Here is a 104,246-nt window from a genome sequence, read left to right on the forward strand (position 1 = left end):
TGCGTCAACTGCCCGCGCTCAGACTCGTCGAGGATCAGGTCGGCCTTCGGCCGGCCGATCCAGCCGGCGTCCTCAAGCCCGGCCATCCGCTCCGCGGCGAAAGCCCGACGCCACTTGCCGACCGTCTTGGCCTGGACACCGACGAGCCGTGCGACACCCGCGTTTGACATGCCGTCAGCACACGCCAGGATGATGCGGGCCTTCTCGGCCGAGCGCCGGTGCGGCGATTCCGTCCGGCGCACCAACTCGGCGCGCTCAGCCTCGGACAACGTGATCGCCACAGCAGAAGGCCCCGAATGCGACATGCCAACAGGGTACTTACTAACCCTGAGGATTTCTGGCGCATCACACTAGTTGGCACCAGGCCACGTTCACGACCTGCACTGATGCCAAGTAGCTTCAGTGGCCGGAGTCGCAGAATCAGCGAAATAGTTGGCACTTTGGTACAGCACAGGTTATGAGGCGTTTGTCGCCATAGCGGGGCCAGAGATCTTCGGCAGCGACCGCGGCCCGGCTGTTGGAGCGAGGGGCGCTGGTGAACGGGAAGCCGCTCGCCGAGTCCCGCATCGTGATCGGCGCCGCCCGCACAGTCCAGGGGGACGCGTACGCGCGCAGCTGGAGAAGTGGCGCCTCACGGACATCCCCGTGGACACTGCCAACCGTCTCCAGGGCCATGAGTTCGACATCACCCTCGTCTGGCACCCGCTCTCCGGCCGCCAGGTCGCCTCCGCCTTCCATCTGGAGACCGGCCGCCTGTGCGTCCTGCTCTCCCGCCGCTCTTTCGCCGGCATCGTCGTGGCCCGCGCTGGCATCACAGACCTCTTGGACCGGCATTCCCGCAGCAGCCCGGTCTACCTCGACGTTCCTCCGAAGCCTGAGCGGTGGTGCGGCATCACCAAGGACGAGCAAGAGACCTCGCCCTGGTCGAGCGGTCCTCTGATCGGCAATGCAAGTAGCCCGGTCATCCACTTCGGGAAGAGCTGGAACATGGCCGAGGAAGCGTCGGCCTACGCGGCAGACCTGGCGAACTCGATGGGGCTGGTCTGTTTCGACGTGCAGCAGAACCGGCTCAGGCTCTGAACAGGCCGACCAGTTGTCGGTAGCCGATGAGGGCGGAGGCGATGCCGACCAAGGCGAGAAAGTGTTCCGCCTTCGCTCGTAGCGGCGGTGGAGGCGTCGGCCGCCAGCCAGGACACCGTTCTCTCGACCACCCAGCGGTGCCGGCGAGGACACCCTGTTCCACAGCCGCGATGATCGCATCCGGTTCGGCCAACTCCTGGAGCTCGACTGCGACGCCGCGATCGACGAAACAGTGGGGATTCCGCAAGAACCCGCCCCGAAGCCGAGCGTGAGCGGGCCGGCTGAGGGACTGTGGGAGTTGCCGGGATGAAAGCACACGTGTTGCACGAGCCAGAATTGGAGTTCCGCGCCGGAAACCGGCACATCGACCCCCGCCACGGCATCAGCGTGTTCGGCCCCGCCGGGTCACGTCCCCTGTGATGGTGTAGGCGATCAACCGTCCGTAGCGTTCAGGGTGTTGGGGAGTGCGCGGGTGGTGTGGTCGGCGTGTTCGTCGGCGTAGATGGCCGTCATGCTGGCTTCGGAGAGGTAGCGGCGGGGGAGGCGAGGGACAAGGTGCTTGAGACGGGAGCAGAGGGCGTTATGGCCGCCAGGCGCCTCGGTAACGAGACCCTCGACCGAGCCAGATCGGTGACGGGCAAGCTCTCCAGCGGGGCCGAGCGACTGCTCCGTCGGCGCGGGGACGACGAGGAACGCGCCGAGGAAGGCTGAGACGCCGGCGAACATGCGCCGGCGGCGGGCCGGTCGCTTCGGCTCTACACTCCAACGTCGCTGTCACCCCGAGCTGCCACGCACCGCTCCGGCCGATGCGACCGCCGCGTGAAGCCGGCCCCGCGCCATGAGCGTCGCGGGTGGGAACGTGATGCGCTGACAGCCTTCTTCCGGATCCGCGGGAGCCTCATCCGTCGGACCGTCTGCGCACGTATGGGTGACCTTCCGGGTGGGGCTAGGCCTTCACGGACGCGGTCTACCTCGCCTGTCGACACTGTCAAGTGACTTTGGTTCGAGTCAACGCACGCCCGTGGTCACCAGGAGGACGGAGGTGAGGTGCGGGTGATCACGGCAGGAAGCTGCCCGCTCTCGATCACCTGCCGCGGCAGCGACAACCCGAAATGCTCACCGACGACCTCCAACACCCGGCGCCTTTCCTCGGCAGGCGACAGCTCCTCGTCCTCGCCGAGCAGGTCATCGATGCTGTCTTCCGGCGGGATGACGCAGGCCGCTTCCAGCGCCGGGCGCAGCAGGTCGGGTTGGGCTCCGGCGGGGTCGTAGCCGAACCCCAACTCGAAGTGCAGCTGCACCTCACCGTCGGCGAGGTACCTGAAGAAGGAAGGCGGATCGTCCGGCCGTGGGTCGAAGATCAGCACCTCGGCGCCGCGGGACACTGCCGGGTCCAGGGACCAGCCTTCACTGCCCCCGCACTCCACGATGAACGACCAGTCGCCGCTTCGGCCGATGCGGCCGACGCAGTAGATCTGCGTGAGGTCGACCATGCGGGACGCTTCCTGGATGGTGCGGGCAGTCCCGATCTCGACAGGCTCATGGTCGGCCATGCGTTCGGCCAGCTGCTGGGGGCTGAGGCCGCGGGCGCAGGTGATGTACAGGTCGGTGGCGTTCAGGTTCGGGCTGCGCCAGGCATCGGCGATCCATGCAAGGTTGTCGGACATTGCCGTCTTCTCCCTCCGTACACGACATGGGGCCGGTGGGGCACAGCGAGAACCAGCGCTGTGCCCCACCAGCGGTCAGCAGCCTGTCACGGCTTGGGTACCGTGCAGGTCACGGTCACCTTGGACGCGTCGCAGTGCGCGAACTGGGGGAAGGCCACCCAGTACGGGTCCTTGTCCAGCATCCGGTACTTGGTCGAGAAGGCGGAGCTGAACGCTCCTCCCATCGAGGTGGAGTTGATCCATCCCGACATGGCCGAGCGGCCGCACTTCTCCGTCCACTTCGGAGCTGCTCCACGGATGTCGTCGTACAGGTGCCATTCGCCCTGTTTGACCCGGGTGGCATAGGTCTGCACGCAGTCGTTGCCGATGTCGACCTCGTTCATGCCGCCCATGCTCGTGGGCATGCCGCCGGAGTTGTAGGTGGATGCGTAGGCGAACTCGTCGCACGACGCCTTGTCGGTCGAGCTGATCTCGGTCACGGCGGTGGCGTCCGGGTTGCCGAAGGTGGCCGCCCAGCCGTCAGGGCAGATCACCTTACGGTTGTCGTCCGGGTCGCGGCCGGGTGCGTTCTTCGACGCGGCGGGCAGGTAGAACAGCGGCTTGTTGGCCGACTCGCTGCCGGGGTGGGTGGGCAGCTTGGCCTGGATCAACCACGCGTGGGCGACGGCCGGCGGCGTCTTGGCATAGTTCATCACCCACGTCGGGATGTATTTGTGGAAGGTGCAGCCCGGCGTGGTCGAGGAGACCTTGTCGCAGCGGATCTGCGCGCCATCGGCCTGCCAGCGCGTCGCAGCCGGGTTCGCCACCGGCGAGTAGGCGGTGATCTTCGTGGAAAGGTCGAGTGTGTCGGCGTTGTTCTGGGCGTTCCAGGTGTGGTCGATCTTCCCGACCGCCGAGTGTGAGAGCGGGTCCGCGCCCACCCACTCCAGCGCCCCGTCCCACGACTGCGGACCGTTCGAGCAGCGGTCGGCGAGGAGGCAGTCGAACTCCACGTTCAGTGTCACCGACACGAACTTCGGATCGATCGACACCGGCACGAGGGTGATTTGCTGGGTGAACGTCGCCGAGTTCCCCGCGAGCTTCACCTCTTGGCCGACGGCCCACGAGGCGTCCAGGACCTCACCGGTGGGCTTGCCTTCCTTGACGACGATGCCCTGGTACTCGTAGGTGAAGCTTCCGATACACGCCTCGTACCGCTTGATGTGCGAGTCGAGGAGGTTCGCGCACCAGTCGACCAGGCTCGGCAGCGCCGCCGTCCCCTTCGTGCCGTTGGTGAGGGCGTCGCGGGTGGCCTTGCTGTCGTCCGGCACCAGCCGCGAACACGGCTGAATTCCCGTCTTCTTGTTCAGCGTGCCGCAGTTCCAGCCCTCTTCGGCGCTTCGGGCGACGGGTGGAACGGTCGGGGCGACCACGGCCATGGACGGCTGTGCGATCTTCTGCGGATCCTGGTGGGCGTCCTGATCGACCACCGCAGCGTCCTTGTTCGGCTCGGGCAGGGTGATGTTCACCGCCCGGCCACGGGTGTGGAACTTCGCCCATGACGACCAATTGGTCTCGTACAGGCTGCCGTCGAAGGCACTGGTGCGGAAGGCGTAGGTGGTGTTCGCCTTCAGGTCGCCGTACCTGAGGGTGACCGACGCCCTTCCGCCGGACATCACGAAGTCGGACACCACCACGCCGTACGCGGCGGGTTTGCCGGTGTCCGGGTCGGTGAGCTGGACCTGGTCCTTCGGGTGCCGTCGGCGTTCGTCGTATAGACCTGGAAGGTCAGGTTCGACGCGTCGCCATCGGCGTCAGTGACAGTGTTGCGCAGCGTGACGTTGGTGCGATTGGCCTGCCACACGCCGGCCGAGTCCTTGGTGAACGGCTGGCCGGCCTCGAGATTCTTGCCGGAGACAGGCCGGTTGCTGTTGGCCAAGGTGAGGGTCTCCGGGCCCGCCGCGGGCCGGGAGGACGGGGCGTAGTCCCAATCGGGAGTGCCGTCACCGCTGTCGGCCGCGGTGGCCACCCCGCCGGATCCCAGGAGCAGGATCGAGCAGGCGCCGACGGCGAGTTTCGACCGAATGCGTCTTCTGGATGTGCGTAACAAGAGAAGTTCCCCCTCTGGCCCCGCCCATGTGTCCCTCTGAGCGAGGCTCGTCGGTTTGATTCTTCGCACAAAAGTTCTACGAGCACTCAACCTGGGATGGCAAGGTCATCAACCGGGGCACACGCCACGAACTGCATGTGGCGGATGTGACGATGGACACGGTTGTGCGCCACGGGGTCACGATCCTGCGAGGGGGCTGTGAAGGTGTCTGGGTGTGTTGAAGGCGCGTCGAAGTTCAACATCGAAGCGGCGTCGGCGAGTTCAATGCCTCGCGGAGGAACTGGCGTGACTGGCCCACGACTTCATCTTCATCGGGGGCCGTCCGGGAGGAGCGACCGTCGAGAGCACCCCACGCTGGAAAGACGCCGCACGGCGGAGGGGCGATCACGCGTCGGCTGCCGGAGAGAGGTACGTCCGAACGGTCTTGCCGCTGGGCGGGCAGGGAACGCAGTCCCAGTGGTCGGCGAGGGCGGTGACGAGGGACAGGTCGCGTCCGCCGGGGCGGAGCGCGTCGGGTTCGGTGTCAGCCGGAGGGATGTGCGGGTGGAGGTCCCCGCGGGGGTCGGTGACTTCGATGCGGACACGGCCGGTGGGTGGTTCGAGGACGAGCGTGAGCCGGAAGTCGTGGCCGGGTAGGCGGCCATGGAGGACGGCGTTCGCGGCGAGCTCCGCTACGACGAGTTCGGCACGCTCCGTGAGGTCCTGCGGGGCGCCCCAGGGGTCACGTCCCCTGTGATGGCGTAGGCGATCAACCGTCCGTAGCGTTCGGGGTGTTGGGGAGTGCGCGGGTGGTGTGGTCGGCGTGTTCGTCGGCGTAGATGGCCGTCATGCTGGCTTCGGAGAGGTAGCGGCGGGGGAAGGCGATCCATTCGTCGTGCATCTCGCTGAGCACGGCGGTGACCAGCCGTTCGAGGGCTGGTGGGTTGGGGAAGACCTGCACGACGTCGGTGCGGCGTTTGATCTCGCGGTTGATGCGTTCCAGGGGATTTGAGGACTGGATCTTTTTCCAGTGGGAGATGGGGAAGGCGGCGAAGGCGGTCAGGTCCTCCTTGGCGTCCAGGAGCATCTGCCTGACTTTGGGGAACTGTTGTCCGAGCATGTCGGCGACCGCGTCGAGCTGGTGGTGGGCGGCCTGGGCGGTGGGCTGGATGAAGATGGTGCGGATGGTGGCTGCGACCATTTCGCCGGATCCCTTGGGTATCACGGAGAACACATTTCGCAGGAAATGGACACGACAACGCTGCCAGGCGGCGCCGAGCATGACCTTGCGGATTGCTGCCACCAGGCCGCTGTGGCTGTCGGAGATGACCAGTCGGACCCCGCCCAGGCCGCGTTCGCGCAAGGAGCGCAGGAACTCGCTCCAGAATGCTTCGGTCTCACTGTCCCCGACCATCACACCGAGCACCTCACGGCCGCCGTCCTCGCTGATGCCGGTGGCGATGACCACAGCTTGGGAGACGATCCGGTGGTTCACGCGCACCTTGCAGTAGGTCGCGTCGAGGTAGAGGTAGGGGAAGCGGCTGTGGTCCAGGGGTCGGCCGCGGAAGACGGTGAACTGTTCGTCCAGGTCGGCGCAGATCCGTGAGACCTCGCTCTTGGAGATGCCGCTGTCCGCGCCGAGCGCCTTGACCAGGTCGTCGACCGAACGGGTGGAAACCCCGTGCACGTACGCCTCCATGATGACGGCATAGAGCGCCTGGTCGATGCGGCGCCGGCGTTGAAGCAGGCTGGGGAAGAAGTTGCCGCTGCGCAGTTTCGGGATGGCCAGGTCCAGGTCGCCGGCTTGGGTGGCGAGAATCTTCTCGCGATGGCCGTTGCGGTAGCCGGTGCGGTCCTGGGTGTGCTCGTTCCACTGGGCACCGATCCGGCCGCTGATCTCGGTCTCGATCAGCTCCTGCAGCATGCGCTCGGCGACGTTGCGGACGAGCTCGATCCCGTCCGCCGTGCGTAGTGACTCCAGCAGGCGTTGCAGGTCAGACTGGGACAAGGCCATCGGGCACCTCCAGGGTTGAACTGGCCGTTCACCAGGGAGATTTGCACGGTGGCCTGCCCTATACGCAGGGAGCAGAGGCCCTCACCGGATGCACGCCCCGGGCACCCGCCCGCGCACACCCGCACAGTGATCGCCTACACCACCACGCGGGACGCCATCCAGCTCTCGTGCCTCACTCCCGTCACGCACGCCTACTACGTGAGATCGCCGACGCTCTGGACACCGAGTTCCAGCCAGCTGACCAGGCTCTAACGCCACACCCGGACACGCTCGACGTCATCAGCAACCGGCACACCAAACGCGGACAGCTCAACTACGCCGTCCCCGATGTCCTCCAGCTCCAGCGACGCATCCGCCGCTACAACGCCGAGACCGACATCGCCCACGGAGACATCGTCGCCTTGGCCCTCGACACCTGGCTCCGGGCGAAGGGCTACCCGCCCGATCCCGATCCCTCTTGCCCATGACCGGTGTCCTGCAAGTCGGCGGCCACGATGCGCCCTTTTCGCCATTCATTCAGGACCGCTTGCACCGTTGTTACCCATGTTTCAGAACTCGAAGTGCACCCACCGGGCGCGCCGCCGTCGGGGAGTTTCAACCTCAGGTGACCCAGTACTTGCCTCCCGCTACAAATCGGGAACACCCGTGCGAATTCAACGCCGCCTCGGGGGCACGAATTCACCTGACCGAATATGGCAGCTGCATGTTTGGCGGGAATACGCCTTTGTCTCCGCCTCCTGGACGCTCGTAGCCTTGTGGGATCTTGCGGCCTTGCCGTGACCTAAGTTCACCGTTCGGGGGATTCAATGGGAGATCAGCTGTCGCTCGCGACAGTGGCCACGTCAGCCATGCCTCAGGTATTCACGTTTCTCTTTGGCCGCCTCGGTGCTGTACTCGACCGCCGTCGCGGAAATGACACCGCGGCCTCGACCGAGCCGGCGACCTGCCCAGTCCTGGTTGAACCGGAAGCTCCCCTGCTCATTCACGACGAGGAGCTGACCGAGCAGCGGATTCGCCGGCTGGAAGCTATGGCCCGGGAATTGGCCGTCTACCACCGCAACCCCGCTCTGATTCGACACGATGACGAGCACCTGCTGCAAGCGATGAGTGAACTGCGCGACGACCTGGAGGCGATCTACGGGCAGCCTCTGTCCTTCACGGGCGAACGGCGTTCTGCACCGGGCGTGAGGGTCAGGCAGATCCTTGACGAAGTCGAGGCAGACGGGGTGGCCCGGGCAGTCAAGGTGGGACGGGTGACCGCCGAAGCGTCAGCCGACATCGAACAGCGGACCAGAGTTGTGCGCCAGGGCGGCGAGGTCACTGCACTCGAAATCGACGGCACGCTCGGATAGCTCTCGCAGTCCGAGCGGGATTCCGGGCGGCACACTACGGGGGTACGGGTGAACGATCAGCAGGACTATGGGCTGAGGCCACCTCACGAGAACGGCCAGCGGTCCGAAAGCCCTCGCTGGGGCGGGACCAGCTCCTTCACATCCACGGACACATCGCAGACGCCGGACACCGTACCGCCGGGCGCGGATGAGCAACTGGATGAGGAGCTGCAGGAGCGCCTCAAATACCTTCTGGACACGGAGGCGGTTAAGCGTCTCCGGCAGATGGCCCTGCTCAACCTGGGTGAAATGAACGCCCTGAAAGTCACGGCGAGTTTCGAAAACCCACTTGATCACAATGAATTTTCGGACACCTACCTCAATGCGCTGCGCACCGTTTACGTGCGCCCCGATGGAGGTGACTCGTTCGACGAAATCTATCAGTGGTGGAAGAATCCCGGATCTGTCGTGGTACTCGCCCAGAAGCCGAGCACGGGGCGCACGACCACCGCGTGCGCGCTCCTCGCGCAATTGCGGCATGAATTCCCGGCCGTGCGTGTGGGACCGCTCAGCTTCGGCGGTGGTCTGGAGTTCCCCTTGCGCCGCCTGCCGCAGGCGGAGAACCGCGGCTACCTGCTCGAACTCCCGCCTGATGAGGAAGGCTTCGAGATAGCCGACACGTTCGGTGCGACGATCGAGCGATTGCAGTACACGCTGAAACGTCGCAGTGCCCGGCTCGTGGTGCTGAGCACACCGGAGCAGTGGCGCCGCGTGGGCGGTGGTGCACCTGAAGGCATCAAACCCTCCCTGAGGGTGCCCTCGCCATTGGAAATCGCCCGCAAGTGGCTGGGCGCGGAAGGTCCACCTGATCTGCCGGTCGACCGATGGTTGACCGATGACGACATCATCGCCTTGCTGAATGGTCAGCCACCGGTGGAGACCCTGGAGATCGTCAGTCTCATTCTGGACGCGCACCATGCCAACGACAGCAACCTGCCCAACCTGGAGGCGCTGGCACGTAAACGGAAGAGCGGCGGTGACACACCGTTCGACCGGCAGGTTCTCAGCGTCATCGCGGCCCGCAACAACTGGCGTCCCCAGCTTCTGGCTTGGCACAAGGAGTCCGGCCGTACCAGCTTCCAGCGCAACTTCCTGCTGGCCTGCGCCACCTTGCGCGGAGCGTCCGTGGCGCACGTCTACGCCAGCACGGCCGACCTGGCATCCGTCTTCGGGGACGGTGACCCATCCCTGAAGGGACAGCAGGAACCCGGCGTCATCGAGATGGTCGACTCGATCAAAGCCGAACTGCTGGCCGACGACACCGTCACCTTCAACCGCCCCGAATGGGACGACGCGGCACTGGAGTACTTCTGGGTCGATCGGCCTCTGTCCCGGGTGAAGTTCCTGGAGTGGCTGGCCGACGCCCCCTTGAAGAAGCCCAAGGCCGCGCTCGAAACGCTCACTGACGCAGAACGGCAGACGATGGCCGAGCGCATCGGGAGCTTCGCTCTGCGGTGGGCGGTACGTCATCGTCGGCAAGAACCCCTGCGCCAGCTGGTCTGGCGCTGGCACAACACCCCGCTGTGGCCATCGGCCGTGGAACTCCTCACGTCAGCCTGTCTGCAGACGGCCAGCGCCTCCTACATCCACGAAATGCTGCTGCAGTGGGCCAGGACCGGCAACGCCGCCCAACAACTGGCCACCGTGCAGGTGTGCGCCGGGGAGTTCGGGGTCCTCCACACCGGCAAGGCGCTGCGGCGGCTACGCCATGCAGCCGGCTCGGGAGACCCAGAAGTACGCCGAGCGCTGCAAGGAGCCGTGCACAGTCTGTGGAGCGATCCCAGCGCGCGCCGCACTCTGTTCGGCTACGTCATCGACTGGTGCAGCGATGGTGGGACCAAGCTGGTAGCCGGGCAGGAAGCATTCAGGGCCCTGGCCGAGTCCACACACCCCGACGCTCCCACGCTCCCAGCCCTGCTCCCCCACAGCGACGAGGCGGAATTCACGGCTCCCGTCGCCGATCTGATCATCGGCTGGCGAGCACTCCTTCAAGGTACGGAAGGATTCGAGCGGGACGGCCAGGCATCGGCAGTCGTGCGTCTGTGGCTGGACGCGGCGCTCAGTCATCCCCACATACACGCTGACGTGCTGAAGGTCTTGAGCACAGCAGTGAAGCTCCCGGAGCAGGCCGACACGCCAGGCGAGAGCCCCCGCGACCGGCTGCGGGCAATCGCACGGCAATGGGCCAAGACCGCCGCCCTCCAGCAATCGGCAGGCCGCATCGAGCTCCCATCTGCCGGGCTGGCCCACCGCACCGTGTACACGGAGCTCACGCAACTACTCGACGACGGCATCATCGAGACCTTCCAGCAAGCCCTAAGCCAGGCCGGCAACGAGGAAGAGCCTGCATGATGCGACGCCGCACGCGCCGCGACAACCCTTCCGAGCTGGCCCGTCAGACGTGGACATCCGTCTTCCACGACCGCCCGGAAAGCCGTGATGCAGGCCTGTCATTCGATGCAGTCATCCGCGTTGAATGGCGTCACTCACCGCATGGTCCGACGAACCCGGACGCCCGCCATGCAGCAAGCCGCGTCGCACGGCTCCTGGTGGAAAAACAACTGGCCAGCGACTCAGTGCTCCGCATCGCAGCCGCCGAACAGGAACTCGCAGCAGCACTACGTGACCAACTACCCCTCCACCGTGACGGCATTGAACTACTCAAGGTCAGCGTGACCCTGCGCGTCGACGACGACGCAGCGGAACGCGCTCGCCTCATAGAGCGCGCCCGGCATGAGTTCGAACTCGACGAGATGGACCGCCGTCAGGCTCGCGCCCGCGTGGAGTTCCTGCGCGACGAACTCCTCGCGAATCCAGCAGCGGCACGCTTGTACATGCTGCTCCAACACTCCTCCCGCATCGGCGGCCCACCCGAGGGAAGCGATCCCGAAGAGCTGGTTCGGCAGATCCATCAGTGGCATCCGCATTCCCGCTGGGTGCTGATCGCCCAGACACTGCACACGTTCGTCGGCAGGCTCACTGAAGACAACGCGCAGGACTTTCTGAAAATCCTGCGCAGCGCGATGACCACACTCGGCCACCGGCACCTGGCCGAGGAGATCGCGGCCGCCGAGGAAGCGGAGTGAACCCAAGCCTGCTGCGCTGGGTACTGGACCCGCGCACGAGCCTGCTCGCCCGCCGCATCCGCAAGAACAGGGATCACGAAATGTCCCCGGACACAGCCTGGCGGCTGGCCCGGTTACGGCTGCACCCCGACGAGGTGCCCTACCGCAACCATGGGCACGGCCCGCCGTCTTGACCACCGCCGGCTGACCGGGCTCAGCGCCTTCACTCGCACCTTGCTGACGGCTTGAGCTCCGAATCACATCGGGTGTGACCGGGCTCGTTAGCCTCGCGCTTTCATGAAGCGTGCTGTCCGGCAGGTGATCAGGCAAGCAGAAAGTGCCTCTGACCAGCGAGAATGAGGATTGCTGAGGTCCTTGGTCCCGCCCCTGTCGGAGGCACTTTCCAGGTGAAGCAGCCTATCGGGTCCTATCCCCATGTCCTTGTCCGGGATGACGGCCGCGCCGTGGTCTCGCAGGCCGGTTCGGTCCTGCTGGTCGAAACGGTCCGCAAGACCGGCCTCGACCAGGCCATATCCGCAGCACTGGCCCCCTGGCGGAAGCCGCGGGCCGTCCATGACCCGGGCAAGATAATCGTGGATCTTGCGGTGGCGGTCGCGCTCGGCGGGGACTGCCTCGCCGACATCGCGATGCTGCGGGCCGAGCCGGCCGTGTTCGGGCCGGTCGCCTCCGACCCGACGGTCTCCCGTCTGGTCGACATCCTCGCCACCGCGGGCAAGGAAGCACTGACCGCTATCCGCAACGCCCGGTCCGAAGTACGCAGACACGTCTGGAAGTTGGCGGACGGCCGGGCTCCGGACGCCGGTGGGCAGGTGATCGTGGACCTGGACGGAGTCCTGGTCGTCGCCCACTCGGACAAGCAGGATGCCGCCCCGACCTGGAAGAAGACCTACGGTCACCACCCGCTGATGGGGTTCGTCGACCACGGGCCCGGCGGGACTGGCGAACCGGTAGCCGCTCTGCTCAGGCCCGGGAACGCGGGCTCGAACACCGCCGCCGACCACATCGCGACCGCTCGCCTCGCCCTGGCTCAACTGCCCCAGGAATACCGACGGGGGCGGCAGACCCTCATCCGCTGCGACTCCGCCGGCGGCACCCACGAGTTTGTGGCCTGGCTCGCCCAGCGGGGCCGATGGCTGTCGTACTCGGTCGGCATGGTGGTCACCGAGGCCATCCACCAGCACGTCCTCAAGATCCCGGCATCGGCCTGGACTCCGGCCATCGAGACCGGCGGTGAGGTCCGCGACGGTGCCTGGGTCGCCGAACTCACCGGGGACTTGATCGAGGGCTGGCCGAAGGGTATGCGGTTGATCGTCCGCAAGGAACGGCCGCATCCCGGGGCCCAGTTGAGAATCACGGACGCGGACGGCATGCGGATCACCTGTTTCGCCACCAATACTCCCGACCGGCCGATCGCCGAACTTGAGCTCCGTCACCGGCTGCGGGCCCGCGCCGAGGACTGGATCCGGGCCGCGCGATCGACCGGGCTTCGGAACCTGCCCCTGCACGACACCGCCCAGAACCAGGTCTGGCTGGAGATCGTCCAGCTCGCGCTCGACCTGCTGGCCTGGATGCCCATGCTCGCCCTGACCGGCCAGGCGAGGCTCTGGGAACCGCGGCGTCTGCGATTCCGCCTGTTCTCCGCAGCCGCCCAGCTCGTCACCACCGGCCGGCGCCGCATCCTCCGCCTCGCCCGTCACTGGCCCTGGACAGTTGAGATCACCACCGCTGTGGAACGGCTCATGCTGCTGCCGAACCCAGGCTGACCAGCGGATCCACCTGCCCCTGCGAGAAAGCGTCCCAGTCCAGAGCAGTGGAACCCGGCGTCCACCCGAGACGACACTCGGGCCCTCGGCCTGTCCGCCATCAGCCGCAGAAAGCGAAACGGTCCGCCGACTCCGTCCGCGGACCCTCAAGAAAGATCGAGGTTAGATCGCCCGTACGAATTCAGCTGCGGTTGCCAGCCCTGCCGAGGCCGCCTGCCAAGTGCAGTACTGGGACAGCCAGTTCGGTACGAGGGGCACCCTAACCGAAAGTCATCGGGTAACGACGAGTAATCCCCGGGCAACTCCTCCCACAGCATCCCAGCGAACGCCTCGAGTCGGCGGCGAAAAACAGAAGCGTGCCCAAGCGGGCTCCCCCATGCAATGAGGGCGTCAGCGACGTTTGACCTCGCCAGTCGCGTCAGCTGTCCGTGCGCCCGACGGACTGGGGCCGGAACAGATACGCGCAACACACGGACCACAACTCGGCGCTAAATGCGTCCCAGTCGCCGGTAGCAGTACCGGTGTCGAAGGTGTCGCCGTAGGTGGTGCGGCGGATGACAGTGTCAAGGATCAGTCGGTACGAGAAGTCGATGGCGCGCGCCGGATCCGGGTGATTGATCGCGTCGGCGTGGTGCATCAGCCCGGTGCGGTACCAGGCCGCGTAGTCCTGACTGATTTTCGCCATACGGTTGAGGCCGGCCTCGTCGAAGGCGCCGTAGCGGCCGAGCACATGAGTCGCCGGCTTCTGACTCAGGAAGCTCTCAACGACCCCGCCGATGGCAACCTGTACGGCTTCACTCGCATCGATCGCAGCCCAGTCGATCTGCCGACTCGCCAGTTCCTCGCGCGTCCGGTCGACGGCATCCAGCCAGCGGTCCTGAAGCGCGGCGAGCAGCTCCTCACGTCCATGGAAGCGGCGGTAGAGCAATCCGACGGACACGCCGGCGCGATCACACACCCTGGCCAGGGTGAAGTCGTGCCAGCCGTCCTCGGCAAGGATCTCGAACCCTGCATCCAGGACGCGCTCCAACGACTCCCGGCTGCGTTCCTGCTGCGGCTCTTTGACTCGTGACCCCATGCCCATCACACCGATTCTACGTGGGCGCGGACTGGTTGACACGCCTTTATAGCCACTGTACGTTGCGGCAAAACGCAAACGCTAATTAGCGTTCACCTTTACACGAGGAGTGAAGGTCCATGGCGCATACACGGTTTCACCTCGGCTACTTCACGAAGTTCGGCCCGCCCGCGTGGCGCGCCGAGACCGACCGCACCTTCGGCGGCGACTGGTGGGACGGACGCTATTTCGTCGACCTCGCCCGGCGACTCGAGTCGCGGTACTTCGACTTCCTGTTCCTCGAGGACTCGCTGAACGTCTCACGGACGTACAAGAGCTCGATGGAGGGCGATCTTCGCCACGCGATCTACTCCCCGAAGAACGATCCTCTGCAGCTTCTGCCGTTCCTGGCCGCGTCGACAGAACGGCTTGGCCTCATCGGGACAGCCTCGACGACGTTCTACCCGCCCTACCTGCTGGCCCGGCTCTTCTCCACCCTCGACTCGCTCAGCGGCGGCCGGGCCGGCTGGAACATGGTGACCTCAAGCGAGACCGATGCCGCACTGAACTTCGGCATGGAGAGCATGCCGCCCCCCATCGAGCGCTACGACCGGGCCGATGAGTTCGTCGACCTCGCCAAGGCGCTATGGGGCTCGTGGGAAGCGGGGGCGGTCGTCCGGGACGAGGCGGGCATGTACTCCGACCCGTCGAAGGTCAAGCCGGTCGACTTCGTCGGCAAGTACCACCGGAGCCGTGGACCGCTCAACACGGCCCCCTCGCCCCAGGGGTACCCGGTCCTCGGGCAGGCCGGCGCCTCAGACCGTGGCCGCGACTTTGCCGCCAAACACGCGGACCTCGTCTTCGCCCTGACAGGCAACGGTATCGAGGAGATGAAGGCGCTGCGCGAGGACATGCACGCGCGGGCCCGTCGCTTCGGACGCGACCCGCGCGAGCTGAAGATCTTCTGGGCCGCGTTCGTGAACATCACGGATGATCCGACGCCGAAGAAGCGCGGCTTCACCGACGCCCAGTTCGAAGCGATCGTCGCCTGGTGGTCGACGTTCTTCGATCTCGACCTGTCGCAGTTCGATCTCGACCAGCCGGTTCCGGACGACGCCTCGGCGCTCGGCCACACGAGCATGATGACTCAGCTCAAGCAGTGGGGGCGCGACGGCATGACGCTGCGCGAGGGGCTGACGGTGCTCGCACTCGGCTCGGACGAACTCGGACTCGTCGGCAGCGTGAAACAGGTGGCCTCCAACATCGTCGCGGCGATGGACGAGGTCGGCGGCGACGGCCTCATGCTCCTGTCGAACGACGTCGGCAACGAACAGTTCATCTCGTCGGTCGTCGACCAACTGGTGCCCGAGCTGCAGGAGCTCGGGGTGGTCCGCACCTCGTACAGCGGTACCACGCTGCGCGAGAACCTGCGGAACCTGTGAGCCGGCCATGGAGGTGACGGTTCTCGTCGGAAATCCGAAGGCGAAGTCGCGTACGCGCACCGTCGCCGAAGCGGTTGCCCGCCGTGTCGCTGAAACGGCGGGTGCACACCTCGGCGACACGATCGATCTGAGCGACCACGCGGAAAATCTGTTCGCGTGGCAGCACGAGGGGCTCGACGCGCTGGTGGATCGCGTAGCCGCAAGCGATCTGCTGGTCGTGGCCTCTCCCACGTACAAGGCCACCTACACCGGGCTGCTCAAGGCGTTCCTGGACCGCTACGGCGACGACGGCCTGAGCGGGGTGACAGCGCTCGGGGTGATGACCGGCGGCTCCGCGCACCATGCGCTGGCGGTCGACACCACATTGCGCTCCCTGCTGGTCGAGCTCGGTGCGTCCGTGCCGACCCGGGGGCTCTACTTCATCACTTCGCAGCTGGAGCAGCTGGACGCGGTGGTGGAGACGTGGGCCGAGCGTCATCTCGTACCGGGCGGACCGTTGGGACGGGCGGCCCGGTCAGGCGGGACCCGGTGAGAACCATCGACTGGCAGAGGGGCGACGCGCGCACATGATCGTCAACCATCAGGCCCACTGGTACCCACAGTCCTACTTCGATCTTGTCAGCGGGCGCCGGGCAGATCACTATCCGCGGGCCGAGAAGCGCGACGGCGGACGCTACCTCTACGAGATGGGGGACAGTCCCGGCGCCTGGCGATACGAGATCGCATCACACTTCATCGATCTCGACGAGCAGGTTGCCGCGCTCGATGCCGCGGGGATCGGCATGGCGGTCATGAGCCCGAACATGGTGGCCGAGATCGCCGGGTTCGACCTCGCGGAAGCCCGTGACATCGCGACTCTGCTCAACGAGGAGCTCGCCGACGCCCAGCGGCGCTATCCGGACCGGGTCGCCGGCCTCGCCGTCCTGCCGATGCAGGACACCGCGGCGGCCATCGAGGAGCTGAACCGGGCGGCAGCACTTGACCTGCGCGGGGTGCTGATGCTGTCGAACGTGGCCGGAAAGCCGCTGGCAGAGCCGGAGACATGGCCCATCTACGAGAGGATCGACGAGCTCGGCCTGCCGATCTTCCTCCACCCGGCCAGCAACTCGATGCTGCACGATCGCGGATTCATCCCCATCCTGGACTCCACCGCCGGGTGGATGTGGGAGACCAGCTCGGCCGCGCTGACACTGATTCTCACCGGGCTGCTGGACCGTTGCCCCAACCTCGAGATCGTGCATCACCACCTGGGCGGCGTGCTGCCCTACGTCGTGGGCCGTGTCTCCCGCTACACCCACCATTTCCCCGTCGAACTCGAGCACTCCGTGGAGGAGTACCTCAGGACGCGCTTCTACGTCGACTCGATGACGAACACACCGGCGGCCCTCCCGCTGGCCGTTCACACGTACGGCGCCGATCGCATCCTCTACGGAGACGACTACCCCTGGCATACCCACGAGGAGCACCAGGAGTTCATCCGCGCGCACTTCGAGCCCGATCTCGCACAAGCAGTGCTGCACGAAAACCGCGTCGCATCACTGAGACTGGGCTGATGGCTCCGCACGACGCCGTCATCGGCCGCCACGGGAGCCGCATCGCGGCCATCCTCGTCGGGGACGGCTTCACACTCACCGGCGTTGCCCACCCTTCATGGGACCGACGCCTCTATGAGCAATGGGCACATCGTGCGGCATTTTCCTCGTCCCACCTGACGTGGCCTCGCTGCCGCCGCCGACGTGCCGGTCCCGATCCTGACGGCGAAGGCCGATCTTAACGGGCTGCGGGAGCCCGTATCCGGAGACTGCGCCTTCTCGCGACCGACGTTCAAAAACGTCTGTCGGGGCCATGTGCCGGCCGGGGCCGCCGGGTCCGTCCCGGGCACTGCGGCAGGTGCGGGTGGACGGCACCCGGTCGACGCCGGTGAACCATGGCCCGGACGCGGGGGAAATGATCACTCCTCGGCCGGCCGAGGGGTACCCGCAGAACCGCGACAAGGTGTTGGCCAAGTCACCGGTACTCGGTGGCGCACTGCGCGTGCTCGCGCCCCCGCCTGCACCTGACCCCGGCGTATCGCGGCACACGGTCGGGCCCGTGATCTTCTCCCAACCGATGCCTGGAGCCACCGCCAAGACCGTGGCTCCAGGCCAACTGGCCGGTCAAGTCGCGACGACCGAGCTGTCCACCCCGGAAGGGGTCGGATTCGCGGCAGCCAATCCGCACCGCTCTCCTAGGCCCGACCATGCGCCTACGACCAAGCCGAACTGCACGGCGATCCCGTGTTGCCCGCCTGGCACACAGCCCATTCCCCGACGACCGGGGCACGAAAGTCGTCCCGATCGCACGGGTGCGTGACCTCATCGACGCCACCGCAGGACCGCGTACGGCGGCAAAGATGCCGCCTGCGAGCCATCGGCCCCGCGCCGCGTCGCCCGAACAAGCCGAATGAACGCGAGAGAGGACCTGACGATGCCCGACGTCCTTGATATCGATCCGACGCACTTCCGCCGTGTGTTCGGCAACCTGCCCACCGGTGTCACCGTGATCACCGCCCACAGCGACGGGGGCCCGACCGGCATGGCGGCCAACTCGGTCACCTCGGTGTCCCTCGACCCTCCGCTGGTTCTGTTCTGCCCCGCCAAGACATCATCCACGTGGCCGAAGATCCGCGAGACCGGCTCGTTCTGTATCAACGTGATGGCCGGGCACCATCAGGAACTCACCAGCCAGTTCGCCGCCCGGGAAGCCGACCGCTTCGCAGGCGTCGCATACGAGCACCGCCCCACCGGACCGGCACTCGCAGAGGCGATGGCCTGGATCGAGTGCCGAATCGAGGACGAACGCGACGCGGGCGATCACACCATCGTCGTCGCGCGGGTCGTCGGCATCGAAGCCCCCTCGGAAGCCGACGAACCTCTCGTGTTCTTCCGCGGCTCATACGGCTCTTTCCGCAGCGCCTAGACCGACTTGGAGTCTTCGCACCTCCGCCCGCGGGTGTCGCGACCGCGTACCACCGGCGGGCGGAGGTGAGGTGCATCCTCCGGCCAGGACGGCTTCGAGGAATACGCGCGGGACCAGGCACACCTTCGCGAAACACTCTTCCATTGGAGAACAGCATGCAGTTGAACACGCTCCAGGAAAGACTCGAGCAGGCCGGGTCCGCGACTCGGATGCTGAGCGCGCCCTTTCCACCCCTACGCGTCTTCCCTTACCCGCCGGTGCACACGAACTGGCAGGACGAGCAGAGGGCCTGGAAGACGACGGCGGTCCTCTTCGACCAGTCGTATCACATGGCTGACCTCTACATCACCGGACCTGACACAGTTCGGCTGCTCAGCGAGACAGCGGTCAACAGTTTCGCGACGTTCGGGGCCAACAAGGCAAAACAGTATCTGGCCGTGAACGAGGACGGTTACGTCATCGCCGACGGAGTCCTCTTCGGACTCTCCGACGGCGAAGTGGTGCTCACAGGGACGGATATCGCCCCCAACTGGCTCCGCTACCAGGCGGAGATCCGGGGGTACGACGTCTCGTTCCGCTTCGACGACCGCAGTGGCGACGGCCCGGTTCCCAAGCGCTTCTACCGCTACGAGCTTGAGGGGCCGAACGCCTGGAAGATCCTCGAGAAGGCGCACGGTGGAAAACTTGGTCACATCAAATTCTTCACCATGGGTGAGTTCACCATCGGCGGCCTGAAGGTCCGTGCGCTCAACCACACGATGGGCGGCGTTCCTGGCGACGACGCCACCGGGCTGGAGCTCTTCGGGCCGGCGGCGGAGGGGCCGGAGTTCTTGGCGGCAATCCTCGAGGCCGGCGAAGAATTCGGCCTGGTCCGTGGCGGCGCCGTCGCCTATCTGTCCACCACAATCGAATCGGGCTGGACCCCCCTGCCGATCCCCGCGATCTACAGCGACAGCATGAAGCCCTACCGGCAGTGGCTCAGCGCTTTCACGACAGAGAACTGGACTCCCATCACAGGTAGCTTCCGCTCGGAGAACATCGAGGACTACTACGCGACCCCGTGGGACATCGGGTACGGACACATGGTGAAGTTCGACCACGACTTCATCGGACGCGAGGCGCTTGAGGAAGCGGCGAAGAGCCCGAAACGCCGGAAGGTCTGGCTGAACTGGGACAGAGACGACGCGGCCCGGGTGATAGGCAGCTCCTTCGTGGACGGCGGCAACCGGGCGAAGACGCTGGACATCCCGACCACCATGGTCACCTACGACCAGGTGCTGGCCGGTGAGCGGCTCGTGGGGCTGGCCACGATGCACGGCTACACCGTGAACGTGGGCGGGTGGGCCTCGATTGCGCGTGTCGACGTGGAAGATGCCGTGGACGGGGCAGAGGTGGAGATCGTTTGGGGTGACCCGGACGGAGGAATCAGCAACCCCTTCGTGGCCACACACCAGCAGACGCGTATCAGGGCGACGATCTCCACGAAACCGCCCGCCAGTTGACGCCATGGGTCTCGGATTCCCAGTGAGAAGGACACATCATGCCTGTGCACAACGAAACTCTCCTCGATCAGGCATGCCTGATCGTCCAAGGTCCGGACAAGCCAGGAATCGTTGCGGCGATCTCCACACTGATCGCTCGAAATAACGGAAACATTCTCAGCCTCGATCAGTACTCCGACAACTCGGCCGGCAGCACCTTCTTCCAGCGAGTGGTGTTTCACCGCGAGGATCTCAGCGCCGCCCTTCCTCGTATCGAGGCCGATCTGGCGGACACCCTCAAGGATTTCGGACTCACCTGGACTCTTACCGATCAATCGGTGCCGAAACGAATGGCGGTTCTCGCCTCGACCAGCGATCACTGTCTGCTGGACCTGCTGTGGCGCCACCGTAGCGGCGAACTGCCTGTCACCCTGCCGATGGTCATCTCCAATCACACAAAAACAGCGGAAGACGTCCGATCGTTCGGCGTCCCCTTCTTCCACGTGCCGTCGCAAGGTGTCGACAAGTCCGAGGCCGAGACAGAGATCCTGAAGCTGTTGGACGGGAACGTCGACTTCGTCGTCCTGGCGCGGTACATGCAGATCCTCTCGCCTGAGTTCCTCCACCAGGTTGGGGTCCCGGTGATCAACATCCACCATTCGTTCCTGCCGGCCTTCATCGGTGCCGGACCCTATCGAAAGGCGAAGGAGCGCGGCGTCAAGCTGGTCGGCGCGACAGCGCATTACGTCACCGAGGACCTCGACGAAGGGCCGATCATCGAGCAGCAGGTGGTACGGGTCAGTCATGCCGACACCACACGCGATGTCGTCCGGCGGGGTGCCGATGTGGAGCGTCTGGTGTTGTCCAGAGCGGTGGCGTGGCATGCGGAGGACCGCGTCCTGCGCAATGGCAACTCGACGATCGTGTTCGCCTCATGATCGCGACGATCATCGACGGCAAGCATCTCGCGAAGGCCAGCAGGGCACAGACGAGGGACCGGGTGACCAGGTTCGTCGCCGCCCACGGGTACGCGCCGGGGCTGGCCACCGTGCTGGTCGGCGGCGATCCGGCCAGCGAGGTGTACGTCCGCAACAAGCGCCGAGCGGCAGCCGAGGCGGGGTTCGTCGATTTTCACCGACACCTGCCTGCCGAGGTCGGCGAGGAGGCCGTGGCGGCCCTGCTCGATGAGTTCGCCGCGGATCAACAGGTCGCCGGGATCCTCCTGCAGTTGCCCTTGCCTGTAGGGCTGGACCGGTCGGCGCTCATCGAGCGGATACCCGCCGCCAAGGACGTCGACGGTCTGACCACGCTCAATCAGGGGCGCCTGGCGCGCGGAGTGCCTGGCCTTCGTCCATGCACCCCCGCCGGCGTCATCGAACTGCTGGATTCGGCCGAGGTCCAGATCGAAGGGGCGGACGCGGTCGTAGTGGGCCGCTCCGAACTGGTCGGGCACCCGGTCGCTGAACTGCTCCTGCTTCGCGGCGCGACGGTGACGATTGCTCACTCCCGGACCCGCGACCTGAAATCGGCCACCGCCGGTGCCGACATCCTCGTCGCCGCTGCAGGCGTACCCGGTCTGATCACTGCCGCCCATGTCAAACCGGGCGCGGTGGTCATTGATGTCGGCATTCACCGCACAGAAAGCGGTCTGCGCGGAGACGTCCGCTTCGAAGAGGTCGCGCACGTCGCAGGCCGGATCACCCCAGTGCCCGGCGGAGTCGGACCGATGACGATCGCCACCCTCCTGCGCAACACCATCACCGCAGCCGAGATCGGCGCGACCGGCGAGACGAACCGAGATCCATCATGACTGACTCCATCACCGGCATCCTCAAGGACTTTTCCGTCGAGATGACCGCCAAGGACATCGACGCTCTCCACACAGCGCGGCCCTACCTCCCTTTGGGCACACGTGTGAACGTGACTTTCCTCGGCAGCGAGAGCCCAGAAGCTCGGTTGGCAGCGGTCCAAGCGATCAAGGAACATCGTTTCGTACCTGTCCCTCACCTCTCCGCCCGCCGCCTCAGTTCAGAAGCGGAACTGGAGGTCTTCTTGCGGAGCCTGGAGGCGGTCGGAGCGGGCGAACACGTCTTCGTCGTCGGTGGTGACCCGCGCGAGCCGGAAGGCCCTTATGCAGAGGCGCTCGATCTGATAACCAGCGCACCTCTCACCGGCTTCGGCGCGCGGACCATCGGTATCACCGGATACCCAGAAGGGCATCCCGACATTCCTCAGGACGTGCTGTGGCAGGCTTTGACCGCAAAGGCCTCGGCGCTTGCTGATCTGGGCAAGACGGGCGACGTGATCACCCAGTTCGGGTTCGACGTCGACGCCGCGATCAGTTGGATCGAGGATGTCCGCGCCCGCGGGCTCGATCTGCCGATCCGCGTCGGTGTACCAGGCCCTGCCGGGGTGAAACGGCTGCTGTCCTATGCGCGCCGCTTCGGGGTCGGCTCCAGCGCCGGCATCGCCAGGAAATACGGCTTCTCCCTGACGAATCTGCTCTCTACCGCCGGCCCCGACCGGTTCATCGGCGCTCTCGCCGACCGCCTCGATCCCGCCGTGCACGGAATCGTCAAACTGCATTTCTACGCGTTCGGCGGACTTCGGGCCACTGCTGAGTGGGTGCGCGACTTCACCGCCGACTCCCAGTTCGCGCTCCGCGCCGACGCCTGATTTCGCATAGCAGAGACAGGCGAGGCGATGGCTGCGACAGCACGGACAACCTTTACCACGCTCACGGCGCCCCCCGAGCATCGAGCACGCCTGTGGCAGGACCACTGCCGACGCCATATGCCCATGTTCCGCTGTGGGCCCCTGGGTTCCGAGGACGTGCGGATCAGCGTGCGCCGGACCCGGTTCCCTCGATTCGAGGTGGCAGAGGTGTCCGGTGACGCGAACCTGATGGAACGCACACCGGAGCTGATCGAGTCCGCTCCGTGGCGCATGGTCACCGTCGGAGTCCTGGTCCGGGGCAGCGCCTTCGTGTACCACTCCGACCGGATCGAGGTGCTGAACGCAGGCGACGCCCTTGTGTACGACCCAGGGTCGCTGTGTGCCTACGGCCGCTCGAACGGTTTCGCCGAGGTGGTGATCAATGTTCCCCGGCAGGCCTTCGCGGAGCGCAGCGGCATCAACGGTTTGTCCGAACCGCGCGTGATCCACGGCCCCGACCAAAGGGCGATCGCGGTGCAGACGGACCGATTGCTGCGCATATCGCGCACGTCCCCGGCGGACGGCTCCGCCCAGGGGATGCCGTTCTCCGGGGCCGTGAGCGACCTGCTCGATCTCATCGTCGGCGGCGGGCGGGCGTTCGCGTATTGGTCCGCTGCACGGGAGCACATCCGCCAGAACCTGGCCGACCCGATACTCGCGGTGTCCGACGTTGCCGCCGCCGTCGGGCTCAGCGAACGGCACTTGGCGCGAGTGTTCGCCGATCGCCGTACGACAGTGGGACGTGTCATTGCCGAGGAACGGTTGTGCGCCGCACGGGACCTCCTCACCGACCCACATCAACACGGCCTCGCGATCGCGCAGATCGCCCAGATGGTCGGATTTACGTCGCCCTCGCATTTCGCGCGGGCGTTCCGCCGCGCTCACGGCACCTCGGCCACAGAGTTGCGCGACGCGACGCGGGTGAAGGCCGACTCCGCCCTGTGACCGCGCCGCCGGCGCGGTGGCACCGGTTGACGGTCACGGTCGAATGCCTTTCCCCTTCCGGCCATCTCGACGAAGCGGAGGCATCCGCCGATCAGGATGGCGAGCCACAGCAACACTGACGAACTGAGGAAAGGCAATCGACGATGACGGACAACTCTGTACCGCCCCCGATCGGAGCTGTGCCCGGCTACCCGGACGTGCGCACCTACGTCAACGACCTCGGCTACCTCAATGTCTGGGAAGGAGACGGGTGGAAAGAAGAGTCGATGTCATGGAAGACCGGCTGCTACATGGCCACCAACCTGAGCGGGCCGATGGAGTTCACCTACAGCGGACGCGGCGCGCAGGCGTTCCTCTCCAGGCTCGTGATCAACGATGTCTACAACTGGCCGCTCAGCACCTCGAAGCACCTCGTGATGACCGGAGAGAGCGGTCTGATCGTGAGTCACGGTCTGGCCGTCCGCGACGCTGAGGACTCGTTCAGAATGCTCGCCGCTCTGCCCTGGCCGGCCTACTACGCGAGCCAGCACGGCACGGCCGGCCTTGAGGTCAACGTGTCATGGCGCGACACCTTCATTCTGCAGATCGCCGGGCCCAGGTCTATTGACGTCATCGAGAAGGCACTCGGTGCGAGTGTCCGCGACCTGCCGTTCCTCGGTATCCAGAAGGTGAAGCTAGCCGGTGCAGAAACAGAGCTCGTCGTTGAGCTGTCGCGTATCGGCATGACCGGAAGCCTTGCCTACGAGGTCCGTGGTGCCTACGAAGACGGACCGGCAGTCTATGACGCCATCTACCGGATCGGGCAGGAGTTCGGCATCACGCGGCTCGGGTGGCGTACTTATGCGGTGAACCACACCGAGGGCGGGTTCCCCCAGATGTCGTTCCACTTCCTCCCGTCCGTCTTGGCCGACGAGGCGTTCCTGGCGAGTCCTTTCGCACTGAGCCTGACGAACCGGTTGTCGGGGAGCATCGACCCCTCGGATATCCGGGCTCGATTTCGCACCCCCAGCGAGGTGAACTGGTCATGGATGGCGAAGTTCGACCACGACTTCGTCGGCCGCGCCGCGGTGGAGGCCGAGAAGGCGGCGCGGAAGCGCAAGACTGTGATCCTGCGCTGGAATCCCGAGGACGTGCTCGACACCTTCGCCTCGCACTTCCGCAAGGGCGAAGAGTACAAGTACATCGAGTTCCCCTGCGCGCCGCAGTCCCCCGCAGGCGGCCACGCGGACCTCGTCACGAAGGACGGCACGGCGGTGGGAATCTCTTCGGCCGCGGTGTACAGCTACTTCTACCGGGAGATGATCTCGCAGACCACGATCGACATCGATCAGGCCACGATCGGCAACGAGGTGGTCGTCCACTGGGGCGACTTCGGCGGACGCATCAAGCCGATCCGCGCGACAGTCGAGCGGTTCCCTTACCTCGACCTTCCACGCAACAAGGAAATCGACGTGACCGGCGCTGCCGCGGGCACGTCGGTACCCGCTCAACAGTGAGCCTTGGTCCCCAAGTCCGGCAGATGTGCGGCCCCCGGAACCAGCACTCTCGCGGAGGAAAGTGCGGCCGAGGGGCCTCGCGTGTCGATCAGCGTCACAGGCACCAGCGTGCTTGACGCACAGCGTTCCATCCCCGAGCACCTGGTCCAACTGCTGCGGGATCGCCGCATCGCGGCCGGAGCCGCAGGCCCGTCTCTCCCAACTCGCCTGCGACAACAGCCTGTCGGTCTCCACCGCCTACCGCTACCTCCACGAGGGGCTGAACGATCTGGCGACTGATGCATTGGACCTGGGCACCGCGCCGGAGCGTGCGAACGAGGCCGGGCTGACGCGTCTGAACCTCGACCTACCGTCAGCCGCACCGGCCAAGTCGCCGCCCCCCGGCTGCCGGAGGCGAACCAAGCCCTGTTCAAGGGGATTGACAGATCAACCCGCAGAACCCTGAACACGGAGCAGGTGGAGTGCAGAATCCGCCACCTCTCTGGCCACACCATGCCCATGCTTTACCATCCGGAAGGTAAAGTTCGTCACGGCCGTCCCGCACCCAGGAGAAGGAGACACGGCATGCTGGCAGCTGTGGCTGTGCATCAGGACCCCGACGATCCGCTGAGTGGGCTGAAGCTGCGCGATGTACCCAGGCCGACATCGTCACAGGAGTGGGCAGTCGTACGGGTCATGGCTGCCTCGCTGAACTACCACGATCTTTGGACGCTTCGCGGGGTCGGCCACCCTGCCGACCGGCTGCCCATCGTGCTGGGCTGCGACGCGGCAGGCATCGACGAGGACGGCAACGAAGTCGTTGTCCACGCCGTCTTCGGTGACCCGGCGGCGGGCGGCGGCGACGAGACGCTCGACCCGGGCCGGGTGCTGATGTCCGAGCGGCACGACGGATCGTTCGCCGAGTCGGTGCGCTTACCGCGCAGCAATCTGCTCCCCAAGCCCGCCTCACTCACCTTCGAGGAGGCCGCCTGCCTGCCGGTAACCTGGCTGACCGCATACCGCATGCTGTTCACCCAGGCCCGGATCCGGCCCGGCGACCGGGTGCTGGTCCAGGGCGCGGGCGGCGGGGTCTCCACGGCTGCGATCGCCTTGGCGCGTGGCGCCGGAGCCACGGTATACGCGACCAGCCGCTCCGAGTACAAACGCGCGGCGGCTCTGGAACTGGGGGCCCACGTGGCGCTGCCGACTGGCGCGCGGCTCCCGGAGCGGGTCGACGCAGTGGTCGAGACCGTAGGAGAGGCCACCTGGGAACACTCTCAGAAGTCGCTCCGTCCGGGCGGCACGATCGTGGTGGCCGGAGCCACCAGCGGCCCCAACCCGCCCGCTGACCTCAACCGGGTCTTCTACTTCCAGCAGCGCGTCCTCGGCTCCACTGGAGGCACCCGGGCGGAGTTCATCCGCCTGCTCCGCTTCGTCGACAGTGCCGGGATCCGCCCGCGCATCGACCGAGTCCTGCCGCTGGCCGAGATCCATTCCGGCTTCCGGGCGATGCTCGACGGCGAGCTGACCGGCAAGGTAGTGGTACGTCCCAACTGACTGTGCGGCGGCCGGCCCACGGTGATGGTCACGTTGCCCAGGGGAATCTTGCCCCGGTTACAGAACCGGCGTACCAACCTCCCCGTTACACGGGTCTTGTCCTCCTAGTCACCAGTCCCTCGGTGTCAGGCACGCCTCGACGCCATCTCAACAGCGTAGTGCGCACCTGGGCTCCCTTCCCGCGCGCCTGCACCCGGCGTCACCCATCCTTCCCCGCCCCGTTGTTCGTTTAACGAGAGGATTTTTCGTATGTCCCAGCAGGTGAAAGCCGTGGTTGCCCGGTCCAAGGGACAGCCTGTAAGCGTCGAGAGGATCGTGGTGCCGGACCCCGGACCCGGGGAAGCCGTAGTACGGGTACAGGCCTGCGGGGTGTGCCACACCGACCTGCACTACCGGCAGGGCGGTATCAGCGACGACTACCCCTTCCTCCTCGGACACGAGGCCGCCGGAGTGGTCGAGTCGGTCGGCCCGGGCGTCACGCAGGTGTCGCCCGGCGACTTCGTGATCCTCAACTGGCGTGCCGTGTGCGGCCAGTGCCGTGCCTGCCGACGCGGACACCCCCAGTACTGCTTCGACACCCACAACGCGAAGCAGAAGATGACCCTCGCCGACGGTACCGAGCTCTCCCCCGCGCTGGGTATCGGCGCCTTCTCGGAGAAGACCCTCGTCGCGGCCGGCCAGTGCACCAAAGTCGACCCGGCGGCCTCGCCGGCCGCGGCCGGACTGCTCGGCTGCGGCGTCATGGCCGGCCTCGGTGCCGCGATCAACACCGGCGGTGTGACACGCGGCGACTCGGTCGCCGTCATCGGCTGCGGCGGGGTCGGCAGCGCTGCCGTGACCGGCGCGCACCTCGCCGGCGCCGCGAAAATCATCGCGGTGGACATCGACGACCGCAAACTGGCGACCGCACGGAAACTGGGCGCCACCCACGCCGTCAACTCCCGTGCCACGGACCCTGTCGAGGCCATCCGCGAGTTGACCGGCGGACACGGCGCGGACGTTGTCATCGACGCGGTCGGTCGACCGGAGACCTACCGGCAGGCTTTCTACGCCCGCGACTTGGCCGGGACCGTTGTCCTGGTCGGGGTGCCGACTCCGGAAATGACACTGGAACTGTCGCTGCTCGACGTGTTCGGCCGCGGTGGAGCACTCAAGTCCAGCTGGTACGGCGACTGCCTACCCTCACGCGACTTCCCCCTCCTCATCAGCCTCTACCTCCAAGGACGCCTGGGCCTCGACGCTTTCGTCACGGAGACCATCGCACTGGACGAGGTGGAGAAGGCGTTCGAGCGGATGCACAGCGGCGATGTACTGCGTTCAGTGGTGCTGCTGTGACCGGCTTCGGCTTGAACGGGTAGGCACCCGCGGCACGTTCTCCCTGGACGGCGGCACCTGGGAAGTCGACAACAACGTCCGGATCATCGGTGACGACCGCGAAGCACTGGTGATCGACGCCACCCACAACGCAGACGCCATCGCCAAAGCGCTCGGAGATCCAAAACTCACCGCGATCGTGTGCACGCACGGCCACAACGATCACATCAACGCCGCTCCCGCCCTCGCCACCTCACCGGAGCACCCATCTTCGTCCCCCTCGACGACCGGCTTCTGTGGCAGCACACTCACCCGGATCGCACCCCCGACGGCTACCTCACCGACCAACGCCGCCTGCCCGTCGGGGACACCGAGCCACCTCCGACCGGCTCACCCCGGCCCGCGTCCGCCGGGGTTCAGGAACATCCGCGCTCACCTCGCCTGCCCGACCCGGGTCCCCAACCCAGAGGCACCGGCCCCGGACGGCCACCCGGTGCCAAGAACAAACACCGGGCACCCCCCGCTACGACGTCGGCAAAACCGTCGAACGTCCCGAGACTCTCAAGGTGATCGGCAAGCCTGGCAGGTCCTGGTAGATAAAGAACAAGGTGAGCTCACTGGAAGTCACTTCTACTTGAGAGCAACTCGCCGAGCTCTCGGCCACTCCGGGGCTTCGATGGCCACCGGATTCAAGCCTGTCCTCGCGAAGGGCCGCGATCGCGGTGGCCAAACCCCTGTCTCAGGCCCACATGGCGTACTGGCCGAGCGCACGCCTCCCCCGGCAGGGCTCAGCACGTGTGCGACCGGCCGGCACGGAGTAGCCAGCGATCGTGCGTTCGACTCGCAGATACCGCGTCCTCGGACGATCGTCTACCGATCCCCGGATCATGCTTTGTTTCGCGCGACCGCAACAGAACTAGTCATCCCACCTGCACGACGGCATGCCCACGGGCACGGCACCGAGTGAGTGACAGCGGCAGATGGGGCGGCGGTCAAACCTCGCTGCACCAAGCGGCGGTGACTCGAACCGCGTCGAGCGAGGAGCGGACGTTGTGCACACGTACGCAGGAGGCTCCCGCGGCGGCTGCCAGAGCTGACACCGCAGCCGTCGCGTCGTCCCGGAGCATCGGAGGTCGAGGAACGTTCCCGTCTGTGAGCAAGGCACCGAGGAACGACTTTCTTGAGGCTCCGACGAGAACCGGTTGGCCCAGGGCGATGAGCGCGTCGAGCCTCCTCAGCAGCTTCCAGTTGTGCCCTGCGGTCTTCGCGAAGCCGAGACCTGGGTCCAGGGCGATCCGCTCCGGGGAGATACCCGCGCCCGTCAGCGCGTCGAGCCTGCGTTGCAGATCGGCCACGACATCGCCAACGACATCCCGGTAGTCGGCCTTCTCCTGCATCTCCCGGCTGTGTGCCCGCCAGTGCATCGCCACGTACTGAACATCCGCGTCGGCGACGACGTGAGCCATTTCGGGATCCGCGAGTCCGCCGCTGACGTCGTTGACGATTTCGGCGCCCGCTTCGATCGCGGCCGCGGCCACGCCGGAACGCATGGTGTCGATGCTGACCTTCACACCGGCGGTGGACAGCGCCGCTATGACGGGCAGGACCCTCGCGCGCTCGTCGGCCTCGGATGTCCTGTCCGCGTTCGGTCTTGTGGACTCGCCACCGACATCGACGATGTCGGCCCCGTCCGCGGCCAGGGCGAGGCCGTACTTGATGGCATGGTCGATCTCCAGGTGGAGTCCGCCGTCAGAGAAGGAATCCGGCGTGACGTTGAGGATCCCCATCACAAGGCATCGGCGCCCTGGTGCCGGCCATGCTGCCTCCGCGCTCCTCGTCTCTTCCACCAAAGCGCGAGTGTCCGGCGGACGCACGTCGATCACCTCAACTCCCCTGCGGCGGCGCCGAGGAGGGGCCTGATGCCCACGCTCTCAGGCAGGTGACACGGCACCACTCGTCAGACCTGTATCTCGGCGTGGGTGCCGAACGTGCGCAGGTAGTAGGTCAACGGCTCCCCACCGCTCACCTCGGCAGCGACGACATTGCCCAGGGCCACGAAATGGTCGCCGGCGGGCACCAGTTCCGCCAGCTCGCACGAGACCCAGCACAGCACGTCGTCGATTCGGGGGACTCCGTGCCGCTGCGACCACGCGATGCCGTTGAACTTGTCCTCCCCCTTGCGGGCGAAGGCAAGCGCGTGTGCCGCTTGCGCGGTGCCGAGAACGTTCAACCCGAACCTGCCGGTGGTCCTCACCAGGCGCAGCAGATCAGAGCCGTTGTCGAGCGAGACGAGGACCATGGGAGGCGTCATCGACAGCGAGGCGAAGGCGCTGACCGTCGTACCGTGGGGCCGCTCGCCGTCCATCGCGGTCACCACGGACACTGGCGCACAGACCGTGGCCATCGCGTCTCGAAAGGTGGTCGTCAGGTCAGTGAAGTTACTTGTCGACATAGAATTCGTCGAGTTCATCGGGTTCCCCCTCCGGGAGGATGCCGAACGGGCCGCGGACACTTCGTGTCGCGCACCGTCGTGTGAGTTGTCAGTCGTCGTGCGAGTTGTCAGTGACAGCCATGACCGCGGGTTCGCGAGTCGCGGCAGTGCGCGCTGGTCGACCTGGGCAGGTCCAGCGCGGGATTGCGGTCGAAGAAGCCTTCGGGCTTGAGCGTGAAGCCGACATAGTCGACCGGCATGACCGGCCAGTCCTCGAGCCGCGGTGCGTGCGAGACACCGAAGGTGTGCCAGAGGACGACGTCGGTGCCGACCAGCTCACGGTCCTGTGCCACGAAGGCGGGGATGCCGGCTCCGCCGGCGTGCTGGTTCGGGTGGTCCCCTGCCGGATAGCGCTCGGCCGGGTCGTAGCGAGTCACCCAGAGGTGCTTGGTGGCGAAGGCGGCGCGCTTGCTGATCGAGGCGTCGTCGTCGGCCAGGAGGGTCGGCGACGGTGTCGGGATCAGTTTGAACGCTGTCGGCCTGCCCACGGCGTTGCGGCGTGAGGCACTGGTAATGCGCCATGCGCGTGCGCGGTTCGCGTCGGCGAGGCGTCCGGAGGTGCTCTCCCGCTCGATCGGGGTCGTGGCCACCGTGAACGCGTTGCCGTACGGATTGCCGGGCCCCTTGGGCACCCGTGCGAACTCGACCTCCTCGACCGTGTTGTCGGTGCCGTCGACCGTCATGTCCAGCCGGGCGCAGAAGAGATGCTGGTGGAACGGTGCCCCGAGCCCCGGTGCGATCTCGGTGGCGTGCGCGACGTTGTCCTCGCGCATCGCCGATGTGAACACGATGCCGGTCGCCTTCCCCTCCAGGGCGATCGTCCCGTCGAGGTAGAGGTACCAGTAGAAGCCGTAGTCGTAGTTGCCCACGGTGACGAAGAACGAGATGACGAGGCGACGGGAACGCCTCGTCTCGGCGAGGCCCACCGCGTCGTCCCTGTGCTTCCACAGGACGCCGTAGTCCTCCTCGTGCATGCAGACCGCGTTCGTGACCGTGATCGGAAGGCCGTCGTCGTCGGCCATCACCGCGTCGAAGTAGTGGATCTCGCCGAGGCAGTCACAGCCCAGCTCCAGGGAGTTGACCAGCCGGCCGAAGCTGTACTCTCCGACGTCGAAGTAGTTCTGCCAGAACCGGGTGGGACTGGGGTCGGAGTAGGGCACGACCATCTCGGCGATAGAGGCGCGGTACATTACCGGCCGGTACTCGTCGGCGTCGCGCAACTCGACCTGATGCAGCACCAGTCCCTCACGCGGGTCGAAGGAGACGCGGAACCGCCACCCCTCCCAGCTGACGACCTGGCCGTCGACCGTGAAGCTGGGGCCCTCGGGCTGCGTGATCTCCAGCGGCCTGAGACTCGTCCGCGGCGGACCGACGTGCTCCTCGTCGAAATTGCCGTGGGTTTCGGGGATGGGGACGGTGCCCGTGTCGACGATCTCGACCACCTCGCGGCTGATGAGGTCCACGTAGGCAGCGAGGCCGTCGACCGGGTGGGCCCACGGGCTGTCCTGTGGGCCGTGGCGCAGGAACGCGAGGGCTCGCGACAGTCTGCGGCCCGCCTCACCAGGCAGGTCGTACGAGCCTGCCGACAACGGCGCGATGAGGGCTCCGTCGATGAGCTGCTCGGACACGCCGCGGCCTCGCATGGCGTCGCGCCACCGTTCGTCTGCCTTGACGATGTCCGCCACCAGGTCGTACTCGCCCAGGTACAACGGCGGTTGCGCACCGCTCGCTGACAGGTCGGTGTACGAGACCACGCGCTGATCGAGGAGCGAGACGATCGCCTCGGCAGCAGCTCCTGTGGAGGTGTCAAGAAGAGTGAAACCAACCCGTCGGTCGATCCTGTCGCCCGGCGTGAACGCCAGGACCTCTTCCTTGGCCGGCTCGACGAGCTGCACGAGCGGAAACCTGGTGGCCTCCGCGATCCTGCCGTCTCCGGCCAACACTGCGCGGGCGGCGACAAGTTCGTCCGCAGTCAGCGGGTCCAGCGGATGCGTCGCAGGCTCCGCCACGAGTGCCGGCTCCGGCACGGGGGCGGCGCCGCGGCCGGGACCGGTCGGCACCTCGACCTCCTCTTCGGTGGAGATCCTGTTCATTCCATGGCTCCTGTCCGTCGCATGTGCGGCCGGGTCACCTGCTACGTCCTCGGCGGGACCTCACCACATGTCCGTTGCGTCAGTGGGTCGTTCAGAGGACGACCGAGACGACCTTCTCCTCGGTGTGCGCGGCGATACCCGCGGCGCCCAGCTCACGCCCGATACCGCTGAGTCCGCGTCCACCCCACGGCAGACCCGGGTCGGGCGCGCCCCAGGCGTTCACCCACACCGCGCCGACGCGCAGTTGGTCGGCGACCCGGTGGGCTCGGGAGAGCTGCTCGGTCCACACCACCGCGGTCAGCCCGTACGCGCTGTCGTTGGCCAGCCGTACGGCCTCCGCCTCGTCGTCGAAGCCGATGACGGTCGCCACCGGTCCGAAGATCTCCTCTTGAGCGATCTTCAGGTCGTTGCTGCCGACGAACACGGCCGGTTCGAGGAAGTAGCCACGGCTGCCGAGGCGTTGACCGCCGGTCGCCAACCGGGCTCCCTGAGCCCGCCCGCTCTCCACATAGCCGAGGACCCGGTCGAGCTGTGCCTCGCTCACCAGAGGGCCCATCGTGGTCTCGGGATCCAGCGGATCTCCGATGCGGGCCGCCTGCGCCTGCGCGCACAGCCCGTCCACCACCTCGTCGAGGATGCTGCGGTGGGCGAGGATCCGGCTTCCGGCCGCACAGACCTGGCCCTGGTTGGCGAAGACGGAGAGCGCGGCGGTGGGGAGCACCTTGGCCAGATCGGCATCGGGGAACACCAACTGCGGTGATTTGCCGCCGAGTTCGAGGGTGGTACGCCGGAAACTCTCCCCCGCTGCGACGGCGATCTGGCTGCCGACCTCCGGGCTGCCGGTGAAGGAGACCTTGTCCACTCCCCGGTGGCGCACCAGGGAAGCTCCCGCCTCGGTGCCACGGCCGGTCACGACATTGACGACACCTTTCGGAATCCCCGCCTCGGTGAGCAGTTCGACCAGGCGAAGGGTCGACAGGCTGGCCTCCTCGGCCGGCTTGAGCACCACCGTGCAGCCCACGGCGAGAGCGGGGGCGAGCTTCCACGCCGCGATCATTGTGGGCGCGTTCCACGGTGTGATCGCACCGACGACGCCGATCGGCTCGCGTTTGGTGTACGACAGCCTCGGTCGGCCGAAGTAGTCGGGTACGGGCACCTGGGTTCCGGTGACCTTGTCGGCCCAGCCGGCGAAGTGCCGGAATGTCGCCACCGCCATCGGGATGTCCGCGTTCAGCGCCTCCATGTAGGCCTTGCCCATGTCGAGCGACTCGAGCGCGGCCAGGTTCTCGGCGTCGGCCTCGATCAGTTCGGCGGCACGGGCCAGGAGTCGGCCCCGTTCGCTGCCGGGGAGGCGGGACCACGGGCCCCCGTCGAACTGTGCCCGGGCGGCACGCACAGCGCGGTCTATGTCGTCGGCGCCGCCCGCGGCGATGTCGACGATCCGCTCCCCCGTCGCCGGGTTGATCACGGGTATCGCGGCACCCGTGGTGGCCGGCTCCCACGCACCGTCGATGAACAGCTGAGTCGGGGGCAACTTGGGCTGGCTCGTGATGTGCATCGGATTCTCCTCGTCCTCAGTGCAATACCGCGTCGCAGGCGCGGGCTGGGGTTCGTTGCGCCTCAACGCCATTCGACGTGGGCTCGAATCAACTGACCGTCGGCAGAGGTCCAACCCTTGCCCTTGGCGAACCGGATCATCTCTTCGAACCGTTTCGACCAGTCCGCCGAGCGGACCACCACTGCTTCCTCGATGAACTGACGACGGATCCACGCGTATCCGTCGGCGTATTCGCCGGCCGCAGCGCCGCTGATCGCCTCACCGATCGTGTCGGCGTCGAAGTCTTCGGCGACCACATGGAACTGCCGCAGGTTGTCGGCGTCCTCGACGCGCAGGTCCGGAGAGCCGGCCGACCTTGTCACAGCCACGAGCATCGGTGATTCCTCGCAAACGGTCTTGGGGAGAAAGGCGAACGCCGCAGCGGTTCACGCTGTGGGGCGACTGCCCCTGCACGACATCTCAGACACAGCCATGCAGAGTCATCCCGATAATCGGTCCATGCTGCCCGATGTCGGTATCGTACGCGAGGACGACGTACTTGTACAGTAGTATCCGAGGGTGGATAAGGAACGGTGCCACCTCCCCTTGACCGCCCGAATGATCGAATGAGGCCATGACCAATCACCTTGCCGCGCTGGCCGCCAACGTCCGCCGACTGCGGGAGATCAAGGGCCTGTCCCTGTCACAGCTGAGCGAACGTGCCGGCGTCGCCAAGGCCACCCTGTTCAAGATCGAACAGGGCCAGACGAACCCCACCCTCGACACACTTGCGACAATCGCCAACGCCCTGGATGTCAGTCTCACCGAGCTGGTCGCCACGCCGGAGGGCCCGGCGGTCGAAGTGATCCGCGCCGGCGAGAAACCCGAGTTCGTCGATGAGGTGTCGAGAGGACTCGTGCTGCGCAACCAGGTCATCGGCGCGGGTAACTTCGAGATCCACTCCCTGGTCTTCCTCAACGACAAGCGAGAGGTCACACCCAGCCACGGCGCAGGCGCACGCGAACACGTGCTGGTGCGGTCCGGAAGGGTCCAAGCGGGGCCCCTCGGCGAGGAGGTCGTACTGGGCGAGGGCGACTACGCCACCTTCCCGGCCGACCGCGCCCACCTGTGGCACGCGATCGACGGCGACGCCTCGGTCTGGCTGATCTGCACGTACCCGCGCCCGGCGACGTTCACCGAGCACTGACCCATCCATGCAAATGGCCAACAGCCCGGAGGGTCGGCGATCGGATCCCCGAACAGCATCCCTTCGTCCAGCCCTTCCTGCGAAAGCCGACGATAGGCTACGATCGAACGGTAGCGTTCTATATTCGAACCAATGCTTCTTGAGAGTTGACCACGAGAAGTCGGCCTGAGCAGCCATCACAGCCTGGCCGAGTTCTCCAGCCCTGCGACAGCCGTCGCGAGCCGCTGTCGCAGGCCGCACTCGATCCGCCCGGTTCGTCGCCTCCGAATCCCAGAGCGACGGGCGATCGCAGGGCCCCCGATCCCGCAGTCCAAGGCCCCAGGGCCATGCCCACGCGGCGAACGAGGAAACAACTCCAACCTGCTGGAAACGGCAGGAACCAGATGTGGCGCATGCGCACACAACTTCTCGGACTGGAGGACACATGAGCGGACAGGACGACGAACGCCGCCTTCGATTCCACCTATTCATGTGCGGCAACGACGGATACCTCCCGCACATGCACGAGGGCGTACGCGAAACCAACTACGTCGATCTCCCGAGCGGCGAGTTCAGCCTCCCGCTCCTCGCTCAGGACGAGATGCGCCGGTACATATCCAACCTCGTGTCGGCCGAGCTCCTGGGCTTCGACTCCACCGTGGTCATGGAACAGCGTGTGCCGGCCATCTACCCGAGCTCGACCGTGCTCGCAGGCTGGCTGCTGGCCAAGACGACGCGGCTGCACGTCGGTGCTCTCGGCCCGACGACGAGCACTTACCTCAACCCACTCAAGATCGCCGAAGAGATCGCCATGCTCGACGTGATGTCGGGAGGGCGGGCCTTCGTCGCCATCCCCATGGGCACCGGCAATGTGTACCACCAGATGGGCACCAATCCCACGACCGTTCGGCGCCGCCACCAGGAGGCAGTCGAACTCATCACGCGCGCCCTCACCGAGCCGGGCCCGTTCGAGCATCGCGGCGAGTTCTTCAACCTTCCCTACGTCAACCTCTGGCCACGCCCGCTGCGTCAGCCCCCGGAGATCTGGATGCCGGCGTCCGGCTCCCGCGAATCCCAGGTCCTGGCCGCTCGCGGTCGCTACACGTACGTGTCTTATCTCAGCGGGATCAAGGGGATGAAGCGGTACGTCGATGCCCTGCGAAGCATCGCCCAGGACGAGTTCGGGTACGACCCGCCGCCGCGTCAGATCGCCGCCTGCGTACACGTCTACGTGGCGGAGTCGGACCAGCAGGCCCGTAAGGAGTTCGAGGCCCACATCCTCTGGTTCTACCAGAGTGTGCTTCGGGGGGCATTCGAGGACTCGTTCCCGCCCGGATCCGTGACGATCCCCTCGATGCGGGGTCTGCTCGACAGCGGGTTCCACTTCAAGCCCGAGGACATGACCTTCGACGAGCTGACCCGGGACGCCGTCGCGATCGTGGGCTCTCCGGAAACGGTCACCGCCCAGTTGGAGCGGCTCGTGAACGAGGTCGGGGTGGGCCAGGTCATCGTCATGGCCGACGGTGGGTCCGCGCCGGAGTGGATGGTCCGCAAGAGCATGGAGTTGTTCGCCCGGGAGGTCATGCCGAAGTTCCGGCCGCCGGGCGGCCGGCCGTTCTGGGCGGAGGAGCGGCCGGTCGGTTACGAGACGCTTTCGGAGGCCGGGGCACTCATGCCCAAACCGCCCAGGGAGGCGCTCGTCGATCTCAAGACGGGTGAGGGCATGTTCCGTGTCTACGACGCCCACGTCGACGACCTGCGTGTCCCGGTGGACACGGAGCCGCGCCCCGAACGGTAGGTCTCTTCCCGAATGGCGACGCTGCCACCGCGTGTTGATCGGCAATAGACCGTCCGCGCGGTGGCCGCGGAGTCGGCGACGGAATTCGAAGGTAAAGGCAACCTCTCCCGCAAGAGATATTTCGAAATCCGGAAGAGGTTTCAACTCTATATCTGTTCACCGGAAATTCGGTTCTGGTGTGAGCGCGTCACTACGCTCCGGTCATGGCTCTTTTCGGCCGCCGCGGAGCGGCTGTTCCCCGACTCACACCTGAACTTGATGACGTCGAACTCGGCAGAGTTCGCAAACGTCTTACGTCCACCGGCGCCTCCTCCTCACATGCGCTCGGAGCAGCCGTAATGGAGCAACTGCTGGACGGAACCGGAACCGACTGGGACCGCCGTGCACACCGCTTGGCAGTGCTGGCAGACGTGGCACCGCCGAGCGTGCAACACTCCTGGGTGACGTGGCAACCGCGCAATCCAGACGCGCTGACGCTCTTCGCCTGGGGCGTCATGCTGCGCGCGCGAGAGCATCAGCAGCTCAATGCGGCTGAAGCCGAAGGAGCTATCCAGGCATGTATGCACGCTTCCGCAGCACGGCCTTTTGATCCCAATCCCTGGGTCGTACGTCTCGGATTGCTGCGGATTGCGAGAAGACCCCCGAACGAAGTTTTCCCACTGTGGGCGGAAATCACGCGGCGTGACCCCTGGCACCGTGAAGCGCATCTCCAGATGCTCGGATATCTGTCGCCCGACGAGTGCGGTTCCCGAGGCCAAGTGATGGATTTTCTCGATGAGGTAAGGGCCTTGGCACCCGAACGGACGCCGACCGCCGGACTGGCTCTCTCCGCGTTCGTCGACCACTATCACGCCACCCTGGATCAGGGCGGGCTGAACGCACTGACGGCTGCCCACCTGTGGGAACGCATGGACGCAGCCCAATTGCTGGACTCAGCATCCGTACACTGGCCACTCTCCGGCTATCTGTCCCATGCAGCCGCACTCGCCGACCTGAACTTCCTCGCATACGCGCTCGTCGAGGCACGGCGGCCGAAGGACGCCGCGGAAGCCTTTCGGGCCATCAAGGGGGTCGTCACTGCCGACCCATGGGGGCGAGCCAGTGACGACCCCGTAGGGACGTTCGTCAACTACTGGCAAAAAGCTGGAAGTTGACCGCGCCGATCAGCCCGTCTGGCCGATCAGCCCGTCTGTACGGGAGCGTTGGCGAACGCGACGGCCAGGTCGGATTCGATGCGGGCGGCACAGGCGCGCAGTGCGGGGAGCAGGATGCTCTTGGTGTGCTCGGGGGGCTGCGGCCCGGCGTGCAGGGCGACGTTCACGGCTCCAACGGCATGCCCGCTTAGGTCGCGCACGGGTACGGCCAGCGAGCGCAGTCCTGCCTCCAGCTCCTGTTCGACCATGGCATATCCCTCACCGGCGGCCCGGTCCAGGGCGGCGGCGAGCGCGTCGGGCGAAGTCAGGGTGTACGGAGTCAGGGCCTGGGGTCGCAGAGCACCCAACCGATCCAGCCAGTCCGCCTCGGGCAGGTCCGCGAGCAGGACCCGGCCCATGGAGGTGGCGTACGCGGGCAGCCGGGTGCCGGGGGTGAGCCGGGCGCTGGTGATCTGTTCGGTGGATGCCCTGGCCACGTAGCGGACGTGGGCGCCGTCAAGGACCGCGAGCGAGGCCGATTCCCCCACCTGTCCGGCCAGTTCGGCGAGATGGGGCTGGGCGATGTCGGCGAGGGTGAGGGTGGACAGCCGCGGGTATCCGAGTTCCAGGACGCGCGGGGTCGGCAGAAAGCGGCGGCCACACTGTTCCGCGTATCCGAGTTGGCGCAGCGTCAGCAGATTGCGGCGGGTACTGGGATACGAGAGCCCGGCGGCCTCAGCGGCCTCAGCGAGGGTGAGCCCACCGCTCTGCCGGCCGAGCGCGGTCAGTACGGCGAGACCCCTGGCCAGCGCCTGCAGGAAGGACGGGCCCAGTTCGGGCTTGGCGTCGGTGTAGGCAGGTGCGGCGGCCCGTGGAAGGGCTGCCGTTGAGGTGCCGTACAGCTCGTCCGCAACGTTCTGGGCCGCCTCCGTCAGCGCGGTCAATGCGTGCTCGCGCAGTTCGTCGCCGCTGTGGCGGCTGGTGTGCGCGAGCACGCTGATCGCGCACACGGGCCGGCCGTCGGGGTCGCGTACGGGGACCGACACCGCGACCAGGCCCGGCGCGACCAACTGATCATCGAGTGCCCAGCCGTTCGCGTGGACGGCCGCGGTCCAGGCGGCGAAGTCAACCTCTGTCCGCTCGGGGTCGGGAGTGGCATCGCGCGTGGGAACTGCCGGGAAGCCCGTGTCGAGGGGGTCGGCGGCACGGCGGGCCCGCCAGGCGTCGTAGGTGTCGGGCTGCCATCCGGTCGCGAGCACGGCGCCGGCCGCGCAGCGCTCCGCGGGCAGGTGGGCGACGCCGTGGTAGATTCGGGCGATCTGGGGGCCGGGCGGGACCGCCGTGCCGACGATGCGTGCGTCGGGGCCGTCCAGGACGATCGCCGAGACCGACTCGTCGAGGGTGCGGGTCAACCGCTCCAGGCTCGGCCGCAGCGCGCGGGCCAGGCCGCTCGCGTCCAGGTAGGCGTTGCCGAACTCCATCAGACGTGGGGCGAGGACGAGTTCGCGCCCCTCGACGCGCAGGTATCCGAGGTGGGTCAGGGTCGCGGCGATCCGGTCGACGGCCGAACGTGCCAGGCCGGTCGCGCGGGCGAGGTCACCGGGGCGTGTGGACTCGGGGGCGTCGGCCATGATCCGCAGTACGGCCAGTCCGCGCTCCAGCGGGCCGGTGGCTTCCACCCCGGAGTCCGCCGGCGAAGGGTCCGTCGGCGCCGATGCCTTCGATGTCACCCTCAAAACCTCCGGCGCCATGGTTCGCCCTCCTGTACTTCCGCTTTCCGGCGCATCAGGCCGTACCCGTCGTCGAAGAACGCTACCGGCCATTGACAGCCGTCACGACGATCGCGCAGACTCGGGCCACTCGCTAGATGAATATAAGTTCACTCAGCGAAAAATAAAAGCCCGATGCTGCAGACGCGTCCTACCGGGCTGCCCGTCTCCCCCGCCCCCGCCTTGAGGACTCCCATGAGTGCTTCCGCCCAGAGCCGCGCGGATCTCGTCCGGCACAGCGCCTACGAATTCGCGCTGACCACAGTGCTTCTCTTAGTCGTGGTGAGCCTGGTCCGCTGGCTGGCCTTTCCCGGCTCGTCGCTGGCGATCGGCAACCCGCACACCCTGTTCGCCGTCGCGGGACTCGCCGTCGCCGTGGTTATCGCCGCGTTGATGTACTCGCCGCTCGGCCGCAGATCAGGCGGCCACCTCCACCCGGGTGTCACCGTCTTCCTGTGGTCGAGCGGCCTGTTCCCGGGCCGTGCGGTCCTCCCGTACGTCGCCGCGCAGCTCGCCGGATCCGTGGCCGGGACCGCGCTGGCCGGGCTGGTATGGGGCAAGACCGTGCGCCAGATCGGATACGCGGCCGTGCACCCCGCACCCGGGACCGGCGCGCTCGAACTGTTCCTCATCGAGGGTGCCGCGCTCGCCGCGGTGTTCGTCGCGGTGACGCTGGTGATGGCCAGGCCCTCCCTGAGGGCTCTGATCCCGGCGGTCATCGGCATCGGCGTGGGCGTAGTCATCGCGACCCTCGGCACCGTGACCGGCGCGAGCATCAACCCGGCGCGCGCCTTCGGCCCAGCCCTGCTCTCCGACACGTACGAGCACTTCTGGAACTACATGATCGCGCCGCTGGTCGCCCCGGCCCTCGTCGGCTTCGCCCACCGTGCCTGGCGTACCCGCCGGGCCGACGCCCCCTCGTCGGCGTCCGCGCCCGCGTCCGCCGAGGCCTGAGCCCTCACTTCCCCACCACACCCCAGGAGTACCCGTGTCCACCTCCCGAGGACTGATCATCAATGGCCAGGAGATCCCCGCCTCCTCCGGCCGCACCGCTTCCGACATCAACCCCTGGACCGGCGCCGTCTGTGCGGAGGTCGCCGCAGGCACCCCCGACGACGTACGCCGTGCCGTGGACGCCGCCGACTCCGCGTTCGAGGCGTGGGCCGCGACCAGGCCGGCCGAACGCCGCCGGATCTTCCTGCGCGCCGCGCAGCTGATGGCCGAGCGGACCGAGGAGGTCGTACGAGTGATGGCCACGGAGGTCGGCGGCGTCGCACCCTGGGCGGGCTTCAACGCCCGCCTGGCCGCCGACATCCTGCTGGAGGCGGCGGCCGAGGTCACCCGGCCGACCGGTCAGACCCTCACGACGAACGCCGAAGGCGTCTACTCCGCGCAGGTCCGGGTGCCCAAGGGTGTCATCGCCGCGATCTCGCCGTGGAACGCGCCGCTCATCCTCGGTGTCCGTGCCGTCGCGATGCCGATCGCGATGGGCAACACCGTGGTGATGAAACCCAGCGAGGACGCCCCGATCGCCTGCGGTCTGCTGATCTCCGACGTCCTGCACGAGGCCGGCCTGCCCGCCGGTGTGCTCAACGTCGTCACCAACGACCGCGCCGACGGCGCCGAAGTGGTCTCCGCGCTGATCGCCGACCCCCGGGTACAGATGGTCAACTTCACTGGTTCCACAGAGGTCGGCCGCACCATCGGCGTTCAGGCCGCCCAGCACCTCAAGCCCGCCGTGCTCGAACTCGGCGGCAAGAACGCCCTGCTGGTGCTTGCGGACGCGGAGATCGACTACGCGGTGGACGCCGCGGTCTTCGGCTCCTTCATGAACGCTGGGCAGATCTGCATGTGCGTGGACCGCATCATCGTCCACCGCTCGGTAGCGGACGAGTTCACGGCCAAGTTCGCCGCCCGCGTGAAGGCTCTGCCGTACGGCGATCCGAGCGACCCCGGCACCGCCGTCGGCCCGGTCGTGAACGAGGCCGCCGCCCGCCGGGTCTCGGCGCTTGTCGCGGACGCGGTCTCCCTCGGCGCTGAACTGGCCGCGGGCACCGGCGAGATCGAGGAGCCGGGCACGCTGATCCGGCCGGTGGTACTGACCGGGGTCACCAAGGCGATGAAGGTCTACTACGACGAGATCTTCGGTCCGGCGACCGTGGTCCACGTGGTCGACAGCACCGACGAGGCCGTCTCGCTCGCCAACGACACCCCGTACGGGCTGACCGCCGGCGTCATCACCGAGGACCTGGCGAAGGGCTTGGAGGTCGCGAGCCGGCTCCGTACCGGCATCGTCCACGTCAACGACCAGTCGATCGCGGACGAACCCCAGGCTCCCTTCGGCGGCGTGAAGAGCTCCGGCTACGGCCGCTTCGGCGGGCAGGCGGGCGCCGAGGCCTTCACCGACACGCGCTGGGTCACCGCGCAGGCCGTGGGCCACGCGCACTACCCGATCTGACGGTTCGCATCCCGGGGAGGCGGGACGGACCAGTCATTCCCGGGTACCGATCCGCCGGTAGATGTCGGGGCGCCGGGAACGGAGCAGCACGGCCACCGACGAGCCGGTCACCATGCAACCGATCAGGACCGCGATGGCCACCGCCGACGCCGAACTCGAACCGGTAAGCAGGTCGATGTTGGAGGTCATGGTGATGGCCACGGCTATCATCACGGCGGCGGCTGTCACCGGAGCGATGATCCGGTGCCAGACGGTCACCTCGGTCGGCCACTGCCGCACCAGGTAGGCGACGATCCCCACAGCCGACAGGCACATGAGGAGCAGCAGGAAGTATCCGGCGGTACCTGTGAGGGTGGCGTAGATCTTGGTGGCGGACCGGGACGAGGCAGCCGCGAGAAGCACGAAGCCGACCGTGACGACGCTCAGGACGATACTCGCCCGGTGCGGAGAGCCGAAGCGAGGGTGCGGTGTCCCCAGCGAACGCGGAAGGATGCCGTCGAGGCCGAGGTTGAACAGGTACCGGGCGATGACGTTGTGTATGGCCGTCACCGACGCGAAACTGCTGGTCACCACGAGAACCGTGGTGATGTCGAAAGCGACGAGTCCCACGTACTCGCGCATGCTTCCCAGAAACGCGGAGGCCGGACCGGCCGCGATGGCCGGGGCCGCGTTGTCCTCACCGTACGCCTGGACGAGGAGCCAGGATCCGACGCTGTAGAGGATTCCGAGCAGCGCGACCGAGAGGTAGGTCGCCCGGGGCACCGTCCGTTCCGGATCACGTACCTCGTCGCGGAATATCGCGGTCGACTCGAACCCGGAGAAAGCGATGAAGGCATAGGCGAGGCCTGCCGCCAGTCCACCCGCGAAGAGGTGCTGCGGGTTGAAGGAGGGCGCCGAGAGGTGCCCTGTGTCGCCGCCGGAGACGACGACGGCCGCGTCGAAGACGAGCACCGCGAAGACCTCGAGGACCAGAAGGATGCCGAGCACGCGGGCCGAGAAGTCGACGCGGAGCACCCCGAGGACGGCGGCTCCGCAGGCGACCACGAGCGACCAGACCCACCAGGGAGTGTCGGGGCCGTGGAAGGTGGTGATCAGGGATTCCATCGCCAGTCCGACGAACGGCAGAATTCCTGTCATGCCCAACGTGTAGCCCACCACGGCGATGAACGATGCCGAGAGGCCTGCCGGGCGCCCCAGTCCCGCGGTGACAAAGGTGTAGAAGGCGCCGGCCCCCGGGATTCTCCTCGACATGACGGTGTAGCCGACGGCGTAGACCGCCATCAGCGCACACACCATGATCAAGAGCAGTGGTGTTCCGATGCCGACGCCGAAACCGATCGACAGGGGGACGACTCCCGCGATGATGCCCAGCGGTGCATTGAAGGCCAGCACCGTGAAGATGAGCTGGAACACACCCATGTTGCCGTGCAGACGGTCGCTGGGTTCATGAGGGGCCGGGCTGATGGCGAGCGAAGGGGCTGGTTGGCCTGACGGCGGGTACATCGCTTTCCTGGACATCGAGGCTCCCTCAGAGCAGTCACAGAAATGGGCGTGGTGGGAGAAGAAGGAAAGGTCCGTGGTGTGGCAGCGGCCTCACGGACCGAACAGAGGGGCCTGATGGGCCAGATATGTGGGCACGGGGGTGGCATGGTCGCGGCTCCGGACTCAGGTCGTACGTGGGTCGCCCAGAGCCACATGCAGCGCCTCGGGGGCGCGGAACACGAAGCCTCGGAACGAGGGTTCGTGATGGGACGGATCCAGTCGCAGGTCCGGATAACGCTCGAAGAGCCTCTGCACCGCGAAGCGGATCGCCACTCGGCCGAAGTAGTTCCCGGAGCAGAAGTGCATTCCGGAGCCGAAGGCGAGGTGTTGACCTGCTCGGCGGTCGATGTCGAAGACCGCCGCGTCGGCCCCGAAGACCTCATGGGCCCGATTCGCGGCTCCTACCGAGGCGTTGACGAAGGTGTCCGCAGGCAGGTGCTGGCCCTCGATCTCGACGTCGGCAAGGGTGCGCCTGACGTTGACCTGGATGGGCGAGACCCACCGCAGGGCTTCCTCGATCGCCGGACGGACGACCGCTTCCGGATCCGCGGCGAACCGGGCCCTCAGGCGCTCGTCCATGAGCAGTGCCGCCGCCAGCGTACTGGCGCCGTGCCCCGGTTCCTGCAGGCCGCCGCCGATCACGATCTTGAGCGTCGGGGTGATGTCGTGGACCCGTTCGTCCAGGCTGTCGCCGACCGCGTGGCGGAGCAGGTGGGAGACGATCGTGTCGTTCGGGGCCTGATCGAGGCGCTGGAAGACCTCTGACATCTCCGCGTCGATTTCACGGCTGATGGTGTGTGCCTCACGTGCGACATTCATGTCCCCGTTGAGGTTGGAGGACGCGAGGATGATGCCCCGGAACCAATGGCGCAGGGTGTCGGCCGACACTTCGGGAATGCCGATGACGCGTCCGAGACTCAGCACGGAGATGGGTTCGAAGTACTCGGAGACCAGCTCTGCTGTCGAGCGGTCGTCCAGCTGCCAGAGCCGGCGCTCGACCACGTCCCGGATGACGGCGTCCGTGTACGTGTCGACCACCGGGCGAGCCAGACAGGCGTGCAACGCCTTGCGGTAGCGCCGGTGCTGTGGTCCGTCCACGCTGAGGATGTTGTGCTCGCCGATGCACTCGAGCGGTTCCGGCGGGAAAACGGCCGCGAACCGCTCGGTGTCCTCGTGAATGGCCTTCACCGTCTCGTAGCCGGTCGCCAGCCAGCCGCCGGCGGCCGGCACGTAGGCGACCGGCGCCTCGGAGCGCAAACGCTCGTACAACGGGTAGGGGTCGTGCTCCAGGTCTGCGAAGCTGAGGGACTCCAGCTCGCGCTCCAGTGTCTTGCTCGCCTTCATCGCAACTCCTCGGGTGATGCGAACTCCTGCTGCCCGGACACCGGAGCGCGGCCGGTCAGCCCGCCGGCCAGGGTTCGACGACCTGCTCCCGCAGTTCCGGCACATGGGCGGTACTGACATCGACCAGGCCACCTGTGCCGAACGACGCGGTGGGTGCGGTGGCGTCGGTCGGACGGCGCGCTCCGAACTCGGAGTTGGTCTCGAAGGCGAACCGCCTGCCCTCGTGCTCGGGCGGCAGGCCGCCCGGGCGCAGACGGGGAATGACTTCCTCGGCGAACAGCGTCATCGACTTGTCCGCCAGCCAGCGGGGCTTGGTGCCCGAGTTCATCCCCAGGACAAGCCGTGCCGCCCCCATCTCGTCGAGATAGTCCTTCAGCTTGCGCGCAACCGTCTCGGGCGATCCGGCGATCAGCCAGCCGTTGTCGACGATCTGGTCGTAGCTGAGCTCACTGATCGGCGTCGAGCGGTAGCCGCCGGCCATCGCCCGCCGCAGGGACGTCTCGCTGATGTATCCCGGCGGAAAGACGTCGTGCGGCGCCGACCGGAAGAAGTTCTGGTAGGTCCACAACTCGTGCGCTTCGGCCTCCCGGCGCGCCTGTTCGTCGCTCTCCGCGACGTGCACGGTGACCACCAGCGCGAGTTGGCGCGGGTCCATCTCGTACCCCTCCTCCCGGCACAGATTGCGGAGGGTCTCGACCGTGCGCAGGAGACCTGCCCGCGGGCTGAGGGCGGCCTGGTAGACGTAGCGGTGCTTCGCGACGAGCTGCAGGGTCTCGACGGAACCTCCACCAGGGATGAAGACCGTCGGGTGCGGCTCCTGAAGGGGCTTGGGCCACAGGTTCACGTAGGGAATGTTGAAGAACTCGCCCTTCCACTCGAAGGGACCGGGCCGGGTGAACGCCGCCATCAGCAGGTCGTGGGCCTCACGGAAGCGACGTCGTGATGTCGCGGGGTTCATGACTCCCGTGGAGTGGTACTGCATGCCGTGCCCCATCGGGAGGCCGAAGAAGAACCGCCCCCTGGACATCGTGTCCAGCGTGGCGATTTCCTCGGCCAGCCGCAACGGGGACAGATAGTCGTTGATGATCGGTCCGACGACCCCGATGCGGATCCGTCGCGTGCTCGCCGCCGCGTAGGCCGCGGCGAGCATCGGGTTGCCCAGACTGCCGATGGGGCCGTTGTGCTGCTCGCTGACGATGACTCCGTCGAACCCGAGGTCCTCCAGCGTCCGGATGGTGTGCAACTGGTCGTCGAGCGCGTGCTGTCCGAGGACCTTGTCGTAGTGGGTGTTGGGCAGGTCGATGTAATTGGACTTGCGCTTGGGTGCGTAGGGAGCGTTCGGGAAGGGTGTCTCCACCAGCACGTTGAACTCGTAGTCGGTCATGGCGTTCTCCTCACGTGTTGGCGGCGACATGCTGCGTGACCAGTCCGCTGATCTCGGCCGGGTGCTCGAGGTGGGGCAGGTGACCGGACGACTGCCCCGTGGGGCCCTCGAAGGTGATCAGCCGTGCGTCCGGGATGAGTTCCGCGTACCGTCCGGCCATCGCTGTCGGGACGACGCGGTCCTCCTGGGCGCCGATCACCAGCGTCGGGGTGCTCACGCGCCGGAGCCGGTGGTCGAGGCGGTGGTCGTATCTCGGATTCCACATCAGCCGAGCCGTGGCCGCGCTCTCGACCATGGCGCGGATCATGTCGTCCGGGTCGCCTTCCTGTTCGAAGTACTCCGCGTACGCCGCCTCACGTCCGTTGAGGAGGGCCGAGAGCCGCTCCTCGGGCAACATCCGGAAGGTGTCGATCGACGGGACGTCCGGCAGTCTGAGGCCGGTCGGGGTGATCAGGGTGAGGCTCTTGAAGCGGCGGGGGTAGAAGACTGCCAGGTCGGCGGCCAGCCAGCCGCCGAGACCGTGGCCGACCAGGTGCACCGGCTCCAGTCCGAGAGCGTCGAGCAGGCCGTCGTAGTGCAGGACGAGATCCTCGAAGGACTGGATCTCGTCGTTGATCGGTGTCTCGCCGTACCCCGGATGCTCGGGAACCACGCAGTCGACGGCCCCGGACAGCTTCTCGAAGAACGGCAGCCATGCGCGTGTCAGCCCGTCGCTGTGGAGATAGACGACACGCTCCCCTTGTCCCTTGCGTCGGTAGGCGGTACTCAGCCCGCCCACCTCGACGAACTCCGGCTGGGTGTAATACGCCCACGAGGGCGCCTTCGCCGTCTCCGTACTCATGTTCACCTCAAGTCGTTCGATAATCGGGCTCTACGTCCTCAGGATCGGCCTATTCGGCCGGGATCAGGCGCGCCCCACGCTGGGCGATCACCTCGAACTCCACCTTGAGTTCGGGCGCGGCCAACTGGCAGATGGCCAGGGCGCCGCTGGCCGGCTTGGGATCGGGGAGCATCTCCCGGATGACGTCGTTGACTTCGCGTTCGTAGGCGCGATCGGTGATCGTCGGGCGGAAGTAGACGATCTCCGACAGCGAACTGTCGACGTCCTCCAGGAGCTTGGCTATCCCCACGATGACCTCCCGCGCCTGGTCTGCCGCCGTCTCGCCGAGCGCGGCCAGCCCCGAGATGAAGATCAGATCGTCACTGGCGATCGCCGTCGCGAACGGATGAATGTGGGCGGGCCCCGGGATCACGCGGTAGTCGGGCATGATGGTTCGCTCCTTCGGATGGGGGTTTCAGCTGAAGGTCGACGGCTCCGCACCTCCGTTCGGGCAGACGCGGAGGCGCGGTCGTCACGTGCGGTGACTGCTGCTGCGGGTCCATGCGTCGACGCCGACGGCGAGGAGGATGATCGAACCGCTGACGATCTGCTGGTAGATCGGGTCTACGCCGATCAGGTTGAAGCCATTGGAGATGAGCGCCAGGGTGAAGACGCCGACCAGGGTGCGCCAGATCGCACCTTGCCCACCCAGGACGCTGTTCCCGCCGATCAGGATCGCGGCCAGCGCGTCGAAGATGAGGTTGGCGCCGCTCGATGCCCCGACGGAAAGGCTGCGTGCCGCGACGACCAGTCCGGCGATCGCCGCGGCGCCGCCCGACAGGATGTAGGCGGCCACGAGTGTCTTGCCGGTCGACACTCCGGAAAGCCTGGCGGCGGCCAGGTTGCCCCCGGTCGCGAACGCCTGCCGCCCGAACACGGTGAAGTTCAGGAGAAAGGAACACAGCAACGCGACGCCCACGAAGAACCAGCTGGAGAGTCGAAACCCCAGGAACTGCGTGTTGGCGAAGTTCGCGAACGACGGGTCGGTGACCAGGAGAAGTCCTGAACCGCTGATGGCCGTTGCCAGGCCACCGTAGGCGATCATCGTGCCCAGCGTGCCGACGAAGTGGTTGATGCGGCCGACTGTGACCAGTAGCCCGTTCACGAGCCCGAGTACGCATCCCGCCAGGATTCCGGCGGCGATGCCGAGTGCCGGCTGCGTGTGGTTGCCGACCTTCACTCCCACGATCGCCGATACGGCGAAAATCGCGGCGGCCGAGAGGTCGAAGCCGCCGGCGATGATCACGACCGTGCCCGCACACGCGATCAGCCCCATTCCCACGGAGCTGTCGACCACGTTCTTGAGGTTGCCCACGGTCAGGAACGTGTCCGTGGTGAAGGACAGAACAACGAACAGAAGGATCAAGAACAGGACAACGGCGCCATCACGCAGTGTCGCTGCTCCTGTGATCCGCTCTTTACTGATCCGCCCTTTGCGCGGGGGCGCCGGCGAAGGCGAGGCGGAGGGTGTGGTCGGTAGGGCAGTCATAGAGGGCACCCCTCCAGAGTCCGATATTCGGGACTACTAGTTCGGAAAAGCTATCAGCGGCTTGAACAGGTGGCAATGCCTGATGTCGTTTCGCACTTCACTGGGTTGTCGCGACCGCGCCGAACGCCGCCGCGAGTACGCGTTCCTCGTTCGCCTCCGCAGCCTGCAACTCCGCCACGAGACGCCCTCGGCGCATGACGAGCACCCGGTGTGCGAGCCCGAGAACCTCCTCGACGTCACTGGAGATGACGAGAATGGCCATGCCCTGCGCGGCGAGCGACACCAGCAACTCGTAGATCGCTCGCTTCGCTCCGACATCGACTCCGCGGGTCGGTTCGTCGACGAGCAGCACCCTGGGTCCGCCCATGAGGCATTTGGCGAAGAGCACCTTCTGCTGGTTGCCGCCCGAAAGACCGCTGACCAGTGCGTCCGGCCCGCTCGCACGGACTCCGAGATCACGCATGAGGTGCTCGACGGCCTGCTGCCTGCCACCCCGCCTCAGCAAGCCGAAAGAACTCACGTCGCCGAGACTCGCCATCACCACGTTCTCGGAAATTGATCGCATCATCACCAGGCCGTCCTTCTGACGGCTCTCCGGGAGCAGGACGAGACCGCGCTCGATCGATCCACGTGGTGAGCCCCGTGAAATCGGACGGCCGTCCAGGACGACGGTTCCGGAGTCGAAGCCATCGGCGCCGAAGACGGCGCGCGCCACCTCCGTACGGCCACTCCCGATGAGGCCGGCCAGGCCGACGATCTCTCCGGGCCGAAGGTCGAATCCGACGTCCGAAAAACGCCCTGCGGCAGTCAGATTCCGGACTTGGAGCAGAGGGTCCACGGAAGGGGCACACGGTATGCGCTCGGGGAAGGCGAGTTCGAGGGAGCGGCCCAGCATCGCCCGCACCAGCGATTCCTCGGTCTCCTCCGCCGCGGGGCGGGTCCTGACGTGCTCACCGTCGCGCATGACCGTCACGGTGTCCGAGATCTGGAGGACCTCTCCGAGGAAATGTGAGATGTACACGATCGTCGTGCCCTGATCCCGTAGTCCTCTGATGATCTCGTAGAGCTGCTCCGACTCGACCATGGTCAGGGGCGCGGTCGGCTCATCCATGATGATCAGTTCGGCATTACGCGCGACGGCCCTGAGGATCTCGACCTTCTGCTGGTCGGCCAGGCGAAGCGATCCGACGCAGGCGTCACCGTCGAGGTCGAAGCCGGTCCTCCGCAAGAGTTCCTTGAAGCGACGACGCAGGTCACGCGGCCGGAGGAGACCGGCTCGATGTGATTCGACGCCGAGGAAGACGTTCTCCATAACGGATCGGGCCGGCACCATGGCCAGCTCCTGGTCCATCATGGCGATGCCGCTTTCCAGAGCATGACGGGGGGAATAGTGCTGCACGCGCCTGCCGGCCACGGTCAGCCGGCCGGCGCTCGGCGCGACGACCCCGGCCATGATCTTGCTGATGGTGGACTTGCCGGCCCCGTTCTCACCGACGATCGCGTGTACCGAGCCGCGGGCGATGGTGAAGCTGACATCCCGCACGGCATGCACTCCGCCGTAGCTCTTGAAGATTTCACTCAGCTCGACGTGGGCACGGTTCGTCGCTTGCTCACTCATCAGGTATGTCCTCCTCTGCCGTTCGCCGCGAAGCCACGAACCATGGAGGCGCTCCGAATCGGACTCCATGTGTCGATATTTGACCGCACCGACGTTGCAGCGAGGTTAGCGGCGGCACCTAGCTGTGCGACAGATGATTGCGTGGCAATCTTTTGCCGCGCCGGACCCCCAAGCTTCGGAGGACACCACTTTCTTGCGCCGGGCATGTCACACCCGCTCTGGAACCAGATCGAGGGCTTGCCGCAGCAGTTCTTCCGCTCGCGCCTGTCCGTCGGCGGTCAGCGGGATCAGGGGCGGCCGCACAAAACCCGACCGCAGCAGTCCTCGCTTCGCCAGGACCCATTTCGCCGCAGCGGGATTCGTCTCGGTGAAGACCATGTCGACCAACGGATGAAGCTTGTAGTGCAGTTCGCGGGCGCGGACCAGGTTCCCGGCCTCCGCGGCCTCGTACATCTCCGCGACCGCGGCGGGCGCGATGTTGGCCACGGCGCTGACGAATCCGACGCCGCCCAGGCTCAGCAGTGGCAGACACAGCAGCTCGATGCCGGACCACACAAGGAGTTCGGGGCCGCACTCGTGGATGACCCGCGAGAAATGCTCGAAGTCCTTGGTCGTCTCCTTGATGCCGACGACGTTGTCGAAGTCCCGGAACAGTCGGCCCACGGTCTCCGGAGCCACGTCGACCGCGGTCCGGGAGGGCACGTTGTAGATGACGATCGGCAGGTCGGGATATTCCCGGGCGACCGTGGCGTACCACTGGTAGAGCGCTTCCTGGGTCGGCCGCGCGTAGTACGGCGTGATGACCAGGGCGGCGTCGGCGCCGGCGTCGCGAGCGACGCCGGTCAGCTCCAGGGTTTCGTCGAGCTTGGCCGATCCGGTCCCGGGCAGGAACGGGACGCGGTCGGCGACGATCTCGGCGGCGAGCCGGATGGCGTCGGCCCGCTCCGCGAGGCTCTGTGCGCTGGGCTCGCCCGTGGATCCGCCGATCGAGATCCCGTGCGTGCCGTTCTCCAGCTGGAACTCGATCAGACGGCGCAGGCCCAGCGGGTCCGGAGCACCGTCGTCGGTGAACGGACTCACCACCGGGGCGATCGAGCCGCGGATGCGGGCGGGGTCTGTGCGGTACTTCATGACGTGGTCTCCCTGTCCTGCTCGGTACCCGCTTCGGCTCGATCGGTCGCCCAGGCCTCGTAGCGTTCGAGCCAGGCTCCGCTCAGCGGGTAGAGGCCGTCGACGCTCGCACCGGCGCGCACCTGCTCGGTGATGAAGGCCTCCCGCCGCTCCTGCTCCACGGAAGTGGCGAGGATCCGCGCGGCAATCGAAGGGGGAATGACCACGACACCGTCGTCGTCGCCCACGATGATGTCGCCGGGCAGCACCGTCGCGCCCCCGCAGGCGACAGCCACATCTGTGTCCCAGGGGACGTGCTTGCGCCCCAGCACCGCCGGGTGAGCGCACTGCGCGAAGACCGGCATGTCCAGGGTGGCGACGGTGGCCGCGTCCCGGACGCCTCCGTCGGTGACGATGCCGGCGGCTCCTCGGACCTGGGCCCGGAGCGCGAGGATGTCGCCGATGGTGCCGCTGCCCGCCTCACCGCGGGCGTCCATGACGAGGACCTCGCCGGGGAGTATGGAGTCGATCGCACGCTTCTGGGCGTTGAGCCCGCCGCCGTAGTCGGCGAAGAGGTCCTCACGCAGCGGCACATACCTGAGCGTCCGGGCGCGGCCGACGAATCGCGCGCCGGGCCTGGTCGGTCGGACGCCGTCGATCACCGTGCTGGTGAGTCCATGGGCGCGCAGTTGGGCGGCCAGAGTCGCCACCGCGACAGTCCGGAGCCCCGCGATCACTTCGGTGAGTGGGACTTCACTGTCCGGCTCGGTGCGTTCTTCCTGGTTCATCTGTTCCCACCTCGCTCGCCGAATGCGGCGGTCCTGGCATCGTGGTCGTTACGCGGCAGTGCCCCGACGGCGGGAATGGGCACCGTGCCCTCAGTCACGGTCCTGGTGAGCCGCCCGGTGCTCAACTCGCCTGCGTTGACCTCCACTTCGACCGTCTGGCCGGGTAGCGCGACGCTGGAGCCGGTCGGCGTCCCGAGCAGGATCAGGTCTCCCCGGCGGATGCGCAGGACCCGCGACAGATCGGCGATCACGTACTCGGGGCCGAAGATCATGTCGTCCTGGTCCGCGTCCTGGACGAGCTCCGAGTCGAGCCAGGTGCGCACACGTAGGGTCTGTGGGTCGATGCCGGCGGCGGTCAGCAGCCGGGGGCCGACCGGGGTGAACCCGCTCCAGCCCTTGGAATGGACATTGGACCCGGGATCGGCGTAACGCAGGTCGTAGACCCCGAAGTCATTGGCGGCGGTGACCGCCTGGACGTGGCGCCACGCGTCGCGCTGGTCCACGTTGGCCGGGGTGTCGCCCATCAGCAGCGCGATCTCACCCTCGTAGGCGAGCAGGCCGCAGCCCAGTGGTCGGACGACTTCGACGTCGGAGACCGACACCGTGGTGGGCGGCTTGAGGAAGTACGACGGCGCCGACGGTGTCCGGCCCCGTTCGGCAGCACGGCTGCGGTAGTTCAGATGGACCGCGATGAGCGTGCCGGGCGCGATGTCCGTCAGTTCGTTCACGGGGCTGGTCCTCGTCGACTCGAAGTGGGCTCCGGCTGCGCGGTTGCGTCCCCCCAAGCGCGACCGCGCGGCCGGAATTCAATCAGTGGATGGCGAGGTAGTCCTCGAGAGTGGTGGGTGTGACCTTGAGCAGGGGATCGCGCACTTTCTCGCCCGGGAACTCACTGGCCTCGAAGAACCACCGGCGCGACGCGGGCATGCCCCACAACTGGGAGCGGCGCATGTTCGACAGGTCCCAGCGGATCGGCTCGGCCTCCAGGTCGATGAACTGGTAGTGCGTGGTGAACAGTTCGATGCGGTGTCCGTCCGGGTCACGCAGATACAGGAAGACGGCATTGCTGATCCCGTGCCGGCCCGGGCCGCGGTCGATCTGATCGCCGTGGCCGAGGCTGCCCGCCACGTCGGCGGCGTGCATCAGCGCGGACACGTCCGGGACCGTGTAGCCGAAGTGGTGCATGCGGGGGCCGCGTCCGTTGGTGAAGACCAGGTCGTGGGTGTTGCCCTTGACCTCCAGCCAGGTGCCCCACATGTCGTCGGTGCCGTCGGTCGCGGTGTACTCGGACATGCGGAATCCGAGGGCGGAGTAGAAGTCCACCGCGGCCTGCACGTCGTACGTGACGATCTGGAAGTGGTCGAACCGTTCCGGAGCGGCGGACCGGAAGGTGTGGAACTGCTGCATCTGGCGCGGCACGGTCTCCATGGACGCGCAGAGTTCGATGTGCGTGCCCACCGGGTCGACGAAGCGCAGGGTCCGGCCCTGGTACGGCACATCGACGAAGGTGGCATGGATGCCGAGCTCCGCGAGATGGCGGTGGGCCTTCTCGATCTCGTCGTCGTCGGTCACCCGGAACCCGACCTGCTCGCACAGGCCAGGGCTGTCGGACTTGCGCAGGACGAGACTGTGGTGGGCCGCTTCCTCCACGCCGCGCAGGTAGATCGTGTCCGGGGTCTCCTCGGTGACGACGAGTCCGGTGACATCACGGTAGAAGTCCCTGCTCGCGCCGAGATCGGCGACGGCCAGGACGGCGTGACTGGCCCGCGTGATGGTGAAGGCGGGAGTGCGGTTCCAGACGGGGAGCATGTCCTCTCCAAAGGGCAGTGCGGGTGGGGCCGTGCATCCAGGGAACTGGTTCAGGGGTCAGAAGACGATCGTGTGCTTGTCATGCCTGACGACGCGGTTCTGGCAGTGCCACAGAACCGCGCGGGAGAGCACCTGTCGTTCGACGTCGGCACCCCTGCGGACCAGCTCGGCCACGCTGTCGCGGTGCGAGGCGCGGGCGACGTCCTGGTCGATGATGGGCCCCTCGTCGAGGTCTTCCGTCACGTAGTGGGCGGTGGCCCCGACCAGCTTCACGCCGCGTTCGTGCGCCCTGCGGTAGGGCGCGGCGCCGATGAACGCCGGCAGGAACGAGTGATGGATGTTGATGACCGGGACGCCGATCTTCTCGAGGAAGCCGGGCGAGAGGATCCGCATGTAGCGGGCGAGAACCACCAGGTCGACGTTGCCCCTGAGCAGGTCCAGATGCTCGGCCTCGACCGCGTCGCGGTTCGTCGCGTCCGTGGGCGTGTGGATGAACGGGACGCCGAAGTTCCGTACGTCGGCGGCGAGATCGGCATGGTTCGAGATCACCATCGGAACGGTCATGGGGATCTCGCCCCGGCGCTGGCGCCAGAGCAGATCCAGCACACAGTGATCGGACTTCGACGCCAGGATCGCCACCCGCTTGGGGGCGGCCTGGTCGAACAGCTCCCAGTTCAGGTCCAGTTGGCCGGTCAGTGAATCCAGGTCCGCTTCGAGCGCCGGGACGCGCACGGCGAGATCGGGGAGACGGAACACCGTGCGCTGGAAAAAGGCACCGCCCGACGGATCGTCCGAGTGCTGGTCCAGAGCCGTGATGTTGGCCCCGTGCCTCTGGAGCAGTGCGGTCACCGCGGCGACGATGCCGGGCCTGTCCCGGCCCTGGACGACGAGGCAGCCATGGTCGGCCTGCCCGGCGGACGTGGGAGCGGTGGCGGCCGCCGGCTGTGCAATGGTGGTCATCTCAGGCCGTCCTCGCAGACTGGGTGGGGTCGAGTCGGACAGCGAAGTCACGGGCCCACTCCGAGGCCGCGCGCATGCCGCCGAACGTGTAGAAGTGCATCCGGACATCGCCGTGGACGGCCGGATCGAGGCCCTCCTCCAGCGCCGAGACGTATGCGTCGGGACCGGCGGTGCCCATGAGATTGGCGAGGGAGAAGCCGTACTTGCGCGCGATCCCGGCCGACGAGGACACACCGAACCGGCGGGCGTACGACAGCAGGCGCTTGATGCCGACCGGCCCGGGAACCCCGACGCGTATCTGGGCGTCGATCCCCTCCCCTCGGATCGCGGCGATCCAGGCCAGGGTCGGCTGGGCGTCGAAGCCGAACTGCGTGATCACGGCGGGGACCAGGCCCTGCTCTGTGAGCAGAGCGGTTTTGGCATGCAGTGCCTCGGCCAGCTTGTGGTCCGCGATGTGCGGGTGCCCTTCCGGATATCCGGCGAAGCCGACCCGCCGCACGCCCGCCGTCTGCAACATCCCGCTGCGCAGAACGGAGAGGCTGTCGGCGAATCGGCCGGCGGGCGTCGTCGGGTCGCCGCCGACGACGAAGACCTCGTTGACCGCCCCGGCCTCGCCCAGCGCCGCGAGGAACTCGCCGAGTTCGGCTGTCGAACGCAGGCGGCGGGCGGAGATGTGCGGGACCGCGACAAAACCGTGGCGGCGCACCGCTCTGGCCGCGTCGACCCGCTCTTCCATGGTCTCGTTGCCCAGGTAGGTGATGTTGACGCGGGTCCCGATCGGGAGCAGTTCCGCGGCCTCGTCGAGCCCGGGAACGTCCTTGCCCGTCATTTCCAGCGAGAAGTCGTCAAGCACGTTCGGGCGCTGCCCGAGTCGCCTTTGACCACCGGAGTCGTGCTGCATGGGATGTGCCCTCCTCCACGGCGGAACGCAGTGCACCCGCTCGACCGGGCCACTGACACGCCTGGTCAGCCGGCCGCGCTCACTCCGGATCGCAGCGGTGGTCCGATCCACCGGCCAGGGGAGCGCGGGGCGGAGATCCGTCAGCGACGCCGCCTGGAACAGGATCCTCGTTGACGGCCAGCCATATGGGAAGAATCATCTGGATATAGTCGCTATACAGAGAATGAATGACGGGAGGACGGTCATGGAACTCCGGCAGCTCAAGTACTTCATCGCCATCGCCGAGGCCGGCTCGTTCTCTGCCGCGGCGACCGTCCTGCACATGTCCCAGCCACCGCTGAGCCTCGCCATCGCGCATCTGGAACGAGAGCTCGGTGTGACGTTGTTCGTCCGCACCTCGAAGGGGGTCCGGATCACCGGCGCGGGCAGCCAACTGCTGGAGAGCGCCCACCAGATCCTCGACGACGTCTCGGCCCTGACCGACCGGCTGGCCCGCTACAGCACCGGCCACACCGGCCGCATCACCCTCGCCGCCGTCCCGTCCCTGATGTGGAACCGTATCCCGTCAATGCTGCGCCGCTATGAGGCCGAGCACCCCGACGTCGACGTCCGGCTGCTCGATCCCGGACCACTGGACGCCATCGACATGGTGCTGGAGCGGGCGGCGGACCTGGCGTTCATCGTGACCGCGGACAACCGGCGCCTCGCGGAGAACTACGCCGCCTCGCTCGACTTCACGCCGTGCGGCGAACTGGAGTTGCGTGCTGTGCTGCCACCGGAGGACGAGCACATCAGCGATCCGATGGACCTGCGTGAGCTGGACGGTCGCACCCTGTTCGTCCCGCGCCGCACGCTCGCCGTGCCCAGCCTCGCCGAGGTCGTCGAGGGAGCTCTGTACGCGCGCGGCGTCGTCCCTCGCGTCAAGCGGACCGTCGCGACGATCCCGACCTGTCTTCCTCTGGTCGCTGCCGGACTGGGCGTGGCGGTCCTGCCCGAGCCGGAGACGGGCGGCGCCCCGTTGCCGCGCATCACCGTCAGACGCATCGACCCGCCGCTGCCCACCCTGCAGATCGCGGCCGTCTGGCGGCGGGACAGCGATCCGAGCCCGGCGCAGGCGGCGATGCGAGAACTGGCGGTCCAGGAGCGGGCTATGGCGTCGAGCAGTTGGGACACCTCGGCGGCCGACAGCTCACCAGAGAGCGACAAGCCATAGCGGTTCGCTATAGCGGCGAAATCTATTCGGTATTTGCTCGATAGCCTTCCTGGTTCGAGACTTCTGGAGTCATCGCCGACCTGCTCCTGGCGTCCGTTTTCCGGTCCCCGGTCTTCGGCCGGTCGGCGCGCGATCCGGCCCTGAGAAGGACATATGCATCCCGCCAATCTCCAGGAAGTCATCGACGCGTCAGGCAACATCGTCGAGCACCTGCGTAACGCGCAGAACCCGTCGTACATCGTCCCGGTCGTCGCCTCCGAGTTCAGCAACTGGCGTTCCGAGCAGAAGGCCTGGCGGGAGACGGCCGTTCTCTTCGACCAGACCCACCACATGGACACCCTGGTCATCACGGGTCGGGACGCGCTCAAGCTGATCTCCGACACCGCGGTGAACAGCGTCGCCAACTTCGCCGTCAACCGGGCCAAGCAGTACGTCGCGACCACGGCCGAGGGTTACGTCGTCGGTGACGGAATCCTGTTCCGCGAGGAGCAGGAGCAGTTCGTGTACATCGGCCGCCCGCCGGCCGGCAACTGGCTGCGCTACCACGGTGAGACCGGCGGCTACGCGGTGAACATCGAGGTCGACCGCCGCTCCCCCACCAACCCGATGGGCCAGCCCGTCGTACGCAAGCACTGGCGGCTTCAGATCCAGGGCCCGCGGGCCTGGGACATCATCGAGAAGCTCAACGGCGGGCCGGTGGAGAAGCTCCGCTTCTTCCACATGGGTTACATGAACATCGACGGCACCCGGGTGCGGACACTCCGCCACGGCATGGCCGGCGTGCCGGGCCTGGAACTGTGGGGGCCGTTCGAGGACTACGTACGGATCCGGGACGCGGTCGTCGAGGCCGGCGAGGAATTCGGACTACGGGCGGTCGGTGGGCGTACCTATCCCACCAACACCCTTGAATCCGGCTGGATCCCCGACCCACTGCCCGCCATCTACACCGGTGAGGGGTTGCGCCCGTACCGGACCTGGCTCGGCGCGGAGAGCTGCGAGGCCCGCAACGCGATCGCCGGCAGCTTCGTGTCCGACAAGATCGAGGACTACTACCTCACGCCGTGGGAGCTGGGTTACGGCTCGTTCATCTCGTTCGACCACGACTTCATAGGCCGCGACGCGCTCGAGAAGACCGACCCGGCGACCCAGCGCCGTAAGGTCACCCTCGCCTGGCACCCTGAGGACCTGGCGAAGATCTTCTCCTCGATGGTGAGCGAGGAGGGCATCGGCTACAAGTACTTCGACCTCCCCCTCGCCAACTACGGCTTCTTCAACTTCGACACCGTGCTCGACGCCGACGACCGCCCGCTCGGCTTCTCGATGTGGACCGGGTACAGCGCCAACGAGCGTCGGGCCCTCTCGCTCGGCACGCTCGACCCGTCGGTCCCGCTGGGCAGCGAGGTCAGCGTGGTCTGGGGCGAGCCGAACGGTGGCTCCGAGAAGGCCACGGTCGAGCGCCACGAGCAGTTCAAGGTACGGGCGACCGTGAGCCCCACTCCCTACTCAGCCGTCGCTCGCGAGGACTACCGGCCGGGCTGGCGGACCGCCTGATCAGCAGCGTATGCGCGGTCGCGAAGCCGCCCCTCCCCGTGACGAGAACGAGAACAGGAGCCAGAATCATGACCGCACGCCTGCTCGACGGGCTCGCCACGGCGGCGACCATCAAGGGCGAGTTGAAGGGACGGGTCGCGGCGCTCACCGATCGGGGCTTCCCGGTCGGCCTGGGCACCGTCCTCGTCGGCGACGACCCCGGCTCTCGGTGGTACGTCGACGGCAAGCACCGCGACTGCGCCGAGACGGGGATCGCCTCGCTGCGCCGCACACTCCCGGCCGACGCATCGCAGCAGGCGATCCTCGACACCGTCGCCGAGCTGAACGAGAACGCGGACTGCACCGGCTACATCGTCCAGCTCCCCCTGCCTCCCCATGTCGACCAGCAGCGTGTCCTTGAGGCCATCGCGCCCCCGAAGGACGCCGACGGACTGCATCCGGTCAACCTCGGTCGCCTCGTGGCCAACGTAGGAGACCCGATGACCTCGCCGGTCCCCTGCACTCCGCGCGGCTGCGTCGAACTGCTCGAACGCCACGGCATCTCGCTGCGGGGCAAACGTGTACTGGTCATCGGCCGGGGACTCACAGTCGGCCGCCCGATCGGGCTGCTGCTGACCCGCCGTGGCATCGACGCGACCGTGATCAGCGCCCACACGGCGACCGCCGATCTGGCGGACGAACTGGCCCGCGCCGACGTCGTCGTCGCGGCCGCCGGTTCGCCCCACATGGTCAGGGCGGAACATCTCAGCCCCGGTGCGATCGTGCTCGACGTCGGGGTGAGCCGGGTACAGCGTGACGGGAAGGCCCGGGTCACCGGGGATGTCGACCCGGCGGCGGCGGAGGTCGCGGCGTACCTGTCGCCCAATCCGGGCGGAGTGGGCCCCATGACGCGGGCGATGCTGCTCGCGAACGTCGTCGAAGCCGCCGAACGGGGCGTCGCACTCACTGAACAGGTGGCGCTCCCGGCCTAGGCTCCGTGACCGCGACGGCAGAGTGCGTGGCCGGCGGGGCGCCCGAATCCGACACGTTCGGCGTCCGACACCTTCGGCGGCGGGCGTCTCGAAGGAAGCCCGCGTCTGCCAGTGCCGCGTCAGGCGATGTTCGCGGCACCGACCGGCCCTCCAACCGATCAGGTGGGCACCAAGGGCGTCCGCCCGATTCCTCTGCCGTCCGCCCGGCGCAGGGGATGCCCCCGCACTCGTGGGGGCGGGCCGGAGCGACGGCTCTCCCCCCGCCCGATGCCTCCACCCCTGAATGAGCCGCCTCTGGCGAACCCCGGTGCCCGACACGGCGTCCGGCACCGGGAAGGCCATGAACAACAGAAAGGCACGAACAACGTGGACAAGGTCATGGCCTCGGCCGCCGACGCGGTCGCCGACATACCGCAAGGGGCCTCGCTGGCGGTGGGCGGCTTCGGCCTGTGCGGTGTCCCCACCGTGCTCATCGGCGCCCTGCTCGCCCACGGCGCCGGCGGTCTGCGCGTGGTCTCCAACAACTGCGGCGTGGACGGTCAGGGGCTCGGCACCCTGCTGGCGGCGGGCCGGATCGCCCGGGTGACCGGCTCCTACGTCGGGGAGAACAAGGAGTTTGCCCGTCAGTACCTCGCTGGTGAACTGGAGGTGGAGCTCACCCCGCAGGGCACCCTCGCCGAACGACTGCGCGCCGGCGGCACCGGCATCCCCGCCTTCTACACCCCGGCCGGGGTCGGCACCCAGGTCGCCGACGGCGGGCTGCCCTGGCGCTACGGCCCCGACGGCAACGTCTCCGTCGCCTCCCCGCCGAAGGAGACGCGGATCTTCCAAGGGCGGACGTATGTCCTGGAGGAGGCCATCGCCACCGACTTCGCCCTCGTACGGGCCGCCCGCGGCGACCGGCACGGCAACCTCGTCTTCCACCGCAGCGCCGCCAACTTCAACCCCCTGGCGGCCATGGCGGGCCGTATCACGATCGCCGAGGTCGAAGAACTCGTCGAACCCGGCGCCATCGGCCCCGACGCCGTACACCTGCCCGGCATCTACGTCGACCGGGTCGTGGGACCCGTCCCCGCCGACGACAAGGGCATCGAGAAGCGCACCGTCCGCAAGCGTGAGGAGCGGCACTGATGGCCTGGACCCGCGACGAGATGGCGGCCCGCGCCGCACTCGAACTGCCCGACGGCTCCTACGTCAACCTGGGCATCGGCCTGCCCACCCTCATCCCGGGCCACCTCCCGTCCGGCGTCCACGTGGTGCTGCACTCCGAGAACGGCATCCTGGGCACCGGCCCCTACCCGTACGACGACGAGGTCGACCCCGACCTGATCAACGCGGGCAAGGAGACCGTCACCGTGCTGCCCGGCGCCGCGTTCTTCGACTCGGCGCTGTCCTTCGGGATGATCCGCGGCGGCCGCATCGACGTCGCCGTGCTGGGCGGCATGCAGGTCTCCGCGACCGGGGACCTCGCCAACTGGACCGTACCCGGCAAAATGATCAAGGGCATGGGCGGTGCCATGGACCTGGTGCACGGCGCCCGCAAGGTCATCGTCCTCATGGAACACACCGCCAAGGACGGCACACCAAAAATCGTCGACGAATGCACCCTCCCACTGACCGGGCAGGCCTGCGTCCACCGCGTCATCACCGACCTCGCCGTCCTCGACATCACGCCCGACGGCCTGTCCCTGGTCGAACTCGCCCCAGGAGCAACCCTCTCGGACATCCGCGAACGCACGGGACCACCGATACCGGCACCTGCCTGGACCTGAGCCCCTCGACCATGTAAGCGGAGGCCGACCCACCGCCCCGTCAGCGGTCGGCTCCCCAGGCAGCCGCGGGCACAGCCCTCGAACGGCACCAGAAACCGTAGACCGAAACGGAGGTTGCCACGGGGACCGTCCCGCGCGTCCACGGCCACAGGGACAACCACGAAACCCGAGGCCGGGCGACAGCCTGGCCGCCGCAGTCACACGACATCGCCTGCACCAGAAACCACTTCCGCAGCACCAGGCCGCAGCCGGGCACACCCTCGCCCCGCCCTACGTGCGCCGGCAGATCGACTCAGCGGGCGGGCGGTGCCGTCGCCGTACGCGGGCGGGGCAGCAGGAGGGCGTGCCGACGGCGGGGACGTCGAGGGCCCTGGGGAACGTGTCATCGATCCCGCCGGAGGAGACAGCGCTGACGGCGTGGCTGAACGGTGCTGCCGTCGAGGTTGCGGCCGGCGATCGCGCCGTCAAGATCTCGGACGGCGCGGTCGGGGACCCATACCGAGCGCGGAGCCCCACGGCTCGATGACCAGGACCGCAGCCGAGTGCTCACCGACCCGGCAGCCGCCGAACCCGTGCAGGTTGTTTCGGGTCGAAGTGTGTTCGTCGAGAGCTTGGCGCTGGCGCAGCCTCATTCCGGCTGGGGTTCACCACTCGGCCAAGCAGGGAGCCGTGGTGCTCAAGGGGGGACAAGTTGTCCCCGGATCAGGTGTGCCTTCCCCCCTCCCAGCCGAGCCACGCATTCTCGATATCGCGGTTTCTCCGCTGCGTGAGTGGCACCACGGCCCTTTGCGTATGAAGCCCGATGAGGAGTACCAAAGAGATGACTCAGCAGACGATCGCCCTGATCACTGGCGGCAACCGGGGGCTGGGCCGGGCCACCGCGCTCAAGCTTGCCGAGGCGGGCACCGATGTCGTCCTGACCTACCGGTCGAACGAGGCCGAGGCTGCCGAGGTGGTGGACGCGGTCACCGCGCTGGGCCGCCGGGCCGTCGCCCTCCAGCTGGACACCACGTCGCTCGACACCTTCCCCACGTTCTCCGCCGGCCTGCGTAAGGCGCTGGCCACAACCTGGGACCGCGAGACCTTTGACTACCTGGTCAACAACGCCGGCGTCGCGGCGTACACCCCGGTCGGCCAGACCAGCGTCGAGGCATTCGACCTCCTGGTAGATGTGCACTTCAAGGGCGTGGTCTTCCTGACTCAGGAGCTGTTGCCCCTGCTCGTCGATGGTGGGCGCATCGTGAACCTGTCCACCGGCCTGGCCCGGTTCGTGGGCGAGGGCTTCAGCGTGTACGGCGCGGTCAAGAGCGCGGTGGACACCTACAGCAGGTACCTGGCCAAGGAGCTGGGCGGACGCGGCATCAGTGTCAACACGGTCGCCCCGGGACCGATCGCCACCGACTTCGGCGGCGGAGCGGTCCGGGACAACGAGGCGGTCAACGCACTCTGGGCCGGAAACGCCGCCCTTGGCCGCGTCGGTCTGCCCGACGACATCGGCGGCGCGATCGCCGCTCTGCTCTCCCCCGGCACCGGCTGGATCACCGGTCAGCGCATCGAGGCCTCTGGCGGAACCCTGATGTGACCGCCCCAGCGGGTCAACGCGGGGGCCCGTCTCGGCACCTGCTGGAGTGGCTGCACCTGTCACCTCACCACGAACGGACCGGATCATGGACCGCGCTCAGCTCGCCGACTTTCTCCGCACTCGCCGCGAGGCCCTGCAGCCCGAGGATGTCGGCCTGCCGCGCGGGCCGCGTCGCCGCTCTCAGGGCCTGCGCCGCGAGGAGATCGCCATGCTGGCCGGAATGTCCGTGGACTACTACGCACGTATCGAACAGCAGCGCGGCCCGACCCCCTCCGAACCGATCCTCGCCTCGATCGCGCGCGCCCTGCACCTGACACAGGATGAACGCAACCACCTGTTCGAGATCGCCGGGCACCAAATGCCTGGCCCCACCCCCCTGACAGACCACGTCTCTCCAGGGATGATGCGCATCCTGGACCGTCTGGCCGACACGCCGGCCCAAGTGCTGACCGCGCTCGACGAGGCCTTGGTCCAAACCCGGTCGGCGGTCGCCCTCGTCGGGAACGACACCACCCACACCGGACTGTCCCGCAGTCTGATCTACCGCTGGTTCACCGATCCCCGGGCCAGGCGGATCTACCCCGAGGCCGATCACTCTCAGCACAGCCGCGCCTTCGTCTCCGACCTGCGCGTCGCCTACACCCGCCAAGGGCCGGGTTCCCGCGCGGGTGAAATCGCCGAGGCGCTGCTGGCCGGGAGCACAGAGTTCACCACGCTGTGGAACAAGCACGAGATCGGGGTCCGCCGCCCGGAGAGCAAGCGCTTCGCCCATCCCGACCTCGGTGTCCTCGAACTGCAATGCCAGACCCTGCTCGATCCGGGGCAGGACCAGATCCTCCTGGTCTACACAGCCACCCCTGGCACCGAAAGCTACGACAAATTCCAGCTGCTCTCCGTCGTCGGAGATCGGCAGCCCCACCGATGAAAATGGGGGTTCTGGACGAAGTCCCGAACGTGGCCGTCAGGCCAGGACGCCATCCATCCAGGCCAGCAGCGTCTCCACCATGAGGGCCGTGAGTTCCGGTTGGCCGTTGAGGTAGTGCTTGCCGCCCTTGACCGGGGTGATCGCCTTGCGGTCGTGTCGCACCGCCTCGTACAGAGCATGCGCGTGCGAGGGGAAGCAGCCCTGGTCGGCGGTGCCGTAGACGACATGCACGGGGGCCGTGACCGCGCGCAGCCTGGCCGGTCCGTCACCGCGCGTGCGGCTGACGGACCACTGGGACAGCCAGGAGCGCAGTGTCGTGTAGTGCCCGAGCGCGGCCGGCTGGAAGTTCGCGTTCCACGCGTCGCCCCAGAGCGTCCCGGGTTCACGGTCGGACGGGTCCAGGGACAGGTCCAGGAACCGGGGGTCTGCGCAGACGCCGTGTACCAGAAACGGCATGTCGGCGATTCCGCGGGTACTCAGCTCGGCCAGCTGCTTCTCGGCCCGGGCGGTGATCGCTTCGCTGCGGGCGAGTTGAGCGGCCCGGTAGCGCCGCAGGAACTCCGGTGCGTATGGAGGCCCGTTGAGGGGGTCGAACATGTCGAGTTCCGCGTCGCGGTCGAGCGGGTTCTGCTCGTCACGGACCGCCGGGTCGAGCCATTCGGCGAGCAACTGGGCCCGGCCGGGGTGGGCCATCGCCAGGATGAGCGCGTCCGCGCGGGGCAGGTCGGCCCGGGTGAGGTCGGGGCCGCCACCTGAGGGTGCCGACGTGATCGTGGGCTGTTCGGCCTGGTTCTGGTAGAGCGAAACGAGGCCCCCGCCTCCGGAGTTACCGAACAGCACGACCCGTTCGTAGCCCTCGTTCCGCAGGTGTCGGACGACCGACCCGACGTCGACGACACAGTTCTCCAGCAACAGGGCGGTGTCGTTGCCGATGTAGCGGGTCGTCATGCCGATCGCGTCGACACCGGCCCTGGCGAAGGCGCTCAGCGCGTAGTGGCCGAGGAAGTTGGAGGACGGGTGGATGGTGACCACCGCGGTGCGGGCGATCCTGCCCGGCCGCGCCCGGTGCCGGGAGCACCACAAAGTGCCGGCCATCCGGGCCACTCCGGAGTAGATCTCGTTCGCTGAGGCGGAAGCGCCCATCGGCACCGCGAGCAGCTCACGTTCTGTGGTGGGGGCGGGGGTGTTCATCGGCGGGCCCGCCAACTGCTGAGGTAGTCGGGGTCCTCGCAGTCCGCCGCGACCGGGCCCAGGCGCAGGGGCCGGTAGGTGTCGAGCATGACGGCGGTTTCCTCGGTCCGCTCCGCGCCGAGTGCGGCTTCGATACTGCCTGGGTGCGGGCCGTGGATGAATCCAGCGGGGTGCAGTGAGACCGACCCCTGGCCGATACCGGTGCCCCGGCGGCTCATGAAGCTGCCGTCGGCGTAGAACAGCACCTCGTCGGAGTCGACGTTGGCGTGGAACGGCGGGACGGGTACCGCCTCGGGGTGGTAGTCGAACAGGCGGGGTACGAAGGAGCAGATGACGAAGCCCGGGCCTTCGAAGGTCTGATGTACCGGCGGCGGCCGGTGCAGGGAGCCGGTGACGGGCGAGAAGTCGGCAATGTTGAAGGCGTACGGGTACAGACAGCCGAACCAGCCCACCACGTCGAACGGGTGGGTGGCGTGCACGTAGCGGGTGACGCCGTCGCGATTGCGCACCAGGACCTCGACGTCGGTACCCTCGGCGAGCAGCGGGCCTTCGGGGCGCCGCAGGTCCATCTCGCAGTAGGGAGCGTTCTCCAGGAACTGCCCGGCCTGCGAGAGGTAGCGCTTCGGTGGCCGGACGTGTCCGGCGGCCTCGAAGACCACCGCCTGCAGCGTGTCACCGTCGGCGGGGACCCAGCGGTGCGTGGTGGCAGTGGGCACGATCACGTAGTCGCCCTTGCCGACCTCCAGGGTGCCGAACACCGATTCCAACCGTCCCGAGCCCATCTCGATGTAGACGAGCTCGTCACCGATGGCGTTGCGGTACAGCGGCGAAGGCGTGTCGGCGACGGCGTAGGCCATGACCACGTCGTCGTTGCCCAGCAGGACATGCCGGTCGCGCACCAGGTCGCCCTTGCCGGCGAGTTCGTGGGGGCGCAGGTGTCGTGGCTTGAGCGGGAAGTTCGCCACCATCTGCGGTCGGGCTGCTCCCTCCGCCGCCTCCGCGGAGACCACCTCGGTCGGAGCTTCGCGGTGGTAGAGGAGCGAGGAATCGGAGGCGAAGCCATCCTCCCCCATCAACTCCTCGCGGTAGAGGGTCCCGTCGGGTCGACGGAACCGGATGTGGCGGGTGCGGGGTGTCTCTCCCAGATGCATGAAGTAGGGCACGTGCCACTCCTCCTCGGAGTTCGACAGGCGAACTCGGTGGTTCGACGTTGGCAGCGGGTCAGACGGCCGCTTTGGCCGCGGCTGTCAGGGACCGGAGCCGAAACCCCGGCTTCGACGTGTCGTTCGGGGTCACCACTCGTGCGCCACCCAGCAGAGTGCGGGCCGCGACATGATCGGCCGGACTGTTGACCGACTCGACCGCGACGAGTCTCCCGCCGCGGAAGGCCAGCACGCTGAACCGGCCCGAGCTTGCGTCGCCGAGCACCTGCAGTTCGTCGTCCGGTGCCGTGACGCCCGCCATCTGCAGGCGCAGTCCCTTCTGGTTGCTCCAGAACCAGGGCAGGTCGCGATAGGGGCCGGGATCACCGACCGCGATGGCGCGGGCGACGTGAGCGGCATGGCCGGTCGCGTTCTGCACCGACTCCAGGCGCACTCCTGCACACCGGGCGCAGTCCCCCACCGCGTAGACATTCGGTGCCGATGTCCGCAGCCGGTCGTCGACCACGATTCCGTCGTCGACCTTGAGGCCCGCGGCCCGGGCGAGGTCGGTACGCGGTTCGGCACCGATCCCCACCACGACCAGGTCGGCCTCGTGAGTCCTGCCCTCTCCGTCTCGTACTCCGGTGACGTGCCCCTCGTCCTGGCCGAGGATCTCGGCGACTTCCTGTCCGAAGACCAACTTCACACCGCGGCTCCGATGTACGTCCGCCACGTGCGCGGACAACGGCGCGCTCACGGAGCGGCGGAGCAGCCTCTCCGCGTGGCCGATGACGGTGACCTCGACCTCTGCGCGCCCGGACAGGACAGCCGCGAACTCCAGGCCGACGAACCCCCCGCCCACGACGACAACCTTGTGCACGTGGGCGAGGCGCTCGCGTATGTGGTGGGCATCGGCCAGGGAACGCAGGGTCACGACACCGTTGAGATCGGTGCCGGGCACCGTGAGCCGGCGCGCCACCGCTCCCGTCGCAAGGACGAGGTCGGTGTAGGGCAGGCTGTGTCCGTCGGCGAGTCGCACCACGCGGGCGGTGGTGTCGAGGAAGTCGACCCGCGTTCCGGTGTGCAGTTGGATCGAGTTGTCGGCGTAGAAGCGTTCCGTGTGCAGAGTGAGCGCGTTCTCGTCGGCGGTGCCGAGCAGGAACTCCTTGGAGAGCGGCGGCCGTTGGTAGGGCGCCCCGGGTTCCTCTCCGACCACCGTGACCGGGCCTTCGTAGCCCTGCCGCCGCAAGCCGGTCGCCACGTCCACACCGGCCTGGCCGGCGCCGACGATGACGACACCGGCGATCACCGCTGGTCCTCGGGCACCTCGACCGTCAGCCCCGCGAGGTCCGGGCTCGCGACGAGCTGGCAGCTGAGCCGGCTGCCGTCGCGGCGCTCCGCGGCCGTGCAGTCGAGCATCTCGTCCTCGTCCTCCCCTGCTTCGGGGAGCCTGCCGGCATCGGCCGGGTCGGTGTAGACATGGCACGTCGCGCACATGGCGTTGCCGCCGCATTCACCGATGATTCCGTCGATTCCGGACTCGACCGCGGCCTTCATCAGGCTGGTCCCGTCGGGTACGTCGATGGTGCGGGTCTGCCCGTTGAACCGGAAGGTCACCTCGGCCATCAGACGTCCCACCTGACCGCGAGGTTCAGCGGCCCACGGAACACCCAGCCGCCCCACCGGGTTTCGGTGCCGCCGACAGGTCGAAGGTTGGGCAGCCGTCTGATCAGGTTGGGCAGCGAGACCTCGCCGACCTGCGCCCGCGCCGCCCACGTGCCCAGGCAGTAGTGCGGTCCGCCGCCGAAGCCGATGTGGGGCCGCGAACCGCGCCGGATGTCGAACCGGTCGGGGTCCTCGAAGACGGCCTCGTCACGGTTGGCCGATCCGATCAGCACTCCCAGCCGGGCGCCCTTCGGCAGCAGGGTTCCGCCCAACTCTGTCTCCCGGGTCGTCTGTCGCGGGTACATGCCGATGGGAGAGACCCAGCGCACGGCTTCCTCGAAGGCCGCCGCGCAGAGCTTCTCATCGGCTCGTACTTCGGCCAACTGGTCGGGGTTGTCGAGCAGTCCGTAGATCGCGGTCAGAACGGCGTCGCGCGGCTCGTTGATGCCGCCGCCGATGATCACCCGCACATTCGACTTGACGGTCTCCACGTCGATCGGGTCCTCGCCGCGCAGCATCGCCGAGACGATCGACTCGTCCGGTGCCTCGCGCACCCGCTCCATGGTCTCGTCCACCGCGGCGCCGACCTCGGCCGCCGAGCGCTCGGCCCGCTCCCAGACGCCGGGATCGTCGGCGTAGTTGCCGATCCCGTCCATCATCGTCTGCGACCACCGCTGCATGTCGTCCGCGGAGACTCCGCGGAAGCCGAGCATCGCGGCCAGACTGAGTGCGGCCATGGGGCCGGCATAGTCGACGAAGAGATCGGCCTCGCCACGGTCGGCGAATCCGTCGATGAGTTCGTCGGAGATCTGCTGGAAGACGGGCTTCCAGTGGTTCCTGACCACTCGCGGCCGCAATGCGGGTTCGGCCGCCTTGCGTTCCCTCATATGCGGGCAGCCGTCCTTGCGCAGCAGGGTCGAGCCCATCACTCGTGTGATGAGCGAGTCCTCCTCGGCCGAACTGAATATCTCCGGATGCTGCTCGACATACATGACATCGGCGTGCCGCGCCACCAAATAGCGGCCGGCTTCGGGGACATAGGCGACCGGGCGACCTCTGAGCTCGAAATAGGTGGGATAAGGGTCGTCGTACAACGCATCGAGCCGGATCAACCTGCCGTGGTCCTCATTGACAACGGGCATGCGTTACACCTCCTCTTGGCGATGCCGTTATTTGTCTTTCAACCGTGCTGGTGAACGATCATGTCCGGCGTCTCTCCTTCGGATTCGTCGCCGTGCGTCGTCGAACCGCCGAACTGCATCGCAATGAGCATGTATGCCATGACCAGGCCCATGACGGCCGGCGTGACGCGCACCGAGCGTGTGTACCCAGCTGCTGCATGGGTCCAACGGCCGGGCGTTCCGGCGGACGCCGCAGTCTCCGACAAGGTTCGGACCCTCGCGGCAAGTGGCCCGGACGCCCACAGCGCGGCGTCCACCAGGGCCCAGGTCGCGAGCGTCAGGGTCAGTCCGTCCGACGGGGGCACCACCGTGGTGAACATGTAGGCCATGGTCGCCAGGTGAACCGTCGCCAGTGCCCAGAGCCACGACCAACGGCGGGTGCCGCGGATCGGGCCGACAAGGGTGTATCCGCCGGCGAGCGAGGCAGCGCCGACGAAGACGCCACCGGCGGCCGTGGCCGGTACGGGCATCAAGTCCGTCGGAACGGTCATGTCGATCATCCCGAGAGCCGCGAGAACATGCACACCGTGCCACAGCCTGGCTTGGGGTCCCGCACGGAACAGGTGACGGACGTGCACCAGCAGGAGGACCATCACCACCACGGTGAGCGTCACGGCGACACCTTGGGGAATCCACGTGTTCGTCATGGCGTTCACCTCACAGGAGGAGCGCGCGCTCCAACTGACCTTTTCTTGCTACGAGTTGTGGCCCTTGGCGGCCGAGTCGACGAGGTCGCCCACCTTCACGGCGATCTGCTCGGGCTCCTGGATCACCATGAGGTGCTGTGTCGGAGCCCCGATTCCGGAGACGGGGGTAACAGGGCCGCAGCCCAGCAACTCGGCGTACCGGAGGGCGATCGACGGCGCCGTCAAGGCGTCCTCATCGGGCACGAGGACCTGCGTCGGAGCGTTTACGCGTTGCAGACGGTGCTCAAGGCGCAGGCTGTAGCGGGGATTCCACGCGACACGGGCGACCCCCATCCGCTCCTTGTAGTCAGCCAGCATCTGCTCGACCGGATTGGGGTCGATGTCGACGATCGGCACCCGCTGCTCCCGGTCGGAGCCCAGGGCGTTGTCGAGCCACTTGTCCCGACTCATCCGGTACGGGTCGACCATCGGCTCCTCCGCGATCGGCCTGAGGCCGGACGGCGCGATGAGCGTCATGGATCGCACCCGCTCGGGATAGACCGCGGCGAATTCGGCAGCGACCCAGCCGCCGAACCCGTGCCCCACAAGATGGACCGGCCCCGCCTCGACGGCCTCCAGGAACTGCGCGTAGTGGACCGACAGGTCGTTGAAGTCGACGATGAAGTCCGGAAGTTCCGTACCGCCGAATCCCGGATGATCCGGAACGATGACGTCAAACCGAGCGGCCAACTGTTCGTACAGGGGAATCCAGCGGCCCGAATACCCTTGCCCGGTCAGAAACAGCAGGGGATCGCCGGCGCCCTTCCGCCGGAAGGCGGTCTCAAGGCTTCCGACGTCAACAGTCCGCGCGGAAACAGCGGAATCCGGGACGACAACAGTTTGACTCATGGTTTCCCTCTAGCCGTAGGAAATCGACGATCTGCTTCTGAGCCCAGCTCCTTGCGCTGCGCCCAGTCCCCCGTTGCCGGTCAGGGCACAGCTGTCGGCGTCGCGTTGCCGATGGTCCGTGGGCCGACGCCAACCCGCCACGCTCGATCAGGTCGAGGCGCGCTCGGCCAGCGCGACGATCTGGTCGGCGAAAGCCTGCGGCTCCTGGGCGGTCAGCATGTGCCCGGTCGGATACTTGGTGCCGCTGATCTTCACGATGGGCGCGTCCCCGAGCCAGCGGGCCCAGTCGTGGAACACCGCCTCGGGCACAACGCGGTCCTCGTCCGGGACCACCAGCTGTGTGGGCACCTTGATGCGCGACAGATGGCGGTAGAGGCCGGGCGCGGCGTCGAGCTTCCACGCACTCGGGTCCGCGAATTCGTCGTCAGCCTCGGAGACGAACAGCCCGAGGTCCGCAGGCGGGTCGTACTCGGAGTACGCGGCCTCGTTGTCGTTGAAGAGGATGGCCATGATGTTCGGCGGGACCGGCCCGTCATGGCCCCCCTCCAACTCCGGCGCCCGAACGACGGGCATCGGCAACGGCGCGACCAGCGTCAGAGACAGCAGTCGCTCGGGATAGACGGCTCCGAAAGCCCCGGCCACATAGCCACCCAGCGAGTGGCCGACCACATGGGCCTTCGGGATGTCGAGGGCGTTGAGGAAGTCGGCGAGGAGCGGGACGTAGTCGTCCAGGGTGCGGTACCAGGCCGGTCGAGCCGTGCGACCGAAGCCGGGGAGCTGCGCCGCGATGACGTCGAAGTGTTCCGCCAGCTTGGCGTGGGATTCGAGCCAGCTGTTCGCCATCCCCATGCCGTGCAGGAAGAGCAGGGGAGCGCCGGCGCCGGCACGGCGGTAGGCCACGTCGACTCCGTTGACTTCGATGAAGTCGGGGTCGGAGGTGCCTTGGATGTCGATGGGCTGGATTGATACGGACTCGGTCACTGAGTTCGGCCTCTCGTCGGATCGACAGAACGGGATGGTGCCGAAGCACTGCACTGAGTAGACCGAATATCGGTCGTACTAGTTCGATACAGGGTAGGCAATCGCTCCGGCAACCGCAACGGGGTGGCGCGACTTACGTACTCTTCCCTGCGGCCAAGGCCTTCGCGGGAGCCGCATGCCACGATGGCGTTCGTTATTCGGGCATGGATGGCTAGGTTTTGCCCGCGCCAGGGCAGCCCGGGAGACCAGACAGTGGTTCGAACCTGATCCGTCGGGCCGAGCAGCGAGGACCGATGCACTTACGCCGACACAAGCATCGAGGCGAGGACGCCGAGCGTCCTCGCCTCATATTTCACCGACCTGCCCGTGTGGCCACAGCGCCCTCCTGGCCAGGAGGGTCAGGACTGAGGAAGATCACTCTGGAACGTGGCCGACAGCTCCTGCCCCGCCTTGAGCAAGGCACCGACATGCTGCGTCACCTTGCCGGCGCGAGAAGCGGGCACCAGGATCGCCATACTCGCCAGGGCATGGCCCGAACCGTCCAGCACGGGGACCGCTATCCCGTGCACTCCCTCCTGCAGTTCGTCGTGGGAGAGTGTGTAGCCGAGCTGGCGGGCGCCTTCGAGCTGGCGTGTGAGCGCCTCGCTATCGTCGACGTCGCGGATGATCCGGCCCTTTGCAGCGTCGTCCAGGAAAGCGAGTATGGCTCGGCCGCTGGCGCCCAGTACCAGAGGATGCCGAGAGCCGATCTTGTGTTCGACGCGCACTGGGTGGCGGTCCGACACGACCTGCTCGACAACGAGCACATCGTCGCCGTCGCGGACGTGCAAAACCACTGTCTCGGCGACGACCTCGACCAGCTGCAGCATCGTCGCGCGCCCCCTGGCCCTGAGCTCGGGCTGCACCCGCTCGGCGAGCCGCACGAGCATCGTTCCAGGGAGGTAACCATCATCCTGTCGGATGATGAAGCCTCGCTGGTGCAGCGTGGACAGCAACCGGTGCACCACCGTGCGGTTCATCTGCAGGTCGCGTGCGAGCTGCGCCGGCGTCCGCGGGCCCTTCTCGCTGACCGCAAGCAGGACGGACAGAGCCTGGTCTGCCGTTTTCGAAATCTCAGCCACTCAGGGATCCTATCCGGTTACGGACCAGGGTGGTCGGATATCGTACTCTGGATACGCCACTGTCATGTTGACTGATCGTGGGATGGATCTCCTCATCCTGAACACAGGGCCGAACTCGGCTCTCCACCGCGTCCTGACGCCCTGTCAGGCTCCCACACACCCGGCAACCTGATCACGCCCGCCGTTCACACCGAGGACCAAGACCTTCATCGATCACTCATCCGGGTACGTCGTGACATTGAGCAGCTGGCCACGGGCGCCGAACTGATGGTGCAGGATCTGCTGGACCCGCTCCTCCCAGCCGAACATCCGACCGTAGGTCTTCATCTCCCGCAGGTCGACGAACAGCACCGATTCGACCGGTTGCACGTGTTCGCTCCACTCGAACAGGTACAACCTGTCGGCCACTTCGAACGTACGCGTCCTGTCGTGCTCGGTCAGGCCCTCTTCCACACCTGTGACGCATTGCCAGGCGAAGTTGTGTGCGTTGAGATACACGTGGTCGTAACTGTCGGTGTCGCTGTAGCGCCACAGGACACGGTGCCCGGCCATGCCCGCCGAGGGCAGGTGCTCCCCAGCTTCCTCAGAGCCCGGCAGCCAGCACCTCTCGTGCGCCGTGGACACCCACCGCACGCCGTCTCCACGCTCGTGCACCCATGACCGGGCAATCGTCACCCGGCCCGTGTTCAGATCGAGCGCCCAGGTCTCCGCGCTCGGCAACCCGGCTACCGCTCCGTCCGGCGCGACATCCTCCACCAACGCGTCGATCAGGTAAATGCCCTCGCGCACCAGCGTCGCGTCGTAGTGCCGGGTGGTGACTGCTTCGCCGGCGGATCGCGTCATCGCGTGATCGTCGACGAACCGGTAACCCACTCGGGCTCCGGCGGCGTTCACGAGCTCCAATTCCCTACCGGCCAGATCGGCGCTGAACGGAGGCCGGTACTGCGTCTGCTGGCTGATTCCGTCCGCCAGCAACGGCAGATCCTCCGGACTCTGCCACGTCTGCAAGCTCACCAGATTCCTCCCTATCGAGACTCGTCGACCGTTCCGCGCAGGGACGGAACCGCCGACGAGTTTACCGCTGCTTCGATATTCGGGCAATGGTGGCCGATATTAGTGCAACGGGCTGCGGCGACATGGCGCATCCTGAACCGAAGGCTTCGGCCACCGCACGATGACCGTCCCGGCCGACGATGCATCGCAAGGCCGATCTCTACAGGAACGCCCGATACGGCACTGGCACGTCGGCAACGCCCGCAGTTCGCCACGACTGCCCCGTTACCCCCTGACCCCGAAAGCGTTCTTGGGCTGACCAGAGGGTGATCGGCAAGTTACCGCGAGGGTGGAGACAGAGGGCTACGGATCCATTGTGGTGACCGAAAGTCGGTGCTAGTGTCCCGATTCGCGAGCACTACGCTCGCCGGTGACCTCACGCCCGCTGCTTCTCGTATGACGACCCCTCTTCCCGGACGGGCCTCAACAGCTGGGGACGGACCGCGCGAATCGGAAGTCGATACAGAGTCGCCCGCAGGGCCTTCGCCGCGGTGTGCGCTGACAAGCAGCGCCCGGACCGATTCTCGAAATCGAGGAGAGCCATGGTGCCGAGACTCAGTCGTGTACGCGCGTTGGCGGCGCTACTCACAACTGGCTGTGTGTTGATGACTGGATGCGAATCTCAGGGTGCGGCGAAAGCCGACAGCACCACCGGTGAATCCGTAAGGATCGCCTACCTCGGCTACACCACGGGAGACTACCCGGGCGCCGTGGTCAAGGGCGTGCGTTCGGTCGTCGCGCGCTCCGGTGGCTCCGTCACCGCCTACAACGCGAACTTCGACGCGCAGAAGCAGCTCTCGCAGTGTCAGGACGTGGTCACGAGCAAGCGATACCAGGCGATCGTGCTCGCCCCGGTGGATCCTGCCACCGGGGCGCCGTGCGTTCAGGTCGCGAAGGCCGCCGGCATCCCGGTGGCCACGGTCGAGACCGCTGTCGGCAAGGACCCCTACTCTCTCGAGCCACAGCAGGACGGAGTGGTTGCGGTCGTCGGAGATCCCCTGGAGTCCGAGGTCGACGTGGACTCCCAACTGATCAAGGCCGCCTGTGGGACCGCCGACCCGTGCAAGGTGATCGCCGAGGTCACCACTGCCACGGATCGGTTCACCAACGACGTGGTCAAGGGCGTTGGGCAGAAGCTCGGCCCCAAGGTGAAATTCGTGCAGAAGATCCAGGGCTTCTACAACCCCGGCGAGGTCGCGAAGGCCATGCCCGACGCGCTCAGTGCCCACGGCGACGTGAACGTGTTCTTCGGTGCCTCGGATCAGACCGCCCTGGCAACGCTTCCCGCGTTCAAGGAGGCCGGCCTGGCCGGCAAGGTGAAGATCATCGGCCGAGGCGGGAGCAGCGAGGGGGCAGCCGCAGTGGCCGACGGCACCCTCTTCGGCACCAGCGGGAACTGGCCCCAGCAGTACGGTGTCTTTCTCGCCAAGGCACTGGTCGAGGCGGTCCATGGCCGGCCGGTGAAACCCGAGTCCCTCGACATGCTCAAGACCGACACGCCTGCGGTCGTCACCAAGGACAACGTGGCGAAGTTCAAGCCTGAGTGGGGCTCCAGCTCCTGAAGCTTCACACCCCGACCGGAAGAGACTTCACCCACGGGAGGTTCGTTCCATGAGTTCGTCATCGGAGTCACTCGTCAGTCAGTTGCGGCGGCCGCTGAAGTACCACGCGGGTGACATCTGGGGACCTCCTCAGTTCACCAACTGGGTCGACGAGGAGCGATCCTGGAAGGAGAACTGTTACATCGGTGACTGGTCGTTCCTGCCGTCGCTGAGGTACACGGGACCCGATGCCCTGCGGCTCTTCGCCGACTGTTCCGTGAACACCATGGGCAACTTCCGGATCGGCCAGTCGAAGCACATCATCCACTGCAACCATGACGGAAAGGTCATTGAAGAAGGCATCCTGACTCGTACCGGCGAGCAGGAGCTGATCGCCTACAGCACCTACTGGGCCGACTACATCCGGCGGACCGGTGACTACGACGTCGAGATGGAGCCCATCGAGGAGGTCAAATACCACCTTCAGGGGCCGAACGCCCTCTACGTGCTGGAGAGTCTGCTCGGCAGGGAGTTCCGCGACATCAAGTTCATGCGGAACGAAACCGTGACGATCGCCGGCGTGCAGACGAGAGTGCTCCGCCAGGGGATGAGCGGAGAGATCGGCTTCGAACTCCAGGCACCGCTCGCCGACGGCCGTAAGTTGTGGGAGGCGGTCGTCGACGCCGGGCAGGAGTACGACATCCATGAGTTGGGCGGCCGCGTCGCCATGCTCAACCATCTGCAGGCGGCGTACCCGACGGTGACGATCGACTACCTTCCCGCCCTCTTCGACGAGGTGGGCATCGGTTACCGCGAGGAGATCCAGGCTGCGGAGGGCGGGTACTTCGAGAAGTACTACTGGGCAGTCGCCGGGAGCTTCGAATCGGATGACGTAAGGGACTGGTACCGCAGTCCGGTCGAGCTCGGGTGGGGCAATCGCATCAACTTCGACCACAGGTTCCCCGGCGACGAGGCACTCCGGCGCGAACTGGAAGCGCCGAAGCGGACTCTCTGCACGCTGCGATGGAACGCGGACGACGTCATCGACATCTTCGCGTCGTTCTTCCGCCAGGGAGAGCTCCCGGACTTCATGGAGATGCCGCAGGACCCGCGTGCCTTCATGTACTTCGACAAGGTCCTCAAGGACGGAGCCGTCGTCGGAGCCACCAGCTCGCGGGGCTACAGCGCGCATTTCCGGGAGATGATCTCGCTCGCCGTGGTGGATGTGGAGGTGGCACGGCCCGGTACCGAAGTGACCGTGATCTGGGGCAACCCTGGCACGCCACAGCGTGAGATCCGTGCCGTCACGGCGCCGGCGCCCTACAAGGAGGTCCGCAGCCGGGTGGATCTCAAATCCTTGCCGAAGCACCTCGTGCGCTGACTGCCCGATGTTCGTCCGGTCTTGCGGCGGCGCCCGCACGCCGTCGCGGCACCGGTGTTGAGGAACGCCCCGGCTCCGCCGCGAAGGAGAGAACACATGACAGGGACCAACCCCGCTTTCGAGGGCCGAGAGTGGAAGTACTGGACGGTGCCGGAGGTCGTCGACATCCAGGGCGTGCCGACGGCCTACCGCCGGGGCGGATCCGGTGAGCCGCTGGTGTACCTGCACGGTGGCGGGGGGACGCGCGAGTGGAATCCTCTGCACCAGGAGCTCGCCAAGCACTTCGATGTCATCGCTCCGGAGCATCCGGGGTTCGGCGACACGCCGCGCGGTGCCGACCAGGACACGTGGGAGGACTACGTACTGCACTACGACGCGTTCTTCCGTTCCCTCGATCTGCACGACTTCCATCTGGTCGGCACATCGCTCGGGTCGTGGCTGGCCGCACATCTCGCGGTGTACTACCCGCAGCGGTTCAAAACCCTGACGCTGGTGACACCGCTGGGCGTCCTGGTCGAGGGCGAACCCTTCGTCGACCTCTTCGAGTTGTCCCCCGGGGAGGATGCCGAGTTGATGTTCAACGGGCGGGCCGAGCGATACGCGGAGGACTTCGGTCAGGAAGGCGAGGCCGCGGACACCGCCCAGCAGCTCAGCGAGGCAAGCACCGCCAAGCTGTTGATCTGGGATCCTCCCTACGAGCGCAAGTTCGACACACGCTTGGCGCGCGTGGCCGTTCCTTCCCTGGTCATCGGCGTGGACGACGATCGCCTGGTCGGCACCGGCCAGGCGGGACGGTATGCGGAACTGCTGCCCAACTCGACGCTGGTCACCATTCCAGGCCCCAACGGCGAGCCTTCCGGGCACGCACTGCCGATCGAGCAGCCTGGAGATGTCGCGCTGGCGATCGCCGACCACGCGTCAAAGGGCGTCTGACACCCGGTGACATGGACAAACTCTTCGGCCCGCCCAGCTACACCGGGCGGGCCGAAACAGCAGCGGGAGCGAACACTTCCGAGAGCCGCGAGGCCTTCCACTCCGATTCGGCGAACTCCTCGGCCATGTCGGAATGCACGGTGATTCCGCCGCCGGTCCCGAGCAGATAGCGGCCGTCGCCGGCAGTGAGCAGCGAGCGGATGGTCACGCCGAGGTCGGCGCGCCCGTCCGCGGTCAGCCGGCCGAACGCCCCGGCGTACGCGCCACGTGGTGTGGTCTCGACCCGGCGGATGATCTCCATCGTCCGCAACTTCGGCGCGCCGGTCATCGACCCCGCGGGGAACAGCGCGCGCAACGCGGCCACCACCGACACGTCAGGCCGCAACCTGCCCTGAATGGTCGAGACGAGCTGGTGGACCGCCGCGTAGGATTCGACGGACATCAGCGACGGCACCTGGACCGATCCCGGCTCGCACACCATGGCGAGGTCGTTGCGAAGCAGGTCGACGATCATCAGGTTCTCGGCCTGGTATTTGGGCTCGCTCGCGAGCCGTCGACGCAGGTGCTCGTCTTCTTCCAGGGTGTGCCCGCGCGCGGTGGTGCCCTTCATGGGCTTGGTCTCCAGGACACGGTCGGGTGTGATGCGCGCATAACGCTCGGGACTCGAACTGAGCAGCCAGGCACGGGCTCCGGGGACGTCGTGCTGGAGGAAGCCCGCGTACGGCGCCGGGTTGAGCTGTCGGAGCCGCAGGTACGCGCTCACCGGATCCAGGTCGCTGTTCTTCTGCATGCGGTAGGTGAGGTTGACCTCATAGCTGTTGCCCGCGTGCAGGTGTTCCTGGACCGCGTCGAACGCTCGGACGTAGTCGGCGGGCGGTGGCGTGGCCGGCTGAGCGGGCAAGCCGGCGCCAGTTCGTCGAGGATCGGGGAGATGCTCGAACACCTTGACGTGCCTGGCCCTCATCCACACCGCGTCAGGCATGCCGGTCCCGACGTGCGCCGGTAGGTCGGGCCGGCAGGCGTACCCGAAGTATCCGAACCACTGAGCGTCATCCGGTCCCCGATCCAACTCCGACTCCAGCGCCTCGAATACGTCGGTACCGACGTGTTCGGCGCGGCCTCCGACGTGCCGGGTCACCTGTCGACGATGGGCTTCGTACGTGAGGGACACGTCGGTCTCGTCGAGCCAGCCGATGAACGACCTGCGGCCGGACCACTCCTCGGCGCCACCTCCGTCAAGCCAGAAGCAGCGCCGGTGCGCCGCCGCCACCGACTGGAAATACGCGACGGGGTCGGTCATCGCGTCCCCAGGAAGTTGCCGAGCAGTCTCGAACCGTGCTCGGAGAGGATCGACTCGGGGTGGAACTGCACGCCTTCCAGGGGCAGACGCCTGTGCCGGACAGCCATGACCACGCCGCCGGACGTCGCGGACACCTCAAGGCAGTCGGGCAAGGACGTCACCGCGAGGGAGTGGTACCGCACGGCGCGGAAGCGGGGCGGAACGCCCACAAAGAGTCCTCGTCCGTCGTGGTCGACGGTCGCCACCTCGCCGTGCGCCGGTATGTGCCGGTCCACTGTGCCGCCGTAGGCCGCCACCAGGCCTTGCATTCCCAGACACACGCCGAGCACGGGGACCGACCCGGCCAGCAACACCTCCCGGCCGACGGCGAAGTCGGCTCGGACGTCCGGATGGCCGGGACCGGGAGACAGGACGACATGAGAGTGGCCGAGCACGTCAGAAGCCGAGACCGCGTCGTGCTGCACCACTCGGGGCAGCGATCCGGTGACCGAAGCGACGAGATGGACCAGGTTCCACGTGTAGGAGTCATGGTGATCGACCACGACCACGTCTGAACCAGTTGCACGGGAGGCCCCGGCGCTGAACGTCATCGCGCAGCCCGGCGTGGTCTCTCCAACGACACCAGCACCGACTTCGACGTCGGCGTATTGCTGCCCTTGGCCGTTGAGCCGAGCGGCACCAGGGGATTCGTCTCGGGGTAGTAGGCGGCGGCCGTACGCCGTGGCGTCGCGTACTCGACGACCCTGAACCCCTTCGCCTCGCGTCGGCGGCCGTCGGTCCAGTGCGCGACCAGGTCGACAGTGTCACCGGCCGCGAACCCGAGCTCGGCGATGTCCTGCCGGTTGAGGAAGACCACGCGGCGTCCGGCCCTGATGCCGCGGTACCGGTCGTCCAGACCGTAGATGGTGGTGTTGAACTGGTCGTGGCTGCGCAGGGTCTGGAGGATCAGTTGCCCGACCGGCACGTCCAGCGTTTTGAGGTCGGATACCGCGAACTCGGCGTAACCACTGCGCGTTTCGAAGCTTCGGGAGTCTCGCGGCGGGTGCGGCAGCACAAACCCGCCGGGGTGCGTCACCCGCTCCTCGAAGTCCTCGAAGCCGGGAACGACCCGCTCGATGTGGCCACGGATCCTGCTGTAGTCGTCATGTAGTGCCTGCCAGTCGATGCCGGCGCGCTCTCCCAGCGTGGCCTGCGCCAGGTCGCACACGATGGCGGTTTCCGACCGCAGGGAATCGGAGGCGGGACGCAACCGGCCTCGCGATGCGTGCACTACGGACATGGAGTCCTCGACAGTCACGAACTGCGGGCCGCCGGCCTGTTCGTCGATCTCGGTACGCCCCAGCGTCGGCAGGATCAGGGCGGTTTCCCCGCACACCAGATGAGACCGGTTCAGCTTCGTCGAGACCTGCACGGTCAGAGCAGTGCGGCGCAACGCCTCGGAGGTCAGTACGGTGTCCGGCGCCGCCTGGACGAAGTTGCCGCCCAGTGCGACGAACACCCGTACCCGGTCCTCCAGCATGGCCTCGATCGTCTCCACGACATCGAATCCATGCTCGTACGGCGGTGCAAAGCCGAACTCCGATCCCAGCGCGTCCAGGAAGGCGGCGGGCGGCTTTTCCCAGATTCCCATGGTCCGGTCGCCCTGGACGTTCGAGTGACCGCGGACCGGGCACAGTCCGGCGCCCGGCTTGCCGATGTCGCCGCGCGCCAGCGCCAGGTTGACGACCTCGCGAATCGTTTCCACCGAGTTGTGGTGCTGGGTCAGTCCCATGGCCCAGCACCAGACCGTTGCCTCGGAGTCAGCGATCATGTGCGCCGCCTGCTCGATCTGCTGCCGGGACAGACCGGTGGCCTGGTCCACGACCTCCCAGTCCACCTCACCGACGTGTGCCGCCCACTCGTCGAATCCCCGGGTGTGCTCGTCGACGAACGGCTTGTCGATCGCGTTCCATTGCACCAACAGGTGCCCGATGGCCTGGAAAAGCGCGAGGTCGCCGTTGATACGGATCGGCAGATGCAGGTCGGCCAGGTCGGTCCCGCGTCCCACTGTGCCGCGGGCCCGCTGCGGGTTACGGAAGTTGGTCGCGCCGGCTTCTTTCAGCGGATTGATCGAGATGATCCTGGCTCCGCGACGCTTGGCGATCTCCAGCGCGGACAGCATGCGAGGGTGGTTCGTCCCCGGATTCTGCCCGATGAGGAGGATGAGCTTCGCCTCGTAGATGTCGAGCAGGGAGACGCTTCCCTTACCGATGCCAATCGCGTCGATGAGGGCGACACCGCTGGATTCGTGGCACATGTTCGAGCAGTCGGGCAGGTTGTTGGTGCCATAGGTCCGTGCGAAGAGCTGGTAGACAAACGCGGCCTCGTTCGAAGCCCGACCAGACGTGTAGAACGCCGCCTCATCCGGCGCCTTCAGCTCCTTGAGGTGCTTGCCCACCAAGGCGAACGCGTCGTGCCAGCTGATGGGCTCGTAGTGAGTTCCCCCGGGAAGCCTGACCATCGGCTCGGTCAGCCGGCCCTGCTTGCCGAGCCAGAACTCCGACTGTCCGTCAAGCCACTCGATGCTGTGCCGTGCGAAGAACTCCCGTCCTACACGCGCGGTCGTGGCCTCTTCCGCGACGGCTTTCGCGCCGTTCTCGCAGAACTCGGCGGAGTGCCGGTGTTCGGGATCCGGGTCGGGCCAGGCACATGACATGCAGTCGAAGCCGTCGGCCTGGTTCACCCGGCTCAGTGTCCGGGCGGTCCGGCTCACACCCATCTCCGAGACGGCGTGCTTCATGGCCACCGCCACGCCCTTCACGCCGACGGCGTGCCGCGCGGGCGGGGACACGCGAAGCTCGGGTTCGGGGCCGTCGGCGCGTCGCATCAGCCGGCGAAGTTCTTCGTGATGCCCTGCCAGACTCCGTCATAGTCCGGCTGCAGATGCGGGGCCTCGGCAGCGGCCGATGTCAGGCGCAGTGGCAGCCGGGTCTCGAACATGAAGGCCAGGGTGTTGTCGACCTTCTGCGGTACGAGCTCGCGGGTGCTCGCCTGCTGATAGGTGGTGGCATCCGGGCCGTGGGAGGTGAACGAGTTGTGCAGGCTCGCTCCGCCAGGCACGAAACCTTCCGCCTTCGCGTCGTACACGCCGTGTACCAGTCCCATGAACTCGGTCATGATGTTGCGGTGGTACCACGGCGGGCGGAACGTGTTCTCACCCACGAGCCAGCGCGGCGGGAAGATCACGAAGTCGGCGTTGGCCGTGCCGGGGATCTCGCTCGGTGAGGTCAGCACGGTGTAGATCGACGGGTCCGGGTGGTCGAAGCTGATGGTACCGATGACCATGAAGCGGGACAGGTCGTACTTGTACGGGGTGTAGTTGCCGTGCCAGGCCACAACGTCCAGCGGTGAGTGGCCGTACTCGGCCGACCACAGCGCGCCGCCGTACTTCTGGACCACCTCGACGGCGCCGTCCGTGTCCTCGTAGGCCGCTACGGGGGCGAGGAAGTCACGGTGGTTCGCCAGTCCGTTGGCACCGATCGGGCCGAGTTCGGGCAGTGTCAGCATCGCGCCGTAGTTCTCCATGACATAGCCGCGCGCCGAGCCGTCCGGCAGGACCACCCGCCACCGGATGCCCCTCGGGACGACGGCGATCTCACCGGGAACCACTTCGAGGACGCCCATCTCGGTGTGCAATCGAAGTGAGCCGGCTTCCGGTACCAGCAGCATCTCTCCGTCGGCGTTGACGAAGTACCGCTCCGTCATCGATTTCGTGGCCGCGTACTGGTGGATCGCGACGCCGGTCTGGTTCTCGATGTCACCGTTGGCCGCGATCGTGAACAGGCCCTCGACGAAGTCGGTGGGGCCGGCCGGCAGCGGCAGCGGGTCCCAGCGCAGTCGGTTGGGGTTCAGCGGCCGATCATGGACCGGGGCACCCCGGAGGGCGCCGGATCCGATCGGGGTGAACCTGGCGTGTGCCGCCGACGGCCGTAGCCGGTACACCCAGCTGCGCCGGTTCGTGGCGCGGGGGGCGGTGAACGCGGTGCCGCTGATCTGTTCGGCGTACAGGCCCAGCGGTGCCTTCTGGGGCGAGTTGCGCCCGTGCGGAAGTGTGCCCGTGACGGCCTCGGTGACATGGTGGTTGCCGAAGCCCGCCAGGTAGCGGAAACCGCTGCTGCCGTGCGAACCGGCGGCCTCCGACGGCCTCTCCTGGATCTCGGTCATGCCGACTCCTGTTCTGCTGGTAGTGACGGGGCGAAACCGGGATCGGTATCCGTGCTCCTCGCCGGCAGGATGTGGCCGCTGACCTGGCCGAAGTCCACACGGCCGCCGTCCGGGGCGAGGGCGGTCGCCGAGACGGTCACGACGTCGCCGTCCTCTAGGTAGCCCCGCTCGTCCCCGCCAGGAAGCCGGATCGGCTGCTGCCCGTTCCACGTCAGCTCCATGAAGCTGCCGTACCCGGCCTTGTCCCAGGAGGAGATCGTCCCGGTCCCGTAGAGGTCGCCTGTGCGCAGCGACGCGCCGTTCGAGGTCATGTGTGCCAACTGCTGGGCAGGGGTCCAGTACATCGAGGCGAAGCCGGGCGCGGATATGAGGTGCCCGTTGAGCCGTAGCTCCAGTCCGATGTCGTAGGAGAACGGAGCCGTCCCCGTCAGATGCGGTTGCGGTGGCGGGTCCTGCGGTACGGGGGTGACCTCCGCGCCAGTGAGCGCGTCCAGCGGGATCACCCACGGACTGATCGTCGTGGCGAAGGACTTGCCGAGGAACGGTCCGAGCGGCACGTACTCCCACGCCTGGATGTCGCGGGCGCTCCAGTCGAGCAGGAGCACCGCGCCGAAGACGTGCTGCTTGAACTCGTCGACCCCGACCGTTGCCCCCAGCGGCGAACCCGCACCGACGATGAAGCCGAGTTCGACTTCGATGTCCAGCTTGCTACTCGGGGTGTAGTGCACCGCACCGGAATCCGGGGCCTTGCTCTGGCCCCAGGGGCGGCGGATCGGTGTCCCCGACACCACGACGGTGCCGGCGCGGCCGTGGTAACCGACCGGCAGGTGCCGCCAGTTCGGCTTGAGCGGTTCTTCGCCCGGTCGCAGGATGCGCCCGGCATTGCTCGCATGTTCCAGTGAGGAGAAGAAGTCGACGAAGTCCGCGACGTCGATCGGCAGGTGCATGCGCACATCGGCGATCGGGATCCGGTGGCGCTCGCGGCGTGCCACGATCTCCGAGTCGGTGCTGTTCAGCAGGGCTTGCAGAGCCGCCCGGGCCGCCAACCACTCCCGGGGCCCGCGCGCGAGGAATGGGTTGAGGGTGGTGTTGTCGAAAACCGGGTCGTCCAGGGCTGCGGCGAGGTCCAGCACGTGATCCCCGACGGCGACGCCCACACGGGGGCGGCCGGCGCCGACCGAGAAGACCCCGAAGGGAAGCGGATACGACGGCGCGGTCACAGGTGCTTCCCGCCGTCCACGAGGAACGTGGTCCCGGTGGAGATCCGGAACGAGGTCACGGCACCGATGATGCTGACGGCGACGTCATCAGGATCGACGACGACCCTGAGCGGTGTGCTCCCGGCCTGGTCGAGGATCGCCTGCCGATCGCGGCCGGGGACGAACCCGGTGTCGACAGCGGCCGGCGCCACGCCGATCACCCGAACCGCGGGCCCCAGGACTCGGGCCAGGGACATCGTGAGGTTGTCGAGGGCGGCCTTCGCGGCACAGTAGGCGACGTTGCTGCCCGTCGCCGTGGTCCCCGAGAGCGAGGACACGTTGACCACGATCGCGTCGCCGGCCTTCTCCAGCAGCGGGGCGAAGGCACGCGTGGCCGCGAAGGGGCCCCGTACATTCACACGCATCAACGCGTCGAACAGCTCGTCGTCGAGCGAGCGGAGATCTGCGTGCGGCACCTTCCTCGTCACCCCGGCCGAGTTGACGAGAACATCGCATCGGCCGTACTCACGATCGACGAGTCGCGCGACGTCCTCCAGTTGGGACGAGTCCTCGATCCGCATCGGCACGCACTGGTGTCCGGAGCCGGGTAGTTGGGCGACCAGGTCCGCCGCGCGGTCCTTGCCGCTGTGGAACCCCACCACCACAGATGCTCCGTGCTCGGCCAGGCGACGAACGGTCGCAGCACCGATCCCGCTGCTCCCCCCGATCACCACGGCGGTCTTGTCGCGCAGTGGCAGCACTCCGAGGCCGCCCGTCCGTACGGCATCCATCTCATCACTCCCGATCAGTCCAGGTTGCCGACCGAAACAGCGTTCTCGATGTCGACACCATTCGGCAGACACACTGCGGGGCTAACCCCGAGTGCGAGCGTTGGCGATGTGACCGGAGCTTAGCTCAGGCTTCGATATTCGGGCAAGGTAGTTCGATTTCAGATCCAACCGATAGGCAGACGTAGCCCGTGCGGGCAGCGGGAGGCCAAGCTATAGGTCTCCACGTCTCACAAGGCCTGCGTCTTCTCGCGCTTCCACTCGTTCAGCACGCTATCTGCCTACCTCACCCATCGGCACGCAGATGACCGATTAACGAACGTCTTCCCTGGGCGTGGAGCCACCTCCACGCCCAGCAGGTGAATATCGCGCACTGTGCGCGGGCACTGTCGTGCTGGTCTGCGCGCTCGCCCCCCGTGGTGGCGTTCAGGCGGCGGTTCGGGGGAAGGTGGTACGCAGGTCAGTTCTTTAGAAGACGGTCCACAGGCCTCGAGCGCCGGCCGGGTCACGGTCGCCACCGAGCCGACCATGCAGCCGGTGCCGGTGCATCGTGAGTCGGCCGCTTCACCGTATGGGAGTGTCCGTTGCCCCCGTGGGGAATTCCACGACGCCGAGTACCTGCAGCAGCTCCAGCCTCTCGCGGGCCTCGGCGTCTCCTGGGGTGAGCACCAGCAGTTGCTGACCCTGGTCGGGAGTGACCAGGGTCTCGCAGTCCATCACCAGGCGACCCACCCTCTGGTGCAGGAAGGTCTTACGGTCGACGCGCCGGACCGCCACCTCGTGTTCGGCCCAGAGTCGGCGGAAGTCAGCGCTCGCAGCCTGCAACCGGTCGACGAGTCGGGCCACCGTGGGATCGCCGCGCCGGCGGCCGGCGGCCGCGCTCAGGTCGGCCACGAGCCGGCGGGCGTAGTACTCCTGTTCCTCGGGCAGGCAGACGGCGCGGGCGGCGGGATCGGTGAACCATCGGTGTACGACGTAGCGCCGGTCGCCGGAGAAGCCGGTGAGGGCGCCCGTCAGCAGGACGGCTGCCCGGTTCTGGGCGAGGACCTCGCCCAGGTCGGACACCACCAGGGCCAGGGTGTCGCCGAGCAGGTCGAGCATACGCATCAGGCCGGCGCGAGCGAGGCCGTCCGCCCCGTCGGCGCGCGGGGGCTGGTGACCGGCCAGGTGGAACAGGTGGTCGCGCTCGTCCTTGGAGAGGCGCAACGCCCGGGCCAGCGCGCCGAGCAGCTGGGTCGAGGGCTGACTGCTGCGGCCCTACTCAAGGCGCACGACGTGATCCACCGACATGCCCGCGAGGCATGGCCACCTCTTCCCGGCGCAGGCCGGTGGTGCGGCGGCGGGGGCCGTCGGCGATGCCGACCTCTGCGGGGCGGATCGCCTCTCGGCGGCGGCGCAGGAAGTCGGCGAGCTGGTCACGTTCCATCGCCCCATGGTCCCTCGCGGGGGGGGTGCCCCTATGGGTTTCGTCAACCTGAAGGGGCGGGTTGGGGTTCGTAGAAGGTGCCGTCGCGGAGCATGGAGAAGAGGACGTCGGCTCGTCGTCTGGCGAGGCAGAGGAGGGCTTGGGCGTGGTGTTTTCCCTGGTTGATCTTCTTGTCGTAGTAGGCCCGCGAGGCGGGGTCGGACAGGGCGGCGAACGCGGACAGGAAGAAGGCCCGTTTGAGCTGTTTGTTGCCGCGTCGGGAGGGCTGTTCACCGCGGATGGAGGAGCCTGAGCTCCTGGTCGCCGGGGCGAGGCCGGCGTAGGAGGCCAGGTGTGCGGCGGTGGGGAAGGTGCTGCCGTCGCCGACGTCGATGAGGATGCGTGCTCCGGTCCTGACTCCGATCCCCGGCATGGATGTCAGGACCTTCGAAAGAGGGTGGTCCTCCAGCAGTTCCTCGATGCGGGTGGCGAGGAGTTTGCGCTGGTCGAGTACGGATTTCAACTGGTCGGCGAGGCTGGGGACGATCAGGGCCGCAGCATCGGTGCCGGGCATGACGACGGTCTGCTCGTCGAGGGCGGTGAAGGTGTCGTCGACCAGGCGCTCGGCCATCCGCGGGGCCTTGGCCCGTATCAGATTGACCAGCCGACGGCGTCCCGCCTTTCTCAACTGGGCGGGGGAGCCGAACTGTTGGAGCATCAGCAGGACCGCCGGGTGCTGGATGCGCGGGCCCAGAACCCGTTCCAGCGACGGATGGATCTGGGTGAGCAGACCCCTCAGCCGGTTGCTGATACGGGTCGCTTCACCAGCGAGATCGTCGTCGAAGCCGACGATCATCTCCAGCTCGGCGACTGTCTCGTCAGCGAGCTCGATGGACCGCAACGTGTGCGGCATGACGCGGGCGGCGTCCGCGATGATGAACGCGTCGCGCGCGTCGGTCTTGGCCTCGCCGGGATAAAGATCGGCGATCCGCCGCATGGTCAGGCCCGGCAGATAGGTTACCTTGCAGCCCGCATCGTGGGCCACGGCCAGCGGCAGGGCCCGATCGAGGCGGGCTGGTCGACGACCACCAGCACGGTGCCGTGCTTGGCCTGCAGCTTGGCGAAGCCCTCGCGCAGCTTCGGCTCGCTGTTGGGCAGTCGCTTGTTGAGCGCCTTCTTCCCGGCCGGGGTCAGCGCGGTGGCGTGGTGCTCGCCCTTGCCGACGTCCAGGCCGAGGAAGGCGCCGATGTCACTGGTGTCGATCACGCGCACTCTCCGGTCGTACCCGTCCCGGCCTCACCTGCGGCACCAGCTGCCGGCATCCACATACGAAGAGCCTCCCAACCTCCCAGGAGGGAGTCGGTGGTCATGCCCCTAATCAGCGGTCTACCAGTGCCTCCGGGCCCGGTGACACCACCCCCCAGATCATGATCGACAGGGGGACAAAGTCATGCCGGTCCCGGAGGCCGGGAACCCCGTTGCGGGGCCGAGGAAGACGGTAATGGGGGAGCCGAGCCCGGGAGCGGCTCTCCCATGATGAACGCTCCGCTCCCGAACATCGTGGCGCGGACGCAGGGTGGGTGACAGATCGACGACGAAGGAGAAACGCGATACAGATACGAACCCTGGGCAGCACCGGCCCGGCCGTCTCCGCGGTGGGCCTGGGTGCGATGAGCATGTCGGCGCCTACGGCGCGGAGAGCATCGCCACTGTGCACGCCGCGCTGGAAGTCGGCGTCACGCTGATCGACACCGCCGACTTCTACGCCATGGGCCACAACGAGCTGCTGCTCGCCGAAGCGCTGCGCGGCCGGGACCGGGACAGCTACCAGTTGAGCGTCAAGTTCGGCATGCTGCGGGGCCGGGTCCGCATTTCGGCGGGCACGACAGCCGTCCCGAGTCGGTGAAGAACTTCCTGGCCTACTCGCTGACCCGGCTGGGCACCGACCACATCGACGTCTACCGTCCCGCCCGGCTGGACCCGGCGGCACCCATCGAGGAAACGGTGGGCGCCGTCAAGGAGATGATCGACGCCCGCTACGTGCGGCACCTCGGCCTCTCCGAGGTCGATGCGGCGACGATCCGCCGGGCGCACGCCGTGCACCCGGTCGCCGATCTGCAGATCGAGTACTCGCTGATCTCCCGCGCGGTGGAGGCGGACATTCTGCCTACGCTGCGGGAGCTCGGCATCGGGCTGACCGCGTACGGCGTCCTCCGCCGCGGCCTCATCTCCGGGCGCTGGACGGCCGGGCAAAGCGCTGACCCTGGCCACAGTCGCAGTCCCCGGTTCGTCAGCGGAAACGTCGAACACAACCTCGCCCTCGTGACGGCTCTGCGCCGGGTCGCCGAGGGGAAGGGGTGCACCGTCGCTCAGCTGGCCATCGCCTGGGTCGCCGCACAGGGCGACGACATCGTGCCACTGGTCGGCGCTCGCACCCGCGAGCGGCTGGGTGAGGCGCTGCCCGCAATGGAGCTGACTCTCACCACGGACGATCTCGCCCAGATCGAGAAGGCGGTGCCGCCGGGCGCGGCGACCGATACCCGTCCGCGTTCATGTCAGGTCTCGGCGTAGGCAACTGAGCCCTGGCTTTCCGACTGGGCTCGCTCCGGCGGCTGACTGCCGGAGCGGGCTCCGCCCAATGGCTGGCACGGAAGACACGACGGCAGCCGGGTCAGTGGGCGGCGCCGAGTTCGATGAGCAGGACCCCGCCGACGATGAGGACAATGCCGAATCCCATCACCTTGGTGAGAGGCTCGTTGAACAGGACCCGAGAGGCGATCGCGGTGAGAGCTACTCCGGAGGCTGCCCAGATACCGTAGGCGACTCCCAGAGCCAGTCCGCCGTCCAGGGCGACAGTCAGGAAGGCGAACGCTGCCACATAGCCGACGGCCACCGCGATGAACCACTTCTTCTTGCCCTGCGCCGCCATCCGCAGTGAAAGCGTCGCGATGACCTCGGAGAGGATCGCTCCGGCCAGGAAGACCCAGATCATGAGGTCGCCTCCTCTTCGTGGGGGTGTGCGGCCTGGGCCCCGAGCTCGACACACAGAACGCCGCCGATGACCAGGACGATGCCCAGGCCCATCGTGACGGTCAGAGGATCCCCGAAAATGATCGTCGCAAGGACGGCGGTGAGGGCGACGCCGGTGGCTCCCCAGATGCCGTAGGCGACGCCGATCCCCAGGCCCTCGCGCAAGACGAAGGTGAGGGCGACGAACGCACCGATGTAGCCGATCGCCACGAGGGCGAACCAAGCCGAGTGGTCGAGGGCCGCACGCAACGAGAGCGTGGCAGTGACTTCAAGCAGGATCGCCGCGAACAGCAGCAGCCATTTCCTCATGAGGTTGTTTCGTCTTTCAGGAGTTCTTCGGTGACCGCCAAGAGCTGTGCCCGATCTTCTACCGGTACGGGAAAGACGCCGGTGGCGGCGGCCGTCCAGTAGCCGTCCGCGAGCAGGCGTGCGGCCGTGAGCCTGGCGCGGTCCGGCCCGGACAGATCGTCCGACAGTGCCAGCCAGGGTTCGAAGCGACGCACCCAGGTCTCGGTGAGCGCGTCGCGATACAGGGCGTCGGAAAAGATCGCGAAGTCCGCGCGGTCGTACTGACCGGTCAGCGCCACCTCGACGTAGGCACGAATCCGCTCACGCGGTCCTGCCGTTTCCACCGTTCGCCCCAAGCGGTCGAGCAGAAGCTTCTCCCACCGGTCGGCGACATGGTCCACGACGGCGAGCATCAGCGCTTCTTTGGTCGGAAAGTGGTACATCAGCCCAGGCTTCGTCAGCCCGACCTGCTTGGCGGCGGCGTCCAGGGTGATCGTCCCGCCCCCTTGGACACGGAGCAGTTCGAGTGAACCATCCAGAATCCGCTGTCTCGCGTTTGATGCCATGACCTTACTTTACCATCCGGAAGGTAAAGTGACTCAGATGGCAAATGGCGGCACCTGAACGTGCCGACGCGCTCACGCTGCGTGAGGGACATGCCCGGCCGTGGCGGGATGCGCGTGCCCCTCAACCCATGCGATGCGCCCACCTTCCGCGTCGTGCAGCACTATGACTGCGACGGAGGCCGCGGTGTTTGCCGACCCGCGACCACCACACCTCAGCTCCACCTCTACGCGGGCGATGTCGCCGAGCTCGCAACGCGCAGATTGCAGACTTCCAGCCGCTGCGCCTCGTCCCAGTCCCAGTCCCACAGGCTGCGCACGCCCGATTCACGCATCCGACTCAGCACGCAGGTCACCGCGCGCGGGGCCGTGTGACGGTCCCCGATGTCGGCTCGGCACTGCAGCCCGAACTCCACGTACTCGCATAGCTCACTGCCTTGCGTCGACGACACGATCGCGCCGAGTGTCGTCGACGCAAGCTCCCGATGCTGCCCACATCAACGACGAAGAGACATCGAAGACGGCACGCAGCGAGCTGTTCATAACTCGTCCTTGCAGCAGTCGTCACCCGCGTCGGTCAGGGTCCCCCTGCGAGTTCGCGGTCGAGGACGTGTTCTGGACGACCGCCGCCCCGCGGATGTGGACGCCTGGCAGGCGCAGGTGGTGTTTCTGCCGCTGGCCTTTACGAAGCACCGGGTGGAAACGACCTCCGAATCAGCTCACAGGGACGATTTGCCAGTCCTGGTTGGAACCGCCGTTGGCCGGCCACTGGATGATCCGGGTGCCGTCCGCCGTGGCGCCGTTCTCCGCGTCGGCGGACATCCCGGACCTGTCGTTGACGAGGCGGTAGTACCCACTGGTCGCGGCCGGGACGAGCTTCCACCACTGGTGGACCTCCGCGGTGTCCGTCCGCTGGTCGAGCGCCTGGCCCTGGGTGGTCGAGCCGCCGGGGCATTCGAGCAGCTTGCCGCTCTTGACGCACACCAGCCGGAAGGATCCGTCGTGGTTCGGCAGGAACCGCCACTGCTGGTTGGTGCCGCCGGTCCACGGCCACATGATGGCCGAGGCCCCGTCGGCGGTCGAAGCGTCCTTGATGTCGAGCACCTTGCCGCTTCTGCGGTTGACCAGGCGGAAGGTGCCGGTGAGCAGACCGACGGTGATGGTCGTCCGGGTGTCGGCGGTGAGTGACACGACCCGGGCGTGGCTGCCGAGGGAGGAGGAGGCGACCGTCGCGGTGGTGGTCACCGAGGTCATGCCGCGGCGGGAGATCAGGGTGATGTTCTGGGTGACGGCCGAGGTGAGGACCACCGTTGCGGTACGGGCCGCGGTGTCCCAGGTCAGGCTCTCGACCAGGACCCGGTTACGGCCCCGCACGCCCTTGATGGTGCCCTTGGAGAGCTGGTCGGGCAGGGCGGGAAGCAGTTCGAGGATGCCGGGTCGGCTGTAGATCAGCGCCTCGGAGATCATGGCGGGCAGAGCGTTGGCCGCGTCGGCGTTGTAGGTCGCCAGGTTGGGGTTGTGGGCGGTCATCAGCGACTTGAAGAGCATGTTGTTGCCGACGATCTTCTTGATGTTGGTGTAGACGCCGGGGCCGTCCTTGAGCCGGGCGCGGGCGAAGGTCCGGTGGATGGCGCCATGGGCGGCCTGTGTCTCGTCGCCGCGCAGGTCCAGGGCCTTGCGGGCGGTCAGGACCAAGTCGGGCTTGTCCTCGGGATTGATCTCGTGCAGCGGCCAGGCGCCGTACATGTGCTGGGCGTGGTTGTTGTTGTAGTGGTCGGTCAGGCTCGGCCATGCCCACTCGGCCAGCGCCCCGTCGCTGTTGACCCGGTAGTCGGGGAGCTTGGCCAGCAGCGCCGTCCAGCGTGCCACGCCCTGTCCGCTGTCCTGCTCGACGCCCAGGGTGTTCGCGGCCTCGATGGCACTCTGGAGAGCGTGCCGGCCGGCGGCGATCTCCCCCGTGGCGTTGATGGAGAGGTACTGGTTGGTGTTGCCGGGCTTGTTCTCCACGGAGAAACACGGCACGAAGACGACCTTGCCGTTTGCGTCGGTGCGGGTGAGGAAGTCCTCGTAGAACAGGGCCAGTTCCATCAGGGCGGGGGCCAGTTTGTTTCGGTAGAAGTCGCTGTCGCCGGTGACCTGGTAGTACTCCAGCAGCGGGTAGAGCAGCCAGTCGGCGCCGCCGATCCACGTCTGCCCGGCGAAACTGCCGCTGAAGTGGAGCATGTGGCCGTGCTCGCCGTCGGTGTGGATGGGCGCGTGGATGCCACGGATGCCGTAGAGGTTCTTGGCGTTGGTGCGCCAGTCGTCGAGTTGTCCGAGGATGAGGTCGAAGTATCCCTGCATGGCGTCGGTGAGGTCGAGGGTGTTGCCGCCGGCGACCTGGAAGTTGACGTTGGCGTCGGTGGTGAAGTCGTCCGCCCAGGCACCGTTCCAGGTGCCGGTCCAGATGCCGGTCAGTCGGGGTGGTAGCACGCCGCTGGAGCTGAGGAGGAAGTAGCGGCCGGAGTCGTAGAGTCTCTCCAGCAGCGCCAGGTCGATGACGGTCTTGTTGTTGTTCTGCCGGGTGATCAGTTCGCTGGTGGACAGTTGGCGGTCGGCGGCGGAGGCGTTCAGGTCCAGGCGGGAGCGGTCGTACATCGCTGAGTGCAGCGCGCTGTGGCGCGACAGCAGGGTGGCGTAGTCCGTGTTCAGCGCGGCCAGTTCGGTGTGCAACGGCTGGGAGTTCCAGCCGGTGGAGGTGTCGTAGCGGCCCAGCTTGGTCAGCAGCAGCACCTTGGTGGCGCGGGCCACGACCAGGGTGGAACCGTCGGCGGTGACCGAGGCGTTCGCGCCGGTGGCGACGACCCGGGTGACGCCTTCGTAGCCATACGCCCCCTGCCCCGAGGGGTAGGTGCCGCGCAGGTTCAGATAGCCGTCACCGCCGTTGACGGTGGCCGTCGTGGCGAAGGTGACGCTGGTCGGGACGCCTTCGAGCGCTGTGACGACGCTCAGGGTGGTGTCGATGGTCCGCCCGCTCGCGGGCAGCAGTTCGTGGACGATGACCTGGTCGGCGCGGGAAGTGAACGCGTGGCGCTTCCAGGTGCCGTACTGGTCGGTCCAGGTGTGGGTGACCTCTCCGCTGCGGAAGTCCGTGATCCGGGCGTAGTCGTTCACCGTGGTCATGCCGGGTGTGCTCAACCGCAGTTCGTAGCCCGGGTGATAGGTCTGCGTCCAGCGCAGGCTCCAGCCGGAGGAGAAGCTGGTCTGTGCCCCGGAGTAGTCACCGGCCAGCGCCTTGTCCCGTACCGACTCCAGGCGGTTCGCGATCACCGGTGGCAGGGTGTCGCGGGTGCCGTTGGGCATGACGAACCGGTGGTGATTGAAAATGACCTTCTCCAGCGTGGGCGCCCCGTAGAGGACGGCTCCGCACTCACCGTTGCCGGTCACGAAACCGTCGGTCCACGAGGACGCGGTCCCTGTGTCGTATATGCCCCGGTCGGGGAGCGTGACCTGGGGCGGCACGGCGGCGGTCGCCTTGCCGGCCAGCACACCGGGCAGCGCGACGGCGCCGGCCGCCAGAGCCGCAGTGGTCAGAAACTGTCTGCGGTCGAGCGGAAGGTCGGAGAGACCCATGGTGGTGGCTCCATTGCGTATCGGGGGGAGAGTGGCTCAGTCAGGGGTGAGGACGGAGGTACCTGGTCACGCAAGTTCCGGTCCGCAACCTCGAAGAGGAAGGGGTGACACAGGGAGCTTGCTCGCCCGAGGAGAGGGGGCCGGTGCCGTTTTGCGGCACGGCACCGGCCCCTCACTGGACGCCGTTCACACGGTGACGGCTTCTGCGGGACGACGACTACAGGGCGATGAGCTGCCATTCCTGGTTGGTGCCACCACTCGATGACCACTGGATGACCTGTGTGCCGTCAGCGGTGGAGGCGTCCTTGACGTCTGCGCACCATCCGTTGCCGACGTTGACGAGCCGGTAGTAGCCGCTGGTCGCGGGAACCAGGTTCCACCACTGGTTACTGGTGCCGGTGTCGGCCCACTGGTCGAGCACCGCGCCCTGGGCCGAACTACCCGGGCTGTCCAGGAGTTTGCCGCTGCGGACGTTGGCCAGCCGGAAGGAGCCGTCGGCGTTCGGCAACAGCTTCCACTGTTGGTTGGTGCCGCCTGTCGAGGGCCACTGGATGATGCCGGCCCCGTCGGCGCTGGAGGCGCCGCTGACGTCCATCACCTTGCCGCTCTTGCGGTTCACCAGCTTGAAGGTGCCCAGGTCCGCGGTGAAGGGCCGGTCATAGAGCTCCAGGTTGCGGATGGAGGCCCAGACCCCGGAGGGCAGTCCGGTGACCGTCACCCGTACGTAGCGGGCCTGGGCACTGAGTACGACGGTCTGCACCTGGCTGGTGCTGGTGGTGTCGGTGCGGTCGACGAGGGTGGTCCAGGTGGTGTTGTCGTTGGAGCCCTCGACGCGGTAGCGGTAGTTGGTGGCGTCCAGCTCCCAGGCGATACGGGCGCCGGTGAGGGACTTGGCCGCTCCCAGGTCCACCTTGAGCCAGTTCCCGGCGCTGCCGTTGTTCGCACACCAGCGGGTGGCGGTTGCGCCGTCGACGGCCTTGGCCGCGGTGTTGCCCTTGGATGTCTCCGTGCTGCTGGCGGTGGCGGTCTTGCCCACGGCGATGTCGGCCGGCTGCACGGTCCGGTCGAGGGTCACACCGACCACGCTGTCCTCGGGGATGCGGGTGCGGTTGATCCCGGTGATCGTCACCTTGCCGTCCGAGCTGACGGTGTACGACAGTTCGGTGCCCGAGGCCACGTCGAAGACCCGGGTGACCTGGGCGTCCCCTACCGAGGGGGTGGTGAACGAGGTGCCGCTGTAGCCGGGCAGCAGGTGGACGTAGAAGGTCTTGTCCTTGGCCGTGAACCCGTACTGGCCGTCGACCGGATTCCACGGGCCGCCGCGGGTGCCGTACACGGCCTCGCCGCAGGTGGTCATGAAAGAACCGATCCTGCGCACCAGGTCGGCCTGGGCGGTGGGCACCACACCCGTGCGGTCCGGACCGACGTTGACCAGGCAGGTAATGTTCCGCACCCAGGCGTTGACCAGGATGTTCATGGCCGTGCCGAAGCCCATCACGCCCGTGCCGGCCTTGTAGCCCCAGGCACCTCCGATGGTGAAGCACTTCTCCGCCACCTTGCCGGTACGGACCGCACCCGACGGAACGGAGGGGCCCTCCTCGCTGACGAAGTCGCCGATCCAGCCGGAGCGCAGGGTGCTGACGGCCTCCGGCTGGTACTTGCGCACCAGGCCGGTCAGACCGAGGGGGCGGCCGGTGGCGGGGTCGGTGTCGCTGTAGACGGAGTCCACCGGCCACGCGTTGGCGGGGTCGCGGAACTTGCCTGGCTCCCAGAAGAACGCGCCGTCCCGGTCGGAGCCCTGCTGGCCCAGCCAGCCGCCGTCCCACCAGATGTCGTCGATCTTGCCGTACTGCGTGACCAGCTCCTTGACCTGCTGGTACACCTCGTTCTTCATGATCCGCGCATTCTCCTTGTGCGCGGGATCGGTGACATACCCCCACTTGTTGGGCAGGCAGTTGGTGCCGGTGACGTCGTAATAGCCCGGGTAGCGCCAGCTCAGCGGCGAGAAGTACAGGCCCACCTTCAGCCCGGCGTCGCGCACGGCGGTCACGTACTGGCCGACGAAGTCGCGCTGCAGCGGTGCCTGCCCGGAGTGCCAGGCGTTGGCATGGGTGGACGGCCACAGCGCGAAGCCATCGTGGTGGCGGGCCGTGAGCACCGTGTACTTCGCGCCCATGTCCTTGGCCAGCTGTGCCCACTCGGCGGGGTTGTAGGCGGTGCCGGTGAACTGCTCGGCGGTGGCGTCGGTGACGTACTTCTTGTAGTTCTCCGGCGTGACGGCGGCGTTCTCCATGTACCACTCGCCCTTGGCCGGCCCGGAGTACACGCCCCAGTGGATGAACATGCCCAGCTTGGCATCCTGCATCCACTGGATCTTCTCGTCGGACTGCTGCTCGACATCCATGTCGATCTTGGGGATCCGCAGGGGCGGGAGCGGCAGCGGCTCACCGGTGGGGGTGGCAGCGTGGGCGGGCATCGCCAGTGTCGGAGTGATAGCGGCGGCGACCGTCATGGCCGCCATGCCGGCAAGCACTCTTCGTCGAGTGATCGGTTCTGACAACTGGATCTCTCCTCTGTGGCCGCGGGACAGAGCGGACCGTGCTGCGGCTCAGCATCCGGGCCGAACAATGGGGGATTCACCCATGGGCAGTGGGTGCAGGGGAACCCTTCGGGGGCGTTCACCCATTAGGTGACATCGGATGTATTAAGGGACACCAACCCCAGACCTGTCCAGAGGGCAGGGGAAATTCCCTAGTCAACGCATGATTTCTAAGGCCCCAAAGCTATCGGTTCTCAATACCTAGGATGTTTCGCAGGCCTGGCCCCAGACCGCCGACGGCCCTGCCGATCGGCGACCTGATCGTTGACGAAGCGCCAGTTCACCTCTAGCGTCCTCCGACAGAAGCGCGCACGATCCAACAGTTCGGACCGCGCAGACACTGTCCGTCGCCTTCTCACCCCCGTCCGCCGGTCATCCGCGCTTGCGCCGCGAGGTGAATCCGCCCCAGTCCGCCCTTGCCGGACGCGACCGCTGGGCCGTGTGCGGCCCCGCGCCACTCAGCAGCAGCCGCACCGGACCTCGTTGTCCGCCCGGCTCTTCACCTGCTTCCGAAGGAAACCTGATGCTCCGACGCGCCATCACCTTGGTGCTAGCCGCAGCCATGAGTGTGTCCGCACTACTCATCGCCGGGTCCACTGCCCAGGCCGCCCAGGTCACTGTCACCAACGCGACGCAGTTCACCGACACCACGGGAGCCGTGGTGCATGCCCACGGTGGTGGGGTGATCAAGTCCGGCTCCTATTACTACTGGTTCGGCGAGAACCGCAATGCCGACAACACCTTCAAGGCCGTCTCCGCCTACCGCTCGACCGACCTGAAGACCTGGGAGTTCAGGAACAACGTCCTGACCCAGGCCAGTGACCCCGAGCTGGCCGTCGCCAACATCGAGCGCCCCAAGGTCATCTTCAACAGCACCACCGGCAAGTACGTCCTGTGGATGCACAAGGAGAACGGCAGCGACTACAACCAGGCCCGCGCCGCCGTCGCCGTCTCCGACACCATCGACGGCGACTACACCTGGCGGGGCAGCTTCCGGCCGCCGAGCGGCACCTCGTCCCGGGACATGACGCTGTTCAAGGACGACGACGGCACGGCTTACCAGATCACCTCCGCGGCCGGCAACGCCGACCTGCAGATCTGGAAGCTCAACGCCGACTACACCGCCTACGACAGCCTGGCCGCCAACCCCTGGGCCGGCACCTTCAGGGAAGCGCCCGCGCTGTTCAAGCGCAACGGCGTCTACTTCATGCTCACCTCCGGCAACAGCGGCTGGAGCCCCAACCAGCAGAGGTACGCCACCGCCACCAGCATCGCCGGGCCCTGGACCGCCATGACCGACATCGGCGACGCCACCGGCTACGGCTCCCAGACCACGTTCGTCCTGCCCGTCCAGGGCACCTCGGGCACCTCATACCTCTACATGGGCGACCGCTGGGGCAACTCGATGGGCGGCACGGTCAACGACTCGCAGTACGTCTGGCTCCCGCTGACCTTCCCCACCAGGACCACCATGAGCATGCCGTGGTTCCCGCAGGTCGCCATCGACACACAGGCCGGAACGGTCACCGGCGTGGGTGGCGGCCCCTACTACAATCTCGTAGCCCGCCACAGCACCAAGTGCCTCGACGTCTCCGACAACTCCGCCGCCGACAACGCCTTCGTTCTGCAGTGGGACTGCAACCGCGGCCTCAACCAGCAGTGGCGGCTGCAGGACGCGGGTGACGGATACGTCCGCGTCCTCGCCCAGCACAGCGGCAAGTGCCTGGACGTCGCGAACAACTCCACCACCGACGGCGCCCTCGTCAACCAGTACCGCTGCGGCACCGGAACCAACCAGCAGTTCCAGTTCCAGGACCAGGGCAACGGCTACTACCGCCTCATGGCCCGGCACAGCGGCAAGTGCCTCGACGTGAAGGACGCGTCCACCGCCAACGGTGCCCGCCTCATCCAGTGGTCCTGCGGCACCGGAACCAACCAGCAGTTCCAGCGGCGCACCGCCTGACACTCCAGCCGAGTGTTCGCTGTCACCGCTGCTCAGAGCTGTGGTTCCACACACATGGCTGACATGTCGTTAAGTTCGGAAGGCTTGTGGTTTCTGATGCGGCGGCGACAGCGGCAGCGGCGGGCGGGCACACGACGGAGGCTCATCCGTCAGATCGGTCGGGCATCGACGCGCACCTCTAGACATCCGATCTATTCTCCAGCCAAGATGACCAAGCTTTGGTAGATGACGATGCGACCGATGCCCACCCTGCGAGAGCGCCTATGAATGTGCCGGGAGAGCTCACCGTGATCAATGAAATCCCAACCGCAGCGACGAAGCATCGGGCGTCCCCGTCCCGGTAGCCACGCCCCACGAGGGATTCTCCTCTTCGGAGAAGCCGTTGTGACGGACGCCCCGCACACCAAGGTCCGAGCCGCATCGAGAAGTACCGGGCGGCACACCACGAGATCCCCGAGGGGCCGACCGCCGCCAGCCGGGCCGCCGGCGGCACCACCGTCCCCGCATACGGCTTGACGACACCTTTAGACGAGAAGGGCCGTTCGGCCAACGTGTGCGACGGCCTGATCAGCCTCACCGGCGCCGACGAGATCTCGCGCGCGACAGTGCGGCTGTGGCCCACCGCGTACCGCTTCGCCCGCGGACATCGCATCCGCGTCCAGGTGTCCAGTGGCGCCTTCCCCCTCTACAACCGAAACCCCGGCACCGGCGAACCCAGAGCGAATGCCACCACCCTCCGCACCGCGGACCAGGAAATCTTCCACGACCCCGCACACCCATCGGCGGTCATCCTGCCGGCGCGGCAACTGGATTGAGATCAACACCGCCCATCGGCGACCCCGCCCGGGTTGCGGTCGGCCACCGGCGCCGCTTACCGCGCGTCAACCGTATGGAGCCGTCGACCTGCGCATTCGGTCCCATCGTGGCGCTACGCCCGAGCAAAGTTTCGGGAGTTCCCATGGAGGCCGAGACCTGAGCCGGTCATCTGGCCCTGGCGCGGTCAAGGCCGCTCCACCTGTGACTTCGGCGCGCCGCACCTGACCCAACGCACGAGAGTTCACATCACCGATGTCTTCCCGTTGAGAAATATCTGATGAGTCAAATATTGTTGTAGTCTCAACAACCCCGCGAAAGGCGGGTTCCCGACCGGGAGGCACGGCCCTCATGAAGCTCATCCACGTCTTCGATGCATACTGCGGCTGGTCGTACGGTTTCGCGCCGACACTGGCCGAACTCGTCCGGCGCCACCCCGGTCTGGACGTGGAAGTGGTTTCCGGCGGTCTGTTCACCGGTTCGCGTCGCGTACCTGTCGGTGAGTTCGGAAACGTCCAAGGTGCCAACGCGAAAATCAGTGAGCTGACCGGCGTCGCCTTCGGGGCCGGTTACGAGAGGCTGATCGCGGACGGCTCGTTCGTGATGGATTCCGAGGCCGCGGCCCGGGGTGTGGCCGCGTTGCGGCAGGCCGCGCCCGACCGCATCGTGGAACTGGCCACCGCGCTCCAGTCAGCGTTCTACGTGGACGGCATGAGCCTCTCCGACCCGGCCACCTACCGCGCGGTCGCCGAAGCGGCCGGCCTGGCCGCGGACGGCGTTGCCGAGGCGTTCGCCGCACCGGCTTCGGCCACCGCAGCAAACGCCGACTTCGAGAGGACGGCCGCGCTGGGCGTAAACAGTTTCCCCACCCTGCTGGCCGTCCAGGGCGACCGCACCGTGGCCGTGGCTGTCGGCCATGCGAGTGTCGACGAGATCGAGCAGCGGATGGCCGCCCTCACCGCCGCCCACTGACACCCCTTCCTCACACCACCCACCACCCCCCTCCATTACGAAAGAAGCACCATGAGCACCCTCGCATTCAAGGTCATCGACCTCGACTTCCCCGTCGGCTCGAAGAACAAGACCGCCACCCTGATCACCGGTGAGGAGCAGGCGTTCCTGATCGACGCCGGATTCACCCGCGCCGACGGCCACCGCCTGGTCGCCGAGATCCTCGACTCCGGCAAGACGCTGACGAAGGTCTTCATCAGCCACGCCGACCCCGACTTCTACTGGGGCGCCGAAGTCGTCGCCGACGCCTTCCCCGAGGCCGAACTCGTCGCCACCCCGCTGGTCATCGAGCACATCGCGGCTGCGTACGAGGGCAAGCTCAAGGCGTGGGAGGGCGTGGGCGCCAACCGCCCCACCCGCCTGGTCGAACTGACCGAGCTGACCGGCGACATCACCTTCGAGGGCCACGTCTTCCAGCTCAAGGGCGGCCACCCCGGTCTGCCCGACCGGCACTACCTGTGGCAGGCCGAGCACCGCGCGGTCGTCGCCGGCGTCCTGCTCTTCGAGAACGAGCACGTATGGGTCGCCGACACCGCCACCCCCGAGTCTCGCGCCGTGTGGATCGAGCTGCTCGACGAGATGACGGCCCTGGCCCCCGCCTTCGCCGTCCCGGGCCACCGGCTGCCCACCGACACCGTCGACGTGAGCCCGATCGCCTACACGCGTGACTACCTCACCGCGTTCGAGGACGAACTCGCCAAGGCCGACAGCGGCGAGTCACTCACCAAGGCACTCGTCGCCCGCTACCCGGAATCCGGGATGCTCATCGCCGCCCAGCTCGGCGCGAAGGTCGCCAAGGGCGAGATGACCTGGGGCTGATCACCCCTCCCCCGGCCGGTGCCGGGGTTTCACCCACAGCCCGGCACCGGCCGCTCATCAGGCCTGCTTCAACATCTCATTGACACTCGCGCCCCAGTGAGAGCCGCATGAACGCTCCTGCCCCCGATGCCCAAACCGCCAGTTCCGCGCCTGCCGTCGCACGCCACTACCCGCTGCTCGAGTTCGCGTTGACGGCTGTGCTGCTGTTCCTGGTGGTGACCGTGGTCCGCTGGCTCATGGCCCCGCCTTCCCCTGTCCGCATCGCTGACGTCCAGACCGCGCTGGCCGCCGTCGGGGGGATCGTGGGTGCGGTGCTGCTCTGCCTGATCTACAGCCCGTGGGGGCGGCGTTCCGGAGCACACATGAACCCGGCGGTCAGCGTCGCCCTGTGGCTCATGGGCGCCTTCCCCCGGCGCTGGGTCCTGCCCTACGTCCTCGCCCAGCTCGCCGGATCGCTGGCCGGGGCAGCACTGGCGGGCCTGGTCTGGGGCCGGACAGCGACCGCCGCGCCGATCCGGTACGCCGCCGTCCAGCCGGCCCCCGACTGGAACGGCCTCTCGGTCTTCCTCGCGGAGTCCGGCTGCCTGGTCGCCGTCACCCTGCTGATCGGCTTCTTCCTCGCCTACCCCGCACGGGCCCGCTGGCTCCCCCTCACCCTCGCCGCGGCCACGGCACTGATCGTCGGCATTCTCGGGCCACGCAGCGGCGGCGCGACCAACCCTGCCCGCCAGCTCGGCCCCGCGCTCCTCTCCGGCGAATCCGGCTACCTGGCCATCTACCTGATCGCCCCCGTCCTCGGCGCCGTCCTCGGAGCAGGCATCCATCAGCTGCTGCAGCGCTACGGCACAGCCAGGCGCGTACCCACCTACCACCTGTGCCCCACCACCACCGCCGACCCCGCCCTGACCTGACCACCCCCGGAAGGCCAACCCATGAGTGAGACAACCGACTTCCACACGTCCGCCGCCCCCGCCGACGTGGTGCGGCGCCAGTACCTGGCCTCCGCCCACCGCGACCTCGAAGCCCTGCGGGCCACTCTGGCCGACGACGTGGAGTGGACCGAGATGGCGGGCTTCCCACTGGCCGGCACCTACCGCACCCCCGACGGTGTCACCTCCGCGGTCATGGAACAGCTCGGCAAGGACTGGGACGACTGGATCGCCCACGACGACACCTACGTCGTCGACGGCGAGAACGTCGTCGTCCTGGCCCGCTACACCGCCACCAACAAGTCCACCAGCAAGGACATCAACGTACGCGTCGCCCACCACTTCGTCGTACGCGGCGGCCGCATCGTCCGCTTCGAACAGTTCGTGGACACCGCCAAGGTCCGCGACGCGATGACCGCCTGACACCCTCGTACTCCCCAGCCGGGGCGGCGATGCGGCTCGCTGCCGATCAGCCGCCCCTCTCGGCTCGGTCGAGTCTCTGCACGAGGACAGGATCCGCATCCGCCGACCACAGGCGTGGAGCCGACGTTGGCGAGCCTGCGACCTCCAGACCGGATGTCGCCCCCATGGGGCGATTTCCGCATCGCACCTGACAGGTGCACCAAAGATTGGCGAGAGATGACCCAGTTAAGGAGCCTTGAGAGCCCCATGCGCAAGATCACCCGGAAGCCCTCGCCCACTGCCAGAGCCCTGCAACTCGGGGCAGTACCGCTGCTGGTGGCCGGCCTGCTCGTCGGCTCGGGTACAGCGGCCACCGCCACCACGCACACCGCGGCAGCCACCGCCCATGCCGGGCAGGACAAGGTCATCACGCTGCCCGGCGCATCCTCGGCCGAGGGCATCGCCGCCGGAGCCGGTTCGACCTTCTACGCCGGTGACCTCCTGGGCGGCGACATCTTCCGCGGCGACATCCGCCGCGGAACGGCCAAGCGCTTCATCGACGCACCCGAAGGCCGGATGGCGGTCGGCCTGAAGGCCGACCTGCGCCGCGGCCTGCTCTTCGTGGCCGGCGGGGCGACCGGCCAGGCGTACATCTACAACCTCTCCACCGGCGCGAGCATCGCCACCCTGCAGCTCAGCGACGGCACCTTCATCAACGACGTCGCCCTCGTCCCCGGCGGCGCCTGGTTCACCGACTCCGGGCAGGCAAAGCTCTACTTCGTCCCCATCAGCAAGCACGGCACACCAGGGGCGGTCCGCACGCTCGACCTCAGCGGCCCGGCCGGCGAGACGACCGGGGACCTCAACGGGATCCAGGCCACACCCGACGGCAAGAACCTGATCCTCGGCCACGTCTCCAGCGGAGAGATCTACACGGTCGACCCGGGCACCGGAGCCACCGCACTCATCAAGGGCGTCCACGCACCCAACGTCGATGGCCTCATACTCGACGGCCGCCGACTGTGGGCCGTACGCAACAACGACAACAAGATCGCCCGCTTCCGGCTCAGCGCCGATCTGAGCAGCGGCAAGCTGGAGAAGGAAATCACCAGCCCGGCCTTCGCCGTCCCCACCACCGCGGCGCTCTTCGGCAACAAGCTCGCCGCCGTGAACGGGCACTTCGACACCGGGTTCCCGCCCACCTCACCCACCTACGAGGTCGTCGTCACCAAGTCCTGATGACCGCATGAAGGCGGGAGCCCGGGCACACGGACGTAGCTC

The 104,246-nt window shown here is 67.3% G+C and carries 89 protein-coding genes and 7 pseudogenes; 46 read left to right on the forward strand and 50 right to left on the reverse strand.

What is annotated here, in order from left to right; genetic code table 11:
• A partial coding sequence (locus ACFU53_RS03040; RefSeq protein ID WP_383985453.1) for a transposase occupies positions 1-305 on the reverse strand: 305 nt, incomplete at its 3' end.
• A 340-nt stretch (positions 306-645) separates the two neighbouring features.
• Here ACFU53_RS03040 and ACFU53_RS03045 point away from each other — a divergent pair.
• Positions 646-1,080 carry a hypothetical protein gene (locus tag ACFU53_RS03045; RefSeq protein ID WP_383985455.1) on the forward strand — a complete coding sequence of 145 codons (435 nt, stop codon included), beginning with the start codon at positions 646-648 and terminating at the stop codon, positions 1,078-1,080.
• A gap of 582 nt (positions 1,081-1,662) precedes the next feature.
• Positions 1,663-1,791 carry a hypothetical protein gene (locus ACFU53_RS03050; RefSeq protein ID WP_383985457.1) on the forward strand — a complete coding sequence of 43 codons (129 nt, stop codon included), beginning with the start codon at positions 1,663-1,665 and terminating at the stop codon, positions 1,789-1,791.
• Positions 1,792-2,105: 314 nt separating this feature from the next.
• Here ACFU53_RS03050 and ACFU53_RS03055 read toward each other — a convergent pair whose 3' ends face one another.
• From ACFU53_RS03055 to ACFU53_RS03075, 5 genes and pseudogenes are all read right to left on the reverse strand, one after another.
• Complete coding sequence (locus ACFU53_RS03055; protein WP_383985459.1) at positions 2,106-2,747, reverse strand: DUF6461 domain-containing protein; 642 nt, start codon at positions 2,745-2,747, stop codon at positions 2,106-2,108.
• 86 nt (positions 2,748-2,833) lie between these two features.
• A complete protein-coding gene (locus ACFU53_RS03060) occupies positions 2,834-4,417 on the reverse strand; it encodes a hypothetical protein (RefSeq protein WP_383985461.1) in 1,584 nt (527 codons plus the stop codon).
• On the reverse strand, positions 4,402-4,755 hold the full coding sequence (locus ACFU53_RS03065) for a hypothetical protein (protein WP_383985463.1): 354 nt from the start codon (positions 4,753-4,755) through the stop codon (positions 4,402-4,404). Before ACFU53_RS03065 ends, ACFU53_RS03060 begins: the two co-directional genes overlap by 16 nt.
• A 465-nt stretch (positions 4,756-5,220) precedes the next feature.
• A pseudogene (locus ACFU53_RS03070) lies at positions 5,221-5,553 on the reverse strand (ATP-binding protein); the annotation flags it as partial.
• Between the two features lie 31 nt (positions 5,554-5,584).
• Positions 5,585-6,829: an IS256 family transposase gene (locus ACFU53_RS03075; protein WP_383985465.1), complete on the reverse strand. Its 1,245-nt coding sequence runs from the start codon at positions 6,827-6,829 to the stop codon at positions 5,585-5,587.
• A 167-nt stretch (positions 6,830-6,996) separates the two neighbouring features.
• Between ACFU53_RS03075 and ACFU53_RS03080 the strand changes: the two genes are divergently transcribed.
• The 6 genes from ACFU53_RS03080 to ACFU53_RS03105 all read left to right on the forward strand — a co-directional run bounded on the left by ACFU53_RS03080 (position 6,997) and on the right by ACFU53_RS03105 (position 13,069).
• Positions 6,997-7,296 carry a hypothetical protein gene (locus ACFU53_RS03080; protein ID WP_383985467.1) on the forward strand — a complete coding sequence of 100 codons (300 nt, stop codon included), beginning with the start codon at positions 6,997-6,999 and terminating at the stop codon, positions 7,294-7,296.
• Between the two features lie 339 nt (positions 7,297-7,635).
• Positions 7,636-8,181 carry a hypothetical protein gene (locus ACFU53_RS03085; RefSeq protein WP_383985469.1) on the forward strand — a complete coding sequence of 182 codons (546 nt, stop codon included), beginning with the start codon at positions 7,636-7,638 and terminating at the stop codon, positions 8,179-8,181.
• Between the two features lie 48 nt (positions 8,182-8,229).
• A complete protein-coding gene (locus ACFU53_RS03090) occupies positions 8,230-10,572 on the forward strand; it encodes a hypothetical protein (RefSeq protein ID WP_383985471.1) in 2,343 nt (780 codons plus the stop codon).
• Positions 10,569-11,306 (forward strand): hypothetical protein, encoded by a 738-nt coding sequence (locus tag ACFU53_RS03095; RefSeq protein WP_383985473.1) that lies wholly within the window; start codon positions 10,569-10,571, stop codon positions 11,304-11,306. The genes ACFU53_RS03090 and ACFU53_RS03095 overlap by 4 nt, the downstream gene beginning before the upstream one ends.
• Complete coding sequence (locus tag ACFU53_RS03100) at positions 11,303-11,479, forward strand: hypothetical protein (RefSeq protein WP_383985475.1); 177 nt, start codon at positions 11,303-11,305, stop codon at positions 11,477-11,479. Before ACFU53_RS03095 ends, ACFU53_RS03100 begins: the two co-directional genes overlap by 4 nt.
• 213 nt (positions 11,480-11,692) lie before the next feature.
• Positions 11,693-13,069 (forward strand): IS1380 family transposase, encoded by a 1,377-nt coding sequence (locus ACFU53_RS03105; protein WP_383985477.1) that lies wholly within the window; start codon positions 11,693-11,695, stop codon positions 13,067-13,069.
• Between the two features lie 418 nt (positions 13,070-13,487).
• Here ACFU53_RS03105 and ACFU53_RS03110 read toward each other — a convergent pair whose 3' ends face one another.
• Positions 13,488-14,153, reverse strand: a complete 666-nt coding sequence (locus ACFU53_RS03110) for a TetR/AcrR family transcriptional regulator (protein ID WP_383985479.1) — start codon at positions 14,151-14,153, stop codon at positions 13,488-13,490.
• Positions 14,154-14,266: 113 nt separating this feature from the next.
• Between ACFU53_RS03110 and ACFU53_RS03115 the strand changes: the two genes are divergently transcribed.
• The 15 genes and pseudogenes from ACFU53_RS03115 to ACFU53_RS03185 all read left to right on the forward strand — a co-directional run.
• A complete protein-coding gene (locus ACFU53_RS03115) occupies positions 14,267-15,568 on the forward strand; it encodes an NtaA/DmoA family FMN-dependent monooxygenase (RefSeq protein ID WP_383985481.1) in 1,302 nt (433 codons plus the stop codon).
• A 13-nt stretch (positions 15,569-15,581) separates the two neighbouring features.
• Entirely contained in the window at positions 15,582-16,100 is a 519-nt protein-coding gene (locus ACFU53_RS03120) for an NAD(P)H-dependent oxidoreductase (RefSeq protein ID WP_383985483.1), read from the forward strand.
• A gap of 34 nt (positions 16,101-16,134) precedes the next feature.
• Positions 16,135-17,121 (forward strand): amidohydrolase family protein, encoded by a 987-nt coding sequence (locus ACFU53_RS03125; RefSeq protein WP_383985485.1) that lies wholly within the window; start codon positions 16,135-16,137, stop codon positions 17,119-17,121.
• Between the two features lie 913 nt (positions 17,122-18,034).
• A complete protein-coding gene (locus ACFU53_RS03130; protein ID WP_383985487.1) occupies positions 18,035-18,526 on the forward strand; it encodes a flavin reductase family protein in 492 nt (163 codons plus the stop codon).
• 155 nt (positions 18,527-18,681) lie between these two features.
• Positions 18,682-20,028 carry an aminomethyl transferase family protein gene (locus ACFU53_RS03135; RefSeq protein ID WP_383985489.1) on the forward strand — a complete coding sequence of 449 codons (1,347 nt, stop codon included), beginning with the start codon at positions 18,682-18,684 and terminating at the stop codon, positions 20,026-20,028.
• Between the two features lie 38 nt (positions 20,029-20,066).
• Entirely contained in the window at positions 20,067-20,945 is an 879-nt protein-coding gene (gene purU / locus ACFU53_RS03140; protein WP_383985491.1) for a formyltetrahydrofolate deformylase, read from the forward strand.
• The gene (gene folD / locus ACFU53_RS03145; RefSeq protein ID WP_383985493.1) at positions 20,942-21,817 is read left to right on the forward strand and encodes a bifunctional methylenetetrahydrofolate dehydrogenase/methenyltetrahydrofolate cyclohydrolase FolD; all 876 of its coding nucleotides are present in this window, start codon (positions 20,942-20,944) and stop codon (positions 21,815-21,817) included. The genes purU (ACFU53_RS03140) and folD overlap by 4 nt, the downstream gene beginning before the upstream one ends.
• Positions 21,814-22,683 (forward strand): methylenetetrahydrofolate reductase, encoded by an 870-nt coding sequence (locus ACFU53_RS03150; protein ID WP_383985495.1) that lies wholly within the window; start codon positions 21,814-21,816, stop codon positions 22,681-22,683. Before folD ends, ACFU53_RS03150 begins: the two co-directional genes overlap by 4 nt.
• A gap of 207 nt (positions 22,684-22,890) precedes the next feature.
• Positions 22,891-23,667 (forward strand): helix-turn-helix domain-containing protein, encoded by a 777-nt coding sequence (locus ACFU53_RS03155; RefSeq protein ID WP_383985497.1) that lies wholly within the window; start codon positions 22,891-22,893, stop codon positions 23,665-23,667.
• Positions 23,668-23,810: 143 nt separating this feature from the next.
• Positions 23,811-25,163, forward strand: coding sequence for an aminomethyl transferase family protein (locus tag ACFU53_RS03160; protein ID WP_383985498.1), 1,353 nt, complete (start codon positions 23,811-23,813; stop codon positions 25,161-25,163).
• An 81-nt stretch (positions 25,164-25,244) separates the two neighbouring features.
• A pseudogene (locus ACFU53_RS03165) lies at positions 25,245-25,544 on the forward strand (IS5/IS1182 family transposase); the annotation flags it as partial.
• A 183-nt stretch (positions 25,545-25,727) separates the two neighbouring features.
• On the forward strand, positions 25,728-26,699 hold the full coding sequence (locus tag ACFU53_RS03170) for a zinc-binding dehydrogenase (protein WP_383985620.1): 972 nt from the start codon (positions 25,728-25,730) through the stop codon (positions 26,697-26,699).
• Between the two features lie 249 nt (positions 26,700-26,948).
• Positions 26,949-28,034: an S-(hydroxymethyl)mycothiol dehydrogenase gene (locus ACFU53_RS03175; RefSeq protein ID WP_383985500.1), complete on the forward strand. Its 1,086-nt coding sequence runs from the start codon at positions 26,949-26,951 to the stop codon at positions 28,032-28,034.
• Positions 28,006-28,358 (forward strand): annotated as a pseudogene (locus ACFU53_RS03180) (MBL fold metallo-hydrolase); the annotation flags it as partial. The gene ACFU53_RS03175 and the pseudogene ACFU53_RS03180, both read left to right, overlap by 29 nt.
• A 32-nt stretch (positions 28,359-28,390) precedes the next feature.
• Positions 28,391-28,609 (forward strand): annotated as a pseudogene (locus ACFU53_RS03185) (transposase); the annotation flags it as partial.
• A gap of 396 nt (positions 28,610-29,005) precedes the next feature.
• Here the strand turns inward: ACFU53_RS03185 and folP are convergent.
• From folP to ACFU53_RS03210, 5 genes are all read right to left on the reverse strand, one after another.
• Positions 29,006-29,800: a dihydropteroate synthase gene (gene folP, locus ACFU53_RS03190; protein WP_383985502.1), complete on the reverse strand. Its 795-nt coding sequence runs from the start codon at positions 29,798-29,800 to the stop codon at positions 29,006-29,008.
• Positions 29,801-29,970: 170 nt separating this feature from the next.
• On the reverse strand, positions 29,971-30,483 hold the full coding sequence (locus ACFU53_RS03195; protein ID WP_383985504.1) for a flavin reductase family protein: 513 nt from the start codon (positions 30,481-30,483) through the stop codon (positions 29,971-29,973).
• An 89-nt stretch (positions 30,484-30,572) separates the two neighbouring features.
• Positions 30,573-32,597, reverse strand: coding sequence for a primary-amine oxidase (locus tag ACFU53_RS03200; protein WP_383985506.1), 2,025 nt, complete (start codon positions 32,595-32,597; stop codon positions 30,573-30,575).
• 91 nt (positions 32,598-32,688) lie between these two features.
• The gene (locus tag ACFU53_RS03205; RefSeq protein ID WP_383985508.1) at positions 32,689-34,155 is read right to left on the reverse strand and encodes an aldehyde dehydrogenase family protein; all 1,467 of its coding nucleotides are present in this window, start codon (positions 34,153-34,155) and stop codon (positions 32,689-32,691) included.
• A 62-nt stretch (positions 34,156-34,217) separates the two neighbouring features.
• A complete protein-coding gene (locus ACFU53_RS03210; RefSeq protein ID WP_383985510.1) occupies positions 34,218-34,529 on the reverse strand; it encodes a hypothetical protein in 312 nt (103 codons plus the stop codon).
• A gap of 239 nt (positions 34,530-34,768) precedes the next feature.
• On the opposite strand from ACFU53_RS03210, the gene ACFU53_RS03215 reads away from it, so the two are divergent.
• From ACFU53_RS03215 to ACFU53_RS03225, 3 genes are all read left to right on the forward strand, one after another.
• A complete protein-coding gene (locus ACFU53_RS03215; RefSeq protein ID WP_383985512.1) occupies positions 34,769-35,341 on the forward strand; it encodes a helix-turn-helix domain-containing protein in 573 nt (190 codons plus the stop codon).
• A gap of 424 nt (positions 35,342-35,765) precedes the next feature.
• Positions 35,766-37,118, forward strand: a complete 1,353-nt coding sequence (locus ACFU53_RS03220) for an LLM class flavin-dependent oxidoreductase (protein ID WP_383985513.1) — start codon at positions 35,766-35,768, stop codon at positions 37,116-37,118.
• 203 nt (positions 37,119-37,321) lie between these two features.
• A complete protein-coding gene (locus ACFU53_RS03225) occupies positions 37,322-38,272 on the forward strand; it encodes a hypothetical protein (RefSeq protein WP_383985515.1) in 951 nt (316 codons plus the stop codon).
• Positions 38,273-38,298: 26 nt separating this feature from the next.
• On the opposite strand, the gene ACFU53_RS03230 is transcribed toward ACFU53_RS03225, so the two are convergent.
• Positions 38,299-40,002: an IclR family transcriptional regulator C-terminal domain-containing protein gene (locus ACFU53_RS03230; RefSeq protein WP_383985517.1), complete on the reverse strand. Its 1,704-nt coding sequence runs from the start codon at positions 40,000-40,002 to the stop codon at positions 38,299-38,301.
• A 213-nt stretch (positions 40,003-40,215) separates the two neighbouring features.
• Here ACFU53_RS03230 and ACFU53_RS03235 point away from each other — a divergent pair, with 213 nt between their 5' ends.
• Positions 40,216-40,974 (forward strand): aquaporin, encoded by a 759-nt coding sequence (locus ACFU53_RS03235; RefSeq protein ID WP_383985519.1) that lies wholly within the window; start codon positions 40,216-40,218, stop codon positions 40,972-40,974.
• A gap of 34 nt (positions 40,975-41,008) precedes the next feature.
• Positions 41,009-42,478, forward strand: a complete 1,470-nt coding sequence (locus tag ACFU53_RS03240; RefSeq protein ID WP_383985521.1) for an aldehyde dehydrogenase family protein — start codon at positions 41,009-41,011, stop codon at positions 42,476-42,478.
• 33 nt (positions 42,479-42,511) lie between these two features.
• Here the strand turns inward: ACFU53_RS03240 and ACFU53_RS03245 are convergent, their stop codons facing one another.
• The 13 genes from ACFU53_RS03245 to ACFU53_RS03305 all read right to left on the reverse strand — a co-directional run bounded on the left by ACFU53_RS03245 (position 42,512) and on the right by ACFU53_RS03305 (position 56,303).
• Positions 42,512-43,996: an APC family permease gene (locus ACFU53_RS03245; protein ID WP_383985523.1), complete on the reverse strand. Its 1,485-nt coding sequence runs from the start codon at positions 43,994-43,996 to the stop codon at positions 42,512-42,514.
• 147 nt (positions 43,997-44,143) lie between these two features.
• Entirely contained in the window at positions 44,144-45,364 is a 1,221-nt protein-coding gene (locus ACFU53_RS03250) for a cytochrome P450 (RefSeq protein WP_383985525.1), read from the reverse strand.
• Between the two features lie 55 nt (positions 45,365-45,419).
• The gene (locus ACFU53_RS03255) at positions 45,420-46,748 is read right to left on the reverse strand and encodes an LLM class flavin-dependent oxidoreductase (RefSeq protein WP_383985527.1); all 1,329 of its coding nucleotides are present in this window, start codon (positions 46,746-46,748) and stop codon (positions 45,420-45,422) included.
• 10 nt (positions 46,749-46,758) lie between these two features.
• The gene (locus ACFU53_RS03260) at positions 46,759-47,589 is read right to left on the reverse strand and encodes an alpha/beta fold hydrolase (protein WP_383985529.1); all 831 of its coding nucleotides are present in this window, start codon (positions 47,587-47,589) and stop codon (positions 46,759-46,761) included.
• A gap of 49 nt (positions 47,590-47,638) precedes the next feature.
• Complete coding sequence (locus ACFU53_RS03265) at positions 47,639-48,016, reverse strand: RidA family protein (protein WP_383985531.1); 378 nt, start codon at positions 48,014-48,016, stop codon at positions 47,639-47,641.
• A gap of 84 nt (positions 48,017-48,100) precedes the next feature.
• A complete protein-coding gene (locus tag ACFU53_RS03270; protein ID WP_383985533.1) occupies positions 48,101-49,117 on the reverse strand; it encodes an ABC transporter permease in 1,017 nt (338 codons plus the stop codon).
• Between the two features lie 97 nt (positions 49,118-49,214).
• Positions 49,215-50,735, reverse strand: a complete 1,521-nt coding sequence (locus tag ACFU53_RS03275; RefSeq protein WP_383985535.1) for a sugar ABC transporter ATP-binding protein — start codon at positions 50,733-50,735, stop codon at positions 49,215-49,217.
• Between the two features lie 207 nt (positions 50,736-50,942).
• The gene (dapA, locus tag ACFU53_RS03280) at positions 50,943-51,866 is read right to left on the reverse strand and encodes a 4-hydroxy-tetrahydrodipicolinate synthase (protein WP_383985537.1); all 924 of its coding nucleotides are present in this window, start codon (positions 51,864-51,866) and stop codon (positions 50,943-50,945) included.
• The gene (locus ACFU53_RS03285) at positions 51,863-52,633 is read right to left on the reverse strand and encodes a ribonuclease activity regulator RraA (protein ID WP_383985539.1); all 771 of its coding nucleotides are present in this window, start codon (positions 52,631-52,633) and stop codon (positions 51,863-51,865) included. Before ACFU53_RS03285 ends, dapA begins: the two co-directional genes overlap by 4 nt.
• Positions 52,630-53,361 (reverse strand): fumarylacetoacetate hydrolase family protein, encoded by a 732-nt coding sequence (locus ACFU53_RS03290; RefSeq protein ID WP_383985540.1) that lies wholly within the window; start codon positions 53,359-53,361, stop codon positions 52,630-52,632. Before ACFU53_RS03290 ends, ACFU53_RS03285 begins: the two co-directional genes overlap by 4 nt.
• An 82-nt stretch (positions 53,362-53,443) precedes the next feature.
• Entirely contained in the window at positions 53,444-54,442 is a 999-nt protein-coding gene (gene hpaD, locus ACFU53_RS03295) for a 3,4-dihydroxyphenylacetate 2,3-dioxygenase (protein ID WP_383985542.1), read from the reverse strand.
• A 57-nt stretch (positions 54,443-54,499) separates the two neighbouring features.
• Positions 54,500-55,402, reverse strand: a complete 903-nt coding sequence (gene purU / locus ACFU53_RS03300) for a formyltetrahydrofolate deformylase (protein ID WP_383985544.1) — start codon at positions 55,400-55,402, stop codon at positions 54,500-54,502.
• Between the two features lies 1 nt (position 55,403).
• Entirely contained in the window at positions 55,404-56,303 is a 900-nt protein-coding gene (locus tag ACFU53_RS03305) for a methylenetetrahydrofolate reductase (protein WP_383985546.1), read from the reverse strand.
• 244 nt (positions 56,304-56,547) lie between these two features.
• Here ACFU53_RS03305 and ACFU53_RS03310 point away from each other — a divergent pair, with 244 nt between their 5' ends.
• From ACFU53_RS03310 to ACFU53_RS03340, 7 genes are all read left to right on the forward strand, one after another.
• Positions 56,548-57,516, forward strand: a complete 969-nt coding sequence (locus ACFU53_RS03310; RefSeq protein WP_383985548.1) for a LysR family transcriptional regulator — start codon at positions 56,548-56,550, stop codon at positions 57,514-57,516.
• Between the two features lie 153 nt (positions 57,517-57,669).
• Positions 57,670-59,067, forward strand: a complete 1,398-nt coding sequence (locus ACFU53_RS03315) for an aminomethyl transferase family protein (protein ID WP_383985550.1) — start codon at positions 57,670-57,672, stop codon at positions 59,065-59,067.
• Between the two features lie 68 nt (positions 59,068-59,135).
• Positions 59,136-60,038, forward strand: coding sequence for a bifunctional methylenetetrahydrofolate dehydrogenase/methenyltetrahydrofolate cyclohydrolase (locus ACFU53_RS03320; RefSeq protein ID WP_383985552.1), 903 nt, complete (start codon positions 59,136-59,138; stop codon positions 60,036-60,038).
• Positions 60,039-60,404: 366 nt separating this feature from the next.
• Positions 60,405-61,169, forward strand: coding sequence for a CoA transferase subunit A (locus ACFU53_RS03325; RefSeq protein ID WP_383985554.1), 765 nt, complete (start codon positions 60,405-60,407; stop codon positions 61,167-61,169).
• Positions 61,169-61,810, forward strand: a complete 642-nt coding sequence (locus ACFU53_RS03330) for a CoA transferase subunit B (RefSeq protein ID WP_383985555.1) — start codon at positions 61,169-61,171, stop codon at positions 61,808-61,810. The genes ACFU53_RS03325 and ACFU53_RS03330 overlap by 1 nt, the downstream gene beginning before the upstream one ends.
• Positions 61,811-62,630: 820 nt before the next feature.
• Positions 62,631-63,392 (forward strand): SDR family NAD(P)-dependent oxidoreductase, encoded by a 762-nt coding sequence (locus ACFU53_RS03335; RefSeq protein WP_383985557.1) that lies wholly within the window; start codon positions 62,631-62,633, stop codon positions 63,390-63,392.
• A gap of 85 nt (positions 63,393-63,477) precedes the next feature.
• Entirely contained in the window at positions 63,478-64,317 is an 840-nt protein-coding gene (locus ACFU53_RS03340) for a helix-turn-helix transcriptional regulator (protein WP_383985558.1), read from the forward strand.
• A gap of 36 nt (positions 64,318-64,353) precedes the next feature.
• Here ACFU53_RS03340 and ACFU53_RS03345 read toward each other — a convergent pair whose 3' ends face one another.
• The 10 genes from ACFU53_RS03345 to ACFU53_RS03390 form a co-directional block, all read right to left on the reverse strand.
• The gene (locus ACFU53_RS03345) at positions 64,354-65,508 is read right to left on the reverse strand and encodes a hypothetical protein (RefSeq protein WP_383985560.1); all 1,155 of its coding nucleotides are present in this window, start codon (positions 65,506-65,508) and stop codon (positions 64,354-64,356) included.
• Positions 65,505-66,671: a homogentisate 1,2-dioxygenase gene (locus tag ACFU53_RS03350; protein ID WP_383985561.1), complete on the reverse strand. Its 1,167-nt coding sequence runs from the start codon at positions 66,669-66,671 to the stop codon at positions 65,505-65,507. Before ACFU53_RS03350 ends, ACFU53_RS03345 begins: the two co-directional genes overlap by 4 nt.
• Before the next feature lie 58 nt (positions 66,672-66,729).
• Positions 66,730-67,959, reverse strand: a complete 1,230-nt coding sequence (locus ACFU53_RS03355; RefSeq protein WP_383985563.1) for an NAD(P)/FAD-dependent oxidoreductase — start codon at positions 67,957-67,959, stop codon at positions 66,730-66,732.
• Positions 67,956-68,276 carry a 2Fe-2S iron-sulfur cluster-binding protein gene (locus ACFU53_RS03360; RefSeq protein WP_383985565.1) on the reverse strand — a complete coding sequence of 107 codons (321 nt, stop codon included), beginning with the start codon at positions 68,274-68,276 and terminating at the stop codon, positions 67,956-67,958. The genes ACFU53_RS03355 and ACFU53_RS03360 overlap by 4 nt, the downstream gene beginning before the upstream one ends.
• Positions 68,276-69,457, reverse strand: a complete 1,182-nt coding sequence (locus ACFU53_RS03365; protein WP_383985567.1) for a cytochrome P450 — start codon at positions 69,455-69,457, stop codon at positions 68,276-68,278. The genes ACFU53_RS03360 and ACFU53_RS03365 overlap by 1 nt, the downstream gene beginning before the upstream one ends.
• 38 nt (positions 69,458-69,495) lie before the next feature.
• The gene (locus ACFU53_RS03370) at positions 69,496-70,143 is read right to left on the reverse strand and encodes a hypothetical protein (protein WP_383985569.1); all 648 of its coding nucleotides are present in this window, start codon (positions 70,141-70,143) and stop codon (positions 69,496-69,498) included.
• 48 nt (positions 70,144-70,191) lie between these two features.
• Complete coding sequence (locus ACFU53_RS03375; RefSeq protein ID WP_383985571.1) at positions 70,192-71,031, reverse strand: alpha/beta fold hydrolase; 840 nt, start codon at positions 71,029-71,031, stop codon at positions 70,192-70,194.
• A 147-nt stretch (positions 71,032-71,178) separates the two neighbouring features.
• The gene (locus tag ACFU53_RS03380) at positions 71,179-72,012 is read right to left on the reverse strand and encodes an alpha/beta fold hydrolase (RefSeq protein WP_383985573.1); all 834 of its coding nucleotides are present in this window, start codon (positions 72,010-72,012) and stop codon (positions 71,179-71,181) included.
• A gap of 398 nt (positions 72,013-72,410) precedes the next feature.
• The gene (locus ACFU53_RS03385; protein WP_383985575.1) at positions 72,411-73,133 is read right to left on the reverse strand and encodes an IclR family transcriptional regulator; all 723 of its coding nucleotides are present in this window, start codon (positions 73,131-73,133) and stop codon (positions 72,411-72,413) included.
• 213 nt (positions 73,134-73,346) lie between these two features.
• The gene (locus ACFU53_RS03390) at positions 73,347-74,147 is read right to left on the reverse strand and encodes a MoaF C-terminal domain-containing protein (protein WP_383985577.1); all 801 of its coding nucleotides are present in this window, start codon (positions 74,145-74,147) and stop codon (positions 73,347-73,349) included.
• 644 nt (positions 74,148-74,791) lie between these two features.
• Here ACFU53_RS03390 and ACFU53_RS03395 point away from each other — a divergent pair.
• The 3 genes from ACFU53_RS03395 to ACFU53_RS03405 all read left to right on the forward strand — a co-directional run bounded on the left by ACFU53_RS03395 (position 74,792) and on the right by ACFU53_RS03405 (position 78,041).
• Positions 74,792-75,748, forward strand: a complete 957-nt coding sequence (locus ACFU53_RS03395; protein WP_383985579.1) for a sugar ABC transporter substrate-binding protein — start codon at positions 74,792-74,794, stop codon at positions 75,746-75,748.
• 49 nt (positions 75,749-75,797) lie between these two features.
• Entirely contained in the window at positions 75,798-77,108 is a 1,311-nt protein-coding gene (locus ACFU53_RS03400) for a glycine cleavage T C-terminal barrel domain-containing protein (RefSeq protein ID WP_383985581.1), read from the forward strand.
• A 96-nt stretch (positions 77,109-77,204) separates the two neighbouring features.
• Positions 77,205-78,041, forward strand: a complete 837-nt coding sequence (locus tag ACFU53_RS03405; protein WP_383985583.1) for an alpha/beta fold hydrolase — start codon at positions 77,205-77,207, stop codon at positions 78,039-78,041.
• Positions 78,042-78,078: 37 nt separating this feature from the next.
• Here the strand turns inward: ACFU53_RS03405 and ACFU53_RS03410 are convergent, their stop codons facing one another.
• The 8 genes and pseudogenes from ACFU53_RS03410 to ACFU53_RS03445 form a co-directional block, all read right to left on the reverse strand.
• A complete protein-coding gene (locus ACFU53_RS03410; protein ID WP_383985585.1) occupies positions 78,079-79,341 on the reverse strand; it encodes an anthranilate synthase component I family protein in 1,263 nt (420 codons plus the stop codon).
• Positions 79,338-79,883 (reverse strand): anthranilate synthase component II, encoded by a 546-nt coding sequence (locus tag ACFU53_RS03415; protein ID WP_383985587.1) that lies wholly within the window; start codon positions 79,881-79,883, stop codon positions 79,338-79,340. The genes ACFU53_RS03410 and ACFU53_RS03415 overlap by 4 nt, the downstream gene beginning before the upstream one ends.
• Positions 79,884-79,927: 44 nt before the next feature.
• Positions 79,928-82,207 carry an FdhF/YdeP family oxidoreductase gene (locus ACFU53_RS03420; RefSeq protein ID WP_383985589.1) on the reverse strand — a complete coding sequence of 760 codons (2,280 nt, stop codon included), beginning with the start codon at positions 82,205-82,207 and terminating at the stop codon, positions 79,928-79,930.
• On the reverse strand, positions 82,207-83,544 hold the full coding sequence (gene hmgA / locus ACFU53_RS03425; RefSeq protein ID WP_383985591.1) for a homogentisate 1,2-dioxygenase: 1,338 nt from the start codon (positions 83,542-83,544) through the stop codon (positions 82,207-82,209). The genes ACFU53_RS03420 and hmgA overlap by 1 nt, the downstream gene beginning before the upstream one ends.
• Positions 83,541-84,764, reverse strand: coding sequence for a fumarylacetoacetase (fahA, locus tag ACFU53_RS03430; protein WP_383985593.1), 1,224 nt, complete (start codon positions 84,762-84,764; stop codon positions 83,541-83,543). The genes hmgA and fahA overlap by 4 nt, the downstream gene beginning before the upstream one ends.
• Positions 84,761-85,534: an SDR family NAD(P)-dependent oxidoreductase gene (locus ACFU53_RS03435; RefSeq protein WP_383985595.1), complete on the reverse strand. Its 774-nt coding sequence runs from the start codon at positions 85,532-85,534 to the stop codon at positions 84,761-84,763. The genes fahA and ACFU53_RS03435 overlap by 4 nt, the downstream gene beginning before the upstream one ends.
• 561 nt (positions 85,535-86,095) lie before the next feature.
• Positions 86,096-86,957 (reverse strand): annotated as a pseudogene (locus ACFU53_RS03440) (helix-turn-helix transcriptional regulator).
• A 43-nt stretch (positions 86,958-87,000) separates the two neighbouring features.
• A pseudogene (locus tag ACFU53_RS03445) lies at positions 87,001-88,199 on the reverse strand (IS110 family transposase).
• Between the two features lie 347 nt (positions 88,200-88,546).
• Here ACFU53_RS03445 and ACFU53_RS03450 point away from each other — a divergent pair.
• A pseudogene (locus ACFU53_RS03450) lies at positions 88,547-89,515 on the forward strand (aldo/keto reductase).
• A gap of 92 nt (positions 89,516-89,607) precedes the next feature.
• Here the strand turns inward: ACFU53_RS03450 and ACFU53_RS03455 are convergent.
• The 6 genes from ACFU53_RS03455 to ACFU53_RS03480 all read right to left on the reverse strand — a co-directional run bounded on the left by ACFU53_RS03455 (position 89,608) and on the right by ACFU53_RS03480 (position 96,950).
• Complete coding sequence (locus ACFU53_RS03455) at positions 89,608-89,928, reverse strand: DMT family transporter (RefSeq protein ID WP_383985597.1); 321 nt, start codon at positions 89,926-89,928, stop codon at positions 89,608-89,610.
• Positions 89,925-90,275, reverse strand: coding sequence for a DMT family transporter (locus tag ACFU53_RS03460; protein WP_383985598.1), 351 nt, complete (start codon positions 90,273-90,275; stop codon positions 89,925-89,927). The genes ACFU53_RS03455 and ACFU53_RS03460 overlap by 4 nt, the downstream gene beginning before the upstream one ends.
• The gene (locus tag ACFU53_RS03465; protein WP_383985600.1) at positions 90,272-90,820 is read right to left on the reverse strand and encodes a TetR/AcrR family transcriptional regulator; all 549 of its coding nucleotides are present in this window, start codon (positions 90,818-90,820) and stop codon (positions 90,272-90,274) included. Before ACFU53_RS03465 ends, ACFU53_RS03460 begins: the two co-directional genes overlap by 4 nt.
• 224 nt (positions 90,821-91,044) lie before the next feature.
• The gene (locus tag ACFU53_RS03470; protein WP_383985602.1) at positions 91,045-91,269 is read right to left on the reverse strand and encodes a hypothetical protein; all 225 of its coding nucleotides are present in this window, start codon (positions 91,267-91,269) and stop codon (positions 91,045-91,047) included.
• A gap of 262 nt (positions 91,270-91,531) precedes the next feature.
• Positions 91,532-94,429, reverse strand: a complete 2,898-nt coding sequence (locus tag ACFU53_RS03475) for an RICIN domain-containing protein (protein ID WP_383985604.1) — start codon at positions 94,427-94,429, stop codon at positions 91,532-91,534.
• A gap of 217 nt (positions 94,430-94,646) precedes the next feature.
• Positions 94,647-96,950 (reverse strand): alpha-L-fucosidase, encoded by a 2,304-nt coding sequence (locus ACFU53_RS03480; RefSeq protein ID WP_383985605.1) that lies wholly within the window; start codon positions 96,948-96,950, stop codon positions 94,647-94,649.
• A gap of 601 nt (positions 96,951-97,551) precedes the next feature.
• On the opposite strand from ACFU53_RS03480, the gene ACFU53_RS03485 reads away from it, so the two are divergent.
• From ACFU53_RS03485 to ACFU53_RS03515, 7 genes are all read left to right on the forward strand, one after another.
• Positions 97,552-98,991, forward strand: a complete 1,440-nt coding sequence (locus ACFU53_RS03485) for an RICIN domain-containing protein (protein WP_383985607.1) — start codon at positions 97,552-97,554, stop codon at positions 98,989-98,991.
• Between the two features lie 512 nt (positions 98,992-99,503).
• Entirely contained in the window at positions 99,504-99,806 is a 303-nt protein-coding gene (locus ACFU53_RS03490; RefSeq protein WP_383985609.1) for a CocE/NonD family hydrolase, read from the forward strand.
• Positions 99,807-100,155: 349 nt separating this feature from the next.
• Positions 100,156-100,776: a DsbA family protein gene (locus ACFU53_RS03495; RefSeq protein WP_383985611.1), complete on the forward strand. Its 621-nt coding sequence runs from the start codon at positions 100,156-100,158 to the stop codon at positions 100,774-100,776.
• 51 nt (positions 100,777-100,827) lie between these two features.
• Positions 100,828-101,634, forward strand: a complete 807-nt coding sequence (locus ACFU53_RS03500; protein WP_383985613.1) for an MBL fold metallo-hydrolase — start codon at positions 100,828-100,830, stop codon at positions 101,632-101,634.
• Positions 101,635-101,741: 107 nt separating this feature from the next.
• Complete coding sequence (locus ACFU53_RS03505; RefSeq protein ID WP_383985615.1) at positions 101,742-102,545, forward strand: aquaporin; 804 nt, start codon at positions 101,742-101,744, stop codon at positions 102,543-102,545.
• 21 nt (positions 102,546-102,566) lie between these two features.
• A complete protein-coding gene (locus ACFU53_RS03510) occupies positions 102,567-102,986 on the forward strand; it encodes a nuclear transport factor 2 family protein (protein WP_383985617.1) in 420 nt (139 codons plus the stop codon).
• Between the two features lie 246 nt (positions 102,987-103,232).
• Complete coding sequence (locus ACFU53_RS03515; RefSeq protein WP_383985619.1) at positions 103,233-104,204, forward strand: SMP-30/gluconolactonase/LRE family protein; 972 nt, start codon at positions 103,233-103,235, stop codon at positions 104,202-104,204.
• The last annotated feature ends 42 nt before the right edge of the window (positions 104,205-104,246 follow it).

Source organism: Streptomyces sp. NPDC057474, assembly GCF_042802555.1.
In the GTDB taxonomy this organism is placed as follows: domain Bacteria; phylum Actinomycetota; class Actinomycetes; order Streptomycetales; family Streptomycetaceae; genus Streptomyces.

Bases quoted from the DNA above. Each gene is read 5' to 3' on its own strand.
- ACFU53_RS03050 (WP_383985457.1), top strand. From the start codon at position 1,663: ATGGCCGCCAGGCGCCTCGGTAACGAGACCCTCGACCGAGCCAGATCG.
- ACFU53_RS03055 (WP_383985459.1), bottom strand. From the start codon at position 2,747: ATGTCCGACAACCTTGCATGGATCGCCGATGCCTGGCGCAGCCCGAAC.
- ACFU53_RS03075 (WP_383985465.1), bottom strand. From the start codon at position 6,829: ATGGCCTTGTCCCAGTCTGACCTGCAACGCCTGCTGGAGTCACTACGC.
- ACFU53_RS03085 (WP_383985469.1), top strand. From the start codon at position 7,636: ATGGGAGATCAGCTGTCGCTCGCGACAGTGGCCACGTCAGCCATGCCT.
- ACFU53_RS03095 (WP_383985473.1), top strand. From the start codon at position 10,569: ATGATGCGACGCCGCACGCGCCGCGACAACCCTTCCGAGCTGGCCCGT.
- ACFU53_RS03110 (WP_383985479.1), bottom strand. From the start codon at position 14,153: ATGGGCATGGGGTCACGAGTCAAAGAGCCGCAGCAGGAACGCAGCCGG.
- ACFU53_RS03115 (WP_383985481.1), top strand. From the start codon at position 14,267: ATGGCGCATACACGGTTTCACCTCGGCTACTTCACGAAGTTCGGCCCG.
- ACFU53_RS03125 (WP_383985485.1), top strand. From the start codon at position 16,135: ATGATCGTCAACCATCAGGCCCACTGGTACCCACAGTCCTACTTCGAT.
- ACFU53_RS03130 (WP_383985487.1), top strand. From the start codon at position 18,035: ATGCCCGACGTCCTTGATATCGATCCGACGCACTTCCGCCGTGTGTTC.
- ACFU53_RS03135 (WP_383985489.1), top strand. From the start codon at position 18,682: ATGCAGTTGAACACGCTCCAGGAAAGACTCGAGCAGGCCGGGTCCGCG.
- purU (WP_383985491.1), top strand. From the start codon at position 20,067: ATGCCTGTGCACAACGAAACTCTCCTCGATCAGGCATGCCTGATCGTC.
- folD (WP_383985493.1), top strand. From the start codon at position 20,942: ATGATCGCGACGATCATCGACGGCAAGCATCTCGCGAAGGCCAGCAGG.
- ACFU53_RS03150 (WP_383985495.1), top strand. From the start codon at position 21,814: ATGACTGACTCCATCACCGGCATCCTCAAGGACTTTTCCGTCGAGATG.
- ACFU53_RS03160 (WP_383985498.1), top strand. From the start codon at position 23,811: ATGACGGACAACTCTGTACCGCCCCCGATCGGAGCTGTGCCCGGCTAC.
- ACFU53_RS03170 (WP_383985620.1), top strand. From the start codon at position 25,728: ATGCTGGCAGCTGTGGCTGTGCATCAGGACCCCGACGATCCGCTGAGT.
- ACFU53_RS03175 (WP_383985500.1), top strand. From the start codon at position 26,949: ATGTCCCAGCAGGTGAAAGCCGTGGTTGCCCGGTCCAAGGGACAGCCT.
- folP (WP_383985502.1), bottom strand. From the start codon at position 29,800: ATGGGGATCCTCAACGTCACGCCGGATTCCTTCTCTGACGGCGGACTC.
- ACFU53_RS03195 (WP_383985504.1), bottom strand. From the start codon at position 30,483: ATGAACTCGACGAATTCTATGTCGACAAGTAACTTCACTGACCTGACG.
- ACFU53_RS03200 (WP_383985506.1), bottom strand. From the start codon at position 32,597: ATGAACAGGATCTCCACCGAAGAGGAGGTCGAGGTGCCGACCGGTCCC.
- ACFU53_RS03205 (WP_383985508.1), bottom strand. From the start codon at position 34,155: ATGCACATCACGAGCCAGCCCAAGTTGCCCCCGACTCAGCTGTTCATC.
- ACFU53_RS03210 (WP_383985510.1), bottom strand. From the start codon at position 34,529: ATGCTCGTGGCTGTGACAAGGTCGGCCGGCTCTCCGGACCTGCGCGTC.
- ACFU53_RS03215 (WP_383985512.1), top strand. From the start codon at position 34,769: ATGACCAATCACCTTGCCGCGCTGGCCGCCAACGTCCGCCGACTGCGG.
- ACFU53_RS03220 (WP_383985513.1), top strand. From the start codon at position 35,766: ATGAGCGGACAGGACGACGAACGCCGCCTTCGATTCCACCTATTCATG.
- ACFU53_RS03225 (WP_383985515.1), top strand. From the start codon at position 37,322: ATGGCTCTTTTCGGCCGCCGCGGAGCGGCTGTTCCCCGACTCACACCT.
- ACFU53_RS03230 (WP_383985517.1), bottom strand. From the start codon at position 40,002: ATGGCGCCGGAGGTTTTGAGGGTGACATCGAAGGCATCGGCGCCGACG.
- ACFU53_RS03235 (WP_383985519.1), top strand. From the start codon at position 40,216: ATGAGTGCTTCCGCCCAGAGCCGCGCGGATCTCGTCCGGCACAGCGCC.
- ACFU53_RS03245 (WP_383985523.1), bottom strand. From the start codon at position 43,996: ATGTCCAGGAAAGCGATGTACCCGCCGTCAGGCCAACCAGCCCCTTCG.
- ACFU53_RS03250 (WP_383985525.1), bottom strand. From the start codon at position 45,364: ATGAAGGCGAGCAAGACACTGGAGCGCGAGCTGGAGTCCCTCAGCTTC.
- ACFU53_RS03255 (WP_383985527.1), bottom strand. From the start codon at position 46,748: ATGACCGACTACGAGTTCAACGTGCTGGTGGAGACACCCTTCCCGAAC.
- ACFU53_RS03260 (WP_383985529.1), bottom strand. From the start codon at position 47,589: ATGAGTACGGAGACGGCGAAGGCGCCCTCGTGGGCGTATTACACCCAG.
- ACFU53_RS03265 (WP_383985531.1), bottom strand. From the start codon at position 48,016: ATGCCCGACTACCGCGTGATCCCGGGGCCCGCCCACATTCATCCGTTC.
- ACFU53_RS03270 (WP_383985533.1), bottom strand. From the start codon at position 49,117: ATGACTGCCCTACCGACCACACCCTCCGCCTCGCCTTCGCCGGCGCCC.
- ACFU53_RS03275 (WP_383985535.1), bottom strand. From the start codon at position 50,735: ATGAGTGAGCAAGCGACGAACCGTGCCCACGTCGAGCTGAGTGAAATC.
- dapA (WP_383985537.1), bottom strand. From the start codon at position 51,866: ATGAAGTACCGCACAGACCCCGCCCGCATCCGCGGCTCGATCGCCCCG.
- ACFU53_RS03285 (WP_383985539.1), bottom strand. From the start codon at position 52,633: ATGAACCAGGAAGAACGCACCGAGCCGGACAGTGAAGTCCCACTCACC.
- hpaD (WP_383985542.1), bottom strand. From the start codon at position 54,442: ATGCTCCCCGTCTGGAACCGCACTCCCGCCTTCACCATCACGCGGGCC.
- purU (WP_383985544.1), bottom strand. From the start codon at position 55,402: ATGACCACCATTGCACAGCCGGCGGCCGCCACCGCTCCCACGTCCGCC.
- ACFU53_RS03305 (WP_383985546.1), bottom strand. From the start codon at position 56,303: ATGCAGCACGACTCCGGTGGTCAAAGGCGACTCGGGCAGCGCCCGAAC.
- ACFU53_RS03310 (WP_383985548.1), top strand. From the start codon at position 56,548: ATGGAACTCCGGCAGCTCAAGTACTTCATCGCCATCGCCGAGGCCGGC.
- ACFU53_RS03315 (WP_383985550.1), top strand. From the start codon at position 57,670: ATGCATCCCGCCAATCTCCAGGAAGTCATCGACGCGTCAGGCAACATC.
- ACFU53_RS03320 (WP_383985552.1), top strand. From the start codon at position 59,136: ATGACCGCACGCCTGCTCGACGGGCTCGCCACGGCGGCGACCATCAAG.
- ACFU53_RS03330 (WP_383985555.1), top strand. From the start codon at position 61,169: ATGGCCTGGACCCGCGACGAGATGGCGGCCCGCGCCGCACTCGAACTG.
- ACFU53_RS03335 (WP_383985557.1), top strand. From the start codon at position 62,631: ATGACTCAGCAGACGATCGCCCTGATCACTGGCGGCAACCGGGGGCTG.
- ACFU53_RS03340 (WP_383985558.1), top strand. From the start codon at position 63,478: ATGGACCGCGCTCAGCTCGCCGACTTTCTCCGCACTCGCCGCGAGGCC.
- ACFU53_RS03345 (WP_383985560.1), bottom strand. From the start codon at position 65,508: ATGAACACCCCCGCCCCCACCACAGAACGTGAGCTGCTCGCGGTGCCG.
- ACFU53_RS03360 (WP_383985565.1), bottom strand. From the start codon at position 68,276: ATGGCCGAGGTGACCTTCCGGTTCAACGGGCAGACCCGCACCATCGAC.
- ACFU53_RS03365 (WP_383985567.1), bottom strand. From the start codon at position 69,457: ATGCCCGTTGTCAATGAGGACCACGGCAGGTTGATCCGGCTCGATGCG.
- ACFU53_RS03370 (WP_383985569.1), bottom strand. From the start codon at position 70,143: ATGACGAACACGTGGATTCCCCAAGGTGTCGCCGTGACGCTCACCGTG.
- ACFU53_RS03375 (WP_383985571.1), bottom strand. From the start codon at position 71,031: ATGAGTCAAACTGTTGTCGTCCCGGATTCCGCTGTTTCCGCGCGGACT.
- ACFU53_RS03395 (WP_383985579.1), top strand. From the start codon at position 74,792: ATGACTGGATGCGAATCTCAGGGTGCGGCGAAAGCCGACAGCACCACC.
- ACFU53_RS03400 (WP_383985581.1), top strand. From the start codon at position 75,798: ATGAGTTCGTCATCGGAGTCACTCGTCAGTCAGTTGCGGCGGCCGCTG.
- ACFU53_RS03405 (WP_383985583.1), top strand. From the start codon at position 77,205: ATGACAGGGACCAACCCCGCTTTCGAGGGCCGAGAGTGGAAGTACTGG.
- ACFU53_RS03410 (WP_383985585.1), bottom strand. From the start codon at position 79,341: ATGACCGACCCCGTCGCGTATTTCCAGTCGGTGGCGGCGGCGCACCGG.
- ACFU53_RS03420 (WP_383985589.1), bottom strand. From the start codon at position 82,207: ATGCGACGCGCCGACGGCCCCGAACCCGAGCTTCGCGTGTCCCCGCCC.
- hmgA (WP_383985591.1), bottom strand. From the start codon at position 83,544: ATGACCGAGATCCAGGAGAGGCCGTCGGAGGCCGCCGGTTCGCACGGC.
- ACFU53_RS03435 (WP_383985595.1), bottom strand. From the start codon at position 85,534: ATGGATGCCGTACGGACGGGCGGCCTCGGAGTGCTGCCACTGCGCGAC.
- ACFU53_RS03455 (WP_383985597.1), bottom strand. From the start codon at position 89,928: ATGATCTGGGTCTTCCTGGCCGGAGCGATCCTCTCCGAGGTCATCGCG.
- ACFU53_RS03460 (WP_383985598.1), bottom strand. From the start codon at position 90,275: ATGAGGAAATGGCTGCTGCTGTTCGCGGCGATCCTGCTTGAAGTCACT.
- ACFU53_RS03465 (WP_383985600.1), bottom strand. From the start codon at position 90,820: ATGGCATCAAACGCGAGACAGCGGATTCTGGATGGTTCACTCGAACTG.
- ACFU53_RS03475 (WP_383985604.1), bottom strand. From the start codon at position 94,429: ATGGGTCTCTCCGACCTTCCGCTCGACCGCAGACAGTTTCTGACCACT.
- ACFU53_RS03480 (WP_383985605.1), bottom strand. From the start codon at position 96,950: ATGGCGGCCATGACGGTCGCCGCCGCTATCACTCCGACACTGGCGATG.
- ACFU53_RS03485 (WP_383985607.1), top strand. From the start codon at position 97,552: ATGCTCCGACGCGCCATCACCTTGGTGCTAGCCGCAGCCATGAGTGTG.
- ACFU53_RS03495 (WP_383985611.1), top strand. From the start codon at position 100,156: ATGAAGCTCATCCACGTCTTCGATGCATACTGCGGCTGGTCGTACGGT.
- ACFU53_RS03500 (WP_383985613.1), top strand. From the start codon at position 100,828: ATGAGCACCCTCGCATTCAAGGTCATCGACCTCGACTTCCCCGTCGGC.
- ACFU53_RS03505 (WP_383985615.1), top strand. From the start codon at position 101,742: ATGAACGCTCCTGCCCCCGATGCCCAAACCGCCAGTTCCGCGCCTGCC.
- ACFU53_RS03510 (WP_383985617.1), top strand. From the start codon at position 102,567: ATGAGTGAGACAACCGACTTCCACACGTCCGCCGCCCCCGCCGACGTG.
- ACFU53_RS03515 (WP_383985619.1), top strand. From the start codon at position 103,233: ATGCGCAAGATCACCCGGAAGCCCTCGCCCACTGCCAGAGCCCTGCAA.